The 115,343-nt window shown below is 37.9% G+C and carries 91 protein-coding genes and 5 pseudogenes (1 of these 96 running past the window's edge); 48 read left to right on the forward strand and 48 right to left on the reverse strand.

Annotation, left to right across the window (positions count from 1 at the left end):
* Positions 1–177, reverse strand: a 177-nt coding sequence (locus H1X92_RS04490; RefSeq protein WP_180558337.1) for a transposase, incomplete at its 3' end; no start/stop codon positions are given.
* A gap of 58 nt (positions 178–235) precedes the next feature.
* Between H1X92_RS04490 and H1X92_RS04495 the strand changes: the two genes are divergently transcribed.
* On the forward strand, positions 236–1,462 hold the full coding sequence (locus H1X92_RS04495) for an RNA-guided endonuclease InsQ/TnpB family protein (protein WP_180558336.1): 1,227 nt from the start codon (positions 236–238) through the stop codon (positions 1,460–1,462).
* A 329-nt stretch (positions 1,463–1,791) separates the two neighbouring features.
* Here H1X92_RS04495 and H1X92_RS04500 read toward each other — a convergent pair whose 3' ends face one another.
* Positions 1,792–4,233, reverse strand: coding sequence for a bifunctional aspartate kinase/homoserine dehydrogenase II (locus H1X92_RS04500; protein ID WP_180559034.1), 2,442 nt, complete (start codon positions 4,231–4,233; stop codon positions 1,792–1,794).
* A gap of 420 nt (positions 4,234–4,653) precedes the next feature.
* On the opposite strand from H1X92_RS04500, the gene metJ reads away from it, so the two are divergent.
* Complete coding sequence (metJ, locus tag H1X92_RS04505) at positions 4,654–4,971, forward strand: met regulon transcriptional regulator MetJ (protein ID WP_180559035.1); 318 nt, start codon at positions 4,654–4,656, stop codon at positions 4,969–4,971.
* A gap of 174 nt (positions 4,972–5,145) precedes the next feature.
* Here metJ and rpmE read toward each other — a convergent pair whose 3' ends face one another.
* Positions 5,146–5,361 (reverse strand): 50S ribosomal protein L31, encoded by a 216-nt coding sequence (rpmE, locus tag H1X92_RS04510; protein WP_180559036.1) that lies wholly within the window; start codon positions 5,359–5,361, stop codon positions 5,146–5,148.
* A gap of 224 nt (positions 5,362–5,585) precedes the next feature.
* Between rpmE and priA the strand changes: the two genes are divergently transcribed.
* The 7 genes from priA to rraA all read left to right on the forward strand — a co-directional run bounded on the left by priA (position 5,586) and on the right by rraA (position 13,444).
* Positions 5,586–7,775, forward strand: coding sequence for a primosomal protein N' (gene priA, locus H1X92_RS04515; RefSeq protein WP_180559037.1), 2,190 nt, complete (start codon positions 5,586–5,588; stop codon positions 7,773–7,775).
* 189 nt (positions 7,776–7,964) lie between these two features.
* Complete coding sequence (gene cytR / locus H1X92_RS04520; RefSeq protein ID WP_180559038.1) at positions 7,965–8,993, forward strand: DNA-binding transcriptional regulator CytR; 1,029 nt, start codon at positions 7,965–7,967, stop codon at positions 8,991–8,993.
* A gap of 70 nt (positions 8,994–9,063) precedes the next feature.
* Positions 9,064–9,810 carry an SPOR domain-containing protein gene (locus tag H1X92_RS04525; protein ID WP_180559039.1) on the forward strand — a complete coding sequence of 249 codons (747 nt, stop codon included), beginning with the start codon at positions 9,064–9,066 and terminating at the stop codon, positions 9,808–9,810.
* A 119-nt stretch (positions 9,811–9,929) separates the two neighbouring features.
* Positions 9,930–10,460, forward strand: a complete 531-nt coding sequence (gene hslV / locus H1X92_RS04530; protein WP_180559040.1) for an ATP-dependent protease subunit HslV — start codon at positions 9,930–9,932, stop codon at positions 10,458–10,460.
* 10 nt (positions 10,461–10,470) lie between these two features.
* Complete coding sequence (gene hslU, locus H1X92_RS04535; protein ID WP_180559041.1) at positions 10,471–11,802, forward strand: HslU--HslV peptidase ATPase subunit; 1,332 nt, start codon at positions 10,471–10,473, stop codon at positions 11,800–11,802.
* A 90-nt stretch (positions 11,803–11,892) separates the two neighbouring features.
* The gene (locus tag H1X92_RS04540) at positions 11,893–12,816 is read left to right on the forward strand and encodes a 1,4-dihydroxy-2-naphthoate polyprenyltransferase (protein ID WP_180559042.1); all 924 of its coding nucleotides are present in this window, start codon (positions 11,893–11,895) and stop codon (positions 12,814–12,816) included.
* A 109-nt stretch (positions 12,817–12,925) separates the two neighbouring features.
* On the forward strand, positions 12,926–13,444 hold the full coding sequence (gene rraA / locus H1X92_RS04545) for a ribonuclease E activity regulator RraA (protein ID WP_180559043.1): 519 nt from the start codon (positions 12,926–12,928) through the stop codon (positions 13,442–13,444).
* Between the two features lie 122 nt (positions 13,445–13,566).
* Here rraA and zapB read toward each other — a convergent pair whose 3' ends face one another.
* Positions 13,567–13,809: a cell division protein ZapB gene (gene zapB, locus H1X92_RS04550; protein ID WP_180559044.1), complete on the reverse strand. Its 243-nt coding sequence runs from the start codon at positions 13,807–13,809 to the stop codon at positions 13,567–13,569.
* Positions 13,810–14,138: 329 nt separating this feature from the next.
* On the opposite strand from zapB, the gene H1X92_RS04555 reads away from it, so the two are divergent.
* The 5 genes and pseudogenes from H1X92_RS04555 (at position 14,139) to H1X92_RS04575 (ending at position 21,500) form a co-directional block, all read left to right on the forward strand.
* Positions 14,139–14,951: an MIP/aquaporin family protein gene (locus H1X92_RS04555; RefSeq protein WP_180559045.1), complete on the forward strand. Its 813-nt coding sequence runs from the start codon at positions 14,139–14,141 to the stop codon at positions 14,949–14,951.
* Positions 14,952–14,999: 48 nt separating this feature from the next.
* Positions 15,000–16,524 (forward strand): annotated as a pseudogene (gene glpK, locus H1X92_RS04560) (glycerol kinase GlpK).
* Positions 16,525–16,850: 326 nt separating this feature from the next.
* Positions 16,851–17,375, forward strand: coding sequence for a hypothetical protein (locus H1X92_RS04565; RefSeq protein WP_180559046.1), 525 nt, complete (start codon positions 16,851–16,853; stop codon positions 17,373–17,375).
* 18 nt (positions 17,376–17,393) lie between these two features.
* Positions 17,394–20,462: a M66 family metalloprotease gene (locus H1X92_RS04570; protein ID WP_180559047.1), complete on the forward strand. Its 3,069-nt coding sequence runs from the start codon at positions 17,394–17,396 to the stop codon at positions 20,460–20,462.
* Positions 20,463–20,741: 279 nt separating this feature from the next.
* The gene (locus tag H1X92_RS04575; protein WP_180559048.1) at positions 20,742–21,500 is read left to right on the forward strand and encodes a hypothetical protein; all 759 of its coding nucleotides are present in this window, start codon (positions 20,742–20,744) and stop codon (positions 21,498–21,500) included.
* A 34-nt stretch (positions 21,501–21,534) separates the two neighbouring features.
* On the opposite strand, the gene emrD is transcribed toward H1X92_RS04575, so the two are convergent.
* The gene (gene emrD, locus H1X92_RS04580; RefSeq protein ID WP_180559049.1) at positions 21,535–22,707 is read right to left on the reverse strand and encodes a multidrug efflux MFS transporter EmrD; all 1,173 of its coding nucleotides are present in this window, start codon (positions 22,705–22,707) and stop codon (positions 21,535–21,537) included.
* A 321-nt stretch (positions 22,708–23,028) separates the two neighbouring features.
* On the opposite strand from emrD, the gene fpr reads away from it, so the two are divergent.
* Complete coding sequence (gene fpr, locus H1X92_RS04585; RefSeq protein WP_180559050.1) at positions 23,029–23,775, forward strand: ferredoxin--NADP(+) reductase; 747 nt, start codon at positions 23,029–23,031, stop codon at positions 23,773–23,775.
* 22 nt (positions 23,776–23,797) lie between these two features.
* Here fpr and H1X92_RS04590 read toward each other — a convergent pair whose 3' ends face one another.
* The gene (locus tag H1X92_RS04590) at positions 23,798–24,220 is read right to left on the reverse strand and encodes a DUF805 domain-containing protein (RefSeq protein WP_180559051.1); all 423 of its coding nucleotides are present in this window, start codon (positions 24,218–24,220) and stop codon (positions 23,798–23,800) included.
* Between the two features lie 52 nt (positions 24,221–24,272).
* Here H1X92_RS04590 and H1X92_RS04595 point away from each other — a divergent pair, with 52 nt between their 5' ends.
* Together H1X92_RS04595 and tpiA are read left to right on the forward strand one after the other, a co-directional pair.
* Complete coding sequence (locus H1X92_RS04595; protein WP_225506614.1) at positions 24,273–24,908, forward strand: DUF1454 family protein; 636 nt, start codon at positions 24,273–24,275, stop codon at positions 24,906–24,908.
* Positions 24,909–25,024: 116 nt separating this feature from the next.
* Positions 25,025–25,795 carry a triose-phosphate isomerase gene (gene tpiA / locus H1X92_RS04600; protein ID WP_180559052.1) on the forward strand — a complete coding sequence of 257 codons (771 nt, stop codon included), beginning with the start codon at positions 25,025–25,027 and terminating at the stop codon, positions 25,793–25,795.
* Between the two features lie 258 nt (positions 25,796–26,053).
* Here the strand turns inward: tpiA and H1X92_RS04605 are convergent, their stop codons facing one another.
* Both H1X92_RS04605 and H1X92_RS04610 read right to left on the reverse strand, forming a co-directional pair.
* Positions 26,054–30,835, reverse strand: a complete 4,782-nt coding sequence (locus H1X92_RS04605) for an Ig-like domain-containing protein (protein ID WP_180559053.1) — start codon at positions 30,833–30,835, stop codon at positions 26,054–26,056.
* A gap of 188 nt (positions 30,836–31,023) precedes the next feature.
* Positions 31,024–35,475: an inverse autotransporter beta domain-containing protein gene (locus H1X92_RS04610; protein WP_180559054.1), complete on the reverse strand. Its 4,452-nt coding sequence runs from the start codon at positions 35,473–35,475 to the stop codon at positions 31,024–31,026.
* Between the two features lie 1,068 nt (positions 35,476–36,543).
* On the opposite strand from H1X92_RS04610, the gene H1X92_RS04615 reads away from it, so the two are divergent.
* Complete coding sequence (locus H1X92_RS04615) at positions 36,544–37,443, forward strand: DNA-3-methyladenine glycosylase family protein (RefSeq protein ID WP_180559055.1); 900 nt, start codon at positions 36,544–36,546, stop codon at positions 37,441–37,443.
* Positions 37,444–37,547: 104 nt separating this feature from the next.
* Here H1X92_RS04615 and H1X92_RS04620 read toward each other — a convergent pair whose 3' ends face one another.
* From H1X92_RS04620 to H1X92_RS04640, 5 genes are read right to left on the reverse strand one after another with little or no spacing between them, the layout of a single operon-like run.
* Complete coding sequence (locus tag H1X92_RS04620; protein ID WP_180559056.1) at positions 37,548–38,249, reverse strand: fimbrial biogenesis chaperone; 702 nt, start codon at positions 38,247–38,249, stop codon at positions 37,548–37,550.
* Between the two features lie 30 nt (positions 38,250–38,279).
* A complete protein-coding gene (locus tag H1X92_RS04625; RefSeq protein WP_180559057.1) occupies positions 38,280–39,359 on the reverse strand; it encodes a fimbrial protein in 1,080 nt (359 codons plus the stop codon).
* A gap of 14 nt (positions 39,360–39,373) precedes the next feature.
* Entirely contained in the window at positions 39,374–41,896 is a 2,523-nt protein-coding gene (locus H1X92_RS04630; protein WP_180559058.1) for a fimbria/pilus outer membrane usher protein, read from the reverse strand.
* Positions 41,897–41,907: 11 nt separating this feature from the next.
* Positions 41,908–42,603: a fimbrial biogenesis chaperone gene (locus H1X92_RS04635; protein ID WP_180559059.1), complete on the reverse strand. Its 696-nt coding sequence runs from the start codon at positions 42,601–42,603 to the stop codon at positions 41,908–41,910.
* A gap of 51 nt (positions 42,604–42,654) precedes the next feature.
* A complete protein-coding gene (locus H1X92_RS04640) occupies positions 42,655–43,242 on the reverse strand; it encodes a fimbrial protein (protein ID WP_180559060.1) in 588 nt (195 codons plus the stop codon).
* Between the two features lie 991 nt (positions 43,243–44,233).
* On the opposite strand from H1X92_RS04640, the gene H1X92_RS04645 reads away from it, so the two are divergent.
* The 4 genes and pseudogenes from H1X92_RS04645 (at position 44,234) to blaOXA (ending at position 47,396) form a co-directional block, all read left to right on the forward strand.
* Complete coding sequence (locus H1X92_RS04645) at positions 44,234–44,863, forward strand: bifunctional 4-hydroxy-2-oxoglutarate aldolase/2-dehydro-3-deoxy-phosphogluconate aldolase (protein ID WP_180559061.1); 630 nt, start codon at positions 44,234–44,236, stop codon at positions 44,861–44,863.
* Between the two features lie 284 nt (positions 44,864–45,147).
* On the forward strand, positions 45,148–45,411 hold the full coding sequence (locus H1X92_RS04650; RefSeq protein ID WP_180559062.1) for a hypothetical protein: 264 nt from the start codon (positions 45,148–45,150) through the stop codon (positions 45,409–45,411).
* A gap of 176 nt (positions 45,412–45,587) precedes the next feature.
* Positions 45,588–46,328, forward strand: a complete 741-nt coding sequence (locus tag H1X92_RS04655) for a hypothetical protein (RefSeq protein ID WP_180559063.1) — start codon at positions 45,588–45,590, stop codon at positions 46,326–46,328.
* Between the two features lie 231 nt (positions 46,329–46,559).
* Positions 46,560–47,396, forward strand: a pseudogene (gene blaOXA / locus H1X92_RS15780) (class D beta-lactamase).
* Between the two features lie 77 nt (positions 47,397–47,473).
* Here the strand turns inward: blaOXA and H1X92_RS04670 are convergent.
* Positions 47,474–47,836: a metalloregulator ArsR/SmtB family transcription factor gene (locus H1X92_RS04670; protein WP_180559066.1), complete on the reverse strand. Its 363-nt coding sequence runs from the start codon at positions 47,834–47,836 to the stop codon at positions 47,474–47,476.
* 154 nt (positions 47,837–47,990) lie between these two features.
* A pseudogene (locus tag H1X92_RS04675) lies at positions 47,991–49,485 on the reverse strand (MFS transporter).
* Between the two features lie 111 nt (positions 49,486–49,596).
* Here H1X92_RS04675 and H1X92_RS04680 point away from each other — a divergent pair.
* From H1X92_RS04680 to H1X92_RS04720, 12 genes and pseudogenes are all read left to right on the forward strand, one after another.
* Complete coding sequence (locus H1X92_RS04680; RefSeq protein ID WP_180559067.1) at positions 49,597–50,142, forward strand: TetR/AcrR family transcriptional regulator; 546 nt, start codon at positions 49,597–49,599, stop codon at positions 50,140–50,142.
* A gap of 200 nt (positions 50,143–50,342) precedes the next feature.
* Entirely contained in the window at positions 50,343–50,726 is a 384-nt protein-coding gene (locus H1X92_RS04685; protein WP_180559068.1) for a hypothetical protein, read from the forward strand.
* Positions 50,727–50,744: 18 nt separating this feature from the next.
* Positions 50,745–51,569: a hypothetical protein gene (locus H1X92_RS04690; RefSeq protein WP_180559069.1), complete on the forward strand. Its 825-nt coding sequence runs from the start codon at positions 50,745–50,747 to the stop codon at positions 51,567–51,569.
* A gap of 600 nt (positions 51,570–52,169) precedes the next feature.
* The gene (locus tag H1X92_RS04695) at positions 52,170–53,285 is read left to right on the forward strand and encodes a hypothetical protein (RefSeq protein ID WP_180559070.1); all 1,116 of its coding nucleotides are present in this window, start codon (positions 52,170–52,172) and stop codon (positions 53,283–53,285) included.
* Positions 53,286–53,950: 665 nt separating this feature from the next.
* Entirely contained in the window at positions 53,951–54,523 is a 573-nt protein-coding gene (locus tag H1X92_RS04700) for a spore coat protein U domain-containing protein (RefSeq protein ID WP_180559071.1), read from the forward strand.
* Positions 54,524–54,548: 25 nt separating this feature from the next.
* Entirely contained in the window at positions 54,549–55,082 is a 534-nt protein-coding gene (locus H1X92_RS04705; RefSeq protein ID WP_180559072.1) for a Csu type fimbrial protein, read from the forward strand.
* Between the two features lie 17 nt (positions 55,083–55,099).
* Complete coding sequence (locus H1X92_RS15785) at positions 55,100–55,627, forward strand: fimbrial biogenesis chaperone (RefSeq protein WP_233458124.1); 528 nt, start codon at positions 55,100–55,102, stop codon at positions 55,625–55,627.
* Positions 55,624–55,878, forward strand: coding sequence for a hypothetical protein (locus H1X92_RS15790; RefSeq protein WP_233458125.1), 255 nt, complete (start codon positions 55,624–55,626; stop codon positions 55,876–55,878). The genes H1X92_RS15785 and H1X92_RS15790 overlap by 4 nt, the downstream gene beginning before the upstream one ends.
* 2 nt (positions 55,879–55,880) lie before the next feature.
* Entirely contained in the window at positions 55,881–57,278 is a 1,398-nt protein-coding gene (locus H1X92_RS15795; protein WP_225506647.1) for a fimbria/pilus outer membrane usher protein, read from the forward strand.
* Positions 57,279–57,299: 21 nt separating this feature from the next.
* Positions 57,300–57,968, forward strand: a pseudogene (locus tag H1X92_RS15800) (fimbria/pilus outer membrane usher protein); the annotation flags it as partial.
* Positions 57,969–58,034: 66 nt separating this feature from the next.
* Complete coding sequence (locus tag H1X92_RS16070; protein WP_255498980.1) at positions 58,035–58,298, forward strand: FimD/PapC C-terminal domain-containing protein; 264 nt, start codon at positions 58,035–58,037, stop codon at positions 58,296–58,298.
* Positions 58,291–59,256: a Csu type fimbrial protein gene (locus H1X92_RS04720; RefSeq protein ID WP_180559073.1), complete on the forward strand. Its 966-nt coding sequence runs from the start codon at positions 58,291–58,293 to the stop codon at positions 59,254–59,256. Before H1X92_RS16070 ends, H1X92_RS04720 begins: the two co-directional genes overlap by 8 nt.
* Positions 59,257–59,316: 60 nt before the next feature.
* On the opposite strand, the gene H1X92_RS04725 is transcribed toward H1X92_RS04720, so the two are convergent.
* From H1X92_RS04725 to fdnG, 9 genes are all read right to left on the reverse strand, one after another.
* Positions 59,317–60,483, reverse strand: coding sequence for a nucleotide sugar dehydrogenase (locus tag H1X92_RS04725; RefSeq protein WP_180559074.1), 1,167 nt, complete (start codon positions 60,481–60,483; stop codon positions 59,317–59,319).
* A gap of 30 nt (positions 60,484–60,513) precedes the next feature.
* Entirely contained in the window at positions 60,514–61,509 is a 996-nt protein-coding gene (locus H1X92_RS04730; RefSeq protein WP_180559075.1) for an NAD-dependent epimerase, read from the reverse strand.
* A gap of 162 nt (positions 61,510–61,671) precedes the next feature.
* Entirely contained in the window at positions 61,672–62,679 is a 1,008-nt protein-coding gene (locus H1X92_RS04735) for a zinc-binding alcohol dehydrogenase family protein (protein ID WP_180559076.1), read from the reverse strand.
* Between the two features lie 138 nt (positions 62,680–62,817).
* Positions 62,818–64,680 carry a selenocysteine-specific translation elongation factor gene (selB, locus tag H1X92_RS04740; protein ID WP_180559077.1) on the reverse strand — a complete coding sequence of 621 codons (1,863 nt, stop codon included), beginning with the start codon at positions 64,678–64,680 and terminating at the stop codon, positions 62,818–62,820.
* Entirely contained in the window at positions 64,677–66,071 is a 1,395-nt protein-coding gene (selA, locus tag H1X92_RS04745) for an L-seryl-tRNA(Sec) selenium transferase (RefSeq protein WP_180559078.1), read from the reverse strand. The genes selB and selA overlap by 4 nt, the downstream gene beginning before the upstream one ends.
* A gap of 19 nt (positions 66,072–66,090) precedes the next feature.
* Complete coding sequence (gene fdhE, locus H1X92_RS04750) at positions 66,091–67,023, reverse strand: formate dehydrogenase accessory protein FdhE (protein WP_180559079.1); 933 nt, start codon at positions 67,021–67,023, stop codon at positions 66,091–66,093.
* A 153-nt stretch (positions 67,024–67,176) separates the two neighbouring features.
* Entirely contained in the window at positions 67,177–67,827 is a 651-nt protein-coding gene (gene fdoI / locus H1X92_RS04755; RefSeq protein WP_180559080.1) for a formate dehydrogenase cytochrome b556 subunit, read from the reverse strand.
* The gene (gene fdxH, locus H1X92_RS04760; RefSeq protein ID WP_180559122.1) at positions 67,808–68,767 is read right to left on the reverse strand and encodes a formate dehydrogenase subunit beta; all 960 of its coding nucleotides are present in this window, start codon (positions 68,765–68,767) and stop codon (positions 67,808–67,810) included. Before fdxH ends, fdoI begins: the two co-directional genes overlap by 20 nt.
* A gap of 11 nt (positions 68,768–68,778) precedes the next feature.
* Complete coding sequence (gene fdnG / locus H1X92_RS04765) at positions 68,779–71,826, reverse strand: formate dehydrogenase-N subunit alpha (protein WP_180559081.1); 3,048 nt, start codon at positions 71,824–71,826, stop codon at positions 68,779–68,781.
* Positions 71,827–72,012: 186 nt separating this feature from the next.
* On the opposite strand from fdnG, the gene fdhD reads away from it, so the two are divergent.
* From fdhD to H1X92_RS04805, 8 genes are all read left to right on the forward strand, one after another.
* Complete coding sequence (fdhD, locus tag H1X92_RS04770; RefSeq protein ID WP_233458127.1) at positions 72,013–72,816, forward strand: formate dehydrogenase accessory sulfurtransferase FdhD; 804 nt, start codon at positions 72,013–72,015, stop codon at positions 72,814–72,816.
* Between the two features lie 347 nt (positions 72,817–73,163).
* Positions 73,164–73,904: a Slam-dependent surface lipoprotein gene (locus H1X92_RS04775; protein ID WP_180559083.1), complete on the forward strand. Its 741-nt coding sequence runs from the start codon at positions 73,164–73,166 to the stop codon at positions 73,902–73,904.
* Between the two features lie 63 nt (positions 73,905–73,967).
* A complete protein-coding gene (locus tag H1X92_RS04780) occupies positions 73,968–75,326 on the forward strand; it encodes a porin family protein (RefSeq protein ID WP_180559084.1) in 1,359 nt (452 codons plus the stop codon).
* A 35-nt stretch (positions 75,327–75,361) separates the two neighbouring features.
* Positions 75,362–76,510, forward strand: coding sequence for a TonB-dependent receptor plug domain-containing protein (locus H1X92_RS04785; protein ID WP_180559085.1), 1,149 nt, complete (start codon positions 75,362–75,364; stop codon positions 76,508–76,510).
* A gap of 12 nt (positions 76,511–76,522) precedes the next feature.
* Positions 76,523–77,557 carry a hypothetical protein gene (locus H1X92_RS04790; protein ID WP_180559086.1) on the forward strand — a complete coding sequence of 345 codons (1,035 nt, stop codon included), beginning with the start codon at positions 76,523–76,525 and terminating at the stop codon, positions 77,555–77,557.
* Between the two features lie 38 nt (positions 77,558–77,595).
* On the forward strand, positions 77,596–78,504 hold the full coding sequence (locus tag H1X92_RS04795; protein WP_225507550.1) for a TonB-dependent receptor domain-containing protein: 909 nt from the start codon (positions 77,596–77,598) through the stop codon (positions 78,502–78,504).
* Positions 78,505–78,561: 57 nt separating this feature from the next.
* On the forward strand, positions 78,562–79,302 hold the full coding sequence (locus H1X92_RS04800) for an energy transducer TonB (protein ID WP_180559087.1): 741 nt from the start codon (positions 78,562–78,564) through the stop codon (positions 79,300–79,302).
* A 929-nt stretch (positions 79,303–80,231) separates the two neighbouring features.
* Entirely contained in the window at positions 80,232–80,657 is a 426-nt protein-coding gene (locus tag H1X92_RS04805) for a GNAT family N-acetyltransferase (protein ID WP_180559088.1), read from the forward strand.
* A 106-nt stretch (positions 80,658–80,763) separates the two neighbouring features.
* On the opposite strand, the gene H1X92_RS04810 is transcribed toward H1X92_RS04805, so the two are convergent.
* From H1X92_RS04810 to H1X92_RS04835, 6 genes and pseudogenes are all read right to left on the reverse strand, one after another.
* Positions 80,764–82,035 carry a cytosine permease gene (locus H1X92_RS04810; RefSeq protein WP_180559089.1) on the reverse strand — a complete coding sequence of 424 codons (1,272 nt, stop codon included), beginning with the start codon at positions 82,033–82,035 and terminating at the stop codon, positions 80,764–80,766.
* A 9-nt stretch (positions 82,036–82,044) separates the two neighbouring features.
* Positions 82,045–82,311 carry a helix-turn-helix transcriptional regulator gene (locus tag H1X92_RS16200; RefSeq protein WP_225507552.1) on the reverse strand — a complete coding sequence of 89 codons (267 nt, stop codon included), beginning with the start codon at positions 82,309–82,311 and terminating at the stop codon, positions 82,045–82,047.
* On the reverse strand, positions 82,305–82,742 hold the full coding sequence (locus H1X92_RS04820; RefSeq protein ID WP_180559091.1) for a hypothetical protein: 438 nt from the start codon (positions 82,740–82,742) through the stop codon (positions 82,305–82,307). The genes H1X92_RS16200 and H1X92_RS04820 overlap by 7 nt, the downstream gene beginning before the upstream one ends.
* A gap of 221 nt (positions 82,743–82,963) precedes the next feature.
* A complete protein-coding gene (locus H1X92_RS04825) occupies positions 82,964–83,194 on the reverse strand; it encodes a helix-turn-helix domain-containing protein (RefSeq protein ID WP_180559092.1) in 231 nt (76 codons plus the stop codon).
* Between the two features lie 5 nt (positions 83,195–83,199).
* Entirely contained in the window at positions 83,200–83,346 is a 147-nt protein-coding gene (locus H1X92_RS04830; protein ID WP_180559093.1) for a hypothetical protein, read from the reverse strand.
* A gap of 415 nt (positions 83,347–83,761) precedes the next feature.
* Positions 83,762–85,711 (reverse strand): annotated as a pseudogene (locus H1X92_RS04835) (FAD-dependent oxidoreductase).
* A gap of 633 nt (positions 85,712–86,344) precedes the next feature.
* Between H1X92_RS04835 and H1X92_RS04840 the strand changes: the two are divergent.
* Positions 86,345–87,745: a nucleobase:cation symporter-2 family protein gene (locus H1X92_RS04840; protein WP_180559094.1), complete on the forward strand. Its 1,401-nt coding sequence runs from the start codon at positions 86,345–86,347 to the stop codon at positions 87,743–87,745.
* A 1,454-nt stretch (positions 87,746–89,199) separates the two neighbouring features.
* Complete coding sequence (locus tag H1X92_RS04845) at positions 89,200–89,697, forward strand: TIGR00645 family protein (RefSeq protein ID WP_026822405.1); 498 nt, start codon at positions 89,200–89,202, stop codon at positions 89,695–89,697.
* Between the two features lie 364 nt (positions 89,698–90,061).
* On the opposite strand, the gene H1X92_RS04850 is transcribed toward H1X92_RS04845, so the two are convergent.
* From H1X92_RS04850 to rpmH, 6 genes are all read right to left on the reverse strand, one after another.
* The gene (locus H1X92_RS04850; RefSeq protein ID WP_180559095.1) at positions 90,062–90,856 is read right to left on the reverse strand and encodes an OspG family effector kinase; all 795 of its coding nucleotides are present in this window, start codon (positions 90,854–90,856) and stop codon (positions 90,062–90,064) included.
* A gap of 918 nt (positions 90,857–91,774) precedes the next feature.
* The gene (mnmE, locus tag H1X92_RS04855; protein WP_180559124.1) at positions 91,775–93,139 is read right to left on the reverse strand and encodes a tRNA uridine-5-carboxymethylaminomethyl(34) synthesis GTPase MnmE; all 1,365 of its coding nucleotides are present in this window, start codon (positions 93,137–93,139) and stop codon (positions 91,775–91,777) included.
* Between the two features lie 114 nt (positions 93,140–93,253).
* Positions 93,254–94,891 (reverse strand): membrane protein insertase YidC, encoded by a 1,638-nt coding sequence (gene yidC / locus H1X92_RS04860; protein ID WP_180559096.1) that lies wholly within the window; start codon positions 94,889–94,891, stop codon positions 93,254–93,256.
* 2 nt (positions 94,892–94,893) lie between these two features.
* Positions 94,894–95,154, reverse strand: a complete 261-nt coding sequence (gene yidD / locus H1X92_RS04865; protein ID WP_180559097.1) for a membrane protein insertion efficiency factor YidD — start codon at positions 95,152–95,154, stop codon at positions 94,894–94,896.
* Positions 95,118–95,477, reverse strand: a complete 360-nt coding sequence (gene rnpA, locus H1X92_RS04870; RefSeq protein ID WP_026822410.1) for a ribonuclease P protein component — start codon at positions 95,475–95,477, stop codon at positions 95,118–95,120. Before rnpA ends, yidD begins: the two co-directional genes overlap by 37 nt.
* Positions 95,478–95,490: 13 nt before the next feature.
* The gene (gene rpmH / locus H1X92_RS04875) at positions 95,491–95,634 is read right to left on the reverse strand and encodes a 50S ribosomal protein L34 (protein ID WP_004906236.1); all 144 of its coding nucleotides are present in this window, start codon (positions 95,632–95,634) and stop codon (positions 95,491–95,493) included.
* Positions 95,635–96,320: 686 nt separating this feature from the next.
* Here rpmH and dnaA point away from each other — a divergent pair.
* Genes dnaA through gyrB form a run of 4 tightly spaced genes read left to right on the forward strand, consistent with a single transcriptional unit; the run spans position 96,321 to position 102,352 of the window.
* Positions 96,321–97,706, forward strand: coding sequence for a chromosomal replication initiator protein DnaA (dnaA, locus tag H1X92_RS04880; RefSeq protein WP_180559098.1), 1,386 nt, complete (start codon positions 96,321–96,323; stop codon positions 97,704–97,706).
* 4 nt (positions 97,707–97,710) lie between these two features.
* Complete coding sequence (dnaN, locus tag H1X92_RS04885; protein ID WP_180559099.1) at positions 97,711–98,811, forward strand: DNA polymerase III subunit beta; 1,101 nt, start codon at positions 97,711–97,713, stop codon at positions 98,809–98,811.
* A gap of 12 nt (positions 98,812–98,823) precedes the next feature.
* Positions 98,824–99,912: a DNA replication/repair protein RecF gene (recF, locus tag H1X92_RS04890; RefSeq protein WP_180559100.1), complete on the forward strand. Its 1,089-nt coding sequence runs from the start codon at positions 98,824–98,826 to the stop codon at positions 99,910–99,912.
* Positions 99,913–99,937: 25 nt separating this feature from the next.
* Positions 99,938–102,352, forward strand: coding sequence for a DNA topoisomerase (ATP-hydrolyzing) subunit B (gyrB, locus tag H1X92_RS04895; RefSeq protein ID WP_180559101.1), 2,415 nt, complete (start codon positions 99,938–99,940; stop codon positions 102,350–102,352).
* 47 nt (positions 102,353–102,399) lie between these two features.
* Here gyrB and asd read toward each other — a convergent pair whose 3' ends face one another.
* From asd to atpB, 12 genes are all read right to left on the reverse strand, one after another.
* A complete protein-coding gene (asd, locus tag H1X92_RS04900; RefSeq protein WP_180559102.1) occupies positions 102,400–103,515 on the reverse strand; it encodes an aspartate-semialdehyde dehydrogenase in 1,116 nt (371 codons plus the stop codon).
* 191 nt (positions 103,516–103,706) lie between these two features.
* A complete protein-coding gene (locus H1X92_RS04905; RefSeq protein ID WP_180559103.1) occupies positions 103,707–105,002 on the reverse strand; it encodes a glycoside hydrolase family 10 protein in 1,296 nt (431 codons plus the stop codon).
* A 301-nt stretch (positions 105,003–105,303) separates the two neighbouring features.
* Positions 105,304–107,136: a glutamine--fructose-6-phosphate transaminase (isomerizing) gene (glmS, locus tag H1X92_RS04910; RefSeq protein ID WP_180559104.1), complete on the reverse strand. Its 1,833-nt coding sequence runs from the start codon at positions 107,134–107,136 to the stop codon at positions 105,304–105,306.
* A 146-nt stretch (positions 107,137–107,282) separates the two neighbouring features.
* Positions 107,283–108,653 carry a bifunctional UDP-N-acetylglucosamine diphosphorylase/glucosamine-1-phosphate N-acetyltransferase GlmU gene (gene glmU / locus H1X92_RS04915; RefSeq protein ID WP_180559105.1) on the reverse strand — a complete coding sequence of 457 codons (1,371 nt, stop codon included), beginning with the start codon at positions 108,651–108,653 and terminating at the stop codon, positions 107,283–107,285.
* A 211-nt stretch (positions 108,654–108,864) separates the two neighbouring features.
* Positions 108,865–109,281: a F0F1 ATP synthase subunit epsilon gene (locus tag H1X92_RS04920; protein WP_180559106.1), complete on the reverse strand. Its 417-nt coding sequence runs from the start codon at positions 109,279–109,281 to the stop codon at positions 108,865–108,867.
* A 21-nt stretch (positions 109,282–109,302) separates the two neighbouring features.
* On the reverse strand, positions 109,303–110,685 hold the full coding sequence (atpD, locus tag H1X92_RS04925; RefSeq protein WP_180559107.1) for a F0F1 ATP synthase subunit beta: 1,383 nt from the start codon (positions 110,683–110,685) through the stop codon (positions 109,303–109,305).
* A gap of 34 nt (positions 110,686–110,719) precedes the next feature.
* A complete protein-coding gene (atpG, locus tag H1X92_RS04930; protein WP_180559108.1) occupies positions 110,720–111,583 on the reverse strand; it encodes a F0F1 ATP synthase subunit gamma in 864 nt (287 codons plus the stop codon).
* A 49-nt stretch (positions 111,584–111,632) separates the two neighbouring features.
* The gene (gene atpA, locus H1X92_RS04935; RefSeq protein WP_180559109.1) at positions 111,633–113,174 is read right to left on the reverse strand and encodes a F0F1 ATP synthase subunit alpha; all 1,542 of its coding nucleotides are present in this window, start codon (positions 113,172–113,174) and stop codon (positions 111,633–111,635) included.
* 14 nt (positions 113,175–113,188) lie between these two features.
* A complete protein-coding gene (gene atpH / locus H1X92_RS04940) occupies positions 113,189–113,722 on the reverse strand; it encodes a F0F1 ATP synthase subunit delta (protein WP_180559110.1) in 534 nt (177 codons plus the stop codon).
* Between the two features lie 14 nt (positions 113,723–113,736).
* Positions 113,737–114,207, reverse strand: coding sequence for a F0F1 ATP synthase subunit B (gene atpF, locus H1X92_RS04945; RefSeq protein WP_180559111.1), 471 nt, complete (start codon positions 114,205–114,207; stop codon positions 113,737–113,739).
* A 59-nt stretch (positions 114,208–114,266) separates the two neighbouring features.
* Positions 114,267–114,506: a F0F1 ATP synthase subunit C gene (gene atpE, locus H1X92_RS04950; RefSeq protein WP_000429386.1), complete on the reverse strand. Its 240-nt coding sequence runs from the start codon at positions 114,504–114,506 to the stop codon at positions 114,267–114,269.
* 51 nt (positions 114,507–114,557) lie between these two features.
* On the reverse strand, positions 114,558–115,343 hold the 3' portion of the coding sequence (gene atpB / locus H1X92_RS04955; RefSeq protein ID WP_180559112.1) for a F0F1 ATP synthase subunit A. Its footprint extends 39 nt past the window's final position; the window shows 786 of its 825 coding nt (coding positions 40–825); its start codon lies beyond the right edge, outside the window — the gene reads right to left on this strand; it ends in the stop codon at positions 114,558–114,560.

Consider the following 115,343-nt stretch of genomic DNA (forward strand, 5'->3'; position numbering starts at 1 on the left):
TCCGTTACTTTCCTTTAAATCAGCCCCAAAGTCGCGACACACTTCACCTGCATACTGATGAAATGCTTTGTAGTGCAAGCCACTGAGTACTTTCTTTCGGTACTTAGTCACAAAGACAAGGTGAACATGTAAAAGAAACGCTGCATGTCTTGAACGGTTGATTTTATATTTTTGCATTGAAATTAACCGGATATACGGTAAGATAGTGAGATAATTTACTACACACTGAGTAATAATGCTAATTCTAAAAGCCTACAAATTCAGACTCGAACCAACCGAAAAACAGTCGCAACGTTTGCGGCAGTTGTGCGGATGCGCTCGTTTTATCTGGAATTACGGGCTAGCAGAGACGCAACGCATTATTGAATCCGGCGGTAAACTACCGTCAGCGTTTGAACTAAATCGGATGCTCACAGAATGGAAAAAAAAGCCGGAACATTCCTTTTTGCAAGAAGCCTACACGGATAATCTTCAGCAGAAACTCAAAGATCTGCACGGGGCATGGAAACGCTGCTTTGATAAAAAACTGGCAGCAAAAGCTCCTGTATTTAAAAGGAAAAATGACGGGCGTGATTCAGTTCGTTTTGTTAATTTTGATAAATATTGTCAGCTCGATAATGGCAGAGTGAGATTACCGTCAGGTTTGGTATGGGTAAAGTTCCGGCAGTCGCAAAAGCTGTACGGTAAGATTAAAAACGCAACCGTTAGCCAACATGCGGGACACTGGTATATATCGTTTCAGGTCGAACTGGAAATGGACATTCAGCCTCATTCGTCAGCAACAATGATTGGTTTGGATGCAGGTGTAACCAGACTCGCCACGCTGTCAGACGGCACAGTGTTTGAACCTGTAAACAGTTTTAAAACCAACCAAAAAAAGCTGGCGAAATTCCAGCGTCAGTTAAGCTGTAAAGTTAAATTCAGCAATAACTGGAAAAAACAGAAGCGAAAAATCCAACGTCTCCACTCGCATATAACCAATATCCGCAAAGACTACCTTCACAAAGTCACCAGTGAAATCAGCAAAAACCACGCGATGATCGTCATTGAGGACTTAAAGGTCAGTAACATGTCGAAATCGGCAAAAGGTACACAAGAGCAGCACGGACGGAATGTCAGGGCAAAATCAGGACTTAACCGTTCGATACTGGATCAGGGTTGGTATGAAATGCGCCGTCAGCTTGAGTACAAGCAGCTATGGCGCGGTGGTCAGGTATTAGCTGTGCCTCCGGCATATACAAGTCAACGGTGTGCATGTTGTGGTCATACAGCGAAAGAAAATCGTCAATCACAAAGTAGATTCGAGTGCCTTGAGTGCGGGTATACAGAGAACGCAGATATCAACGGAGCTCGTAACATTTTAGCGGCAGGACATGCCGTGTTAGCCTGTGAAGTGAACGGTGCAGTAATGCCGTCAGCAGCAGGAACCAGGCTTCTGAGCGATCAGATAGTCTCCGACTAACGGGAATCCCCCTCCTGAGTCACGAAGTGTGAAGGTGGGGGAGGATGTCAATCTCTTATGATATAACGGATATTGGCTTTATCATCAAACCTAAACCTATATCAAAAAGTATGGCATCTTTATAAAAGTTTATAATTGACTTATTGCCACTATGAAGCGTATTTCAGTTCAAGCTAGGGAGCAATTCCAGCATATTATTAGATGAACGACTAGCTAATATTATTAACTGTCCAGTACAAGTGACCCAACTAAGCAGAGTAATGACGCCTCTGCTTTTGTTGGCTATCAATGCATACGGAAGCACGATGACTATGCCATTATTATGGCGATTAAAGTAATTGTGATAAACGATTCAGATCAGACTGGATTGCACCCGCCATCACATCACGTCCAGCACCTGGGCCTCTGATTACTAATGGATTATCACGATACCAACGACTTTTAAGGGCAAAAACATTATCACCCGGTAACAAAGCTGCCAAAGGATGATCAGGCATAATAGCTTCAACGCCGACTTTGGCTCGTTTCTTTGTGGCATCAAAGCGAGCAACATACCGCAAGACCATGCCCATTTCCTGAGCAGCCTGGAGACGTTGTGCCATTTGTTCATTAATGACCATACTATTTTCAAAAAACTCATCCAGATCACCGGTTGCCGCTTCAGTTGTAACTAATGACTCGACCCGCACCTGTTCAGGTTCAATTTCATAGCCCGCTTCCCGTGCCAAAATGATCAATTGACGCATTACATCTTGCCCAGAGAGATCAATTCGTGGATCTGGCTCGGTTAAGCCTTGCTGCCAAGCTTGTTCTACCAATTGATTGAACGGTACCGTGCCATCGAATTGTAAAAATAACCAAGATAAGGTAGCAGAAAAAATACCACTAATAGAAAGGATTTTATCACCACTCTCTTTTAAATCACGTACAGTATAATTTATTGGTAATCCAGCCCCGACTGTCGCATTATACAACCAGTATCGACCTGTTTTTGCAAAAGCATCACGGATCTGACGGTAGTCATCGCTCAACAGAGCACCAGATACCTTATTGGCACTGATTAGATGAAAACCATAACTAGCAAAATCAAGATAGCTTTTTGCTAATAGGTCACTGGCTGTTATATCCAGTACAACCAGATCATCAAACGGATGATCCCGCATCCAGAGTAAAAGTGCTTCATCTTGATGTATTGTTGCATCATGATCAAAAAAAGCTAATACTCTACTTGGATCGATGCCCTCATAATTTAACAGGCTACGGCAACTATCAACTACCCCGGCGAGAATAAATTCGAAATCACTACGGGCGGAAATTGTTTTTTGCTCGGTGGCAAACAATTCCAACCAGCGAGAACCAATGTTACCTTTACCAAACAGAACCAAGCCAATACGTTTTTCCGCCCGAAATAAGCTCTGGTGTAATCCCTGCACTAAATGTGATGTTTGAGTCGCGCGTAAAACAGCTACCAGACTTATTTCTTCTTCAGAGTGCCAAATAAATTCAACCGGTTGATCTTTTAATTGTTGATAGAAACGATGACTATGCAGCGGATTTTTACCCACACCGGCTCCGACAAGGGCAACCAAAGAAAATTGATCACGTAATGATAAATCTTCTACTACCGTCATCTCCTTCAATACTGCCAGAGCACTAGCGGCAACCTCTGAGGTATAACATAACTGGATCAATTTTCGATCTGGATGTAAGCCAGTCGCTAATGGCCGCAACTGTCTTCGCTTTAGCAATAAATCGATCTCTTTATAGATTTGGCTAAAATTTTGCTGATTTGCCAGGTTTAATTCAACCAGACAAACATCATCATGGCTAGTAACAATTTTGACACCCGTACCTGATGCCAAAACACGCTCTATTTTTGTCGAACCCTGTTCAGGCTGATAACTACATCTAAGTTGTAAATCAATATTAGTGACAGAAATTGGCTGTAACGTGCGAGTATGAAGTACCGGTGCGGCTAAACGCGCTAATTCGCTGGCTTCATCAAGGCGTAATAATGGCAGCAAACAAGCATCTTTGACTTTGCGCGGATCAGCACTGTATACACCAGCAACATCACTCCAAATAGTTACTTTATTAACCTCCGCCAATGCTCCTACTTGGGTTGCTGAATAATCACTACCATTACGCCCTAATAATACCGTTTTACCTTGTTTATTTTGGGCAATAAAACCAGTCACCACCAACCGTTTATTAGGATGTTGTTGCAAAAGCTGTTGTAATAATGGGCGTGAGAGGGTTTCATCTACCTGGGGTTGAGCAGCAAATTCTGCACGCAAGAAAAGTCGTGCATCTAACCAATGACTTGGTAAACCAAATTCTTCCAATACCGCGGACATTAAACGCGCAGACCAAATTTCTCCATGACCAACAATTTCTGCATAAATATCATCATGAATAGTTTTCTCGACTAAGGTGCTTAAGCGATCAAGATCAGCTAAAAAAGCTAACTTTAATACCTGCCCTTTTGTGCCTGGTAATAGCCCAATAATAAGATCCTGTTGATAACGGCGTATTGACTGCTGTACCTGACTGGCTAAAGCACGATCAGTTTGACTTAACTTCAGCCAATCAATTAACTGATTGGTTGTTGTTCCTGCCGCAGATACCACCATTAAATCACCTGGCTGGCTATAATTTGCCATAATATTAGCCACTCGCTGATAACATTTCACATCAGCTAAACTACTACCACCAAATTTATGTAATTGACGATGGTGATATTTTACTGCTCTCGCTGTCACTGCATTCATGATAAAAAGTTACCTCTTCGCTACTCGCTGAAACGCGTTACCTAATCTTCAATAGCTACTGAAAAACTTAATAATTTTTTATTGGTAGTTGCTAGCTTACATCAAATAATGCGCTGCTAATATAGCACTTAACCAATGACATATGGTTAACATTGTTGGTTTAGCTAACATAATATCCATTCACTAAAAGAATTGAAAAGCTAATCAAACATAACCAAATGGACATCAAGATGTTAATACATCTGGAAATCCAAAATACTTTACGTTTAAATCAAGTAGTGGGATAATTATCAATATTAAAAAATGACAATAAACAATAGAATATTAGAAACTTATTAAACAAATTTTTGCCAACTAAGGCTATATTTATACAGCAACTAAATAAATTCTTCTATTGATTGACTTAACTTAAGGTATCCCATGGCTGAGTGGAATGGTGATTATGTTAGCCCTTATGCTGAACATGGTAAAAAAAGCGAGCAAGTAAAAAAGATCACAGTATCTATCCCATTAAAAGTACTTAAAATCTTGACAGACGAACGCACTCGTAGACAAATTAATAATTTACGCCATGCGACAAATAGTGAATTGCTTTGTGAAGCATTTTTACACGCGTTTACTGGGCAACCGTTACCAAATGATGATGATTTACGCAAAGAGCGTGATGATGAAATTCCAGAAGCTGCAAAAATCATTATGCGCCAAAGAGGTATTGATCCAGACACTTGGGAATATTAATTATTTTCCTTATTTTTCAAAGAGTAAATAATTAAAGTTTTTGCAAAAATGGTCTTGGTTTAATTGTTTATTAATTGAATTATTTTAGTTTTATATAACAGTAACACTCCGATATTAAGCGAAGTGTTACTCCTATATTATAAGCATGATTTTGCTTGTATCATTGAGCGATTATTATTTTTTCATGCCTGGAATATTGAATCGCTGCTTGAAGCGATCAACGCGGCCACCAGAAGCCACATCACGCTGTTTACCGGTATAGAATGGATGGCATTTACCACAAACATCCAAATTCAGATTATGATTAACAGTTGATTTAATTTTCATTACATTACCGCAAGAACAAGTCGCAGTAACTTCTTCATATTTAGGATGAATATCTTTTTTCATAGAAAACCTCTAGTTAGGCCGTATCGCTATCTAACCCTAACGCTAGACACCATACGTCAAATCGATTAACAATAGTGATTAGTAACCATCAAGATTACTAATAAAGGTGGCGGATCATACAGAAAATCTGCTTATAGCGCAATGAAATCTATTCAAATAATGTGATACTCTAGCTTTTATGTCTTATAAATAACATGTATGACAATAATTAGGAACATTTAATAATGGCTATTGTTCAAGTGGCGCTCCCTGTTCCGCTGATGAGCGCTTTTGATTACCAATCCAATTTTCCTTTACCCATTAAAGGTTGCCGGGTATTGGTACCTTTTGGTAAGCGTACTATCTTAGGTATTGTACTATCGCATAATCAAGATAGTAAACTCAGTTGTGAACAATTAAAAACCATTGAACAAGTTTTAGATCAAGAATCACTATTTTCAGATAGTTTATGGTCATTACTCCTTTGGGCCTCTCAGTATTACCATCATCCGATCGGTGAAGTCCTATTTCATGCACTACCGGTTTTACTACGGCAAGGCAAAGCGGCAACATTTTCTCCGCTATGGCAGTGGCAAATCACTGAGCAGGGTAAAATTTTTGCCCTAAACCAGCTTAAACGAGCACCGAAACAGCAACAGGCACTCGCATTATTACAGCAACAACCCCTTTATCGACACCAAATAGTAGAATATGAATTGAGTGAAAATGCGCTACAAGCACTAAAAAAGAGAAACTTAATTCAACTATTAGCCATCCAGCCAGAAATGGAAAGTTGGCATGCTGATTTTCACATCTGTGGTGAAAAACCAAAACTCAATCTAGAACAGTCCACTGCGGTAGGGACTATAAGTTCTCAGCCAACATTTACGCCTTGGTTATTAATGGGCATAACGGGTTCTGGTAAAACAGAAGTGTATCTCAGTGTCATTGAAAATGTTTTAACGCAAGGTAAACAAGCATTAGTCCTGGTGCCCGAAATTAGTCTTACCCCGCAAACTATTCAACGATTTAGTGAGCGATTTAATGCTCCCGTGGATGTGCTACATTCTGCATTAAATGATAGTGAGCGACTGGCGGTCTGGTTGCGTGCACAAAAAGGACACAGTGCGATTGTGATTGGTACACGCTCCGCATTATTCACAGCTTTTGCTAATCTTGGCTTAATCATTATTGATGAAGAACACGATAACTCTTACAAACAACAAGACGGATGGCGTTATCATGCCCGTGATCTGGCTGTTTTGCGTGCCAAAAAAGAGAACATTCCCATTATTATGGGAACAGCAACACCTTCGTTAGAAAGTCTCTATAATATTGAGCAAGGAAAATATCACCGTCTAGATCTCACCCAACGCGCTGGAAACGCTAAACCGGCAAGTCAACATTTACTCGATTTAAAAGGCCAGCCATTAAAATATGGTATGTCCAGACCATTAATTCAGCGTATGGAAGATCATTTGGCAGCCAATAATCAGGTGATGCTATTTTTAAATCGCCGCGGCTATTCACCAACATTAATTTGCCATGATTGTGGCTGGATTGCCGAGTGTTCACGGTGTGATCGTTATTACACATTACACCATCATCAACGTCAGCTTCGTTGCCATCACTGTGATAGTCAACTGCCAATCCCAATACAATGTTCACACTGTGGCTCTACGCATCTGCTGCCTGTCGGTTTAGGAACTGAACAGTTAGAAGAGGCGATTAATCAGCTTTTCCCTGAGATACCGGTTACCCGCATTGACAGAGATACCACTCGGCGTAAAGGGGAATTAGAAAAACAGCTAGCAACTGTCTATGCAGGTGGTGCTCGGATTTTGATCGGTACCCAAATGCTCGCAAAAGGACACCATTTTCCTGATGTTACTCTGGTTGCCCTACTGAATGTCGATGGCGCACTTTTTTCCAGTGATTATCGGGCGACAGAAAGATTTGCTCAACTTTATATCCAAGTATCTGGACGGGCTGGGCGAGCCGGTAAGCATGGCGAAGTGATCCTACAAACCTACCACCCTGAACATCCATTATTATCGACACTATTAGAAAAAGGCTATAACGCGTTCGCAGCAGAAACACTAGCGGAACGACGAGATGTTTTTTTGCCACCACATAGCAGTCATGTCATGATCCGTTCAGAAGATCACCATAACCAGACTGCACCTAATTTTTTAAACAAGCTTCGCCAATATATAGAACAACATAACATGCGCGACTCGCAACTTTGGTTATTGGGTCCTATACCGGCAATCCAGGCTAAACGGGCAGGCCGTTTCCGTTGGCAATTACTGTTGCAACATCCTTCGCGCTCCTATTTACAACAATTTCTTTCGCATATATTACCTGAAATTATGGCCTACCCTGAAAGTCGAAAAGTAAAATGGAATATTGATGTAGACCCGACCGAAAATTAGTCGTTGCAATTACTCATCTACACCTATTGAATCAAATAAAATTAGCTTTATGCGAAGCTAATCTATAAATAAATCTAATTAAATAATTCAGAGAAATTTATTTAAAAATTTGGCGGCTAACGTGCTTAAAATAAGTAAACGCAAAGATTAAATCGACGCTATTATTAATTAAGGACGCGAGGTGGCGCTATGGAACAAAAGATCAATCACCACAACGCAACGATGAAGGATGTTGCTAACGCAGCCGGAGTGTCTACTGCAACCGTTTCACGCGCACTGACCAAGCCAGATCAAGTTTCTGCCAAGACGCGCCAGAAAGTTGAACAAGCTGCGTCGAAAACGGGTTATGATGCCTTTTGTCTGACAAAAAATACAAAATCAAGCAAACCTAAAACTATTTTTGTCGCTATACCCGATATTACCAACCCTATTTGTCCTGATATTATTAGTGGTATTGAGCAAGTGGCTGCTGAACAAGGATATATGGTACTAATTGGTGATTGTAAACATTATCAAAAACAACAACACCCACTTATTGATATATTTATTAGCCAACAAATTGATGGCATCGTGTTACTCAATTCTAATATTCCGTTTACACTCACCAATAGAAAAGCAAAAGATTTTCCACCGATAGTGGTTGCAAATGAATTTGTACCTGAATTCAAACTTGCTACTATAAATATTGATAATCTAACATACTCTTTTAACGCAATTAACTATTTACAAAAACTGGGTCATAAATATATTGCTTGCATAACAGGCCCAGAAACCGCTCTGTCTTGCCAATATCGTTTGCAGGGTTACATTCAAGCGATACAGCGGGCAGGTAATAAAGTGCAACAGGAATATATTATTAACAGTGATTTTAGTTACCAAGGTGGAGCTGGAGGCATAAAAAAACTTTTTGCATTACCTAAGCCACCTAGCGCAATTTTTTGCCATAATGATATTATGGCTATCGGTGCTATATGGCAAGCCAAACGTATGGGGCTAACATTACCAAAAGATGTATCTATTATTGGATTTGGCAATCTCAACTTTGCACAATATAGCGAACCCGCTCTTACTACAATCGAGCAACCTCGCTTTGAAATTGGTCGCCAAGCAATGTTACTACTTTTAGCAAAAATTCAAGGCCATAGAATAGATAAAAATGCAAAATTGCTAGACTGCCATTTAATTATCTGTGATAGTGTTTGTCCACCTACAAACTAGTCAAAAGTGATTAGGTTAAGTAACCTATAATGAATTAATGTAACTTTTTTATTAATCAGCGAATTGAAAAGTGGCACAAAAAGATTACGTAAGACGAGGACGCACAACGTCCCGCAAAAATAAACATTCAGGCAAGAAAAAATCAAATCAAGGATTGCCAAAAACAACCCTTGTTGTCGCTATTGCCATCGTCGTTATCTTTATTGGCGGTTTATATTTCATTACGCAAAATAAACGCGTTCCGGTGCTTAACAGAACAATCACACCAAACACCAATCAGCCAGTCAGCAGTCTACCTCCTAAGCCAGAAGAACGATGGCGCTATATAAAAGAGCTGGAAAAGCGGGGCACTGATCTGCCAAACTTTAATCGCTCAACTAAATCAAATATTAATAACACAACTGAATTAACCAATGAACAACGTCAGCTTCTGGAGCAGATTGATGCGGATAGACGCAATCCTGTCACTAATCTATCCGAAGTACCTAATAATGATAATGTTCCCCGCTCACGCGTCATCATTAATGGCCCGCCAATAGAATCACCTCTGCGGTTAAAACCCGCACCCCAGCTTCAGCAACCAACCAATAGCCAACAAAAAATAGTGGTACAATGTGGTTCATTTAAAAACCTGGAGCAAGCAGAATCAATTAAAGCTAATCTGGCATTCGCAGGTTTAGAAAGTAGAATTAGTTCGACAGATGACTGGCATCGTGTCGTCCTTGGGCCTTACAACAAAGAAACAGCAGAAAAAATACGTGACCGAGCTAAATCTGTCGGCTTATCTGGCTGTATTCTTCGTACAAGTAAGGGTTGAAAAATGATTATTATCCCCCATTTACATTCCTAATAGCGTAAATACAGACTTTTTATGTAATAAAAAAACTAAAAAGTATGTTTACATACTCCCCTAATAAAATAACCAAGGGCTGACTCATGACTACAATCGTAAGTGTTCGCCGTAATGGCCATGTTGTAATTGGTGGTGATGGACAGGCGACGATGGGTAATACCGTCATGAAAGGCAACGTCCGTAAAGTGCGCCGCCTTTATAATGATAAAGTTATTGCGGGCTTTGCAGGCGGTACTGCTGATGCATTTACACTGTTTGAACTTTTTGAACGTAAACTAGAGCTTCACCAAGGACATCTAACCAAAGCCGCTGTTGAACTGGCCAAAGATTGGCGTACTGATCGTATGCTGAGAAAACTTGAAGCGCTTTTAGCTGTTGCAGATGAAAACAGCTCATTGATCATTACAGGTAATGGAGATGTTATTCAACCAGAAAATGATTTGATCGCTATTGGTTCTGGTGGTGCTTATGCACAAGCCGCTGCGCGTGCCCTGTTGGAAAATACAGAAATGAGCGCACGTGATATTACAGAAAAAGCGTTAAATATAGCGAGTGATATCTGTATTTATACCAATCATAATTTTAACTTTGAAGAACTCTCTTCAAAATCTTAAGGATTTAAACATGTCTGAAATGACGCCTCGTGAAATTGTCAGTGAATTGGACAATCATATTATTGGTCAAGACAAAGCAAAACGTTCTGTCGCTATTGCGCTACGTAATCGTTGGCGTCGTATGCAACTTGATGAAGCATTGCGCCAAGAAGTAACACCAAAGAATATTTTGATGATTGGTCCAACAGGTGTTGGTAAAACTGAAATTGCTCGTCGTTTAGCAAAACTGGCTAACGCTCCCTTTATCAAGGTCGAAGCAACAAAATTTACTGAAGTCGGTTATGTAGGTAAAGAGGTTGATTCTATTATCCGTGATTTAACTGACGCTGCTGTAAAAATGGTACGCCTGCAATCTATAGAAAAAAACCGTTACCGTGCCGAGGAACTGGCCGAAGAACGTATTCTTGATGTTTTATTGCCACCAGCTAAAAATAATTGGGGACAACCTGATCCCCATGTAGAACCCTCTATTGCCCGTCAATCGTTCCGCAAAAAACTAAGAGAAGGTGAGCTAGACGATAAAGAAATTGAAATTGAAGTTGCTACTACACCAGTAGGTGTCGAAATTATGGCGCCTCCAGGCATGGAAGAAATGACCAGCCAGTTGCAATCTATGTTTCAAAATCTAGCCGGGCAAAAACATAAACCCCGTAAGATGAAGATCAAAGAAGCCTTCAAAATACTAATAGAAGAAGAAGCAGCAAAACTGGTTAATCCAGAAGAACTAAAACAGCAAGCAATTGATGCGGTTGAACAACACGGCATTGTTTTTATCGATGAAATTGACAAAATCTGCAAACGTGGCGAAACTTCTGGCCCAGATGTGTCTAGAGAAGGGGTACAACGTGATTTGCTACCTTTAGTTGAAGGCTGCACCGTTTCTACTAAACATGGTATGGTAAAAACTGACCACATTCTATTTATCGCCTCTGGCGCATTCCAGGTTGCGAGCCCATCTGATTTGATTCCGGAGTTACAAGGCCGATTACCCATCAGAGTTGAACTCCAAGCGTTGACGGCAGAAGACTTTAACCGTATTTTAACTGAACCAAATGCGTCTTTAACTATACAATATAAAGCATTGATGGCAACCGAAGGTTTAAAAATTGAATTTACGCCAGAAGGTATTGGCAAAATTGCTCAAGCAGCCTGGCAAGTTAATGAAAAAACAGAAAATATTGGTGCTCGTCGCTTACATACCGTTCTTGAGCGATTAATGGAAGATATCTCTTTCGATGCCAGTGAACGCAATGGTCAAGACATTATCATTGATGCTGATTACGTTGCTACGCATCTGGATGAACTCGTTGCAGATGAAGATCTGAGTCGATTTATTTTATAATCTAGCGTCGTTAACTTTGCTGATTATAATCTTGCATGGGGGGCTAAGCCTCCCATTATTTTTATAACGATATACTTGTGGATTAATTACATGAATTTAATCACATCAAGAAACCCTATCCAAATACAAGCGTGGCTGGAAAGTTTACGCCCTAAAACACTTCCCTTAGGTATTGCGCCGATTATAACGGGTTCTGCATTAGCTTATTGGTCTGGCGCTTTTACTCTCTCGATTGGATTATTAGCTCTACTTACTGCGGCTGCACTACAAATTCTATCTAATTTGGCGAATGATTATGGTGATGCGGTTAAAGGCAGTGATACCGAGCAACGATTAGGGCCATTACGAGGTATACAAAAAGGAATTATTAGCCTAGCCGAAATGAAAGTTGCCCTAAAAATCACTATCATTATTTGTTGTTTATTTGGCTTAAGCCTGATCATAGTCGCTGCGAGAACGCCAAAGGATATTATTGGTTTTCTGATACTTGGCGTTATCGCTATAACAGCCGCTATTACTTATACTGTGGGTAAAAAACCCTATGGATATCTGGGACTGGGCGACATTTCAGTGCTGATCTTTTTTGGTTGGTTGAGTGTGATCGGAACTTATTATCTACATACTAACCACTTTACTTTGATGACATTATTGCCAGCAACTGCTTGTGGATTACTGTCAGTAGCTGTACTCAATGTTAATAATATGCGCGATATAGAAAATGATATTAAAGCGGGTAAAAATACCTTAGCGGTTAGATTAGGCGCCAAGGGCGCCCGACAGTATCATGCTGCACTCATCTTAATCGCAATTTTCTGTTTAATACTCTTTAGCCTGCTATATATTCAACACTGGACGGGTTGGTTATTCTTACTCGCTATACCGATGTTATTAAACCATATAAAGAAAGTTATTTATGATACTACAGCTGAGGGTGTGAAACCTTTATTGGAAAATATGGTAAAAGCGGCGTTACTGACCAATATTCTATTTTCTGTTGGACTTATTTTAAATTAATTATTGTCATTTTGATTTTTCTCAGTGTTTTTATGAGCTATGTTTTTGCAAAAAACAACCAGATAGAGATATACTGAACTTCCCGTGTACTTAAATAGACCGAAATCCTATGAAATATGATACTTCCGAGCTGTGTGATATCTACCAAGAAGAGGTCAATGTGGTAGAACCTTTATTCTCAAACTTTGGCGGACGTACTTCATTTAGTGGTCAAATCGTGACAGTCAAATGTTTTGAAGACAATGGCCTCATCTACGATTTACTAGAAGAACCGGGGGAGGGTCGGATCCTATTAGTTGATGGTGGAGGCTCTGTGCGTAAAGCGCTTATTGATGCTGAATTGGCAAAGTTTGCCATGAAAAATCAATGGGAAGGCATTGTCATTTACGGCGCAGTACGTCAGGTTGATGAATTAGCAGAATTAGATATTGGTATTCAAGCCATCGCTGCCATCCCTGTAGGTTGTACCAATGACGGTACCGGAGAAAGTGATGTACGCGTCAATTTTGGCGGCGTTACATTCTTTACAGAAGATTATTTATATGCAGACAATACCGGTATTATTCTTTCCGAGCATCCATTACTTTTAGACGATGAGCCAAATAACGATCAAGATATTGAAGACTAATACCTTGCCAGCTGGAAGCAAAGATTGTTGTATTATTCAATATCTATCGATTAAGTAACAATAAGGGCAACAAAATTTGCCCTCATTGCTATTTTTATCTAATGCAATAAAATATTGGACGATTATTGAACATCTTCCATTCGACCTAATAGACCGCGTAAACGCTCTTGCCAGGCATGCTGTTCTTGTTTTAAATTCTCATTTTCATGAGCTAATGTTCCATGTTTTTCTTTAGCACTCGCGACTTCTTGATACAAATTATTATTTTTCTCTTTAAGTTCATTAACTTCCATCTGTAAAAGCTCAATAGTTTCTAGAGCTTGTTGAACTTTAGCTTCTAATTTTTCAAAAACTTCAAATGACATTCTTTCGTCCCCTTTTTTAGCAATGCTACGATTGTAAGTAGCCTTCTTACGCCTGTCTAGTTGAAAGCTCTCGATAAATGCCGATCTAACCTTAATTATTTCTATTTATCCAACCAATTGCAAAAAAATACATCAAGTACAATGTCAGTTCGATCACTTTATCAGAGCGATTTCGCTCATTTTTTTTTTTTGACGTGATCCAACAATATTTGATCCTTTATTTCCGTTTACGTTCATTTAACGATAAATTGATTCAGAGCTTTCTCAGGAAATAATAAAGAAAGACAAATTTTATTGCTTAGTATTCATACTTTTTGCAGGATAAACATATGAGTAAAACTACTTCACCTACGCTTACAGGTCAATGTATCTCTGAATTTTTAGGTACCGCATTACTTGTATTTTTTGGTTTGGGTTGTGTCGCAGCCACACGCATAGCTGGCGCACAACTAGGTTTATGGGAAATCAGTATGATTTGGGGGTTTGGCGTGGCTCTGGCCGTTTACCTTACGGCAGGTATTTCAGGAGCCCACTTAAATCCGGCTATTACTGTTACTTTTTGGTTATTTGCCCATTTTGATAGAAAAAAAGTACTACCATATATTATTGCACAAATGTTGGGAGGCTTTGTCGCGGCCGCTCTCGTTTATGGGTTGTACTTCGAACTATTTCTAGATTATGAAAAAGTACACCAAATAGTACGTGGTTCACAGGAAAGCTTATTCACCGCGGGCATTTTTTCTACTTACCCGGCAGGGCAAATTAGCGTCCTACAAGCATTTGTGGTTGAAGTTGTTATTGCTATTATTTTGGTTTGTATGATATTAAGTTTAACTGATGATAACAATGGCATACCTCGTGGCCCATTAGCACCGCTACTTATTGGTATTCTAATTGCGGTTATTGGTGGTTCATTTGGCCCACTGACCGGCTTCGCATTAAATCCTGCTCGCGATTTCGGTCCCAAGCTAGTGGCTTATCTCGCTGGTTGGGGTGATATTGCCTTAACCGGTGGACGTAGCTTCCCTTATTTTGTGATCCCTTTAACAGCACCTTTTGTTGGTGCGATTATCGGTGCTTTTGCTTATCGCAAACTGATTGGCTACCATTTACCTGCTATGACAAATCAAAACAAAAAATAAACGCAAAAATAATCAAAAATATATTATGAAGTAAATTGGACAATTATTATGACAACTGAAACACCAACAAAAAAAAAATATGTTATTGCACTTGATCAAGGTACTACTAGTTCGCGCACCATTATCTTTGATCATGAAGCTAATATTATTAATATTTCTCAGCGTGAATTTCCTCAAATTTATCCAAAAAGGTTGGGTAGAACATGACCCAATAAAAATATGGGCCACGCAAAGTGCTACTTTAGCTGAAGCATTAGCAATTTCGGATATCCGCAGTGATGAAATCGCCGGTATTGGCATAACTGATCAACGAGAAACCACCATTGTTTGGGAGAAAGAAACCGGCAAACCCATTTATAATGCCATTGTTTGGCAGTGCCGTCGTACTGCTGATTTCTGTACCGAACTAAAGCGAGATAACCCAGAATTGGAGAAATATATTCGTAAAAATACGGGTCTGGTAGTTGACCCCTATTTCTCCGGCACCAAACTTAAATGGATCTTGGAGAATGTTGATGGAGCCTATGAACAAGCAAAAAATGGTGAGTTACTCTTTGGCACTATCGATACTTGGCTAGTATGGAAAATGACGCAAGGGCGTGTTCATATTACTGATTATACTAATGCATCTCGCACGATGTTATTTAACATTCATGAGTTGGATTAGGATCAAAAAATCCTTGATGCTTTCAATATTCCACGCGCCATACTACCAACAGTCCGCCCATCATCAGAAGTTTATGGACAAACCAACATTGGTGGTAAAGGGGGAACACGTATACCAATAGCTGAAATGGCGGGTGATCAACAAGCTGCTCTTTATGGCCAACTGTGTATCGAGCCGGGCATGGCTAAAAACACCTATGGAACCGGTTGCTTCCTATTAATGAATACTGGTAAAAAAGCCAAAATTTCCGATCATGGTTTATTAACTACCATTGCTTGTGGGCCACATGGTGAAGTGAACTATGCGCTAGAGGGTGCGGTATTCATGGCGGGTGCCTCTATACAATGGTTACGTGATGAACTGAAATTGATTGATGACGCAAACGACTCTGAATATTTTGCTAATAAAGTCAAAAATAATAACGGTGTTTATGTGGTACCTGCGCTAACTGGTTTAGGTGCACCTTATTGGGATCTCTACGCTCGCGGTGCGATTTTTGGCTTAACCCGCGGTGCTAATCGTAACCATATTATTCGTGCAACATTAGAATCTATTGCCTACCAAACTCGTGATGTCCTCGAAGCGATGCAGAAAGATGCTGACACGCGCCTGAGTTCATTACGTGTTGATGGCGGTGCTGTTGCCAATAATTTCTTGATGCAGTTTCAATCTGACATTCTAGGTGCTTACGTAGAACGTCCGATTATTCGTGAAAGTACTGCATTAGGTGCCGCTTTACTTGCCGGACTGGCGGTCGGCTTCTGGCAAAATTTGGATGAAGTTAAAGAAAAAATGCGTATTGAAAAAACCTTCACGCCAGGAATTGAAACCACTGAACGTAACTATAAATATAACGGATGGAAGAAAGCCGTTTCTCGTGCTAAAGATTGGGAAGAACACAATTAATCCCAATTAAGATCGATAAATAATAAAATAGCAGTAAATTATTACTGCTATTTTATATAAAAACATTATCACTTCTATACAAATAATTAATAAAAAATAAAATATATAATTCCTCACTAAGATTAAAAAAAACAAGTTATTTTAATTGTCATTTTTATGCCTATAATATAAAAAATAGCAAGCAGTGATTATTTTTTTAAGGTGTATATTATGAAAAAATAAAATATTAGCCATTCAATTATAATTTTGCCTGCAAATATCTCATCGAATATTGATTTTCGATGTATCTGATTGATTATTAATTAAATAACCCAATAAAATAAATTATGAATAACCATCCTTTTATTACTTCAAAAGACTATAGTCAATTACAGGTCAATATAAAAAATTTATTATTACAAAAAAAAAATCAGTATATAAATTTATCCGGTAATATTTCACTTTGTCGGACTTCATTTAAAAAATTTAATAACAATCCCAATCAATGTAAAAATATCATTTCCACTACATTAGAAAGTGAAATATTCACCACTGGATCACTAACTGTAAACACCCAAACTAATTTGCTTTTTATACAGATTAAATATGGCAATCAATATTATCATGTTAAATATGATCAAAAAGGCAATTGGCAATTAAATCTGCCGTTTATAGAGCAAATAAATCAAGCTACTCCGGTGGAAATAACCGTTTATGGTGAAACAGAAACTCCCTTATGGCATAAAGAATTTACTTTGACCGAATTGAACTACCAGCAAGATCAGATTAAGAGTCGTAATAAAAGGGCATCTCCGACCTTTCCAACAAAAACGTCTTCAATATCATCCAATAATTTTGCTAACCAAAAGTGAGATTTTAAGCAACAAAAAATGATTTTTGCTTATCAAATGCTCAATTTTACCGATCAAGTAGCTAGTCAAGCCAAGGTTTTTTCTATTCGTATGCGAGACAGAGCAGGTAATTTAGCATTAGATCTTGCCTATATGCCACTGCAAAATATTACTTCAGGTACCACACTGGCTGCGGCTATGGAAAAGCATATCAATCGCCATTTACCTGAACAGATGGGTGTGCAAGTGACTTACCATAATCGCCAGTTGATCATTACCGACCCGCAACAACGAACTATTGAAACGTTAGTGTTAGGTAAAACCGCCGCTATCACACCGATTATTTTATCGGAAAAGCTCTTACCCTCTGGCTCTGCGAACTATCGCCTTGCTTACAATACTGCACAACGCCATCGAATAACCCATTTTTCTTTTACTATAAATGGAACTGCGGAAAATGCCCCGCTTTTCTTTACCGATATTAATTTAGAACTTCCTCCTGAATTTGATAATCAACAGCTGGCAGAAATATTAAAAAACAAACTTAACAAACTAATGGCTAGTGATGATATCCAGATCCAATGGAACAGTAACGGTGAATATCTGGCAATCAGTGATCGTCAAGGCCGTCAGATAACCAACTTTGTATTACAAACCCATCGTAGCTATGATCAGTTAATAAAAATGGCCGATATTGCCACCCCTAATAACCATTCTACCCAAGCCAAACTTGGTATTATCCGTGGTCAACTACCAGGATCCATGATCAATGAAGAGTGGTCATGGCAATTACTGGCAGCGCCTCATTTCGGTACAGCACAAATTGATGGCACAACTGGACAATGGGAATATCAACCCGCTGACGATGAGAGTTTTGAGGGGTATGATCAATTTCATCTGCAGGCTATCGATAAAGAGGGTAATACCAGCCCTCCTATTGCAGTCATTTTACAACACGATCAGCCACCCATTCCTTTTTTTCCAACCGTTAAAACCTTCATACTCAAAACACCTGATTATCAAGAACCTATCGCTAATCAGCAGCCTATTCCTGCTGATTTTAAGCTAGATGATGTTTTTATTGCACAAACCCATGTTCTTCGTCCTCAAGATCCGTATTTGCAACTTATCCAAAATCGTTGGGCACTAATTAAACTTAATGCCAGTAGCGCCTCTGGCGCGCCAGCGCCAGATTTTACCGCTATCGTTCATGACGCCGACGGTCTCGATTTAGGACGTGTTCTATTAACCGGCGAAAAAAAGTTACCCACCTCGCTTGATTTACCCAGACAGGATCATCTTGCTAGCCAAAGGGGTCATAACGATCAAGACAGTTATATTGCCCCACTCAAAGAAGAATGGATAAAACCGGGAATTTCGATTACTCTGACAGCCAATGGCCAACCCCTTGCTTTACCTCATTACCAGGAAGAAACGTTTGCATTTCAACCTAAAGTTGGTGCTGATCTAAATTTGCCTCTGCGTATCATGCGAATAGCACACCATATTGACAATGACTGGACTATTGATGACCCGATTGATCAATGGGGAAATGCTATAGTCGCTGGACTACCAATCAAACAATTAAACCTTTATTCCTACCCTGGTGTCTCTTTTAACCAATTTGCCTCTTTTAAGGACGGATTTTATGCCGTTTATACCGGCAATAAAACCGAACCAGGCAGTGATCCTCATGCCGGTAATGGCGGATTTAAAGGTGCTATTTCAGCCAGCTATGATTTAGCTTACCGTTTACGGCGAGCTAATGTTGGTAATAATGAAATCAGCTATGTTGCCTTCTTTCCCGATCCTTATGGTGGTTTAGGCGGTGCTCAGCAAGGTGGGGGTAGTGCGAGCGCCGGTGTTTTCATTCATGAAATCGGCCACGCAATGGATCTTCCCCATAACATAAGCGATCCTCACTACCCCTATAAATCAGGCTATCAAGCAAGTTGGAGTTATAATCAAGTGACTCAACAATATTTGCCAAACTTTTCTATTGATAAAAACCATAATTACTACCCTAATACTGATCCAATGAATAGTAGCTTAGGTTCACGATTACCAGGGCAGGTATTTGCCTTCTTTTCTGATTATAATACTTTGAAAAATTATCAATTTGTCAAACAGCAATATCAATGGTATCCCAATCAGATCAGTGGTGAAGATAGTGAAGATGGTGGATTTGCCGGGGATGGTTACTATCAAGTATGGGACGACACTCTTCAGCGATGGGTTACTGTGACACAGGATAATCATAAAAACTATAAATTTAGTGAAGAAACCGTTGCTTATCAGCATAATCAACCCGTTTATTGGCTCACCGGTCATCTGGTACAACAGAATGGACAAACACTAAAACTAAATACAGAACCACACCCACAAAATCAGCTAACGGTTTTTAGCACCCAAGGCAATCTTCCTAAACCCTACCATAATCTACTCACTGGAGAAGGGCGTCCACTACAGCCAAATTATCCCTATGCATTGAAAGTCACTTATGCCACAGAGCAAGGATTATTGACCGAGTTACTGCAAATACCGGCAACTTCAGTACAATCGTTAAGCTTACATATTGCCAATAAAGGGGAACTGGTGCGTTTCGAGATTCTTGAAGCACCCTTAGGCCAATTGAGTGATCGGTCTGTTTATCGTTATATTAATCCTGATGCGCTTGCTAATACACTATTTGATCATCGTAGTGAATTTAGCATTTCACATCCATTGCATTTAATTAGCTACTGGCAAGGTAGAGCAATTAACTGGTCAATCACAACAGGAGATAAATTAATTAATGTAAATGATAAAGTAAAAGTGACACAATATCGTCCGGCCAGTGCATTAAAAGCCGAATGGTTCGAAGGAGAAGTAGGCAAAAAGCAAATTTTTCCGCTGACACTTCCCCGGGAAGATGTTGTTTATTCACATCTTTTTAATACACGTCAGCAACAGACAAAAACTATTGCAACAGAATCATTAACGTTGCCTGAATCTTTTCAACAAGGAACGATTAACTGGCATTCCTCTGATCCTGAAGTTATTAACCATCACGGCCAATTAATTGGCCATGGTGCAACAACCATTACTGCAACCATAACTTATCCATAAGGATTAAGCCAAATTTTTAAACACCACTATCAGGTTCCCAAGCGATCGCAACAGGGTGGATTAAATTTAAGCATTTATGAGCTCAGTCAGCTAGACTTAGGTAACAAAAGCCTGACACAACCCCAATTTGATAAACTATTAAATAAAAAGAATTGGTTAAATAAAGCTCCTCTTTATGCCAAACAGTGGCAAGCAGACTCGCCCAAATATTGGTTGGGAAAAAGAAAGTTTGACCAATTTGATGCCGATTTTAAGTCTAACGTGTTAAATGGCGAACAATTGAAACCCACATTATGGCTTTTTTCTGGCTTTTTGGCGCCAACAGAAACCAAGCATTATTATTTAAGATTTAAAGCTGATGATATAGGGCGGGTTTATATTCAAGACAAAAATCGAACACATACACTCGACTACCGAGATTACCAAACAATTTATCTGGAAGCCGGCAAACATTATTCCATTTGGCTATTCTGGAGCACCAATAGTCACACTGTTGGTGATCAATATTGGGACACTATAGAATTAACCTGGCTGCCAGAAGGAGAAAAAAACTACCAGCCGATACCAAAAGAAAATCTCATTGCGATGCCAATTAATCCATCAGAAAGTTATCCTAGCGATTGGCTACCTAAGCCCTTACAGTTAACTATGGAGCCAGCAGCCACTGTAATAAAACCATCCGATACTTTCACCCCAATCCAATTATTCAATCCCAATCATTCCATTTTAGATATTGAAGAACATATTCTTTATAACGACGATAATAGTCAAACAGCGCTGACAGATATTACCAATAACCAAGAGCAGATGACGGTCACTCCCTCAATTAAACAACAAACCGCTGATAACCGAGAAAACAAAGCAGCAAAATCAATTGATACAGCAGAAAAAGATAGAGCCGTATTAGCTGAATTACTGGCAGATCAGCGCTTCTCTCACAATAAAGAAAAAATAATTACCGCTACATTGCTTAACGAGCGCGTTTCTCACCAACCAAAATCATATTGCCATTGTGTAACAGAAGCCATATTCGATTAATTTTATTCTCTAAATATATTTATTAAATGGGTAATTATTTTTTATCCATTTTATATGCCAGCGGCAACCAACATAATAAAATAAGGATAGACATAACAAACATCAACATCCCCAAACTAAATTGTCCAGTTTGGGGTAAATGTGCCGATAGCCAAGCTGCCACGCCTGAACCCACATTTTGCAAACCGCCAACCAGTGCCCCAGCTGCCCCCGCTAAATAAGGAAAAGGCTCCATGGCTCCGGTAGTTGCTAATGGAAATAACATACCTGCGCCAAAGAAAAAAAGTCCGGCAGGGATCAATAATGACCACACATTCATAAATCCAAACCAACCTGGTAACCACATGATAATTGCCGCAGCAACACAGCAAAATACTGCACGCCACATTAACTGAGAAAAAGTTTTTCCTTCACGTCCGGCATACCAGGCACCTAAAAATGCCGCAGGAATAGGCAAAATAAATAAAATACTGACAGTAATACTATTAAAACCTAATACGCCTCCCAATAATACGCCGCTACTTGATTCAAATACCACAACACCGGCCAATCCGCCAATCAATATTACCAGGTAAGCATCAAAGGTAAGATTTGATAACAATGCATAATAAGCAGAAAGCATATTTCTTTTTTCAGAAGCAGGTGGGCATGTTTCAGGCAACCATTTCCACATACTGATCAAGACAAAACCACCTAACAGACACAGGAAAATATAAGTTGCCTGCCAGCCTAAAAAATAGGCGATCACTCCGCCAATCATAGGTGCCAATAACGGACTTACTAATATTCCCATATTCAATATGCTATTAGCATAACGCAAGGCTGTTCCAATATAGAGATCACGCGGCATGGTTCTTGCCATTACGCCAGCAACACCGATCCCTAAGCCTTGCAGCGCACTTGCGATAATTAAGATCTGCAATGAAGGCGCGAAAATCGCTATTAGGGTGGCGATCAAATAGATAATTAAGCCAACTAAAATAACAGGACGACGACCAATGTGATCGGATATCGGTCCATAAAATAGTTGTGAAAAACCATAAAATAGCAGATAAGCGCCCATTACGCTTTGTACTGCACCGTCAGGTTCACCAAAATAAGCAGCAATTTCTGCAACAACCGGGACATAAATTGTCTGCGTCATCTGGCCGACAGCAATTAAAGCAATAAGCATAAATAGCAAATTGAAGTGTTCTAATTTTCTCATTTTATATAATAATCAATTAATTAAAAAAGTTTACAATAAATTAGGGGATAAAGAAAAACTGCCCCAGCAAATCGATGCGTTAATATCAATTAATCTAACAAATTTAAAAAAAAATTCGAGTTAAGCAATTAAATTATTTACCCACCTTGCCGAATCCCATTGACTTATTTTGTAAAGATAACTGTACAATTTTATATCATAATGAAAGAGACATAATTTAATTAAATAGTTAAAACACATTATCGATAATGGTTTTGCCTAAATTTGACATAATATGACCAAGAATTAATGCTTTATTTGACACATTGGGAGGCCAATAATATGGCAAATTGGGTAACAGGAAAAATTATTAAAAACCACAAATGGACAGACTCATTATTTAGTCTGATCCTCGAAGCGCCAATAAAACCGTTTATTGCTGGACAATTTGCTAAACTTGCGCTGGAAATCAATGGCCAGCGTATCCAACGCGCCTATTCTTATGTTAATGATCCCTTTGATAATCAATTAGAATTCTATCTCGTCACCGTACCAGAAGGGAAACTCAGTCCACATCTTGCCGCATTAAAACCTGGTGATCCCATCTATATCACTGAAGACGCAGCCGGTTTTTTTGTATTAGCAGAACTGCCTGATTGTGAAACCCTATGGATGCTCTCGACAGGTACCGCAATTGGACCTTTCTTATCTATTTTACAATCAGGCGAAAATTTAGCGCGCTTTAATCAAATCATCCTGGTACATGCGGTACGCTACGCTGAAGATCTGAGTTACTTAGCATTAATGCAAACCCTTGAGAAAAAATATCAGGGAAAATTGAAGATCCAAACCATTGTCAGTCGAGAAAACCAAACTGGCTCATTGACTGGTCGTATTCCAGCGCTAATTGAGAGCGGACAGTTAGAACAAGCAGTAAAGGCAAAAATTGATCCCTTAACTAGCCATGTTATGCTTTGTGGTAATCCAAACATGGTTAAAGACACCCAACAGCTGCTAAAAACACAAAGAGGGATGGATAAACATTTACGCCGTAAAGCAGGACAAATTACTAGTGAACAGTATTGGTAAGCAGAAAGTAAACAAATATTAATCAGTTGAAATAGTCAACTTGCTCAGTTTTTTTACCATAACGATTAGCTTTATCTAGACCTTTAAAACTCCCACAATCTAAAAACAATATGATAACAATAAATAAAGGTAGAAATCGTCCAATACCCCACTGCCAAAAGGGTGTTAATAAACTAACATCAATAGAAAATAGCAAAAAAACCAACAATAACAACAACAACCAGCCACCAGATTTACCACGATCATGTAGACGTTTGGTAAAAATCGCCGCCAATGGATAGAGCAACAATATGACTAATAGCAGCAGAATATAAGGAGAAAATGAAAAATAAATTTGTAGACTAGATGTCATAACCATTACTAAAAACCAAATAACGATACCAAACCAAAATGGTTTTCGACCAATCCGTCCTTTAAATGAGAGTGCCCATTGTTGTAATGTCATTTGTTTATCCTAATTAATCTCTTTATGATGAAATTAATACTGACGAGTAACGATGATGAAAACCTACGATCGCAAATTTGAGTTAACATTTGCATTAATCTTTATTGGAGCATTGCCACTTTTCCCTGTGCTGGCAAAAGAATTACCCGTTATGCCAGAAACAGAGGTTTCGGTTGCTTATTTATCACCAGATGCGGCCTTATTCAATGAAACTATTCCCATATTTCGTCAAAAATATAACCAGGATAATCCCAACTATCCAATACATGAATTTAAAGTGATCAAAAGCAAGGATATTAGCTTACCTTATATTCGCGCTGCCAGTCGAATTAACAACAAAATTTACTCCTCCGCTGTACTTGAACGAGGAAGTGAAAAAATTAAAAGTCTACAACTAACCTTACTGCCACCCGATGGTGCTAACAGTTATAAAATTAATCGACAATTGTTCGAACGTTATGTTATGGCAATTATTAATCACTTCGAAAAAACCACTTCGATTAACAACCTATCCCAATTAACCGCTGTATTGGATCGTATGTTAGAGCAACATAATCAGGTGCAAAGTGATGAAACAATAGTAGGCGCTATCCGTTATATTTTAGTAAAAAGTAAAGATAATATGATTACTTTCGCTATTGAGCCGGTTAAGCTCTCACTAAATGATGATAACATCACACATGAATGACAAAAAACAAAGTGAGTTAGTCATAGCATCTTTATACTATCCCTTTGCATAAACGAAATAATGATTGATTGTCTTTATCTCATTAATTAATAAACATTTTTTAGTTGGAGGAAAACATGCGGCATCCATTAGTCATGGGTAACTGGAAACTCAATGGCAGTACAAAAATGGTTAAAGAACTGATTGAAAATTTGCGTAATGAATTAAATAGTGTCACTGGCTGTGATGTCGCAATAGCACCACCAGCGCTTTACCTGGCGCAAGCAGAACAAGCGTTAGCTGGAAGCAAGATAGCACTTGGCGCGCAAGATGTTGACGTTAATCTGTTTGGGGCTTTTACCGGTGATACTTCAGCTGAAATGCTAAAAGATATTGGTGCAAAATATATTATTATCGGTCACTCTGAACGTAGAACTTATCATCAAGAAAGCGATGAGTATATCGCGCGGAAATTTGCCGTATTAAAATCGCAAGGATTAATACCGGTGCTATGCATTGGTGAATCTGAAGAAGAAAACAGCGCCGGCAAAACTGAACAAGTCTGCGCTCGTCAAATCGATGCGGTATTAAATAGCCTAGGTGCTGGCGCATTTGAAAATAGTGTTATTGCATATGAACCGATTTGGGCGATTGGTACCGGCAAATCAGCTACTCCAGCCCAGGCACAAGCGGTGCATAAATTTATTCGTGACCATATTGCCAAGCAAGATCGCGCCATTGCCGAACAAGTCATTATTCAGTATGGCGGTTCAGTGAATGCCAACAATGCTGCCGAGCTTTTCAGTCAACCCGATATTGATGGCGCATTAGTGGGCGGAGCATCGCTGAAAGCCGATGCTTTTACTACTATTGTCAAGGCTGCTGCCGTCGCAAAAAAAACCAACTAACATATTGATATTATTAAAATAATTTAAAATTAACCTGCAATACAATCCCGGTTCTAACTGTGTATTTATAGAACCGGGCAAGTAATTATCGATAAATCCCATACCCTTAAATTTATCTTACCCAATGTCTAATTTGAACTAATAACCAAAAGGTTTATGCAGCAAAATATTTAGCGCATAAACCTTTTTAGGATAACGTAAATTTATCTAATTCTACTAATATTCACTAAATCGGATCCAAGGGTTAATTTGCTTCCTTTAAAGATCGCTAATACAGGTAAAGAATAACTCTTCACTTTCAGCATTAGTACCGATAAAACCACTCACCATGCCGACACTGTCAACACTACTACCCGATTTTGTCGATGTCCAATACATGTGATTATTCCAACCATAAAAACTGGTATTGCCCCATTCACTCCATAATGATCCAATTCCATATTTAAATCTGCCAATACTAATCTGTTTAACTGTTGGCAACCTCGTGTTCCCAGTTTGTCTACTGCACCAGTTAGTTGCCCTATTCCAATTCATTTGCTCACCACTATACACATACCATTTTTGCAGCGTAAATTTATATTCAACAGGATCACCACCGGTATTATGAACCGCCGTTATTGTCACCGATTTTTTGTTACTAGCTGGTCTATCTTTAAAAACAACCTCTCCATTATGGACTGATACCCAATCTTCACTACTGCGCCACTGAAATTCTGAAGCAGGAACGCCATTAGTATTGATGATAAATTTAGCACCACTAAAACCGGTTGTCGGGAATCCATCATCTATCTTGAAATTATGTCCATTGACTCTGAGGTTACTAAAAGAAACCTGGATAAAATTGACTGTCAGTTCCGCAGCCTGTTTTGCCGTACTACCATAGTGCGCGCTGACAGTGATATCATCCACCGCAGTTTTGGTACTTTTCAGTTTAATAGTTGCTTGCCCAGTAGCATCAGTTTTACTCCTTTCCGGTAAGATGACTGCATTATTATTTTTGTCCTGTTGCCAATTTATATATAAATTTGGCACTTTAACTGGGTTATTATGTTGATCAATCAACTGGGCTGTAAAAGTAAAATCATTGTTGCCATCAGCGACTTTACGAACGATTGAATCGACTAATGCCACACTCCCCACTCTGGCCGTAGCAATATCGGCAATAAAGTTAATGGCCTTGTTTGCATCCACTTTAGGCGCGGTACCATATTGGCCGCTGACAACCACGTTAGCCACCGCTTTAGTGGTACTGATGAGTTCTATAGTCGCAAACCCGTTTTTATCTGTTGGACTTGATTCTGCCGACAGTTGAACATCTTTGGCTTTTTCATCCTCCAGCGACCAACTGATATCCTGACCCGCTTCCTTGATAGGATTATCATATCTATCAACTAATTGTGCCTTAAAGATAAAGCGATTATTACCATCGGCGACTTTATCAGTTTCCGTACCATCCAATGTGACTTCTTTTATCTTAGCGGTGTTAATATCAGCAATAAAATTCACTGCGTCGGATTTTTTCTCCCCACTGGAGCCATATTCCGCATAGATCACCACGTTATCCACGGCTTTTTGGCTACTTTGCAGAATAACCGTAGCACGGCCATCTTTATCCGTTTTACTGGTTGCCGGTAAGTTGACACTAGCTCCACTATCTTGTCGCCATTTGATGACTAATTCTGCTTGCTTAACCGGATTACCATTATGGTCAACTAACTGGGTGCTAAATTCAAAGCCGCTCTTACCATCGGCGATCTTCTTATTTTCAGCATCATTTAAGGTGATCTTGCCCACTCTAGCCGTCTTAACATCACCAATAAAATTCACATTTTTATCGGCTCGTTTCTGTGGCGGTACCCTATATTTTGCATAAACAATAATATCATCGACCGCAATCTTACTACTATGCAAGGTAACCGTCGCAATGCCTCTATCATTGGTTGGAGTTGATTCAGCGGATAAAGTGATTTGTTGCTCTTTATTGTGTGACCATTCCACTTTCAGACCCGCTTTATTGATCGGATGGCCATATTTATCGACTAATTGAGCATTAAAGGTAAAGTGATTGTTGCCATCAGCGACTTTGCTAACTTCACTATCAACTAATGTCACATCCCCCACTTGAGCGGTATTGGTATCAGCATAAAACTCAACTTCCTGCGCATTGACTGCCGCTGAAGCGCCATACCTTGCATTGACAATAATATTATTCACCGCAGTGGTGGTACTGTGTAATGTGATGGTCGCACGACCATTTTCATCCGTTTGACTGGTTGCTGCCGACAATTTTACTTCATCATTCTTATTGTGCGCCCAGTTGACTGTCCGTTGTCTGACTGGATTATCATTGCCATCTAATAGCAAGGCAGTAAATGTGAATTTGTTATGACCATTGGCTAATTTACTGTTGTTTTTATCATTAAGGGTCACGCTCTTCACTCTGATTGAATTTTCATCAGCAACAAAAGCCACTTGACGATCGGCATCGACTCTCTTGGTTGAACCAAATCTTGCACTAACAACAACGCTCTCTATCGCTGCGGTCGTACTATATAACGCAATAGAAGCTCGCCCGTTTTCATCGGTTTGACTTTTTGCCGCTAATTTAACTTCATTACCTTTATTATGTGACCAATTAACCTCTAAACCTTTTTGCTTGATGGGATTACCGTTACCATCAACTAATTGGGCGCTAAAGGTAAAGAAGCTATTATTATCAGCTATTTTTTGGCTCTCACTATCTTCTAAAGTAACGCTATCAACTTTAGCGGTAGCCAAAATGTAAATAAAGTTTACGGCTTTATTGGCCGCGACTTTATTAGCGGGGTTATTATAATTGGCACTAACCCTAACATCATCCACTACAACCTTACTGGTCAAAGTAATCGTCGCGCGTCCATTCTCATCCGTTTGGCTCTGTTCTGCCGATAGGATAGCGGTATTACCTTTATCATGTGACCAATTAACATTAATATTGGGTACTGGATTATTAAATTGATCGGTCACTAATGCCTCGAAAGTAAATCGACTTATACCATCAGCCGCTTTATTGGTCTCATTACCGCTCAATGTAACACTTGCTACTTTTGCCGTGGCGATATCAGGTGCAAAACTAACTGGGATGGCATTTCTATTACCATTTTTCATCGCTGCGGTTAATGTACCGGTGCCAACGACCTTACTGGTAATTTTAACCTTAGCTTTACCCTCGTTATCTGTGATCACTGTCTGACTATCAGCACGCTTGCCATCCATATTAAACAGTGATACTCCACTAGACTGGAATCCATCAATGGTAAACGTAATTGCTCTACCGACCAGTACTTCATTTTTTTTATTCTGGACTAATGCAGTAGCAACGTAAGCATCGCTATTATTCGCTACCAGGGTACTATTTGGCGTTAATGTTATGGAGCGGATCGTATCTTGTGATGGTGAGACATTAATCACCATCACTGCGGTATTAGATTGATTACCTTCATTATCAACAGCCACTGCTGAGATACGGTATGATTGAGTGGCTTTAGACTGTTTTTGGAAAATATAAGCGGGCAAGGTTAAATTAATTGAGGTCGGTGACATAGCTTGAATGCTACCACCTTGAACAATTAATTCTGGCGCTGTCCAGCTAACTTGTTTTAAGCCATATTTGGCTTTATTAACCGTGACCGTTATCGGTATGGTTTGTGCCGCCTCACCGTTAGTGCTTTCTGGCAAAGAAATAGATAAAAGTTCTTGCTTACGATATTGCATGACAATATTGTAATTACGATCGACAAAATCATAACGGTTACCAGCTAAACTACGCATTAAATCTACATTATCGGGATCAAGCTGTTCCGCCAGCAAGACACCAAACCGATATGCTAACTCCATACCAATGCTACTTTCCTTAGTATCGCCACGGGAAATTTGGCTTTTAAAAGTCAATAATGGGAAAGGAGTATAACTTAAGCCAAAGGTGGTAGCAGAAGGATTATCTATCAAATCACTACTTGAGAGACCATTATTAAGGCTAATCCCATCACCATAATACTTTTCATATTTAGCATAAGCGCCTAAATGCGGATAGCTGGGTAAAAATCCTTCCGCACGCAGATCGAACCCATTGGCTGGACGCTCATCATAATCCCGCATCTCATGTAGACGTGATTGATGCCAGTCAGTTAAACGAAAATAACCATTAACAGCCAGTTTAAGGTAATCGGCCCATAATTCACCGCCAACCCCAAAACGAGAGTTATTACCAGTAATATCATAATCATAAAAACTGTTGATGCCCCACATCCAGGCATCCTGATATTGACGATAACCCACACCTAAGTTAGTTGTGTTGCGATGTTCATTTGCTCTAATACCAATTTGACTGAATAACAAACTATTTGGTTTCTCCAGCACCGGTACTAATAAATCGACATCACCGGTTTTATTACTATTAATTTGTACTCGAGCATTACCAAACTGACTTAACCAATCATGGATTTTTTGATTTACCAGGTTTTCACCAATACTACGCGCATACCCCATATATGCCTTGATGGCGTTATCCGTTGACAAGGTTTGGGCTAATTGAGCAATATTTTGTGCCATTTGTTGTTCGCTTGAAACAACCGTTTGCGACTTAGGCTCGTTATCATTGATGCCTAAGGTCGGTAATGTATTAAAAATAGCATCCTGCTTGCTATTTTTAGCCGGGTGAATGGGTGCTACTGATTGTTGGGAAGAAAAGTGTGCCTCTAACATGGTTAATGCCGAATCAGAGGGTGGACCTGACACAGATGTTTTTACTGCCGCATTATTTTTATTCGATTCTGCCTGCTCTTTATTGACAGCAGGTGTATCCTTGGTCAATGGGCTTTGCATTAGGTTATTCAAGCCATTGATAGTGTCCATCATCGAATTATTTGAGCTACTATTTTGCGCCGCTTTTGCTATTGATGAAGAGGCAACGAAAACCGGCAAAAACAATTGTATAAACAGTAATAGATAGGCGATTATCCGTTTCGTTTTTGTAAAATAACAATTAGCATTACGTTGCATGGATTTCTTCCCTAATAATATATAAATCCTACTACCAATAAATCAAAAAATTATTCCGCCAAAAAAGCCATTTATTGGAATGATTTCTGTTTCGCTAACAAGTTATAGAATTCAATTAAACAAACTTATCATTACACTTTATCTTCCCGTCGTATCAAGACGGGAATTTCTCTCATTTTTAAAGACAGTTAGATACCATTAATACAAACGACCTCTTGCAGCTGATTGGTATAATTATCACTAGCAAAACCATCATCTAATTTGACTATTTTGTAGCGTTCATTAGTGACTTTGTTATTAGTCCAATAGTAATCATCTCTGATATCGTAATGACTGAATTTACCCCATTCACTCCATAGTGAGCCTACTGCACGTTTTCCTTTGCCTTGACTAAGTTGTGCAACGGTTGGCATAGCACCACCATTATTTGCACACCAGCGTTGAGCTTCATCCCATTTTTTCTCGTCAGAAAAAATAAACCAATTATTTAGACTAAAGGTATATTCAATCGGATCACCACCCGTTTCATGTCTTGCTGTAATGATGACTTTTTTACTTGTCCCATTCTCCGTAAACGTTACCAGCCCGTTGTCAACTGAAACCCAACCTTGATTGCTTTGCCACTTGAATTCTGAAGCCGGGGCCCCTTGCGTCTCAATGGTAAATTTAGCACCGCGGAAGCCAGTGGTTGGGAATTGAGCGCTGGTTGGGAAATTATGGCCATTAACAATTAAACGGCTAAAAGAGACGGTTATAAAACTGACAGGTTTATCTGCGCGTTGTGGTCTTGAACTAGCATAATGAGCACTAACAATCACATTAGCTACTGCAACGTCCTTACTCTCTAAAGTGATAGAAGTAAGTCCATCGGCATCTGTTTTACTGATATCAATATTATCCTTAAAGCGAACATTGCTACCTTGATTAGTCGACCAGTTAATCGATAGGTTTTCTTCTCTGATCGGGTTGCCATTAACATCAACCAATGCCGCGGTAAAGACAAAGTTATTACTAGGATGAGCAACTTTACGGTCTATCTTACCTTGTAACTTGACATTTCTAACTTCAGCGGTCGCTATATTGGCAATAAAACTCACTTTATCTTTTGCCGTTTTTTTATCGCCACTACCAAGTTTGGCGGAAACTTCAATATCATCAATCGCCATGGTTGTGCTTTGCAATTCAACCGTAGCAATACCATTTTTATCTGTTTTGCTGGTTGGATTTAATTGGGCTTTACCTGGCTTATCATGGGCCCAATAGACTATCAGGTCAGATTTTTTGATTGGATTGTCATTTACATCAAACAGTTGGACGTTAAAAATAAATTTCTCTTTACCATCGGCAATTTTACGCGTTTCCTGCCCAACTAGCTTAACCTCACCTAACTTAGCCAAATCTTTATTAGCGATAAAACTGACGGTTTTATCGGCTGATTGGCTAGCCGTACCGGCATAACTGGCACTAACTTGAACTGCATCCACCGCTTTTGTTGTGCTATATAGTGTAACAGTAGTGATACCATTTTCGTCGGTTAGGCTGTGGTCAGCTAACTTAACTTGATCGCCTTTATCATGTGTCCAATTAATTGGCAAACCGCTTTTCTTAATGGCGTTATTATTGTTATCAATCAGTTGTGCGGTAAAGGTAAAGGAGGTATTACCATCAGCAATTTTAGTGCGTTCTATACCGTTTAGCAGCACACTACCAATATGCGCTTGGCTTTCATTGGCAATAAAACTCACTTTCTTATTGGCATTTATTTCTTCTAAGCTACCCGAGCTAGCACTAATCTGTACATCATCGACGGCCTTAGTTGTACTTTGCAGTGTAACAGTAGCTATTCCCTGTTCATTGGTTTCGCTAGTATCTCGTAATAACTTAACGTCATCTTTATCACGGAACCAATTAACGATGATCCCGGCTTCTTTAACGGCTTGACCCTTGCTATCAACAAGCTGAGCGGCAAAAGTAAAGCTCTGATTACCATCAGCTACTTTTACATTGACAGGATCTTGTAACTGCACAGTACCGACTGTAACGACACCTTCTTCAGCGATAAAATTGACCTTTTTATCCGCTTCTATCCTTGCTGTCGCCGCAAAATTTGCACTGACCACTATCTGATTGACTGGGGTAGTCGTACTTTTTAGTTCAATGGTGGCAATACCATTATTATCTGTGGGACTAGTTGCAGCTGATAATAGAACCTCTTTAGGATCTTTGTCATGTGACCAATTAACCATTAAGCCACTTTTTCTGATTTGATTACCATTACCATCAACCAGTTTGGCGCTAAAAGTAAAAGAACTCTTGCCATCAGCAACTTTATCTGTTGCTCGACCATGCAATGAAACCTCACTAACCTTAGCTGTGTGTTCATCAGCGACAAAACTAACCACTCTATCGGCTGTCATCTCAAGCGTGTTGGCATATTTGGCGCTGACTTCCACATTATCGACGGCAATCAAGGTACTACGCAGCGTGATAATCGCCCGTCCATTGGCATCTGTTTTACTTTTATCGTTTAATAAAGTGACCTTATCTTGCTGATTAGTTGACCAAGTAACATCAACATTTGGCAGCGGATTATTAAACTGATCAACCACAAATGCTTCATAGCTAAAGCTATCGACGCCATTGGCTACCTTACTGTTTTTCTTATCAATCAGGGTAACATTTCTCACTTTGGCGGTAGTAGCATCAGGTGTAAATTGGATAGAAACGGTCTTTTTCTTACCATTTGCCATGGTAGCAATCAATTCTCCCTGACCGGCCAAGTCACTTTTAACTTTTATATTGATTTTACCCTCGGGATCTGTGGTCTCAGTTAAAGGATTGCCCATACGGTGGCCATCTTCGCTAAGCATGACAACCCCGGCATTTCCGCCTTTATTTTTTGCTGCCAGCGTACTGGCGCTTTTGCTAAAACCAGTAACGGAAAATGTCACTTGTTTGTCGGCGAGTGGTACCCCTTTGTCATTTTGTAGTTGCACTTTAGCTAAATAAGTTTGGTTACCATCTGCGGGTATTGGCGTCGGATTTTCTAAACTAAAATAAGCAAAACCATCCTTGGACTGAGTAACATTGATCACCATTATGGCAGCTTTAGATTTATTACCTTCATTATCAACACCAACAGCGGATAAGGTATAAGCTTTACTACCTTGGTTATCTTCATCGTATGAGGGTAACACTAGGTTAATGGTAGTGGCTGATGTCTCCTTGATCTTGCCACCTTTTGCTAATAATTCCGGGGCACTCCATAAAATTTTATTAAGTCCGTATTTGGCTTTTTGTACCGTTGCTTTTATTGCTATGGTTTGGGCAGCTTCAGCCGTCGCACTGTCTGGTAGAGAAATGGCTAATATTTCCTGTTTACGGTACTGCATAACGATATTGTAATTACGATCAACAAAATCATAACGATTGCCCGCTAAACTACGCATTAAATCTACATTATCCGGATTTAACTGTGCAGCCAGTGGGATACCAAATCGATAAGCAAACTCCACACCAATCAGACTATCGTTGGAATCTCCCTGAGAAACTTGAGTTTTCAATGTTAATAACGGGAAAGGGGTATAACTTAAACCAAAAGTTGTAGCAGAAGGATTATCTTTTAAATCTTTAGCTGTTGGATTATGGCTAAGGCTAACGCCATCACCAAAGTATTGTTCATATTTAGCGTAAGCCCCTAAATGAGGATAACTGGGTAGATAACCTTCAGCGCGTATATCAAATCCATTGGCCGGCCGCTCATCATAATCACGCATCTCATGCAGGAACGACTGATGCCAGTCTGTTAAACGGAAATAACCATTTACCGCCAATTTCAAATAATAGGTCCACAACTCACCACCTACACCAAAACGGGCATTTCCTCCGCTAATATCATAATCGTAAAAACTGTTAATGCCCCACATCCAGTTTTGCTGATATTGGCGATAACCTAATCCTAGGTTGGTGGTACTGCGTTGTTCATTAGCTCTAATACCAATTTGGCTAAACAATAAGCTGTTTGGTTTATCAATTAGTGGTAAGAGTAAATCAGCGTCACCGGTTTTATTTGAACTAATTTGCACGCGTGCTTTACCATATTGATTTAACCAATCACTAATTTTCTGATTTAAAAGGCCTTCGCCGCGATTACGCGCATAATTGATGGCTGCTTCTGTGGCATTATTATTGGCCAGCCCTTGCGCTATTTGGGTTGCACCTTGCACAAATTGTTTTTCAGCTGACTCGACTTGTTTAGCCTGAGGCGTCTCTTTTATACCTAATGTTGGTAATGCCTGATAATGATCAATTGACGGTTTGTTGTTATTTGTGGTTGATGCCGACATCGATGATCTATTATCGGCTAAGGTATGAATATTCCAATTTGATGCCGCCGCTGCTGATCGACGCGATGAAGAAGCTGGCTCTGAAGCGGAATATTTTAAAACAGAGTTATTATTCATCAACGCATCAATACCATTGATTGTTTCCAGCATTTGATTGCTAGTAACATCATCCTGCGCTGCTTTAGCGACAGATGAAAAAGTAACAAAAATAGGTAACAATAATTGTATAAATAACAATATATATGCAGTTAGCTGTTTTGTTTTCGAATAGTAACGATTAGCAATGCATTGCATAAATAATTTCCCTATCTAAATAATATAAAAATCCTGCTACTATTTTTTGCATAAAATAAAAAACAAATACCAAATATTAATTTCAAGCTATTATTGAAATTAATAAAGACATTGATATGCAGCTATTGTTATTTTTATTAGCATAATCAATAAATTTTTATTAGGTTTATCCCGATTATTTTATTTGGATAATTACCGATTAAATAACCATTGGCATAGAGTAAATTAATGCCAATAAAATAGAAAAAATGGACAACGAGGGAGAAAAAAGCGGGCTTCTAGATAATGTTCCATTTGCAATTACTCCTTTTGCTTACTTATATCGGCTATAAAGATATAGATAAGTATTATTTAAAAACGTATGAATTTGTTTCCATTTATGAATAATTGCCGAACCACAACAATAGCACTAATAATTAACAAAAGTACAAAAAATAACATCAAATAAACTGATGCAATATAATTAATTATTAACATTTAGTATTAAAAAATAAATAATCTATGATAATCTAGTTTTTTACTTTAAAAATATTTCCTAATTATTATGTATAAATTATGCTGTTGTTGCTACAATGTTAAACATAAATCAGCTAATGACTATTTTTATTTAAAATGATATTACAAATGGAAATAATTTTATTTAGCTAATCTGTATCCCATTTATTAATAATCAATAAACACGGGTTAATATTAAATAAAGATAAAAGCAGTAATTATACTTAGTGATAAATTTTAAAATAAAAAAATCAGTGAATTAATTTCTTCTTAAGCAAAAATAAAAGAATAAACAACCAAGGGAAAATTAAATACCAAGAATGAATAAAAATGATTACCAACCCGTTATCGTATAATTTATGATTTTTATCGAGTACGGTAATCCACAATAACGGACGATAATATCATCTAACACCTTAGCAAATGACAGCGATTTTTTTATTTTTTATCTTGCCAACAACAGAATGAGATGCAGAAATTCTTGTCTTTAATTTACTTGCTTTTATGTTACTATTTTTTTATCAAATTAAGCGCGGATTATTCACTAAGTTTTAAATCAAATAACCACAAAAAATGCTAGCAAAAAAAACTATTATCCATTTACCAGACAATTTTCACTACCAACACTTTCTTGCCTATCACTTACGAGATAAGCAAAGTGTGGCAGAAATTATCACCCATAACCAATTAAAAAAAGGAATTACATGTAATGTTCAACCCGCTGAATTAACATTTACGTTAAATAAAAATAGCATTTTATTTTCTCTGCAAATTGACAATCCACATACCGCTATTACTGAGGAAGAGCTGGAAAAACTGGGAAAAAATATGCTGGGTTTATATCAACCCGTTGAACTTTTTGAAGATAAATACCATAACCACCCAGTCATTGGTAATTTAATTTCTCGTCAACAGGGTTTAAGGATTTATCAAGCAGCAACCGCATTTGAAGCGATTACTTGGGCAATTATAGGGCAACAAATAAGTGTCGCTGCCGCAATTGCTATTCGTCGCCGATTCATTCATGCTTTTGGTAAACAACACTCGTCTGGAATTTGGTGTTTTCCTTCTCTCTTTGCGATCCATGCGGATGATGAGCAAAAACTAAGATTATGTGGATTTTCTATCTGTAAAGCCAAAACGCTTATTGCATTGTGCAATATGTTAAAAAATAACCATCATCTATTAAATGTTTCCTTAGATGAAACTAATTTGTCAGCCTGGACTCAAAAATTGAATGAAATAAAAGGAATTGGTCCATGGACAATCAGTTATTCCTTACTTCGCGGCTTCAATTATTTGAACGGTTCTTTACATGGTGATGTCGCCGTCCAACGTAATCTTCAGTATCTATTAAATCGTAGTGAGAAAATAAGCGCAAAAGAGACAGAAAAATGGTTAGCACAATATTCTCCCTGGAAAGCACTCGTGGCTGCCCACCTCTGGCAACAACAATCTAACGCTAGCTATTGAATAGACAAAATATATTAATCAAAACAAACATAAAAATATACTCGCGTATGATAACCCAATTTAACGGTGACAAGGTTAACAGACAAAATAACTGCATTTTAATACTATTTAAGTTTTTTAACTTGATTAATAAATTGCCCTTCATCATTAATGTATTCGATCAAAATCTCCTCACCGAAAATAACCTGGCTTTTATTTTCCACTGTTTGTTGTGAAAAAGGCGGCAACATAATGGTTTTAGATAATGCATTATTTTTATCTAGCTGATTATAAAGTGCGGATAGAGTAAAAAAATAGGCGGTGGGGTTATCAATAAAAAGTGATTTTCCAACCTTAGTTATTTTTATATGCTCAACTGCATTCTGAGAAGTTTTATTGATATTTTGTGGCCGATAAAATAGTTTAATTCTTGTTCTTAGCGCCAACTGTAAAATATTCTCAGTTTTTACGCTATCGGGTTTTGGGGCAATATCTAGTACATTAAGATAAAAAATAGATTCGCGATCAGTGGGTAGCTGATTTGCTAACTGTTGAATACGAAGTTGCGCCCCCCCTCTAGGTTTTATTTTAATAACCGGAGGCGTCACAACAAAAGGCGCTTGTGTTGTCTCCGGTGTTGAATCAATATTACCTTCATCGATCCAGCTTTGAACCAGTGATGTGTTATCACTGGAATTAACTAATTGAATAACAGCCTCTTTTCTTTCCGCAGAAAAAATAACTCGCGTTCCTTTAAGAAAGACACTACTACTCGTTGAGAAAGCAGTAAAATAGAGTAAGAAAGCTAAATAAATTTTTTTTCTCATTTTCTTTTTGATCCTAATAATTAATCCTATTTAGTCATAAGAAAAGACTAAAATTGCCGTTGAGGTTATTTTTCCGGCAGAAATATTATTTAGATCATAAGCGTAATAATAGGCCCCCATATTAATGGAAAAAGTGGGCGCTAAAGCACTGTCTGCAGCAATATTAAAAATAGATGTTGCATTGCCTTGTATACTTTCACTACTGGAAAAAAGAATCGGTGTGGAAGTTTTGTTGCCTTGCACTAGGCGAAATCCGACTCCTTTAGCACCTAGTTGCGTAGTATTTATTAGCACCGTTTTATCTGTGCTATGTAAATTATTACTAGCCAAAAACATGGCAATATTTCGCGTCGTTTTATTACCAGTCAAAAGATCACTACAGCTAAAATTTAGGCTAAAAGGCTGATAACCAGGTCGGTCAATATTTTTGACATCACTGATACTAACCATAGGTAGATTAACAATTAAGCCTTTATTTGAAAAATCGCAGGTAGTGGCAATAGGATTATATTTAATGGTAATTGGCTGCAGAAAAATATCATTTTCATCAACGGGCCATTGCCAGGTTAATAAAAATTGCACTAACTTTAATACAATCCTAGTTAACCATACCAAAATACCCATCGATGAAGCATCTGATACCAAGATAAAAGGTGAGATAACCGCAGTATCACCAGCCACTTCGGTATAATTACGGCTTGGTTTGCTCTTCAACAAAGTAAACCTTAAGGTAAAATTAGTATTCAAATTGGAGGCTGGATGGGTACCTCTAGCTATGCTGGTTATGCGATCCTTTCCTAACACAGTCATCGTAACCTCAACAAATTGCTTACCACCATTAAATCCTATTGTTGCTGTTCGACCATTAAAGGGCGAAGCTATACCAATTACATTAGGTAAAAGTATCCCAGGGGAGATACAAGTAAATGTTCCCGGAAAATTGGTTTTATCTGATTTTGTCACTACCGATGTAGAACCACTAAAATCAGCTGATAAATCATAATATAAACTCGGTACCGTGATCGTGCTATCGGGTTTACAATCAGCGTAAACCGATTGGCTGAAGGAGCAAGCTGATAATAATAAAAAATTTATTGCTAATTTATTCATATTATTTTCCCCGACTATTGGCAAATATTACGCTTTAGGTTTAAAGTATCAACGGGTTGCTGGATGATACATTCGGTTTTACCGTCAATATTCAATTTGACATTCAGTGATTGTGGTAATTGATCACTTTTGATATACAACACACTTGACTGCCCAACATGACCAACAAATTCACCCTGACTATCAGTAACCTCTGTACCAAAAGGTAAATAGCTACCGTCGGCAAAAGTCGCCTTTAACATATAAGTTTTTCGCTGATCAGTTTCCAATTTGATATGACTAACCGCTCCGTCATAAGGGATCACATGCGCCACATTGTCAGTAATCTCTGCACCTGAGGTTTGATTGGTATGAGAAAGGGTATAAACATTTGTACGATAAGGAGTAGCATTGGTTACTAATGCTAATCCCTGTTTATTGGTAAGAACTGCTCGATTATTATTAACGGTTAGATTTTCAGCCATTGGGGCTTCTATTACCGTTAATGTATTCGCTGTTTCACCAGAAGCAAGAATATGGTAAGGAAATGCAACGATGGTTCCTCTGGCATTCAAACCTGTCTGTCGATAATTATTAGCCTCACTATATGAAGCTCCAACTGTACTGTAGGGATTGCGATAATTTACACTACCACTTATTAAATTATTACCTCCAGTCTGATTTGAAGCGGTTAATGTATAATCGATTAAATCATATTTACCCGCTGTCCCACTGACACTGATATTGGCTTGTTGATAATTGGTATTTGTCATGTAAATACCAGAATTGAGATAAGCATTACGACTAAATAGATTAATAGGAACACTGGCACTCAAGTAATAACGAGTTTCTTCTTTTTGATCCGTATTTCGTACCCGTGAAACAGATAAGTTATAGGTAATATTTTTATAATTATTTGAGTAACCAATTTGATACTCGCGGCTGGTACCACCAACATTCCAATAATTTCTCAGTGTACCAGCTAGAAAAATAACCCCATTATCTTTTCCCAAATGCTGATTTAAATTTAAATTAAATGTATTTCTGGCACGAGCACCGCGCAAGGCATCAAAAGTTGCCAAATCTAAATCTGAAGGATTATTTCGATTTTGATCATTAAGATTATTTTTAATCGTCGCTTGATACTTAAGCCATGCTTGATAATTATCATGGGCATAAATGGAATCAATAAAACTATAATAATCTCCGGTTGAATAACGATAGGCGGCTATGGTCAGATTGGTGGCAGTTGTTGACAAAAACTTGCTATATGCCAAGCGAAAACTTTGGCCTCGTTTGGTTCCGGTATCTAAATAAGCTGCTGCATGGGTCGCATCAAATGAAACCGCACCAAACGGAAAATTCCAGCCACTACCAAGTAAAATAGCATTATAATCACGGCTACCAATAAAGCCGGCATAAACGGTGACTAAATTATTGATACCATAATAGGCTTCTGCTTGAGCAAATTTTGGTTGGAAATAGGTATTTGCCATTTTTGATTGTCCAGCCAAAATATTGTAAGCATATACACCCGCCTTCATCATATTTGGTACGGCTGAAAATGGCACTGTAAAAGAGTCTTGACGACCATCTGCTTCCTGCACTACAACAGAAAGATCGCCCGCTCCTCCCGCTGCACGTAGATCACTAAATTCGAACGCGCCTGGGGGAACCGCTTCTTGATAAATTAGATTACCATTCTGATATACTTTTACTAACGCATTTGTTTGAGCAACACCTCTGACAATCGGCGTAAACTCCTGACTGGAATTAGGTAACATATTCATTTCTGTTGTTAATGCACCACCTCTAAAACGAATACTACTAAACAAGGTAGAGGGGGAATAGAAATCACCTAACATCAAATTGGAAGATATAGCGCTGAAAGAACGGCGTAAGTAGCGGGTATTATTTTGCCATTTATGATCACCGCTGGAATAATAAGAATAACTTGACTCATCTCGAAACTGCCAGGCACCGATATTAATCCCGCTATTTAAATTGGTAAAAAAAGCTTCATTACGCTGTCTGCTATTTTTTTTCTCCCGATAGTTATAATAATTGGTATTATAAGAAAGAATAATTGCCGGTACACCATAGTCCCAATTCACCGGATCAACATAACCTATCTCCGATTTAACTAATGAAATTTGCGGGACTGAAATATTTAATGCTAACTGATTAACATCTAAATAATAGTTGATATCATTGACTAAATTATCCAACGAAACGGTTGTCTTTTGCTCAATCATCTGTTTTTTCTGAGCTGAAAGTTTTAAACCTAATTTATTAATATCTTTAGCATCAATAGTGATATTTTGATTTTTTTCGCCAATATTAACTTCAAATTGTCCTTTCCAATCATCATTAACATAAATATCGACCAATTGTTTACCTGGCGGGATTTCACTATTTCGATAAAAACGAGATATATCTCCTTGGGCGGATTTTCCCACTAGCAAAGTAGTATCAAATTCCTCTGCAAATAATTCCGGCATATAATCCAATATACCTAATAAAATTAGGCTATTATAAAGATAATATATTTTTTTCACGATTTATCTTCTTATTTAAGGTTAATATTTTTTGTTTTATAAACACCAAAATCATCAACATAAGTTACGGTTAATTGATTATGCTTAACCTTATTTTTTAGTGGCAATTTAAAGCTTGATAGCGGAGGGATCATCTTCGATTTTGTCAGATTCTTTTTTGCCTCATTAATATTCGTTATTTTTGCTATCGTAAAATAATATTTAGAATCATTTATTACTACAATGCTATTATCCTCTAACTTATAACTTATTTTTTTATATACATCTGCCGGAGGAGTAATCAATCCCTTAGGCCGATAAAATAATTTAACTCTTGATTTAATTGCCAATTGTAAAACGCTTTTACCTTGCGTATTTTCCGGGTATGGCGGAATATCAAGAATATTCAAATAAAAAACACTCTCTCTATTTTTAGGTAAATTATGCGATATCATTTTTATTTTTAATTGTTGCCCTTTAAGTCCGGCGACTTTTACAATTGGTGGAAAAACATAAAACGGTGAATGACTCTTTTCTGGGGTAGAATTTATATTGCCGTCATCAATCCATGATTGTACCAATGCTGGTAGTTTTCCATTATTTGTTAATTGTACTGTGACATTAGCCTTGCCTTCATAATAAATGATACGAGTGCCGTGCAGTACAATATTGGCTAATATATTTTTTGAAGAAATAATTAATATAATAAATAACAAAAGTTTTTTCATAATAAATAGTCCGTTAAAAACCAGACTCAAAAAGAGCCTGGTTAATGTTATTTACAAATAAGAGATGGTATAGATTAAATTTGAATGCAATGGACCCGCTTTAGCGGGTGCCGCTCGCGTTTTGTAATAACTAACGATGAACGTTAACTCGTCAGCTTGTGGTGCTGTTTTATCTCCTTTTATCCCCGTATCATAAGGGGTATTTAATGAAATAGCAGTCGTTGTAGCATTGGGTGCAGACAAACTAAATCCGACATTTTTTGCTACGTTAGGATTATTTTCATCAACAGTATCATTCACCAAATATTGACCATCTGTCGAAATACTACTTGGTGATGAAAAATGAAATTGTAAATTACCGCCTGAACTGCCAGCAGGTGTACAATCAGAAATAGTTAACTTAAATGCTTTCTGATTTTTTGGAACAACAGTATATGCTGCTGTTCCGGCATCAGAAACAGAAATGGGATCTAATAATACAGCAAAGTTTGTACTATCACCTCCATTAATTTTACAAGTAGTATCACTTATAGCACCAGCAAATGAAATTATTCCACCCGCTGAATTAGTAGCAGCTAATATATACGACGAAAATGAAGTCGCAGATAATAGCAATAACGGGAGTATTTTCTTAAACATAATTAACTCCAAAAAAATAAATGAATAAGCCAATAAAATAAAATTTATTTTATTGGCATAATGAAAAAGGTTAATAAGAAATAACATTAACCTAAACTGATATTAGATGCCTCTATCTAACTTACAAGAAAGGTAAAATGATATTTTATTTTTTGTGATTTATATCAAAGTAAATACTTTATTTAATAATCGGCAGATAAAAGTGTTTTTATATTTAATAAATAATTTAATCATTGGCAAATTGATTTAGACTTATAATAATGAAAGTAACTGAATCAAAAAATATTACTCGAATTAATTACTGCTTATAGTGTGAATTGGCAGATATTTTATCTGATTGATTAAATGAATTTTTTATTCCAATCCTACTTTAGAATAATTTCAGATAAAAAGAACAACTAATTGAAATTTTATGCTAAATTTGATCACAAAAAATATTGATTTATTCATATGGCAATAAAACACAACATATATCGTTTGTTTTTCTATTTTTCAGAAAAAAATAACTCAAATTAGGTATAATTTTTAATTCTTCTTTAATTAGGCGTATAAAAATATTTATTCAAATAACTAAAGTTTATTAGCCAAAAATATTCAGCAATAATAAATTGTTATACTAATTTGCCAATGAATTTTTATAAAACTATTTAGCATTTTTATTTTATATAAAAAAACAACCATTAGCATTAGTAATAAATAATGCATTAAAGTAATTTTTCAGCCATTAATTACATCTAAAAGATATAAACAGAGTGATTAATAATAAAAATGAATTAATATATTATTTAATTATCACGATTATTGTAAGCAACTATTAATCTTGTTGAATAATTACCCCATCTAGCCAATGGAAATGGTTAAAAACGGTATAAAAGGTAAGCTAATTATTCAGTTACTAGCAAATATCGTTCTTTAACATAAAAGTGCTATCATTCCACTTCAGTAACAAAAAGTATTACTCGCCAATTTCAAGACTAAAGGAAAATTGATTATGCTCACACTGATAGATAAATTACGGCAATTTAAAATCATTCCGGTTATTACCATTGAACGAGCACAGGATATTGTTCCTTTAGGCAAGACATTAGTTAAGAACGGATTACCAGTTGCAGAAATCACGTTCCGTACGCCAGCAGCAGCCGATGCGATCAAACTGCTCAAAGAAGCGATACCGAACAAAATTTTGATTGGTGCAGGCACCATTATCAACCGCGAGCAAATTAGACAAGCTGAAGCTGTCGGTGCTGATTTTATCGTTTCACCCGGTTTAAACCCAGATACGGTAAAAGCATGCCATGAATTAGACATACCCATTATTCCTGGTATAAATAACCCCACTCAAATTGAGCAAGCCATCCAACTTGGTATTAACCTTGTCAAATTCTTCCCGGCAGAGCCTTCTGGTGGGTTATCTATGCTCAAAGCACTACTTGCACCTTATCCGCAATTAGAAATTATGCCAACTGGCGGGATCAGTCCAGAAAATATTCGCCATTATCTTGCTTTGCCACAAGTTGTGGCTTGTGGAGGATCTTGGATGGTGGATAATAAATTAATAAAAGCTAAAGATTGGGCTACCATTGGCCAACTTACCCGTGAAGCGGTTAAATTAGTTAAGTAATATTTATTTTCCACTATAATAAGGTCAACAACTGGCCTTATTTTCCAATTTATTCCTCCTCTCAACACGGTCAATTTTTATCGGCTTCAATTTAATCATTTTTAGATTCAACAATATACAATCATAATTTGTCAATCAAAAATCACTTAAACAATCAGCTAAAAATTAGTGTTAAATTTTGATAATCTAACGATATTAACTAAATAATTTACAACAGATTATTTAACTTAACAGCCGGTTTTATTTAAAAATAAATATTTCTATAAATTTGTAAAAAATAACTTATGCTATCATCCTATAATACTGTCACTAGTACAAAAAATAATCCTTCATCTAACATGGATGTCCATTGTTATTATAAAAAAGAAGACAACATTAAAGATATTAATAGAAAAGGATCTTTTCTACAGAATGTTCAATCAGTATCTAATACGGCTAGCAATTTAGCGTTGGCAGATAAAACAATAATTCTAGGTAAAGCTAAATTAATTGCAGAAAAACCGGCCATTCCCGTCATCATAAAAAAAATTACAACGAACATCCAGTAAACTAATACCAAGCGAGAACGTTACACAAATTGACCGTTCAACAACAGAAAATCTAATTAAAATAGCCGAACCCCAAATTAAGCAAGAGATACGACAGCAAGAAAAAAAAAACGCAACAACTATTTGCGCACTTAAAAAAAATAGATCTAATCGATGAAAGTATAGAAGCGATTGGTTTGAATAATATTAAAATTTCAGATCCGATGTTTGGTCAAAAATTAGAATTAGCATTTTTAAAAGTAAAAGAAGGCGTTAACTTTGTTAACCATCTATTTAGCAATAAACTATCGGCACTAGAGAACCAAGCCATTCAACAAGAAATTGTTAGCTACTTTAGAGATATAAATTATCCTGATCCTGCTACCGATAAATCTATTATTAATTTGGTCAAAATATATATCAAAAAATTTTCAGCATTCGTTAATTGTTATTCACCGGATAAGATAATCAGTGTTAAAGAGAACAAAAAAGATAATCAAAAAGTGGCGTGGATCTATGAGAACGATCCAGAATTCTGTATCTTTATGACCAATTCAGCTGTACATGAATATTCCAATGCTATCGCATGGAATTTTATTCACGAATTATCACATATTTCGCTAAAAACTAAAGATTTTTGGTATATTGCAAGCGTTCCACCGCCCTCTAAAATTGGAGCGGTCGGCTTTGATTCTTTTGCAGGCAAAATCGATGTTCTTACTAAAATGCAAACGATCAATTACAGAAAAAATGACTTTCTTGTTAATGGCCCTGACTATGAAAATACTATTTTTACTGTATTTAATAGTCGCTGTACCTATCTTAAAGCAGAGACAATACTTAATAATGCTGATTCAATCGCCATGTTCTTATTTTTTGTTAATCAAAAATTCAATGGGCCTTTAGCTGCATTAACAACAATACCTGACTACGACTAATTTTCAGTATGATCATCAGTGATTGACAAGCATTTCTATAGTTGTTCGATGTTATCGGTTTTAGCAACCTAGTTAATTTTTTCTTTACTTTTATTTAATACTTGAGTGGTAATGATCAAATAGTAAAAAGCAACGCTGTTAACAATAAATAAAACCAAGTCCTATGTTTAATACTAACCCTGACAAAAGTATGATAATGTCTGCCGTATAAATTATTTAAAGAATACAAATATGAATAAAAAGTTAATTGTTATTTTTCTACTATTTTTACCAATTGCAACTCAGGCAAATATCATTTCTAATGATGATAAAAACATCACCCAGCCGCTGGAAAAAACTGCCGAAAGTCAGGTTGTTAGCGAAATAAAAAAAATCTTTCAGCAACAACAGATACGGGGTGTATTAACCATTTATGATGGTAACTCAATTACTAATTATGGCAACGACACAAAACGTGCAACAACAGAATATGTTCCCGCATCAACATTTAAAATTGTTAATGCCTTAATTGCTTTAAAAAATCAAAAAGTGACTGTTAACGAAATTTTTAAATGGGACGGCCAGCCCAGATATCTTAGTAGCTGGAATAAAGATATGAATATGCAAGAAGCAATGAAATTATCCGTTGTTCCTATCTATCAAGAAATCGCTAAACGCACTGGTCTAGCGATAATGAAAAAATAACTTTATCGTTTGCACTATGGTAATAGCAAAATAGGTAATGATGTTACCAAATTTTGGCTAGATGGCCCATTAAAAATTAGTCCAGCAGAACAGGCAAAATTTATTTACAAATTAGCCACCAAACAATTACCGATTGATAAAACCATTCAAAATGAAGTTGCTAGTATGCTACTTATTAAACAGACTGCCAATATTAAAATTTACGCTAAAAGCGGCTTAGCGAATATCAATGGAAAGCGTACTGGCTGGTATGTCGGATGGGTGGAAAACGCGGACGGCAAAATAAAAACTTTTGCTCTAAATATCGCAATTTCAGATGATAAAACCGTGTTAAAACGTGAATTACTAACTTTACAGTGTTTAGCAAAATTAAAAATTATTTAAAAATGACTAATCAGAATACTAAATTATTCTGATTAGTAACAAATAGCCAAATAAAAAGTTGCTCTCATTACTCGCTATTAAATTATATTCTGCAACGGGGAATTAATACTCCTTACAGGCAACTCATCTAGCATCAATTTATTGGACATTAAATCAATAAGTTGGTGTTGATTTGACCATACAATCTCAATAATTTGCATAATCCACGGAGAAGTCTGGCAAGAAATTCGATAAAAAACCCATTTACCTTCTTTACGATGTTGGAGCAATCCACCCTTTTTTAACATTGCTAAATGACGAGATATTTTAGTTTGAGGTTGCTCAAGTGCATTACAAAGATGATAAACACATAGCTCCCCCATTTCCCTGAGAAGTACTAGGATCCTAAACCTTGTTTCATCAGACAAATTTTTAAAAAACTGCAATGCCTCTAACTCCATCTCCAATTTACCTCTAACCAGTTATAATTTCAGTAATAGAACATTAGGATCAATTCACTTTTCCTGAGATAAAACAACACCAACAACTGGCTGTATAAAAAAATCATAGAAACTTATTGCCAGATCTAAAACAGCACAGAAATTCATCTCATCATCATGATTTTTGAATTAAAGGGCGCAACATACGTTGTAAAATCACAATGCTAACTAACAATATGCAAACAATCGTAATAAGAACCATAACAAAAGAAGTGTCAAAGGCTTTGCTCGCTTCCATTATCAATACTTGAGCTTGCTCTTTATCCAACGTTGATGCCACGCTTAGCGCTTCATCAATACTGTCATAAACACGTGCATCAATAGTGACTTGCTCAGGGACAAAAAGCTTACTACTATAAATCGCCGTCATCATTCCACCCAGTATTGTAACGCCTAACACTACCCAATTCATAAGCAACGTCTTCAATAGAAGCGGCCATACCTGACTTTTCATCAGGCGCATTGAGCATAATTGTGGTAGAAGCTGTAGTAAATACCATTCCCATGCCAATACCAATCATGAATAAATTAATCAACAGCAAAGTAAGATGGCTCTGATAAAACAATACCATCCCCATTACCCCAATTAGCGTTAATATAAAACCCACCACTGTCGTTAATCTCTCGCCAAAACGAGGCAACAGTAAACCAGCTAATGGAGATGCAAGTACGGAACCAATCGGAATGGGAAGGATACAAAGTGCCGCTTGTAAAGGCGTGACTCCAAGTACTAACTGTAAGCGTTGACTCAAAACTAATTCAATACCTACGATTACACTCATAGTAATAACAGCAATAATTACTCCTGCTGAAAATAAACGATTACTAAATAAAGAAAAATCAAGCATCGGTTGAGATTGTTTGCGCTGGCGCAAGACAAAAAATAGCATAAAGATGACACCAACAAAGGCAGCAGTGCAAAACTCAACTAAAGAAAAAGAAGGTTTACTTAACTCTTTTAACGCATAAATCAGTCCAACTAAACCGACTAAGATTAATACTGAGCCTAAAAAATCAATAGCACGCTTGTTTGTTCCACCACAACTTGGGATCAAACTCACTGAAAAAGGCAGTACCAGCATAACGACAGGCACATTGATTAAAAATACGGATCCCCACCAAAAATATTCCAGTAATAAACCGCCCACTAAAGGGCCGATCGCAGCGCCACCGGCAGCAACCGCTGACCAAATACCAATCGCTAGCGAACGTTCCTGAGGCTCAGTAAAAATATGGCGAACAATTGATAAGGTTGCTGGCATCATCATTGCAGCACCCACAGCTAAAAAGACTCTCGCAGCAATCAAAATTTCTGGATTAGGCGAAAATGCCGCACAAAGTGAAGCTAAGGCAAAAAGAGGTAAACCAGTGATCAGCATTTTTTTATGACCAATGCGATCACTTAGCATACCGGCGGCGGGTAATAATCCGGCAACCACCAGCGGATAAGCATTGATAATCCACAATTTTTCAGACGCATTGGCATGCAGTTCATGGGTTAAAGTAGGCAATACTGTATAAAGCACTGTCATATCAATGACAATTAAGAACAGGGCACTTGAAATTAAAAGGAGCGCAATCCACCTTCGACTATCATGAGTATTAACCATAAAAAAATCTCTATTTAGAAAAAATTATGTAGTATGTTTATCTAGCATAATGTTAAAGTTAAGATTACGATATTAATCCATACGTATGTATTTTAAAAGAGGTTTTGTTCAATGGGACGCCAAAGAAGTATAGACAGAGATAAAGTATTAGATGTAGCCGAAAATATTGTCCATCAACAGGGTGTTACGGCGCTGACTATCGATGCGGTGGCAAAAGCAATGGGAATTTCTAAAGGAGGGGTTCAGTATTGTTTCGGCAATAAAGAAGCCTTGATTGATGCAATGTTCGACCGTTGGGAAAAAGCTTACGATGAAATATTTTTTAAACAGATTGCACAGGACAGCTCAGCCGAAAATCGAGTAATAGCGCACATGAAAGCAACATACCATTTTGAACAAACGTCTAATAGTAAAGGCGCAGGTTTAATGGCGGCATTATTGCAAACACCAGAATATCTTAATAGTACCCGTGAGTGGTATCGTGAACGTATTGCTAAGTTAAATACTTCAACAGATGCAGGAAGACGTGCTCGGCTTATTTTTTTCGCCACAGAGGGAGCGTTTATTTTACGTGCATTTGGATTTATGGATATCGACCAGCAAGAGTGGGATGAAATTTTTACCGATATCGAAATGTTTTTATCGCCGAGAATATGAAAAATAAAATTTTAATACTATAAAAATAGCGAATATTTATAGATATATTTTGACGATCATATTGTTTATTCAAACATATCTCTAAATATTCCAAAAATATAGTTAATTTGTCTATATATTTAATTATTATATATATTTTATTGATCTCTGATAATAAATATTGTTAATATCCTATAGTCATATAACTGTAGGTGACAATTATGATTATTGATCGCGCTTTATCTACTGAATTAAATACTGAAATAAAACTTATAAATAATAATAATCCTAGCATTATAAATAATATTATTAATGCTCCTGAAAATTATGTCAATTTTAGTGATAAAGGAAAATTATTATTATCCATAATAACATTAGGAATTAGTCATATTGTAATAAATTTAATTGAAGATCATAGAAAAGAAAAAGTGAGATCAGAATGTATTACCATAACTAAAAACTTACTATCTTCTCTCAATAGTATTGAAAACCAGCAATCTGAAGAAAAAGTAATATTAATTTCTTTACCTAAAGGCGAAAGGTTAAAATTAACACAAAGATTTTCTAATAACGAAAATAGATACGAAACGGTTATCGAATATTAAAAAGCCATTATTCTTCATATGGGTAAATATAATGAAAGTAAATGTTATGTTAATAAGACCTTTGAGGAAATAAAAAATCTTTTAGTTAGTGATATTCTGCAACATGAACATGATTATACCTATAAAGATGAATCTCTTTTAACTATTGCCAGACATATAAAACAAAAAATAGATGATAATATAAACAATAAAAAACATAAGGAAGTTATCTTAAAAATAAATAATCCTAATGAACCAATAATATATAATCCCAAAAGTATCGGTGCTAAATTAAGAGAAACTTATAAAGAAGGATATACTAGCTTAGCTTTTATTGATAAAAAAAATAATTTAACTAATAAAAAACATTTAATATTAGGCATTGTCTCACCTTCTAAGCAAGTTTTCTTATTAAGTCCAGCAAGTGGTGATGATAGAAATATTTATCACGATACCAATATAAGATATGTTAAATTAAATTTAACATCTAAAGCCAAAATTTATAGTCGTGAAGAAAAAAATGAATTAATAAAAGAATTTTATGAAAAATTAATAACTAAATTAGAAACTATACCGGCTAATAGTGTGTGTATTGAAAATATAATAAAATCCCTTTGCCCAACATGTAAAATTAGTACCCTCACACAAAATCTCAATCAAAAAGAGAAAGTGGCATTTTTAGAAAATATCAATCCTGGCGTTACAGAAATAGTGCAACTTGTTGAAGATAAAAAAGAATCATCAAAAAAATTAATGGCTAGTAGAAAAAATAACTTACAAACATCCAGCACCGTTAATACATTTACGCCTTCAGTTACCAAAAATCAAAATTATAATGAGGCCTTAAACCCATTTAATGAATAATTTAAATAAAAGTCTAATAGTAATAAATGATGCTCTTAATCAAGGACAATAATCTAACTAATAAAAGCGAACAAAGAAATATAGTTAAAAACTTATTTCTATTTTACTAAAAAATATATTTTATATTGACAGACGGTAAAGATAGCAAAAAATATTTTTAATTTAAAAGTTACAAGCAAAATATATTAATTTAATTAAAAAAAACAATAAATATAATCAATAATAATAATTAACCAACTGATTGAATATGAAAATTTTGATTTATTTTTACCATTTTGAATAGGTTAATCGTTTTTATTCCTATATTTTGCTGATTGTATTAGATAACCAAAACTAAGGTTTCACTGACTTTTTGAGGATATTATGGCAATAAGTTTCCCTTCGACAACAACACCACTAACCATTAGTGATAAAAAGTTTCATCAGATTTTGGGAGCTAATAGCTTAAATGAAGCAACCAAAATAAATAACGTATCCGATTTTATTGACTCGATAATCGATTGGTTTAAAGGAGGCGTCAAACGTCAAAAAATAGAACAACTGTTTGAAACTATTCAAGATGTAAAGAATAGCGCTGTTTCTAATCCGGAATCAAATCGGTTGGAAAAATTTATCGAACTGAGAAAAATGGCACTGCCTAAATATCATAATCAGTTTAAATTAGAAATTACCCCGAAAGATGCCAATGAAGACTGGGGATATCAATTAAAAGTTGGCGATTTTACCTTATATAACTGCGATAAAGTGTTTGAAAAAACCAAGAGTATTGATGAAAGAGATCAATTAGCTAATTTTCATGTTAAAAATATTAGTATGAAATTAGAAGAAGCTCTCTCGGCGGAAAATCCCGATATCAAGCAACTATTAAACTTCACAATTAGATATACAGCTGGCAGTGAAAAAGAACAAAATAGTTTGCGAGAAAAATTAGACGACAGTGCTTATAGTAAAGATAATTATCTTGGCATTAAAAATAGCAACAAACCTAATGAACTGATCGCTGCATTTAAAAATGATAAACAACTGATATTTTCTATCCGCACTGGCGAATTAGAGAACAATTTTTTAAAAAATACATTAGCTAACAAACAGTACGATAATCTGCGAGAGATGTTTTTCAATCAATATACCAGCATAAGTGATCCTCTCTTTATCGATATTTTGCAACAAACCAAAGCGGATGTTTATGATGTGATAACACAGGATAGTACTTACCTAAGCGAACAAGAACGCGCGATTGTTAATGAAAAACTTAGTGCGATTAAAATTGGTGATAAGACACTTGCTGAATTATGGGCGCTACCATTAAATCAACCGGGTGAATATATTGATGATGATTTAAATTCAGCTGCTATAAACTATTTTCTTAATAATAAAGCTGCGGGTGTCAAGTTTTATAATTTAGAGTTAAATGCTGATAACTCAGCATTTGAGTTTGATGAGCCAGAATTACAGTTTGATGATGCAGAATTTGAGTTTAATAAGCCAAAAGTTGAGTTTGGTGATTTAGGATTACAATCTGATGATTTAGCATCAGATTTTGATGAAATAATGGCTGATAAATCCTTGTTTGAACAATCGCCTAGCGACCTCAACACGACTCGAACTGATTCAGGATATGGATCTGATGCTGAATCTATATATGAATATGAAGGTTTACTTGCTAAGGATTATAAAACTAACAAGAAGCAATATAACCTCACATCAGTTAAATAATTTATCAGTTCAAATCAGATCTTACAGTGATTGATTACGGCATTCACCCCAGCTTAGCAAAACAGCTGGGGCTAAAATTATTCTCACTGATTAAATAGCGATAAAATGAAAATACGGCCGTTATAATAAACAAAAAAGAGAGAGACGAAAACTCGAATATATATTTAGTTTACTATGACTACTGTAACTATTCTGTTAATTTAATGCCTTTCCATAAATATAAAACCACCCTGTCTAGTCTCGTGAAATGAACTATTTACAGCCAAACTAACTAATTCAATATGATTGGAGACGGATTTAAAAATAAACTTTGAATCAATAAATTAGAAATAAATATCAGTTTAATATGCCAACCTTCATTTAAGAAAAAATGCACGATATATTAATTAACAACTATTTGTTAGCAGAATAAGATAATAACTTCAATTTACTAAATAAAAATAATTTCTTATGACAAAAAAATTAATTAGCAAAAAAATCATTTATTTTATCGGCAATTTTTGACTTTCTACTCAATACTCAAATAAAAAATCATGGTAATAAAATTATTCTTTATTGTTATAACTTTTTATTGTCATAAGCAGTAATTACTGTCAGTCATGAATAGCAATAATTGCTTTAGCAAAAATTAAACAGCTATGTTCGCTATCAGATAAGGAGCCATAATGAAAGGTATACGTTTGATCACGGTTATAGGCTGTTTGTTAGCCTCTCATTCGGCTCTGGCAGCCACCACCACTGGGACGGTAAATGTTACCCTAGTACTAACTAATGCCTGCATTGTTAATGGCTCGAATAATACTACTGGCGTTCCCTTGGGTAACCTCAATTTTGGTACTCAACCGACTACTTTTACTACACTGACAACCCAACTTGCTAATGGTGCCAGCTCATCATTTACCGTACAGTGCCCGGCCAATGATACTCCTTCTGCCGTTCTAACGAATAGTGTAAACACAGCCCCTTCAGGTACCGTCGTTGGTACTCCTGGTACCCCACAACGTTTTGCTAATTCATCAGTTACTAACGACGGCGTTTACTATAGTGTTTATGCAACTAACCCGTCGCCTACGCCGGGCACCGCCCTTACCAATGGTGCCACTATTCCCCCTGCTTCAACGCCAACACCTGGCACGGAGACCTATACGTTATATGGTCAAATTGTTGGCAATGGTACAAATACGGGTATCACAGCAGGAACCTATACTGACGTACTTAATATTACCATAACTTATTAATTGATATTATTTTTCAGGATGAAATATGTCTGGCAACAACGTTGTATGGCTATTATTTGATAATAATTTAATCTATTTTTTTGTGTTGTTAGTTATTTTTAGTGCACTGCCAAGTTATGCCCTTACCAGCCAATCCTTTCAGGTTGCCGCCACCATTGCCAATGGCTGTGTGGTATCCGGCGGTACCCTGTTTGGTACCCTTGATTTTGGCAGCCATCCCAGTAATGCGAATGGTAATTTTAATGCCAGTTTAACCCCCAATACCTCGTTAACTTTAGCCTGTACCCCCGGTACCGTACTTAGCATGAGTATTGACGGTGGCAATAACTACACCACGACTCGTAATGTCAAACAGAGCGGTTTTAGCACGCTGCTACCTTACCTACTTTATGCGGATAGTGCCCACACCATTTCAATTGGACTCAATCAGAATGTCTCCGTCAGTTACAGCAATAGCAATAATATTATTATACCCATCTATGGCGTGCTGCAAATGAATGGCGCTAATAACCCATCCGGAACCTACACTGACGTATTAACGGTAACATTATCCTGGTGATCAGGGAGGAAGACTATATGATCAATGTTTCGCAACCAATATTATACAGATTTTCCACATTCTTGTTTTTGACCTTAATAATGTTCTTGCCAACGGCAAAATCGGCTAACCATGTAATGCTTTGGCCGATGGATCCGGTATTAACCGCTAAGGATAATGCCACTGAATTCTGGATCGAAAATAAGGGCTCCGAGCCCACCACCATGCAGATCAGAGTGATTAGCTGGCAGCAGGTCGATGGCAAAGATCGCTACAGCAATCAGCAAGTAGTTGTCGCCAGTCCGCCTTTTATGCGCATTGAGCCGGGCCAAAAACAGCTGATCCGTCTGATAAAACAAGCACCAGTACCAGCTGGTAAAGAAGTTGCCTACCGCCTGTTGGCCGATGAAATTCTAACCGCCGAAAACTTAGCCGTGCCGAAATTTGGGCTCAACATGCAAATGCGCTTTTCCCTTCCTCTGTTTGTTTATGGTGAAGGCGTTAACTATATACGTAATTCAGGCAATCCAATTCAACTAGATCAAAAATACCTAGTTGGCAGTTGACCCGATTAAATTGCAAGCCGGCGCTGAAAATCATCAATCAAGGCCCGATCCATGCCCGATTGAGTAAAGTTGCTGTGCAACAAGGCAAAAAACGTATTGTGTTGGCCAATAGCATGTTTGGTTATGTGTTAGCCGGCTCAAGCTATATTTGGCCGTTACCGGCAGGCGTTAACCAGCCACAACAATTAACAGCACAAATTAATACTGATAAACAATTATGGCAAGCATCTAGCGCTGGATTAAACCAGTAAAGATGAAAACCGTTCACCTGCCAGCTAAATTAACCAGCGGATTTAGCTTACTGTTCACGTTATCTTTGCCGCTAATATCGATAGCAGCGAATAATAGCTGGACGGAATTGCCGCCACCACCAAGCGGCAAAATTAAACCACAAAACTTACAATATAGATTGGAGTTAGTGGTTAATCAGTATGCCACTGGCATCATTGCGGTGGTTAATGAACGCAATGGCCATTTTTGGCTATCTGCCGCTGATTTACAAAAAGCGGGGTTGCCAGCATCTCGGTTAACACAGTCACAACTGGATGTCAGTGCCATGTCCGAGGTAGAAGTCAAATATGACAGTGCTCAACAACGCCTGTTATTACAAGTGCCAGATAGTTGGTTACCGCAACAGGATCTCAATATTGGCAATGCCCCGCGTCGCTATCAGGGACTGAGTAGCCAGGGAGCACTATTTAATTATGATATCTACGCTAATCGAACTCAGCATAATCACACCCAACTTTCGGTCTGGAATGAACTGCGTTTATTTAGTACGGCAGGGACTTTATCCAGCACCGGGGTATTTAAACAGCAAATTGCCGGTAGCGATAACAATAATCAGGGTTTTACCCGTTACGACACCAGTTATAGCAATGAGAATGAAAACCATATCTTAAGCTGGACGGTTGGTGACCTGATTAGTAATGCTTTAAGCTGGAATAGTAGTGTCCGCATGGGCGGCTTGTCACTGTCTCGTGACTTCTCTATCCGGCCAGATATTATTACCTATCCATTACCGACCTTTGCCGGTAAAGCGGCGGTACCGACTGCCGTGGATCTATTTATCAATGGCTATCGATCCAGTAATCACCAGCTACAACCCGGCCCTTTTACTATCACCGATATTCCCTATATTAATGGCTCGGGTGAAGCAGTACTGGTTACCACCGATGCCCTTGGACGACAAGTTTCCACTACCTTACCATTTTATGTGACCAGTAGCTTACTCAAACCGGGTCTGTCCGATGGCGCCTTTTCTATCGGCGCACTACGCCGCGACTATGGCATTAAAAACTTCTCCTACGGCCCACTAGCTGCTAGTGGTTCTTACCGTTATGGCGCCACTGATTGGCTGACACTAGAGTCACATGCTGAAGCGGCCTCTTCCCTGGCCTTAGGTGGCTTGGGTGGCTTAGTCAAACTGGGTAACTTTGGTGTGCTTAATGGCGCTTATACATTCAGCCAGATGCGAGGCCAGCGTGGTGATCAGATCAACTGGGGTTACCAATATATCCAGTCTCGTTTAAACCTAGCCACCCAACATACCCTACGCGATAGCAAGTTTGGTAATTTGGCACTCTATGATCAACCAAACAATCTCAGCGACAACCAACCCCTTTTCAGCTTAAGCCGACGTAGTTCATAATATTCCGCCTCATTATCGCTAGATCAATTTGGTAGTGTTGGCCTGGCTTACTTGGATATTGAGAGCTTTAACGGTGATAAAAACCGGTTGCTCAATTTCTCATGGAGTAAAGGTCTATGGGGTAATAGTAATTTGTATGCTTCAGCCAGCCGTGACTATTCGCAAAATAACTGGTCATTTGCGCTAGTATTGCAAATTCCATTCAACTTTTTGGATTCCGTTACCTTAGATACGCAACGCAATGCCGCCGGGCAAAATAGTCAGCGCGTCACCTATAGCCACGCTATGCCAAGCGACGGCGGATTCAGCTGGAATCTGGCCTACGCCCATCAAGATGCACAAGACGATTATCAACAAGCTTCCTTGGGATGGCGCAACGCCCATGTCCAAATGCAGGCCGGGATCTATGGTTCATCCGGCAACTATGGCCAATGGGGTAATGTAACTGGCTCACTAGTACTAATGGACGGCACAATCCAGGCTGCTAACAAAATTAATGATGGCTTTGTCCTAGTCACTACTGATGGCTACCCTAATATTACCGTTGATTATGAGCACCAACCCTATGGTAACACTGGCAAATCTGGTTATCTATTGATCCCCAGTGTTCCAGCCTACTATCCAGCACAATTCCGCATCAATACCCTCAATTTGCCCCCTGATATTTATGCTGATAGCACCGAGCGACGCCTCTCAGTCAAACGCGGCCGAGGCTATCTGCTACATTTCCCAATAAAAGTCCGTCATGCTGCTAGCGTGATCCTAACCGATCAATATGGCAAGGCCATACCATTAGCCAGCGTGGTTGCCCGGGCAGGCAAAGCAGACACTTATGTTGGTTGGGATGGGCTGGTTTATCTGGAAGAATTGGAGCCAAACAATGTGCTCAGTGTCCGCACACCGGAAGGTCAGCACTGCCAGGTTAGTTTACAACTACCTGCAAACCCTAACCAGCAACTAAAGACTTACGGCCCACTCACTTGCACTTTAGCTGGCAACAGCAGGAGTTATTATGAATAAAGGTTTATTTTCTGCCTTTTTATTGTTATTAATCGGCCTGTTCAACAATCCGGTCTGGGCCGCTTGTAGCGCCACCATGCAGAATGCCTCATTTGGTAGCCAGAGTTCTTTTGTCATCAATAGTACCGTGCAAACTACCTCGGCTAATCTGGTTGTCACCTGCGGGGTAGTACTGGCTTCCTTGTTAACCACCGATACTATCTCAGCCAAACTGAATAGTGCTTCAAGCAGCAGCGGCACACAAGCGGCGATGAAAAATACTGCCAATGCCGATCTCGAACCGATTAATATGTGTAAAGCTTCTAACTGCGCCACCACTACCCCGATTGGCAGTACCATCAATTATTTATCCACAGATCTGATTTCATTATTAGGCGGCAACGTATTTACTATTCCGATCTATTTTCAAACTGTCACCGGCCAGAATTTATCGGCCGGCACTTATAATGTAACGCTAAATCTGACCATCAACTGGAATATTTGTGGGCTATTAGGTATTGGTAATGTCTGCTTAAATCAACAAACCGGCAGCACTATCCTCTCGCCTACCGTCACCTTGATCGTAACCAATGATTGCTCAACTATCACAGCCCCTAACATTAATTTTGGTACTGCGCCATTACTCAGCAGCTTTCCTAATGTATCGCAAACCATCTCTATCACCTGCACTAAAGGCAGTCTCTACAATGTTAGCATCAATAATGGCCTCAATGCCGTTAACAATGTGCGCAATATGAAAAATGGTAGTAATTTGATTAGTTATGATATTTATCAAGGTACCACTACTACCCGCTGGGGATCGAGTGGTAGCGAATTATGGTCGAGTGCCAATTCCACCACTGTCAGTGCTGATCAACTGACTCGTACCTACAATTATGTGGCGAAAATTCTTAGTGGCCAAAATACGCCAACTAGCGGTAACTATACTGATACACTGGTGGTTAATGTTGCTTTTTAGAATAGAATAATGACAGGCGCCAAATTTAATAACCTGTTGACGCCTGAATAGTGATGAAAATTAATCGTGACCAAATAGATCGCGGGTATAGACTTTATCTTTGACATCTTCCAGTTCAGGCACCAATCTATTAGCCAAAATAATATCGCACTGAGCTTTAAAGTCGGCTAAATTGGTGATCACTTTGGAGTGAAAGAACTCATTTTGTTGTAAAACCGGCTCATAAACCACCACTTCGATTCCTTTCGCTTTAATGCGTTTCATCACTCCTTGTACCGCAGAAGCGCGAAAATTATCCGAACCAGCTTTCATCACTAAACGATAAACACCCACTTTTTGCGGATTTTGACTAATGATCGTCTCGGCAATGTAATCTTTACGCGTTCGATTGGATTCGACGATTGCATTAATCAAATTGTTTGGCACATCATCATAGTTAGCGAGTAACTGCTTAGTGTCTTTTGGCAAACAATAACCACCATAACCAAAAGAGGGGTTGTTATAGTGGCTGCCAATACGTGGATCCAGTGAAACACCTTCAATAATTTGGCGACTATCCAGTCCGCGACTATGAGCGTAAGTATCTAATTCATTAAAAAAGGCAACCCGCATCGCCAGATAGGTATTGGCAAATAATTTTATCGCTTCTGCCTCGGTAGCATCGGTAAACAATACTGCAACATCCTTTTTCAGCGCACCTTCTAATAACAAATCGGCAAAAATCTTGGCGCGCTCAGAACGTTCTCCTACCACAATCCGAGAAGGATATAGATTGTCATATAGCGCTCTGCCTTCACGTAAAAATTCTGGTGAAAAAATGATATTTTTATACCCTTTTTCTTGCTGCAAACGGGCAACAAAACCCACCGGGATGGTTGACTTAATAACAATGGTAGCGGCTGGATTAATGTGGTTTACATCATCAATTACCGCTTCAACGGAACAAGTATTAAAATAATTAGTTTTGGCATCATAATCAGTCGGGGTAGCAACAATCACATAATCTGCCCCCTGGTAAGCCTGTTGTTTATCCGTCGTTGCCCTAAAATTTAGTTCTTTTTCTGTAAGAAACCTTTCAATTTCTTTATCCACTATGGGTGATTGCTGGTTATTTAGCATCGCAACTTTTTCAGCAATAATATCTAACGCCACCACTTCATGATGCTGCGCTAACAACATCGCATTCGACAGGCCAACATAACCTGTTCCTGCAATAGCAATTTTCAAAACTAACCTCTCAAATATTTAGGATCCAGGCTAAACGCGATAATAAGTCCGATACCAGTCAACAAACGCTTTTACCCCTTCTTTAATCGAAATCTGTGGCCGATAACCGGTTAACGAAAATAAATCTTTGGTATCGGCCCAAGTGGTATGAACATCACCGGCTTGCATTGGCAACATATTTTTAATCGCTTTTTTTCCTAATGCCTGCTCGAGGGCGGAAATAAAATCCAATAATTTTATTGGCTGACCGTTACCAATATTATAAATACGATAAGGCGCATCACTGTTAACCGTTAAAGATCTGTCGGTCTTTTTTGGTGGAATGATATCAGCAATTGATAATATTCCTGCAACAATATCTTCAACAAAAGTAAAGTCGCGGCTCAGATCGCCATTATTATATACATCAATCGGCTTCATCTCCAAAATAGCTTTAGTGAATTTAAATAACGCCATATCTGGCCGTCCCCAAGGACCATAAACAGTAAAAAAGCGTAACCCGGTAGTTGGCAAATTATACAGATGAGAGTAAGCATGCGCCATTAACTCATTGGCTCTTTTAGTGGCCGCATAGAGAGAGATCGGATGATCAACGGACATATCGGTAGAACAAGGAAATTGATTATTCATACCATATACTGAACTGGAAGAAGCATAGATAAGATGGGGGATCTGGCCATAGTAACAACCTTCTAATATAGATAAGAAACCGGTTAAATTACTATCCGCATAAGCAAAAGGATCCTTTAACGAGTAGCGAACACCTGCCTGCGCAGCAAGATGAATTACCCGATCAAATTTGCCTAAGGTAATCACTTCAATCACTTTTTCACGTTCAATAATGTCCAGCCGCAAAAATTGAAATTGCGAATAAATCGTTAAGCGTTCCAGGCGGGCTTTTTTTAAATCAGGATCATAATAGTGATTCAGATTATCCAGACCAACCACCTGATGACCATTTTGTAATAAACGCTGACATAGAGTAAATCCAATAAAACCGGCACATCCTGTTATTAAATATTTCATAGCTTTTTAGCTTCTACAGAGAAATGAAAAATATTTATCTTTTGTGTAGCACAAAAGCGCATCCGGGACTTATTTCCTTCGCCAACATATACAATTAGTCAATAATAAAAAGAAGTGCAAATTCAGCACAGCTAAAGTTAGATCAAGAGCCTAATCAGTAGATTAAAAACCCGCCAATACCAGCTTGCCCCAAACCTTGCCACTCGCTATCCTTTGATGAGCAAGTCGTAAATTTTCAGCACTAATTTTACCCATTTCTTCGCTGATGGTAGTTTTTAATATCCCTTGATCAATCAATTCGGCCACGCGTTGCAATAATTGATGCTGTTTGATCATATCTCTGGTTTGAAAAACAGGCCGCGTAAACATAAATTCCCAATGCAATGAAAGGGCTTTACGTTTCATTGGCATAATATCTAAGGTTTTAGGATCATCGATTAAGGCTAATTTTCCTTGTGGAATAAGAATATCCAACACCTGCTGATAATAATCATCACTGTGAGTTAATGAAGCCACATAGTCGACATGCTGAATACCTAACGCAACAAGTTGTTGGCTAAAAGGTTTTTTATGATCAATAACCGCATGTGCCCCTAGCTCACTAACCCATTGTTGTGTTTCCGACCGTGAAGCGGTGGCTAAAACGCGCAACTTTGTCAGCTGGCGCGCTAATTGGATCAGCATCGAACCAACACCGCCAGCGGCGCCAAAAATTAATATAGACCTACCGGCAGCGCCATTCTCCGCTACCGCTAACCGGTCAAATAACAGTTCCCAAGCGGTAATTGAGGTTAATGGCAAAGCGGCTGCTTGAACGGCAGTTAACAATTTTGGTTTATGGCCGACAATGCGCTCATCGACTAGTCCATATTCGGCATAACATCCGGGCCGATCAATTGAACCGGCATAATAGACCCAATCGCCAGGTTTAAATAACGTGACCTCACTACCAACAGACTCCACCACACCACAAGCATCCCAACCTAAAATACGTGGCACATTAGGCTTTTCACGCTGGCGGATTTTGCAATCTACCGGATTTACCGCAATAGCCGCAATTTTTACCAACAGATCACGCGGCTGTGGTTGGGGCTTTGCTAACTCGGTTTCATAAAGTGAATGTATATCGCTCAGTGGTAGGGTAGGATCAGTAAAAACAATCGCTTTCATTGCTGACTCCATAAAGCAACAAATTTCAATCAATAAAAGGAAAAGTGAATATATTGTGATGATAGAAAATTATGCCAATTCCTTGCATGCTAATAAATTTATATGCGTCCCAAATATCAGCAACTTAAAAATAATTTATTAAAACAACCCTTTATCTCTTAAAATATGCGCATCAAATTTACGTCGGGTAAAACCGCTTCGATCAAAAAATTCCAAAATCTGCACCGCTAATTTTCGCCCTATTGCTAATTCATCGCGAAAATTGGCGACCGTAATGGCACCTTCGCGATGATTATAATGCCGGATAATGGCGGCAAATTGCTGTATTTGTAGATTATGATAATAACGATCTGACACAATAGCGGTAATTAAACCCATTTTTGCCGCTTTTCGCAGCAAATGGCGAACGATGTCTTCATCTTGCTGAATTTTTACCGCTAATTCCCGTACCCACCAAGGCTGTTCTGCCACAAAGTAGGGCTCTAACTGTTGCCATAATTGCGCCTGTTGCCGATCAAATACTAAACTATGTTCGGCTAAATGGAGCCAGCCATGGGTTTGCATAACCTTTTTTTCATCAACCAGTTGCCGGAGTAGGGTAAACACCAGCTCATCATTCAACCCAGGTAAAGCCATGCGTTTTAAGCGGGCCCGACCCAGGCCTAGCTGATCAGCATGATTTTGATGATACTCAGCTAATGTTTGTACCAAATGCTGTTTAGCCTGCTCGGCATTAACTTGAGAAAGGGCAATATTGTTAACTATAAGCACATCAAATTGCGCAACTAACGCTTGTAATGCGGAACTCGTTAGTTGACGCGCCCAACCATAATCGCTAAGTGATAATTCACCGTTTGGTAGCTGAAATGCCAAATTTTCTTTATCGCCTATCATATTAGCCAACTGCGATAACCAACAAAGGAAAGTGGCTTGGCGTTTACCACGACGCGGCGAATGAAGTTTTATTACCCGCGCACCAGCAAGAGTACGTTGAGCACTAATATCACGCAAGACTAAATGATCATTATCCACCAGCCATAAAGGCTTATCGAAGGATAACTCAGCTAGTAATGGTTTGTCTGATGGTTGGTTTAATAAAGCGATACGTCCGGTCACATGACTGGCAGCATGATAGAGATGTAATGGTTGCCAATTTTTTAAACATTCATTGGCTTCAACTTCAACCAGCACCTTATTAACCGCAAACACCGGCTGTTCACTTAACAACCAATCGCCACGAGAAATCTGTTTTTTGCTAATATCACCGGTCAGATTTAAAGCAATCCGCTCACCGGCTTGTGCCTGTGAAACCAGTTGATTTTGCGCATGCAATCGCCGAATTTTAACTTGCTTATCTATTCCGGTTAACCATAGGGTATCACCAATAGAAACTTGGCCAGACAAAGCTGTGCCAGTTACGACTATACCTGCACCTTTGACATTAAACACACGATCGATCGCTAAACGAAATCGATGACCAAGTTTGGCATGCTGGCCTATCTGACCGTGTAATATTTGCAAATGTGATCGCAATAAAGAAATGCCTTCACCAGTCAAGCTAGAAGTGACAAAACAAGGTACCTGCAACCAGCCATGCTCTGCCAACAATTGTGAAATTGCCAATTGTACCGCTTGAACCTGCTTAGCGGAGACACGATCAGCTTTAGTCAATACAGTAATTACCTGTGGGCGACCTATTAAACGTAAAATAGCCAGGTGTTCTCTGGTTTGCGCCATAATGCCATCATCACAAGCTACGATCAGCAATATATGGGATATGCCACCAATACCAGCCAACATATTAGCGAGAAACTTTTCATGACCGGGAACATCAACAAAACCGATTGAACTGCCATCTGCTTGGGGCCAATAGGCAAAGCCAAGATCAATCGTCATGCCGCGTTTTTTTTCTTCAGGTAAATGTAGTGTATTAATCCCTGTCAAGGCTTGAATCAGGGCAGTTTTTCCATGGTCAACATGACCCGCGGTAGCAAAAATCATTGTGTTAATAAAACCTGTAATAACTTAGCCTCATCATCAAGGCAGCGTAAGTCAAGCCATAAGCGGCCAGCGGAAATCCTACCAATAATTGGGGTAGCTAATTGTCGCCATTGACGAGACAACGAGACTAATTGATTATGTTTATTATTTTTAGGCGTAAATGTTATTGCCCAACTAGCCAGACGTTCATTTGGCAGTGAACCACTACCAATCTGGGAAAAACAGGCTTCATCGTTAACACTAAATTGGTCACCATAGTGATGCTTTATCGGCTCAATAAGCCGCCGGGCCAATTTGCGAATTTCCGCTTGCGGTCGTGTCAAAAAGTTAAGGGTGGGTAACGAAGTTGTCACTTTTTCGCCATGCTGGTAGATCCGCAATGTGGCCTCTAGGGCAGCTAAGGTCATTTTATCCGCTCGTAACGCGCGTTTTAATGGATGTTGTTGAATGGCGTCAATCCAACATTTTTTGCCCAAAATAATTCCTGCCTGTGGGCCACCAAGTAATTTATCACCTGAAATAGAGACCAGATCAACGCCTTGTGCCAGATAGTGTTGCGGCATAGGCTCAGCCGGTAAACCATATTGGGTCATATCAATCAAAGCACCACTGCCTACATCAATCGCAGTAGCAATGTTATATTCAGTACCAAGTTGAGCGAGTTGCTGACCTTCAACCTCAGCGGTAAAACCTAAGATACGGTAATTACTGGTGTGGACTTTCATTAACAGAGCCGTCTCTTCATTTATTGCACGCTGGTAATCTTGCAGATAAGTTCGATTCGTTGTTCCTACCTCCACCAGCTGACAACCCGCCTGTTTCATTACCTCTGGCACGCGAAATGCTCCACCAATTTCGACCAATTCTCCTCGCGACACAATAACTTGTCGTCCCGCTGCGATGGTTGCTAACATTAATAACACTGCGGCAGCATTATTATTGACAATACAAGCATCTTCCGCACCGGTTAGTTCACAAAGTAAATCAGCTATTATACGATCTCGATGTCCACGTACCGCGTCATCAAGCGTATATTCTAAAGTCACTGGATAGCGCATCACTCGAGTCACCGCTTCAATCGCTTCTTCTGCCATTAACGCACGACCCAAATTAGTATGTAACACTGTACCGGTTAAATTAAAAACTGGCCGCAAGCCAGAACTCTGCTGCCGTTGGAGTTGATGAGTAAGTGCAGCAATCCAATCACTTTGCCACACAGGTAAGCATTGCTGTTGTTTTATTTGCTCCCGTGCATGCTGCTGCATATTGCGTAATATCTTTGTTACTTGAGTTCGACCATAACCTTCTATCAAGGATAAAACCGACGCTTCATTCAGTAAATAATCGATGGCCGGTAACTGACGATATAATGAAGTAACATCTTTGGACATAACCGATTAAAACCTTAACTTATTCACAAGGAAATAAAAATGGATTAATACTGCTACGGGCAAATCCCTCTTCTTCCAATTTAGCATCCAGGATCAAGGAAGCCAGATCATCAGCAACCGCATCAACCTTCGCATCTTGTTCCTGATAAAGAATTTTTAAATAACTACCACAATCACCACAACTCTCAGCCTTAATCGCCGCATATTCACTGGCTAAAGACCAATAATCTAATTCTTTTGTTTGCTCACAATTACTACATTTTATCCGTACAACATGCCATTCAGTTTCACACAAATTACAATGCAAATAACGCAAGCCTTGATGGGTTCCTATTTGCACAACACTAGAAACTGGAATGCTGCCACATACTGGACAAAATTGACGATGTTCACCATTTTCAGCGGTTGCCTTACCTGGGATTTGACTGGCCATTTGTGCCCAAAACAAGGAAAGTGCCGCCCAAATAAAGAGCGCTTGTTCTGAGGGTACTCGGCTAAATTCACCATTGAGTAATGCTGTTGCCATCAACTCCAGTTCATGTATAGAAACTTTGGTCAAATTTTCTAATGCGGGCTTTACCTGTTCAGGTACCACCGGAACCAACTCAGCAATTAAAGAGGCAAATAATTTGTGCCAATGGTCAGTACGGATGAAAGTTTTACAATCTAATGGCGGTTTATTGGCTTTCATCGATTGTTGGAGGATAGCCTTGATATCCATCATCAAAGGATGTTTATAGAGTGCATTTTGTTGAGCGCGAGTAACATGAGCGGCAAATAGCAGATATTCACTAAATGGATTTTCTGGCGTCGCTAATGATTGAAAACGTTCAGCCCGGGATTGATATAGATTGTTTAAATCTGGAAATAATACCGGCGGGATATAACTGATGCCATTTTTGGCTAGCTCATTTTTACCTATCTCTTCTTTAGGTAAAATCCTAATGCTCATAGATGCACTCTCTTTAATGATTTATTTTACCATTATTGCCCAATAAATCTCAGAATAGACCAAAAGCGAACAGGGATCTATAAACGGCTTAATAACATAAAAAAGCAGAATATAATTATTCTGCCCCTGTTATTACTATTCGAAGAAACGCTGTTAACCGCTCTTTTCTTGCCGAGGCTTCTCTCTTCTAACAATCTCTCGATACCATCGTGGATGATGTTTTTTCGCCCATGCGCGGGTTACCCATCCTTCAACCATTGCACGAATAGAGCCTTTTACCCATATAGCGGCATAAATATGAATAATAATTGTCATTATTAGACCAATCGCCGCAACAGAATGAAGAAGCAAGGCCAAACGAATAATCGGGATGGGAAAATAGTCGGCAAAATAAGGCCGCCAAATAATAATACCGCTAACCAAAAGTAAAAACAGGCAAACGGTTGCTAGCCAAAATACCCCTTTTTGGCCTAAATTATATTGACCAACATCACCTGCTTCTTCATTTTTCAAAATTTTGCCAATATTTTTTGCCCAAACAATATCTTGTTTTTCAATAAAATTATGTTTGAAATATCTAACAAACATGCCAACAAATAGTACAAACATCACTGTACCCAACCATGGATGCAGCACTCTGGCAAGTTGTGGTGTCCCCAAAATATTCATCAACCAGTTTAGCGATGGAAAGAAAAAACCTAAGCCGCTAATTGCCGTAAATAAAAAAAAGATAACCATTAGCCAGTGATTGATTCTTACACTGGCAGAGTAGCGGATAATTTTTTCAGTCGGTTTTTTTATCATCAGTTATCCCCCTTTTTTTATTCACCAATTTCTCGCTTTTTTCTGACCTTGCATCATCTCTATTTGGCGGTTTTTGCGCTTCATCCTCATCAGAAACACGATTTGGCCCCACAGTCAGATAATGGAAAAATGCTGAGGCAAAAGTAACGGCAAACCCAACGGCAGCTAACGGTTTCCAGATATTTTTCCAAAAGGTGACGGTGGGACTGATAGTCGGATTATTGGGCAGACCATGATACAGTTCGGGCTTATCACCATGATGTAATACATACATAACATGGGTACCTCCGACACCTTGTGGATCATAAAGCGCTGCATTTTGATAACCACGGGTTTTCAATTCTTCAACGCGTTCAGCAGCCAGTTGTTTCATCACTGCTTTACTACCAAAATGAATTGCACCGGTCGGACAAGTTTTTACACAAGCGGGTTCCTGGCCGACTTCAACCCGATCAACACAAAGGGTGCATTTATAAACTCGATTATCCTCTTTATTTAATCCGGGGATATTAAAAGGACAACCGGCAATACAATAACCACAACCAATACAATGTTCTGAGTCAAAATCGACAATTCCATTGGCATACTGAATAATCGCACCTGCAGAAGGGCAAGCTTTCAAACAACCCGGATCCGCGCAATGCATACAGCCATCTTTGCGGATCAGCCATTCTAATTTTCCTTTCTCTTCAACTTCAGTAAAGCGCATCACCGTCCATGATTTGGCCGTTAAATCTAACGGGTTATCATAAACACCGACGTTATAACCAATTTCATCACGAATATCATTCCATTCAGAACAGGCTACCTGACACGCTTTACAACCAATACAGGTGGTTACATCAATTAGTTTTGCCACTGCCTCTTTATCACTGCGTACTTGAGGAGCAGGTGTCAGCGAATTAGTCGCAGAGCGGCGTATAATATCTTGAGAAGCCATCATCTACCTCCTTACACCTTTTCCACATTAACCAAAAACGCTTTAAACTCAGGTGTCTGAGTATTGGCATCACCAACAAATGGCGTCAGGGTATTGGCAATAAAGCCTTTTCGCGTCAATCCTTGAAAAGCCCAATGGATCGGAATACCAATCGTATCAATTTCGCGGCCATCCACCTTTAAAGTACGGATACGCTTAGTCACCACAGCCTTTGCTTTGATATAACCACGGTTAGAACTTACCTTAACAACATCGCCTGCTTTGATACCTTTTTTCTCTGCCAATCGTTCACCAATCTCAACAAATTGTTCGGGTTGAATAACCGCATTCAAATGCGCATGTTTTGTCCAAAAATGAAAATGTTCAGTTAAGCGATAAGTTGTGCCAACATAAGGAAATTTCTCAGCATTACCCAATGCTTTAAGATCGTCAGCAAATAGGCGTGCCGCAGGATTAGAGATAACATTCGGATGTAAAGGATTGGTTCCTAACGGAGTTTCAAAAGGTTCATAATGTTCAGGAAAGGGGCCCTCTGCCATTTTATCTATGGCAAATAAACGACCTAACCCTTCCGGTTGCATAATAAACGGCCCAACACCGGTATCTGGCGCGGCAGTGCTATAATCAGCGATATCAATGCCTGCCCATTTGCTACCATCCCATTGGATTAATTGACGTTTAGGATCCCAGGGGTTACCAGCTGGATCTGCGGATGCTCGATTATAAAGGATCCGGCGATTAGCTGGCCAAGCCCATGCCCAACCCAATGTATTACCTAAACCAGAAGGATCGGCATTATCACGACGCGCCATTTGATTACCCGCCGGCGTCCAACTACCGGCAAAAATCCAACAACCACTGCTGGTGGTACCATCATCGCGTAATTGCGCAAAAGCGGAAAGTAACTGACCTTTTTTTACCAGAAGATTACCCTGGGTATCAGTCAAATCTGCCAACGCATAACCATTACTTTCTTGCGCAATCTCTTCCGCTGTTGGACGATAGGGATCATAATAATTCCAGCGCATGTTCAATAACTGCTCAGGTACTGCGCCACCTTGTTGTTGATAAAGCAGACGTAAACGATGAAAAATTCCGGCTAAAATTTCACCATCGCCAAGGGCTTCTCCTGGTGCATCCGCACCTTTCCAGTGCCACTGTAGCCAACGAGCGGAATTAACAATCGAGCCATTTTCCTCGGCAAAACAGCAGCAGGGTAAACGAAAAACTTCGGTCATGATTTCTGCTGGCTGCACATCGTTAAATTCACCATGATTTTGCCAGAAACAAGCGGTTTCGGTATTTAATGGATCAATAGTGACTAAAAATTTTAATTTGGACAATGCACTAATAATTTTATTTTTATTGGGGAAAGAAGCTAGTGGATTGAAGCCCTGACAAATATAGCCATTAACTTCACCCTTATTCATCATGTCAAAATATTGCAGAACATCGTAACTTTTATCCCACTTAGGTAACCAGTCAAAGCCCCAATCATTCTCTTTTTGCGCCTTATCGCCATAAAAGGTTTTCATTAGACTAACAAAAAATTTAGGGTAGTTACTCCAATAATTAACCTGACCAGGGAGGGTCTGTTTTGGTGTATTTGCAGCTAAATAACTAGCTAAGGTGCTATGTTTTTCCGATGGTAAGGTCATATAACCGGTTAAACTTTGCGACAGCAGGCCAAGATCGGTCAAACCCTGGATATTGGAATGTCCCCGTAAAGCATTAACTCCACCACCGGCCATTCCCATATTACCTAACAGTAGCTGGATCATCGCCATGGTGCGAATATTTTGCGCACCGATGGAATGTTGTGTCCAACCTAATGCATAGAGAAAAGAAGCGGTTTTATCTTTTTCGCTGGTTTCAGCAATATATTCACAAACCTTGATAAAATCTTCTTGTGGAGTTCCACAAATATTGGCGACCACTTCTGCTGTATATCGATTGACGTGCGACTTAAGTAACTGCCAAACACAACGTGGATGTTGTAGTGATTCATCTCGTTTTGCAAAACCGTTGCTATCTAATTCATAATTCCAGGAAGTTTTATCATACTGGCGATTTTTAGCGTCATAACCACTAAATAACCCATCGTCGAAATGATAATCATCCCGCACAATTAAATTGGCATTGGTATAAGATCGTACATATTCACTATTAATTTTATTATTATTTATCAAATAATTAATAATACCAGATAAAAAGGTAATATCGGTACCTGAACGGATAGGAGTATAAAAATCTGCCACTGATGCAGTACGAGTAAAACGCGGATCAATGACAATCAACTTGGCTTTATTGTGGATTTTTTCTTCGATGGCCCAACGGAATCCGACCGGATGAGCTTCCGCCGCATTACCACCCATTACAATGATCAGGTCGGCATTTTTAATATCAACCCAATGGTTTGTCATGGCACCGCGACCAAATGTTGGAGCAAGACTTGCTACCGTTGGCGCATGTCAGACACGAGCTTGGTTATCAACCGCTAACATTCCCAGAGCCCGACAAAATTTCTGGGTAATAAAACCGGTTTCGTTACTACTGGCCGAGGCACACAGCATACCTGTTGTTAACCACCGATTAACTGTTGTCCCAGCCGCATCTGTTTTAATAAAGTTCGCATCCCGATCGGCTTTCATTAACTTAGCAATCCGATCAAATGCTTCTTGCCAGCTAATACGCTGCCACTTATCAGAGCCTGGCGCTCTATACTCAGGAAATTGCAGACGACTTTCACTATGAATAAAGTCGATTAGTCCAGCGCCTTTCGGACACAAAGCGCCTCGACTGACCGGATGGTCTGGATCGCCTTCTATGTGAAATATGCTTTCTTTGGCATTCTTAGCACCATCACCAAGACTATACATTAATAATCCACAACCAACTGAACAGTATGTACAGGTATTTCGGGTTTCCCTAGCACGTAATAGTTTATATTGACGCGCAGAAGCTAATGCTGTTGTTGGAGCAAAACCCAAAGCAGCAATCGTTGTACCTGCCATACTGCCAGCACAGATCTTAAAGAACTGTCTTCTGCTGACTTGCATTAAAAATCTCCTCATTCACATTACTGACATTGATTTCCATAAGATAAAAAAGTAAAACAGGTCATTATATTTTTAATACCGATCTTTTTTGTCGGATTAAATTGTATTGATAATAATTAATGTAATCTCTTTTAATGTATTATAGTATTAGGAATTCGGCTAATGAGTAATTTTTATGCAACTGAAATGAAGGAAGATGTCGAAAAAACCGGAGCATCTGAAATAAAAGTTTGCAAAAAGGGAAATTTAAACCTTTTTAATCTGGATAAAGTTGCACAAGAAGTTCCTATCGCCATGATCTACAATGGCATCTCTCATGTCGTTATGATGGCAAGCCCAAAAGACTTAACGCTATTTGCCTTGGGTTTTTCACTGTCTGAAGGCATCATCCAATCTGTTGAGGAAATTCGTGATATCAATATAAATAACTATGGCTCAAAGGGCATAGAATTAAATATTGAACTATCACCTCGCCAGTTTATGGCATTGAAAACACAACGACGCAATCTAACGGGTCGTACTGGCTGCGGTATTTGTGGTACAGAACAACTTAGCCAACTGTTTCGCCCAATTGATCCTCTTCCTTTCACGCAATCATTTTCACTAAATTATCTGGATCAGGCTTTATCACAATTAAATACGATCCAAAAAATTGGCCAATTAACCGGTTGCACGCATGCTGCGGCTTGGATAACCCCAACCGGCGAGCTAGCTGGAGGCTGTGAAGATATCGGCCGTCATGTTGCCTTTGATAAACTTATCGGCATGAAAAGCCGTGAAAAATGGCAAAACGGCGCGGTGTTAATCTCAAGCAGAGCAAGTTATGAAATGGTACAAAAAGCAGCAACCTGCGGAGTAGAAATTCTATTTGCTATCTCAGCCGTCACTTCACTTGCGGTTGAAATGGCACAAAATTATCAATTAACGTTAGTTGGATTTTGTCGACCAGGTAAAGCCACCATTTTTAGTTACCCCGAACGCTTAACGTAATAATTAAATTTAAAAATATTATTTACATTCAATAAATATCATTAAATAAATAGAACCAAATATTTTATAAAATAATTTGTTTCTATTTATTGCATTATTTTTTTAATTGAGATCACATTTTTAAATTTAAATTTTTAATACTTAATAACCACTAATATTAAAAAATAAAATTAAATCATACCGCTATTAAATTCCTTAGTTATATATTTATTTCCCTCACAAGCAAATGATAATAATTATCATTTACTTGGGTTCTTTTTTACTTTAAGGTTTATTTCAGGCAAAACTTTATTTGTCTATGCCATTTTTTGTCAAATAAAAATTAATATTTTTACAAGGAATTAAAAATGAAGAAATTAAATATTATTACCTTGCTAACACTATTAATTGGATATATTGGCTTTAGCCAGGCAATAACCGGTTATAATAAATCAAATACCTCTAATGATAATCGTCTAATTATTGGTGAAATAGAAGAAGCTTCTAATCGCTTTCATAAAGCCAAAAAAGGTGATTCCGCTATTGGTTTAACTGATTTACATGGGAGTAAAAAAATCGGCTTTCCCGGTTTAGCAATGATCTCTCCCAAAGATGATAATAACGTTTATAAGCTTGGTGGTACCAGCTCTTCCCACCACCCCAATATGGGTTCATTTGCATTTGCCAAACTGGACGATGTTGATGTTTTCTTCGGTGAATGGGCACAAGATAATGATATGTCTTCTGCCTCTCACACCGCTTACTATGCCGGTAAAGACATTACGACAGAGATGCCAAATGCCGGTACCGCTACCTATGCTATCAAAGGGATCAACGATTATTCTAACAATGGTTTTATGACCGGTGAATTAACCGCAGATTTTGCCGAAAACAGCTTGAAAGGTTCATTTAGTCATAGTGCATTAACCATGAATATTGATGCAGATATTAAAGAGAATGGCTCTTTCAGCGGCAAAGCTTCTGCTGATTCAATTGAAGGAACCACCACAGGCCACTTCTTTGGTGATAATGCCAACTATTTAGCGGGTATTACTCAATTTGAAAATAATCATCAATTAGATACCGCTTTTGCCGGCACTAAACAATAATTGATTTTTTAAATTTAAAAAGAGCATGGAAACCCTATGCTCTTTTTTGTTATGGAAATAAAAATGACTAACAGGAAACGATTAATTATAATCCTATTTATTTCTTATTTTTTTCATATAAAATTAACTATCGCTAATTCATTGATAATAAATAATACACAAGTGAATAAAATAAATAATAAAAATTATATTACTAATATTTTTATTGCTATTAATAAAAAAGATTGGCAACAAGTTGAAGGTTATTTAAATAAATTAATAAAAAATAATTATCACGATAAGAGTTTGATCTATTTTATTCAGGTTTGTTTATCATATAAAAATCGAGAGCCTCAATCTGCTATGCACTATTTATCCCAGGCGATAACAATAAATCCTCACTTTACGCGTGCCAAGCTCGATTTAAGTTATATTTATATTGAAAACCGAATTTATCATAAAGCAAAGTCATTATTAAATGAATTAATAGCACAGCAAGATTTACCTGACTTGGTTAAGAAAAAAATAAAATATCTTCTCATTCTGGTTAATAATAAAAATCCTTTCTTTGCCACACTTTCACTAGGTTACCACCTAACAGATAATCTGAATAAATCGCCTGGTAGCCCAGCAGAGTGCTTACAAAAAAATAGTGCTGGTGATTGCCGATTAACTCGTAAAACGCCGAAAAAAATTACCTCATCAGGCTTTTCTTTATTCGGTTTGACCCAACAGTCATTTATGTTGCAAGAGCCTCATGCGATTTTTATTCGCCTAACGGCAAATGGTCAAATCTATCGGCAAAACAACACCTATAATGGCTATCAAGCTAATATCTACACTGGCTACCATTTTCAATCATCATACCATTATTTATTAGCCGGCCCCTTAGTGGGTTATGAACAAGGGGCAGAAGATCCAAATGCCTATGAAATAGGCGGAAAAATTGAGTGGCGTTATCATCCTGATATGGCCGCTAAATTAGATTTTGTTTTAAATCACCAAGTTAAATGGAAAGACTATTACCAAGGACAACATAATAATGGCCTGAAGCACGAAACTTCTTTTTCCATTAATTATCCTTTCAACAATATGAATTGGTATCTCTCTTTGGGTTTTTCCCAACATTTCCATCAATGGCAAATAAACGATTACCACCGCTATGATATTAGTGGCGGCGTTAAATTTAGGTCATTACCTTATCTGGAAACCAGTCTTTCATCACTTTGGAATCAACATCAATTTAAACATTTTGATAAGCGATTAGGTGCCAAGCGACGTGATACAGAATGGATCTATGCAATTAAATTAAAACTAACCATAAAAATTATTGGCTTCACACCCTCTATTACCTTTTTTCATCGCAACAATAATAGCAATGTCGGCTGGCTTTATCGCTATCAAAAAAACGATCTGCAACTCAATTTTGAACGTTATTTTTGATTGTTAATTTAAAAATTATTTTAGGTAAGGAAATCATGTATTTTTTAAACTGCCGCCAAAAACCGATAGCATTTGCTATATCACTTGCTACTTTAATTATCCCCGCTATTAGCTATGCTGAACAGCCATCTTCGGACAAGCAAGCAAACACGGAAAAAAAACATTTAGGTAAAATTCAGGTTTCTGATATGTCACAACAAGATGAACATGGTTATGACAATATCTACGATAAAAATATTTCCAACATTTATATTGGCAAAGAGATGATAGAACGTTTCAAGGGGGCTTCCCCTGCCAATCTGTTTCAATCTACGCCGGGTGTATATAGCGGTGAAGCACGTAATGGCGCGGCAATCGATCCCAATATTCGTGGCATTCAAGGGCAAGGACGGATCCCCTTAACTGTCGATGGTACTGAGCAATCAATTACAGTAACCCGTGGCTACAATGGTGCCAATAACCGAAACTATCTTGATCCTAATTTAATTAGTTCAATTGAAATTGAAAAAGGGCCTTCGCTATCACGTCATATTAAAAGTTCGATCGGCGGTGGCATTACTATTAAAACAATTAATATTAATGACATTCTGCCAGCAAATGAAAACTTTGGTTTCGCGGTTAAATTAGAAGGTAGCAATAACGCGATTAAGCCGCAACTCAAAAATTTACCATTAGGCGAGGACTATCGTAATCTTCCTGGAGGAATGAAATCTTATGCCTTTTTATTTGATGATCCTTTAATCAATATCCATCCCCATCATTACCATGATAGAAAATTAGGCGGTTTGGATGATTATGCTTATCGGGTTGCCATTGGCTTGCGCCAAGAGAAATTTGATTTATTGCTGGCCTCAAGTTATCGCAATAAAGGCAACTATTTTGCCGGTACCAGGGGAGCAAATCGTTATCGTTATTCGCTTACTAATGAGAAGAAAAAAGAATTTACCAACCCTAGAATAATAATCGATCCTTATATGCCTTTTGTTGCCAATATTTATCATCCAGGCAAAGAAGTGCCTAACACGTCCAACATGATGAAATCGCTGTTGCTAAAAAATAATTGGCATCTGGCTGATGATTTAACGGTTAATTTTACTTATCGCGATTCCCGACTGGAATTTGGTGATATTATGCCCTCTCGACTGGGTTTTGTTGATGTCGAACATAATTTGGTTCCGCAATGACCTTTAGCTCAGGTGCACCAAAAAGCCGGTAGTGCCAGCCTTAAATACCAACCGCTTGATAGTCGATGGTTCGATTTTTATCTGAGTGCTTGGTTTAATCATACTGATGCAAATACCAATAGTGCAGGCGGCTACCCAAGAGCCCCAAAGGACAGAGATGCTGATTGGGATACTAACACCTTCTATAAGTTTGGCACCGCAATTAAAAATCCCACTATTGATGGTAGTTTAATCAATAGCGCTAATAATAGTAATGAAAATAATCGCTGGGGTTTGGACATTAGTAATATATTTACCCTGACACCTAATTTAAATCTTACCCTGAACGGCCGCTTTCAGAATGAAAAATTAATTAACCATACGGAATATACTGGTGTAAGGGTTAGTTATTTCCAATATCCAGGCAAAGAAGGCCGTCGGCAAGAGTATCAACTGGGGTTTAAATTCGACTGGCAACCGGTGGAATTCTTAACTTTCTCCGCCGGCGCCAATTATGTGACTTATTGGTCAATTGATGATCTAGTCAATAGAAAAAGAACTGAAAAAATAAGCGGCTACCAAAAGAGCGGCTATCTTGCCGGCTATAATGTACCCTTTTTTCAATCAGTTAATCAACAAGATTATGACAATGATGCTTATGCCGATGACTGGAAGAAACGAATAAAAAAACTAGCTGCCAACAAACACCATATTTATAAGACAGAAATAGCTCGATTAACAGAGGCCTTAGCCGATAATAAAAATCAACTTAATGAGCAGCAAAAAATAGCGCTAACAAACAATATCGATAAATTAAAAAAACAACGTATCGAGCTAACGCTGGCAACAAGAAAACAGTATACACAACAAGATGAATACCTGATTCAGATAGGTACTAACAAGCAAGTGCAAAAACCCGATATAAATGGAACCAATTATCGACCAAAATCGATTACCTTACTTTACAACCCTAACGATGGAAAATTGCATAAAAAGGATAACCCTTTCTTTAACGGTAAAATAAATATAGATGAAGAAACGATTGATGCTAAAACTGGAAAACGGTAAAACGCTATTATTCTGATCAGATTACAGATGGGGATAAAATTCTTGTTGCTCGGCCAGAAGACACGCTATGGCAAAAAGAGAAAAAACGCAAAGATCACGGTATTGCCCCTGTCCTCTCAGCGGGCATATCGATCACGGATGATTTAAGTGTTTATCTTCGTTATGCCGAATCAGTCAGAATGCCCAGCTTATATGAAGACGGCGTTGGCTTTTCCGACGAACGTCGAATTGTTATGGGTGAAAAAACCAAACCGGAACGCGCTAAAACACAAGAATTTGGTATTCACTATAATTTGGCAAATCTATTAAAAACAGAAAAACACGCTGATATTAAATTAATCTATTTTGACACCACGATAGAAAACGTATTCGATCGTGATATGGCATATAATTTTACCCAAATGGATAGACAGTTATTATCCGGTATTGAAATACAGACGCGTTATGATAATGATTTTATTTTTAGTGATATTAGTTACGTTTATAATATAAAAAATAAAGTTTGTGATCTTAATACCAGTCATTATTTAGATCCTTATAATCAACACAATATTCCAGAATGTATTGATGGTGGTTTTCCGGGTGGTTTTTTACGTACTGCAATTCAACCTAAATACTCCCTGAATATGAATTTAGGTGCTCGTTTATGGGATAAAAAAATCAAAATTGGCAGTCGATTTACCTATCATAGTAAAGCAGAAAATCGTGATGAAAAGCATTTGATGATAATTAAACCTAATTCCTATTTAGGTACGAATAATAATCCAATGCGTTGGGATCCAATTTTTACAATTGATGCCTATGTGGATTATAAAATTAATGACAATATGTCAGTAGAATTAACCGGAACCAATTTAACTGATGAATATTATCTCGACCCGTTAACTCGCTCTATGATGCCTGCTCCGGGAAGAACTTTTAAACTTAGTTTTAATAGTAAGTTTTAATTAAATAAACAATAACACAACCATATTAAACCAACTAAAATATTGAGATAAAAAATTATGATAAGACTGTTAGCTTATATTGTATTATCTATTATTTTACATATTGCTTTAATATGGCTGTGCTTATCGACTTCGGCTAATTCTACGCCGACATTAGCCAGTCACCATAATATTTCTCCTAATACAACAATTACCTTGATCTCAGCCAGTATAGAAACTACATCAGAAATAAATAGATCTTCTAGTGAATCGCTACCAATTATTCTACCTGATTCACCAGTAAATCCAGTACTAGCCGTTGAGCAGAAACAAGAAAAAATCAATAATAAAAAGAAAATAACAGCGGTCAAAAAAACTAATAATAAAACTTTCTCAGAAACCAAGAAGGAAATAAATAAGAATAAGAATCCATCGGTTTATCCCGCAGAGAATTTCAACGGCAATAATGACACCACCATGCAAGGCGGGGCTCTAAATCATGATCCTTCTCAAATAAAGGTAGGTGAACAAAAAGAAGGTGAACGCTATTATTCACTAGTCAAACAAGAAATTGAGCGCAATAAAATATATCCCCGTCAAGCCAGAAAAAAACGCCATCGTGGGCGAGTATTATTACAATTTAATATTAATACTGACGGTAGCTTATATGACGCTAAAATCATTCGCTCTTCTGGTTTCAATACCCTTGATAAGGCCGCATTAACGGCCATTGCAAAGAGTCGTTCGATCGGACCTAAGCCTGTTCATATAAGTTCAACCATGAGTACCGAAGTAGAGTTCAACCTAGATAGAAATTAAATATAATACTACTTAATAAGCAACCTACATTTTAATCTCTTTTTGAACTAAATGAAGAGTGAGTACCTACAAGAATTCAACTAGGATCTGTTTTAACCGTGGCCGACTGTGCCGTTGTTAACTGAGCCAACACAGCTACCATTAATTGATAAAAAAATAAAACGCACAACAAGGAAAGAAGTGCGTTTTTGATGTCGATTAACTTACTGAAATTAAGACTAAATTTATTATTTTTTTAACTGTTTATTCTACTTAGTAAATATCACATACTTGTACGATCATTTAATAATGATTACTTTTACTACTTTGCCCATTAGTATTTCATTACTTGTATCGATATAAAATCGATAAATTAATCCCTTTTATGTTATTTATACATCCCTTAGCTTTATTATTAATATTTTTTCATCGTCAAAAACGGTTATTCCTGGTTTTATTTTTGCTAACTTAAATTTACCTCGTTAGAATCAATATATCCGTACCTCTATTTTCTCCATCGTTTTTTAAATTTAAAATATAAATATACCCTGGTGTTGGCAAAAGCCTTTAAACTAACTATAAGATTTTTAAATAAAAAACCGCTAAACTTATAATAAAAACAAAGCTGTTATATCTTCTTTTGTTAACTACATTAAACAAATTCTAAGTTATAAAAAAGGTTAATAATTAGCCTTGATTATTAGGTGATTTTCTGCTAATAGAATAAACCAAATTACTTTAATGCCAGTAAAATAACACGATGATTGAAAGATAAAACTAAACCTAAAATTAACATAAAACCTTAAAATATATAAAAAATCTAACATCATCAATTCATTGATTAAAAACTAAAAAAACATGATAAAAAAGATTTATAACATGAATAACTAATTGATATACACAAAATTTAAAAATATTTTTTAGCAACAAACAACAAGGATGATACTAATATGAAATTTATACTTACCGATAAAGAAAATATTGCAGAAGAAAATACTATCATCGATAGTCTGTGGAAACATAACTCCAACTTTACCACTGTAGATATGCATCCGCTAAGAGTGACTTTAATGGATAATGAAAACATTGTTGGTGGCTTGATTGCCAGAACATGGTGGGGTGGCTTAGATATCCAATATCTATGGATAGCAGAAAACTACCGAAAAAAGGGCTTTGGAAAAGATTTAATGAATAAAGCAGAAAATGAAGCAATAAAAAGAAAGTGCCATATGGCCTATGTTGATACTTTTGACTTTCAAGCTGTTAATTTTTATAAAAAATTAGGCTATAAGGAATATGGCCACTTAGACAAATTTGCACACTGTTACACCCGCTATTATTTATCAAAGCCGCTTAAAAGCACAGATGTTTGCTAAATGGGTTAACTGTAACGACTAATCTACTATTACTATTTGGAGCGACCAGCTAATTATGTTATGAGTGGTCGCCATTATTACAATTTTTTCCGTTGTTAACTGTTATTTATCTTTTAATTATACTTAATAAACCGTAAATAATACTTGCAGCGAGGAGAGAATTAACCGTTGGTATACCTGTTTCCACTGTTATGCCAAGAATACTGGCTATTACACAGGCGAAAACAGCATTCCAACCAATTAAAGGTGTATCTTTATTGGCTGGGATTTTCTCCCCTTGTAGCGTTTCCTTAAGAATATTTCTATGAGTCTTTATAATAAAATAATCCGTTAGCATAACACCAACTATTGGCGGAAAAATAACCCCAAGAATAGTCAAAAAACCAACAAACCTGTCTAAAATACCTAAAACAGAAAGAGTTGTACCAATAATACCAATGGATAAAGTCAGAATTGTGTAATTAACTTTTTTGCCCGTCAATATTGAAATTGAATTGGCAATACTCAATGACGATGAATAAAGATTAATATCATTAACCCGCAAAGTAGAAAAGATGACTACTAATAAACCAATACCTCCAGCCGTTTGCGTCATAATGGTTACGACATCTGCCGTATTTTGTGCCCTGGCTAATAATATTGCCAGTCCATTAATAACAAATTCACCAAGAATAATTGATACCATAACCATCCAAAATACCTGACGACTATTTTTTGAGTATCGACTCATATCTGGCGTAATAAGAGTGGCAACGATACATCCTCCCATGATTAAAGTAATTGCAGAAGATAAGGTTATCGTTTCACCACTAGGAACTGACTGAATCAAATCCATCATATTATGATGCTCAAGAATTCCTGCTGAGATAAATAAAATCACGATGACAAAAAAAGGAACCGCAATCCAAGCAGTAAATCGTAATGCTTTAAAACCAAAAGCAACTAAGATCGTCAAAAATAAACCAGATAATGTAGCTGACCATTCAAAGCCTAATTTATTGCCTAAAGCATAATTAAGTCCTTTAGCAAAGACAGCATTTTGTACTCCAAACCAACCGACCAAGCTAATGGCTATTGTAAGGCTGACCAAAACTGAACCAATACGCCCAAAACCACACCATCTGGCTAAAAGACTACTGGATAACCCTTCTTTCATTCCCGCAAAGCCTAAAGCAAAGGTAATAACGCCAAAAATAATACTACTAATGAAAATAGCTAAAAAAGCGTCAGTTAAAGTCATTGAATTACCTAGTACTGCGCCTAGCATAAATTGATCTAACGCAGTTAACATTCCAGCATGAACTAATGTAACACTCAGAAATGATAAACGTATATTAGTGGGAACACGACTTGTTGGATAGTTATCTATTAAGTTCATATAATTAATTCACTTTGTTATGAAAAGAACACCTGGAGTTAAAAAACGTTCAGGTATAAAGTTATCAAGAGAATAAGTTTTACAGTATTCAATAAGTTGTCTGGCTGAATTAACACCCGTTTTTTGATAAATAACCTGTAATTTATGATTTACTGTTATAGGTGAGAGGTTTAAATATTTCGCTATTTCTTTACTACCGAGTCTTTGTTGAAGCAAAAATATTATTTCAAGTTCTCGTTTGGAAAAAAAACAGCTTTCTTGATAAGTTTTTAATATATTGACAGCTTTTTTTCATGATAGATCAATGGGTTTATATTAAGTATTTTTTTTGCATTCCATAAAATTGCAATACATTGTTTATCTTTATTTAAAATAGGTATTTTTTCACTGATATAAGGTATTAAGATTGGACTCCCATTCCAGTAATCTATTTCAATTACTCTCGTCGTAGAAGATTCAATTTTCGTTAATTCGTCATGTTCTTTAAACACCTGAAATAATTCACTCCAAGTAGTAGGAAATGCTTTATCCATTTTACCTTCGATAGAAAAATTTTTTGGTGTATTTGTGAAGAGACGAGCAGAATTATTCATATAAATATGTTCTGACTTTATACTTTTAATTCCCCAAGGTTCATCTAGATTTTCTACCATCGTAATAATTGAATCGATAATATTAATGGATTTATCATTGATATTATTGCTCATCAACACCTCTTAATAACTTAGGTAAATAATATCATATGTAATTTCATAAGGTGATAAGATGGATTTGAAAATAGTTTTTTTTCAAAAAATATTTAATTTTATAATCCTAAATTTTAACTTTCTTTCTCACATTAAAAAATAACATTAAGATTATTAAATCGAAATAGTCGTTCACAGCAAAATAATTTTTTTATTAAGTAATACATTCAATATCAATGCTTCTATTGGAAAGCTTTTATGCTATCGCAATAATAACTTGACAAGATTGCAGATGGATGAGGCTCTAAAGCAGCAATAATACACTTTTCACCCATTGAAAAAAGGCGAATAAGTCTATTTTTTAGTATCTTTGAGTTTAATCCGAATTTATGGGAAATAGATGATAGAGTTATATTTTCTTGTAATGCAGCAACAAAGTTAGCGCCGTGCCAGTTATAGCTAAAATCAAGCATTTTTACTATCCCTTTTCTTTTGGAGGCGATCCAGATAAGGTTTGCAGACCGGCACTAACTCCGGCGAGCCTTTCGGCTCCCCTACCTGAACCGCCATAAAGGGCGCTACAAGTAGCACTGGTAAAACTTTTTACCAGTGTGTTAGTGAACAAGGCTGCAAAACCTCGGTTATTAGCGTCTACCAATAACGATATTACTTTAGCTGATTACGAATTATGACTCAATAGTTAATTAAACAATTTACAACTTTACGTAAAAGTGCAAAATTGTCTTCATATATTTATTTTATCAAATAGTATGTTGTTAATTTAACATCACGGTTTTACTGTTAGATTATGCTAGTCCCTTGGCCTGATTTCCGCTTTTTCTGCTAGCCTGATAATTAAAAACTAATTTTAAAAATATTAAATTTTTTCATTTTTATTGATTTAATTAATGAATTAACATTTTAATATATTTATCTGCGAGCAAAACCTCTTAATCCATTAAACCTTTATAATCAGTCAACCATTCAAACAATTACCCATTTTTATCCACTTTGATATTCATCAATGCCAATTTAGTCACTTATTGGTTGTTAGATACTTTTCGATCGAACAATTTAAGCATGTCCCGCGCAGCCTGTCGGTCCGCCGCCATTGCCGTTACAACTAAATCTGCACCATGCACGGCATCTCCACCGGCAAATATTTTATCGTTGCTAGTTTGTGTCAACAAACGTCCTTGACCGCCGGTTTGGATCAAACCCCAATCATCAAGGTTAATATTGTGTCCCTGTAACCATGGCATATCATGTGGCTGAAAACCAAAAGCAATGATTAACACATCGACCGCCAGTTCAAATTCTGAGCCGGCAATCAGTTGCAGTCTTCGCCGTCCATCTTTACCTGGCTCCGCCAACTGAACACGCGTAAGTTTTACTGCTGATACTTTTCCAGTATCATCTAGCACAATGTGCTGAGCTGAAACGTTAAATAAGAATTCAACACCTTCTTCTCGTGCATTAATCACCTCTTTTTTCGAACCAGGCATGCTAGCTTCATTGCGTCGATAAGCACAGGTTACACTGGCAGCATTAAGTCGTACTGCCGTACGCAGACAATCCATTGCAGTATCACTGCCTCCTACCACCACCACTTTTTTATCGGTTATATCAACCCAAGGATAGCGAGGATCATCGTCTAATCCCATCACCTGCCGCGTGCTGGCCGTCAAAAAATCTAGCGCCTGTATCACGCCTGGCGCATGCTCATTTTCCAACCCAATGTTCATCAAACCATACGTTCCTGTACCGAGGAAAATAGCATCATAATCATTAGTCAACGTAGAGAAAGGGATATCCTGACCAATTTCGCAATTAAGATGAAACTAAATACCCATCTCACTGAAGATATTGCGTCTTGAGCTCAATAACTGCTTATCAAGTTTGAAAGGGGGGATACCAAAAGTTAGTAATCCACCGATCTCGGGATGACGCTCATACACATCAGCCTTAACCCCCGCTCGTGCGAGGATATCAGCACAACCTAGACCAGAAGGTCCTGCACCGATTATCGCTACTCGTTCCGAACGCGGAATTACTTGCGATAAATTTGGTCGCCAGCCTTGTGCCAGTGCAGTGTCAGTAATATAGCGCTCCAAATTTCCAATAGCGACCGATCCACTATGTTGTTTCAGAGTACATGCTCCTTCACATAACCTATCTTGTGGGCAAACACGACCACATATTTCTGGTAAAGAACTAGACTGATGGCATAATTCCACCGCGTCCATAATGTTTCCTTTACTGACTAACTGAATGAAATCTGGAATGTGGTTATGTAAAGGGCATGTTAAGTTGCAATACGCTTTTTGTGCGCAATAGAGGCAACGTGTGCTTTCATAAAGAGCTTGCTGCTCATCAAGTCCAATATAAATCTCGACAAAATGCTGAATACGTTGTTGAGCAGAAACTTTCTGCGCCCCTTTTCGCAGCGGCTTATTTAATATCTGTTTACGCTGCGGCTGTTTTTCGAACTGGCGAAAATCTCTGCTATCTATCGTCCTTTGTTGTCTCTCTTGGCGCAAAGTTAACAACGTCTGCTCATCAACAATCCTTAATGCTTGCGTGGGACAATGTGTCACACAAGCTGGCTGGCCTGTATTTATTGTCTGACACATATCACATTTTTGCGCCAGGACGATATCTGAATCCACTGCCAGTACCATATCAATAGCGCCGAACGGGCAGGCTATAATGCAACTTTTACAACCGATACAGCGAGTTTGATCAAGCTGAACGGTTGCGTTAACAAAAGATAATGCATTCACCGGACAACTGGTAATACAAGGTGCGTTATTACAATGACGGCAGGTTACCGCAATACTGTTTTTTGCCTCGTTCAATACTCTGATACGCGGGACAAATTCACGTGTGCTCCGTGGCCAACATTGATGATTATGAGCAACCACACAGGCAATTTCACAAACATGACAACCGATGCATTCACTTGGATCAGCAATAATCATTTTATTCATTCGCTCTCCTAGCTGGTAAGCTCAGGTATATTGTTCCAATAAGGATGCAATAATTGGGCAAACTTTTTTAATAATTTATGCTTAACTTAGAATTTTGCGATTTACATCAAAAAGTTGCCTTTATCATGTTTAGCACTCTTCATTTTTTTGTCATAAAGTATTCTCACTTTGAGAATCACGTATCACAGTGAAACAAGAAAATATCGCTTTTCGACTAGTAAAAGCCAGATAAAAGTAAATTTTGCCGCTGATCCAAATAATATCGCTCACAGCTTTAACACTAAGTTGAAAACAAATAGTCGTAATCAGCCACTTTTCTTATATTCTCAAGATGAGAATTAGCCTCAAGTATAAAATATGATTATCTGGTCCGTTTTTAACAATACTTTGCCATTCCCCAGCCTAGCCACCAACAAAACGTGACTTAATTCACGAATGACACCAACACTTTTACCTCTTTATTCATATTGGCATGGGTTACGCATAGTTATTGATATTTGCTGAAATGCTGATTGGATCAATTTAGATTAGTTTGTATGCCAAATACTGTTCTAATATGCACATTAACTGTTCTTTCCAAACACCGATCAGCCCGGTTAACGAAGTACTCACCAACAGGAGTGATGTAACTTTATGAAAGGATCTGTTCTCTCCAAGCACCAATCAGCCCCAGTTAACGAAGTCCTGCCCATTGGGCAAATGATACTTTACGGGCTGCAACATGTCTTAGTGATGTATGCAGGCGCAGTCGCCGTTCCATTAGTTATCGGTAATGCTGTTGGCTTACCCGTTGAGCAAATTATTCTATTAATTAGTACTGATCTGTTTATCTGTGGTATAGCGACCATTGCCCAATCCTTCGGCTTTGGCTCATGGATTGGCTGTCGCTTGCCATTAGTGCAAGGCTGCACATTTGCCGCACTGGTTCCCATGATACTAATCGGTAAACAGTATGGCATTAGCGGCATTTCCGGCGCCGTAATTATCGCGGGATTATTCACGCTGATATGCTCACCCTGGATATGCCATCTTGTGCGCTTTTTCCCTAAAGTTGTCATGGGTTCGATTGTAACACTGATTGGACTTTCACTGATGCCGGTAGCAGGCAATTGGATTATTAGCGGCAATAATGGGGGCATTCTTCCGCTTGTCATGGCGGCACTGACACTCATTATTATTCTTCATATTTATCATTTTATGACTGGAATGATTAAAAATATTGCGGTGCTTCTTGGTTTAATAGGTGGTACGGTTATTTGGAGTTTCTTTCTGCCCCTTGATTTTCATTTCGTTAATTCAACGCCTTGGGTTAATTTTCCCAAAATCATGTGGCTGGCTAAGCCAGAATTTCACATTATTCCAGTCGCATTGTTGTCTATGGTTATGGTGGTAGTGATGATAGAAACCATGTCATCAATGATAATGATTGGTGATATGGTTGACAAAAAGGCCGATGCTACCACTTTACGTAACGGTCTCAACGCCTGCGGTATTGCAACTATGGTAGGAGGGCTGTTTAATCTTTTTCCTTATGCTGCGTTTGCACAAAATGTTGGGTTGATTGGTCTTACTGGTGTGCGTAGCCGCTTCGTGGTCTCTGTATCGGGTGTGCTCCTTATTTTAATGGGCATGTTTGCCAAAATGGCGGCACTGGTTGTGGCAATTCCTAAACCGATATTGGGCGGGGCCGGCGTCATTATGTTTGGTATGGTCGCCGTATCGGGAATTCGCACACTCAGCAGTATTACCTATCGACATAATAATAACGAAATGGTGGTGGCATTAACATTAGGTTTAGGCCTGATGCCTATCATGGTGCCACATTTATTTGAAGGATTTCCTAGCATGATGCAAATGTTCCTTCATAGCGGCATTACCATAGGCACAGTGATCGCTATTTTAGCTAATTTAACGCTCAACAAGGCATCGTCCGCGCCCATAAAAGAAACAGATCCTTCATCACAATATGCTCCGATAAGAGCAATAAAGCGATGGTTATCAATGAAAAAAACCGAGAAGGATCAGGAAAATTAGACAAAAAATGGACAATTTACCAATACATCTACTCATTAACGGATTAATCATTAATATATAAGCCATATCTCCAGATTTGAACCAGTATTGGGTTCGCTGTTTTTACTAGCCTTTGTTATAGGTGACATACTTAAACTGAGGCTAAGTTGTAAGGCCAACTCAATAGCATTATCTGTCAATCTCATAGCAATCAAGACTAACCCCCTGTCTTCCTATGACCTTACCCTCTTGATAAAAATAAAATGGACGCCAGCTTGGTCATTTTCACTGAGTAAGATAATAGTATATTAGGTAGCTTACCCCTCAGTCATTACACCGAAATTTAGCTTCACAAGGCGATAAAGATATTATCTTTGGTATTGCTTGCCATTGATAAGAATACAGTTATTATATTTAACATCAGCAAAAAAACATTTTGTACAGTATACCCACTATCGAGTTATTGGAAGAATAGGGTTGTTTCACTTCTATCAGCAGTGATCATTTGTTCAATTTTTTTATTAGGCTGCATGCTATTGCACTAACTGAAAATACAGCTATCAGTAAGTAAGCTATATTATAGCAAAGTATATTTCTTAATATTAATGAGTTTTTAATTTATTAGTTTAAAATATTTATATTGATTGATATTATCTTTCAAAGAGCTAATTAAATCATGTTTAACTCTATCAATGGGATTTTGATTTAAACTTGTTATCCAAGATAAGGTATCTACAAATAGTCATTTTTAACCACTATTAAATATTATTTTTTGTTTATTTAGTCAAAAATAAATATAATTAACTGTAGCTGCTAAAATTTTAATCAAAATTTTTTATAGTATTAAGATAACAGTTAAATAAATATCTAATCTAGATGGCTTCGAATACTTATATGAATTAAAAATTTTCTTTTAAATCTTTGCTTATATTTTCAATTAAATGATTTTATTTTTAAATGAGTTAATGTATTCTGTCTTTTTAGTGATAACCAATATCAGATTTAATGAATCAACATAATAAATAACATGATAATCAATTAGTTATAATATGTTTTTTGAAAAATTTTATGGAATAAATACTATATAAGATTATTTCTATCCAATTTAGTTTTATTACCACTTATTGATAAAAAATGTACTGATGATGAAGCCAATTTTCTTCTAAAATCGTTTCCATTTTGTTAAAAAAATATTAAAAATAAATTATTTTGCCTAATAGAGAAGAAAGAAAAAGAAGATCCCCAATTACACTTAATGATAAACTAGCTTGAGTTGCTAAAACTGTTTTATGAATGGAGTTTATGATAAAACTTTTAGGCTGGATTATTAAGAGAAAAATATCCTAATCTGGCTTTAATGATAATTATTAAAATCACAGCTTAAAATAGCATCAACGCTTTGTTTATTTTTAAAGCAAAAGTAATACCGTTGGCAATTAAATTTTAGAAATTCAAATAAAAGAAGGATAAATAACATGGAAAAGTCGATTGAAAAAATCATTTATGCATCAAGGTGGCTACTATTTCCTGTTTATATAGGACTATCATTTGGATTTATTTTACTCACTTTAAAATTTTTTCAGCAGATAATTCATATCATCCCTGAACTTTTTACTATCACTGAATCAGGATTAATATTGACGGTTTTATCACTTGTTGATATTGCACTAGTTGGTGGACTTTTAGTTATGGTGATGTTTTCAGGTTATGAAAACTTTATTTTAAAAATGACCGTTGATGATAAACATCAAAAATTGAGCTGGATGGGAAAAATGGACGTTAATTCCATTAAAAATAAAGTTGCCTCATCAATTGTTGCGATTTCTTCAGTTCATCTTTTACGACTGTTTATGGAAGCTGAAAAAGTGCCGGATAATAAAATAATGTGGAGTGTTATTATCCACTTAGCTTTTGTTTTATCTGCCTTTGGTATGGCTTATATTGATAGAATGAGTAAAAGTACCAAAAGCTAGTCGACTAATTTAAATTATTTTATTCAGTACTGAATAACGATATGAAATAATTATTTTCTTTACGCCACAGCTAAATACATATGCAGTGGCTACTTACTAACTGCAATAAAATTCTTAGAATAAAATAAAGACTATTTGAGTAGTAATAATTAATGTAAAATTAAAAGCTTTATTTATTTTGATAAATACTATTAATAAAAAATAGATAAATTTATCAACACCTATTTTATATCCAATAATATTGTTATAAATCTTAATATAAAAATCATAAAATTATGATTATTCAATTTAATGATAAGATAATAATATTTTAGCTAACTTAACAACCCTCGACTTTTAGGCCGAGGTGAATGTCATCATTAGACTAAACCAAATTTCTGAATATCATCTGCTGAAATAAATTTGTCTGCTTATCGGGAGTAATTATTTTTTGTTCGATAAGTTTTACACAATTTTCTGCATTATACTTTAATTCTTGTAAAAGTTCTTCTGGATCTAATATGCTGGAATAATTTCTAGGATCATCACCAAAATCAATTGGATTGAATTTGCTTTCATAACGATCCCACAGGATATTATCTTGTTGTAAATCTGAATGAAAAATATTTTTTTCTACCATAGTCGCCAACATAGATTCAAATTTTTCAATTGCATCTGTCGGTAACGAATCTATCTTACTTAAAGGTATACCGGCGATTTTCTTCATTCTGACAAATAAATTTTCCTCATCATAATAAATTTTTGCACTGTCTTCGCCATAGTAGTGACAAAAAAAAGCAATAGATTTTTCAATGGTGCCAAGCTCACTGTCATCCAAGTAGTTGTAGTTTTCATGGTATTTTTTTAAAACATAATTTTCATCATTATCTTGAAAAACTTCACCATCAACGCCTGAATGGATCGGGTGGTTAGCAAAATAAGATAAGGTACAGACATTTCCCTCTTGATCAATAACGTTCGTTTCAATAGGGGCTATTTTGTATTGCTCTGCCCAATCGGGAATTTGTTGACATTGTAAATAATGGATAGCAAATTCTAATGAGTTATGGCAACTATTTGCCGGAAAATCATATTTAGACAATAATTCATGCGCCCACTTTTTGTTCTCTGGACTATCAATTCCGCCCAAACTTTCAATAAGATAGTCTTCTGCTGTCATTCTTCGAGTAGCCGATTAAGAAGCTAAATTTGTATTACAATAAGCACTATTTGTTGCCGTATAATATGACAAAGAAGGGAGCATAGTCTATTAATCCTATTGTTAATCTTAGGGTTAGATTGATTAAAAATTCATAGAACTGATAACTATATTACTGTAATCTTTTTTATGTGAAAAGAAAAATGTAAATAAAAATAACATTATTTATCAAAATTCAAATACAACTTCCATTTAATCATTTTATTAATCACTGACTAAAAAACCGCAGAAGAGAATTATTTAATTGATTATATATTTTTATTATAAGCACAATTATGGCCACTTAAGATTATTTCTGCTCCCACCGTTGCACCACATGGTCATCCAGAGTAATAGGTAAACCATATCGATTTTTACCGGTCTGATTATATTTTCATGTTTCTCTATATCTTGTTTTCATTATTTTAGTAGAAATATCTGCCGGTTTACCTAAAGAATCTATTAATTGATCAGATGATCAGATGTTTGGCCAACCTAAAAATAACGGTTTATTATTTTTTCCACAATTCCCGTATTACCATACTTATTCAGTAAATACTCCTTTCTCTTTTTTGTTGCATAAACATTCCATATAACAATAATAGCCACAACAAAAACAATTAATAACATCAACGCCATTACTAGATACTCCTTTAACTACTAGTAATGTTACAAATCAAACAAAAGGTATAATTCTAGTACTATGCCATGCTGCTTATCATACCAAAATATGATTATAAGCAAATTTCAATGTGAAAAATGAGCATGACACATAGCAATAGAAAAAAGCACAATAATGGAGTTATATATATTTTCTTATAACTAAATAGGTATAAAAATCTTATATAATAATTAGTTATACTGAACGATGAATTTCTGTAAATCTGAATAAAACCGCACTTACTTACCAATACAGAAACTGGAAAAAATACGACCTAATAAATCATCAGAGCTAAATTCTCCTGTAATTTCACTCAATGCTTGTTGAGTCAAACGGAGTTCTTCTGCTAATAACTCGCCTGAATGAGCAACCACTAACTGTTGATAACCTTGCTGTAAATGTTCAGCTGCGATATTAAGCGCTTGAATATGACGGCGTCTGGCTAAGAATCCCCCTTCAATATGCTGATTAAATCCAATGCTTTCTTTCAAATGTTGACGTAATAAATCAATACCCTCTTTTAAATAAGCTGAAAGACATATAAGTGAGTAATCACCAACTTTTGTTATCGCTATTGGTTCATCAGTTATATCTACTTTATTTCTAATGACCGTAATAGGTAAAGACTTCGGCAATCGCGCTATAAATTCTGGCCAAATCTGCTCCGGTTTAGTTGCCTGTGTCGTCGTGCTATCCACCATAAATAAAATATGATCAGCTTGCTCTATTTCCTGCCAAGCTCGTTCAATACCTATCCTCTCAACTTCATCTGTTGCTTCACGCAAACCAGCCGTATCAATAATATGCAATGGCATACCATCAATATGAATATGTTCACGTAATACATCTCGGGTTGTACCAGCAATATCCGTTACAATTGCCGCTTCACGGCCAGATAGTGCGTTTAATAAGCTAGATTTACCGGCATTCGGTCGTCCAGCAATCACAACTTTCATGCCTTCTCGTAATAAGCTGCCTTGGTAAGCTTGTGAACGCACACTATCTAAATGGGCTATCACCTCATTCAATTTTGCTTCTATCTTGCCATCCGATAAAAAATCAATCTCTTCATCGGGAAAATCAATTGCCGCTTCAACGTAAATACGCAAGTTAGTAAGCGCTTCCACCATTTCATAGATCTGTTGCGAAAAAACACCTTGTAAAGAATTTACCGCTGAACGCGCTGCCTGTTCAGTACTCGCATCGATTAGATCAGCAATCGCTTCTGCCTGAGCTAAATCCATTTTGTCATTAAGAAAAGCGCGTTCAGAAAATTCACCTGGATTGGCAATACGGATTTCACCGATCGCTAAAATCCGCTTAAGTAATAAATCAATAATTACCGGACCACCATGTCCTTGCAATTCAAGAACATCTTCACCAGTAAATGAGTTGGGGGCGGGAAAATAGAGGGCTATTCCCTGATCCATCACTTTACCATTACTATCATAGAAAGGAAGGTAATCGGCATAGCGTGGCTGAGGTAATTTACCTAAAACAATGCGGGCAACTTGAATAACTTTTGGCCCAGATATTCGCAAAATACCAACACCACCACGTCCAGGAGGCGTTGCCTGCGCAATAATTGTATCATTAGTATATATACTCATTTTACTCTCAATTGTTACAATAAATATGATTAAGGCGGTCATTAGACCGCCTTAATACATTTTCTATTTTGTTATTTTCATCCATAGCAAATAACAAAATGCCAATACTTATTTTTTATCGCGACTATGTAGGCCACGCTTTTCTAATCCACGATAAATAATTTGTTGTTGAATAATCGTCACTAGGTTACTAACGATATAGTATAAAACCAAACCAGAAGGAAACCACAGGAAAAATACCGTAAAAATAACCGGCATATAGGTCATAATCTTCTGTTGCATAGGATCAGTAACTGTCGTTGGCGACATTTTCTGAATAATATACATCGTTAAGCCCATTAACAACGGCAAAATATAGTATGGATCCTGGGCTGATAGATCTTGGATCCAACCAATGAAGGGAGCATGCCGTAGCTCGACAGAGCCCATCAACATATAGTATAAAGCAAGGAAAATAGGCATCTGAATCAATAAGGGCAGACAACCACCCAATGGATTAACTTTTTCTGCTTTATAGAGCGTCATCATTTCTTGGCTCATGCGTTGCTTATCATCACCAATCCGTTCTTTCATCGCCGCAAGTTTAGGATGCAACAGACGCATTTTTGCCATTGATGTATATTGTGCCTTGGTTAATGGATACATAATCCCGCGCACAATAAAAGTAATAACGATGATGGAAAAACCCCAATTACCGATAAAACCATGAATAAATTTCAATAACTTAAATAACGGTTGAGAAATAAACCACAACCAACCATAATCAACGGTTAAATCTAAATGAGGAGCAACTGCTGCCATTTCCGCTTGTAATTCAGGACCTACCCACAAGGTTGAAGTGTAATTTTCTTTACTATTAGCCGCTACTGTTATCGGCGAACTCTTATAGCCAATAATAGCAATGGCTTTATCTAAATCAATTGTATAAAAGGTGTTTTGGTTCTGATAGCCGGGGATCCATGCAGTCGCAAAATATTGCTGCAACATTGCGATCCAACCACCTTTGGTATTAACGTTTAAGTTATTATCAGTAATATCACTGAAACTATATTTTTTATAATTCGTTTCATCGGAAGAATACGCTGCACCGCGATAGGTATGTAAAGCAAAATTATTACTTCCTGTATCACGCTCTTTTGGTAGTTCCGCAGTCTGTTTCAATTGACCAAAAAAAGCCAGCGTCAATGGCTTGGCACTGTTATTGTCAATATTATACTCAACAGAAATATTATATTTACCACGTTTTAATACATAGACTTTTTGATAAACTACGCCATCTTTACCTGTGAAGGTAAGAGGAACACGCAGTTCATCTTGGCCATCTTGCAACACATAATTGGTTGCAGTTGAGAGATATAAAGGACGCAATCCGTTATTGTAGCCTGGATTATCGGGACCATCCTGACCGATCAAGCCGCTCTGTGCTTGATAAATAAACTCTTTACTGGTTTCCAATAAACGAAACGGCTCAGATGAGTGTAATTCCTTAGGGTAAAGCAGTAGATCAGCCTCATCAATATCACCTCCGCGAGTATTGATGCGTAATTTAAGCACATCAGTTTTTACGGTGATAAATTTAGCTTGCTCATGACCCAGATTAGCTTGGTCATCATGACTTGGCATATCCATTTGTTTTATGATTTGGTCAGTTTTTATAGGTTGTGTTTTATCACTTTCCCATGTCTGCCAAAGCAAAAACGAAACAAATAGCCAAGCGATGAATAAAAGATTGCGTTGCGAATCCATCGTTAATGTTCTCTATTATGGTCATTCTGTCTAGGTGGGACGGGATCGTCACCACCTCTATGTAAAGGATGGCATTTTAATACGCGTTTCATCATTAACCAACCACCTTTTATCAATCCAAATCGAGATAATACTTCGATTCCATATTGTGAGCAGGTGGGGTTGAAACGGCAGCGGGGCCCTAATAATGGACTTATTAGCAATTGATAACCTCTTATTAGCGAGATTAAGAGCCGCGAGCCAAACGACAGTGACGACGCCATAATTTGCCTAATGTTTCGGTGATTTCTTGATTATTCAAATCAGCTACCCCCTTTCTTACTAATATCACAAAATCCATCGAAGGCAACTCATGCTGATGTAAACGAAAATATTCTCTCGTTAGTCGCTTAATGCGATTGCGTTCATGAGCGCGTTTAACATTTTTTTTTGCGATAGTAAGACCAATGCGCGGGTACCCCAGCTCATTTAGGCGTCCAAGAATGGTTATTTCTGGAGAACTCGCCCTTTGTGGCTGCTGAAAGACATAATCAAAATGCCTGGGAGTTAATAATCTTAACTCCCTAGGAAAAGCAAGCATAACCACTTCGATAGGGTTATTACTTTGAAGAAACGGTCAGACGAGCGCGGCCTTTAGCACGACGACGAGCCAAAACCTGACGACCATTTTTAGTGGCCATACGAGCACGGAAACCGTGAGAACGGTTGCGTTTTAGTACGGACGGTTGAAAAGTGCGTTTCATAGCGGTTTCTACCTAACTTAACAAAATAGTTATTATTGATTCAGTAAATTCGTGGGTGACCAGTGGAACAAACAATACTGGTATATCCAATCGTAACAACACCAATATAGCAAAGAGGCAGGATTGTAATAAAATATCTAGCATTACGCAATGCAGGAGACAAATTCGACGCTTTTCTCCCCCATTAGCTACTATAAAACTTAAACTAATACCCTACTTTTCTTTCTTACCAAGCACTGCCAGAAAACTGGAAAAATGATGATATCACACACAAGGTGCAAAATTATACGGATTCTCATAGAAATCTCAAGGATCATTAAAAGATCAAAAAATTATTTAGCTCAAGATAGAGACTAATTGCCAAGTTTGATCTAAAGTTATCTGTTACTAGGTGTTATGTATATCTAATATATGTGCTAGTATTCTTTATGCTTCCTTATTCATTTTATACATCTTGATCCTAAATTTAATCCTGTGGATAAAAAGTGCTAAAACTGTGTAAAAGAGTGAGGATCTTATTCAAATTTTGCGTTATGATCTATTATAGTGTACTGAGATCATAGCTTGTACAAGCTGATATCCTTTATCGCACAAATTTTCGGTAAATCTTTTCTGAGGTATTAACAGTTTTTATTACCTATTAAATTTAATAATTTTCCATTGGTCTTGTTTTAGGGGAGTCCGTCGTGTCATTTTCACTTTGGCAGCAATGTCTTGCCCGATTGCAGGATGAGTTACCTGCCACAGAATTCAGTATGTGGATACGCCCTCTCCAGGCAGAATTGAGTGATAACACATTAGCACTCTATGCTCCTAACCGTTTCGTATTAGATTGGGTAAGAGATAAATACATCAATAATATTAATGAATTATTGAGTGATTTTTGTGGTTCTGATGTGCCTGCATTGAAATTCGAAGTGGGTAATAAACCGCAAATAACGCCAAGCGGTGCTTCAACGCATACCGCAGCAAATAAAACCATTTCGACGCCAATAAATTCAACAATACGTCCTAGTTGGGACAATACACAAGTTCAACCTGAAATCGCCTATCGTTCAAATGTGAACCCTAAGCACACATTCAATAACTTTGTCGAAGGTAAATCAAACCAACTTGCTCGTGCCGCTGCCAGCCAAGTAGCAGACAATCCTGGAGGAGCTTATAATCCACTTTTCCTTTATGGGGGTACAGGATTAGGTAAAACTCACCTGCTTCATGCAGTAGGTAATAACATCATGGCGCGCAAAGCGAATGCCAAAGTAGTTTATATGCATTCTGAGCGTTTTGTCCAAGATATGGTTAAGGCATTACAAAATAATGCTATTGAAGATTTTAAACGTTATTATCGCTCGGTAGATGCATTATTAATTGATGACATTCAATTTTTTGCTAATAAAGAGCGTTCTCAAGAAGAATTTTTTCATACCTTTAATGCTTTACTCGAAGGTAACCAGCAAATCATTCTAACTTCAGATCGCTATCCTAAAGAAATTAATGGGGTTGAAGATCGACTAAAATCTCGTTTTGGCTGGGGATTAACGGTTGCGATTGAACCACCAGAGCTGGAAACACGCGTTGCTATTTTGATGAAAAAAGCCGACGAAAATCAGATCCAATTGCCTGATGAAGTCGCTTTCTTTATTGCTAAACGTTTGCGCTCCAACGTTCGAGAGTTGGAAGGAGCATTGAATCGAGTTATTGCCAACGCTAATTTTACCGGTCGTGCAATTACCATTGATTTTGTTCGCGAAGCATTACGCGACCTACTCGCATTACAAGAAAAACTTGTCACTATCGATAATATTCAAAAAACCGTTGCTGAATATTACAAAATTAAAGTTGCCGACTTGTTATCAAAGCGCCGTTCCCGTTCTGTGGCGCGTCCGAGGCAAATGGCAATGGCATTAGCAAAAGAGCTGACAAACCATAGTTTGCCCGAAATTGGGGATGCCTTTGGTGGACGAGATCATACAACCGTGCTTCATGCTTGTCGAAAAATCGAGCAATTACGGGAAGAAAGTCACGACATCAAAGAGGATTTTTCTAACTTAATCAGAACATTATCATCCTAATGCTATGAAATTTACTATTGAACGTGAACAATTACTCAAACCACTGCAACAAGTCAGTGGTCCTCTTGGTGGGCGCCCTACATTACCTATCTTAGGTAATTTATTACTGCAAGTTAGTGAAAATATACTTTCATTAACGGGTACCGATCTAGAAGTAGAAATGGTCGCAAAGGTGACACTAACACAACCAGGTGAAAATGGTTCAATCACTGTACCTGCTCGTAAATTTTTCGATATTTGGCGTGGGTTACCCGATGGCGCAGAAATCAAGGTCTCACTTGAAGGAGATCGTCTGCTTGTACGCTCTGGCCGTAGCCGTTTTTCGCTTTCGACTCTTCCGGCCGCTGATTTTCCAAACCTGGATGATTGGCAAAGTGAAGTCGAATTTGAATTGCCTCAAACTACCTTAAAACGACTCATTGAAGCTACCCAATTTTCAATGGCACACCAAGATGTGCGCTATTATCTTAATGGCATGCTATTTGAAACTGAAGGACAAGAGTTACGCACTGTCGCTACCGATGGCCATCGTTTAGCTGTCTGTTCACTCAATATTGATAAGGATTTACCAACCCATTCAGTGATTGTTCCTCGCAAAGGGGTGGTAGAATTTATGCGATTACTGGATAGTAGCGACGAGTTACTTAAGTTACAGATTGGTAGTAACAATATTCGAGCTCGTGTGGGTGATTTTATTTTCACCTCCAAACTGGTTGATGGCCGTTTTCCTGATTATCGACGTGTTCTGCCCAAAAATCCGGATAAAACATTGACCGCAGATTGTGATAAACTAAAACAAGCATTTTCACGAGCAGCAATTTTATCTAATGAAAAATTTCGCGGTGTTCGCCTCTATATAAGTGAAAATCAACTTAGAATTACAGCAAACAATCCCGAACAGGAAGAATCCGAAGAGATTGTTGATGTTAATTATCAAAGCCCGATGATAGAAATTGGTTTTAACGTCAGTTATATCCTCGATGTATTAAATACACTAAAATGTGAGCAGGTTAATTTGTTGTTGACTGATTCAAATTCAAGCGTACAAATCGAAGATATGGCCAATAACGCAGCAGCTTATGTTGTTATGCCTATGCGTCTATAATATATAAATTCTATGATGCTTTCGCGTTTACTTATCCGCGACTTTCGTAATATTGAAAGTGCGGATCTATCATTAGCAACGGGTTTTAATTTTTTAATTGGGCCAAATGGCAGTGGAAAAACAAGTATTCTTGAAGCGATCTATACATTAGGGCACGGTAGGGCTTTCCGTAGTATTCAAGCAGCACGAGTCATTCGACATGAACAAGATAATTTTGTTTTACATGGCCGTGTTGTTCCTCTAGAACCTCAATCGCGTGAACTGACTTTGGGGCTAAGTAAAGATCGTAGCGGTGATAGTAAGGTTCGCATTGATGGTAGTGATGGGCATAAAATTGCTGAATTAGCCAAATTATTACCAATGCAATTAATAACCCCTGAAGGCTTTACCTTATTAAATGGCGGCCCTAAATATCGCCGAGCTTTTCTTGACTGGGGATGTTTCCATAATGAACCTCAGTTTTTTGCTGCCTGGTCTGATTTAAAACGGTTATTAAAGCAACGTAATGCAGCATTACGCCAAGTAACACGTTATAATGAGCTTCGTCATTGGGATTATGAACTGATCCCACTGGCACATAAAATAAGCCAATGGCGGGCCAATTATATTGCAGGTATTGCGAAAGATATTGAAAACACCTGTAAACAGTTCTTACCTGAATTTTCACTTAGCATCTCATTTCAACGAGGATGGGATAAAGAAACTGATTATTCAGATATACTAGTAAGGCAATTTGAACGTGACCGAATGCTAACCTATACCGCATTAGGGCCACACAAAGCTGACTTACGGATCCGTGCAGGAGGGATTGCTGTTGAAGATGTTCTATCCCGCGGACAGTTAAAATTACTCATGTGCGCACTAAAATTAGCACAAGGTGAATATTTCACCCAACAGAGTGGGCAACGATGCTTATATCTATTAGACGATTTTGCTTCTGAGTTAGATAAGGATCGCCGTCAATTATTAGCCGAACGGCTTAAAGCGACACAAGCTCAGGTCTTTGTTAGTGCGATTACCATCGCGCAAGTTAAAGATATGTTAGATGGAAATAGCAGGATGTTTTGCGTAAAACATGGCAAAATAGAAGTTCAACCATAGGATCAGAAATTAGCGAGAAACGTTGATGTCGAATACATATGACTCCTCAAGTATCAAGGTATTAAAAGGGCTAGACGCGGTCCGTAAGCGCCCAGGCATGTATATCGGTGATACCGATGATGGTACAGGCCTTCATCACATGGTCTTCGAGGTTGTCGACAACGCTATCGACGAAGCCTTGGCAGGATATTGTACCGATATTATTGTAACTATACATACCGATAACTCCATCTCTGTTCTCGATAATGGCCGAGGTATTCCAACCGATATTCATGAAGAAGAAGGTGTGTCTGCCGCAGAAGTCATCATGACGGTTCTCCATGCTGGAGGCAAATTTGATGATAACTCTTACAAAGTTTCGGGTGGCTTACATGGTGTCGGTGTTTCTGTCGTTAATGCCTTATCAGAAAAATTATCGTTGGTGATCCGTCGTGAAGGAAAAATCCATGAACAGACTTACCAATTAGGTGTTCCACAAGCACCTTTGACAATTTCAGGCGAAACTGATGAACGGGGAACCTATATTCGTTTTTGGCCAAGTTTGGAAACCTTTAAAACTGTTACCGAATTTGAATACGATATTTTGGCAAAACGGTTACGAGAGCTCTCTTTTCTCAATTCCGGTATATCCATTCGTTTAATCGATAAACGTGATAATAAAGAAGACCATTTTCATTATGAAGGTGGAATTAAAGCTTTTGTAGAATATTTAAGCCGGAATAAAACCCCAATTCATCCCAGCGTTTTCTATTTTTCGGCTGAAAAAGAGGGCATTAATGTAGAAATATCCATGCAATGGAATGATGGCTTCCAGGAAAATGTTTATTGCTTTACTAATAATATTCCACAACGAGATGGAGGCACCCATCTGGTTGGTTTCCGTACCGCAATGACACGTACGCTGAACAGTTATATGGATAAAGAAGGTTACCAGAAAAAAGCCAAAGTCAGTGCTACTGGTGATGATGCCCGTGAAGGTTTAATAGCTGTTGTGTCAGTTAAAGTTCCCGATCCAAAATTTTCTTCACAAACAAAAGATAAGCTAGTTTCTTCCGAAGTAAAAACCGTTGTTGAAACATTAATGAATGAGAGGCTGGTCGAATATCTATTAGAAAATCCTAATGACGCCAAAATCGTTGTTAGTAAAATTATTGACGCCGCCCGTGCCCGCGAGGCTGCCCGTAAAGCACGTGAAATGACTCGCCGTAAAGGTGCGCTTGATCTAGCGGGATTACCAGGCAAATTAGCTGACTGCCAGGAACGTGACCCGGCGTTATCGGAACTTTATTTAGTGGAGGGTGATTCTGCAGGCGGTTCTGCCAAACAGGGGCGTAATCGGAAAAATCAGGCAATTTTACCATTAAAAGGTAAAATTCTTAATGTGGAAAAAGCCCGTTTCGATAAAATGCTCTCCTCGCAGGAAGTCGCGACTTTAATAACCGCTTTAGGCTGTGGTATTGGACGCGATGAATATGATCCTGATAAATTACGTTATCATAGCATCATTATCATGACCGATGCCGATGTTGACGGCTCTCATATTCGGACATTGTTATTAACTTTCTTCTATCGTCAGATGCCAGAAATCATCGAGCGAGGCCATGTCTATATTGCACAGCCACCTTTATATAAAGTGAAAAAAGGTAAGCAAGAGCAATATATAAAAGATGATGAAGCCATGAATGAATATTTGATCTCAATCGCATTAGACAATGCCGCTCTCTATGCCAGCCCTCATGCTCCGGCATTGAAAGGCGAGCCATTGGAGAAGTTAATTATTGAATATAATGCGGCGCAGAAAATCATCAAACGATTAGAACGTGTCTATCCACTTGCTTTATTAAATAATCTTATTTATCAACCTACCTTGGTAGAAGATGATTTGAAAGATAAAGCAAAAGTAGAGGATTGGATCAACACATTAGTTAAACGTCTAACTGATAATGAAGAACATGGTAGTACTTATAGCTACCATATCAATGAAAATCATGAACACCAATTATTTGAACCGGTTTTACGTATTAGAACCCATGGCGTTGATACCGATTACAATCTAGATTCGGATTTTATTCATGGTATTGAATATACGCGCATTACTAAAATCGGTCAGCTAATAGGCGATCTGATTGAGGATGGTGCGTATGTGGAAAGAGGGGAACGTCGCCAAACTATTTCATCCTTTGAAGACGCATTGAATTGGTTATCAAAAGAATCACGCCGTGGTTTGATGGTGCAACGCTATAAGGGATTGGGTGAAATGAATCCAGAACAATTATGGGAAACAACTATGAACCCAGATACCCGCCGCATGATGCGTGTTACCGTTAAAGATGCCATCGCAACTGACCAACTATTTACCACACTAATGGGTGATGCAGTTGAGCCACGTAGAGCTTTTATTGAAGAAAACGCATTAAAAGCTGAAAATATCGACATCTAATTTTAAATAACAAAATAAAAGCCCCCTGCCTAACTTGGGGCTTTTTATTAGATAGCTTTATCTAATATTTTTAACATACGGCGTAACGGCTCTGCCGCTCCCCATAATAGCTGATCACCAACCGTAAAAGCGGATAAATATTCTGGCCCCATATTTAATTTACGCAAACGCCCGATCGGAACATTTAGGGTTCCAGTCACTGCCGCAGGAGTTAACTCTTGAATGGTTAATTCACGTTCATTAGGAACAACGTGAACCCAGTCATTATGTGCAGCCAAAATTTGCTCAACATCCACAGTAGCAACATTTTTTTTCAATTTTAAGGTTAATGCCTGGCTATGACAGCGCAATGCGCCAATACGAACACATAAACCATCGACAGGAATAACATGACTAACAGTATTTATAATTTTGTTAGTTTCAGCCTGCCCTTTCCATTCCTCACGGCTTTGACCATTCGGCAGTTGTTTATCTATCCAGGGGATCAAACTACCGGCTAATGGCGCACCAATTGCTTCTGTATTCATTTTCCCGCTACGCGTGAAATCAGTGACTTTTTTCTCGATTGATAAAATCGCCGCCGCCGGATTTTGCAATTCATTAGCAACCTGGGAATGTAACTCACCCATTTGCAGTAATAATTCACGCATATTACGCGCGCCCGCACCAGAAGCCGCCTGATAGGTTGCGACCGAAACCCATTCAATCAAGTTTTCAGCAAATAAACCAGCTAATGCCATTAACATCAAACTAACCGTACAATTACCGCCAACAAAGGTTTTTATCCCTTCATTTAAACCTCTATCAATATGTTGGCGATTCACGGGATCAAGAATAATAATGCTATCCTCTTTCATCCGTAACGAAGATGCTGCATCTATCCAATAACCTGTCCAACCGCTAGCACGTAGTTTAGAGTAAATTTGATCGGTATAGTCGCCCCCCTGACAGCTAATTATTACCTCTAATTCCTTCAGCCTATCAAGATCAAAAGCATCTTGCAGTGTTCCTTGCTGTTGACCATATTTTGGCGCCAGCTCACCATGCTGAGAGGTGGTAAAAAAAACAGGATTGATATTATCAAAATCACCTTCTTCAGCCATTCGTTGCAGCAGTACAGAACCAACCATTCCTCGCCAACCAATAAATCCAACATTTTTCATTTTTGTTATATCCAATCTGAACGTTGAAGCTCAAGTAAAGTTATCGTTATTTATAAACAATAATCGCAAATTGAAATGATTTTCGCCATTCATTAACACTAATTATTTAATAAATAAAAATCTATTTATAACTGATAAAAACAAAAACACCCCTATTAAGGGTGTTTTACTTAAAATAAAGGTAAACAACTTTACTGCGCAGATTGATGCCAACGAGTTCTAAGATATGTTACTGCCTCTTCCGTTTGCGGAGAAGACTGGAGAAGTCCCTCTCTAAATAGGATCTGGCCTTTAATTTCCGGTAATTGATCGTTAAGATCGAGCTGCCTTTTTAGTTCCGGGACACCGCCGTCAAGCGACCAATCAGGCTCCACCTGAGATGGCACGCCAACTTTATACAATGCCATTCCAATATACAATTTAGTGTTAGTCGATCTCACTACATCAGCCCACCATTTTGCGATCACATCATATCGCACAATTTCGCGGGCAAAAGGCCAGTAAATCTGTGGGGCGATATAATCTAATAAACCTTCTTTTACCCATAGTCGGGTATCAGCATAGGCTTTGTCATGAGTAGGTCCACCCGCCTTAGTATCAGAGCCTCGTGGATCATCTGAAATATTTCGCCAAACACCGCCAGGACTGATACCAAATTCAATGTTGGGTTTTAACGCACGGACTGTTGAAGAAACCTCTCGAATCAACAACAAAGTATTATTTCTTCGCCAACTGGCTTTATCTAAAAATCCCTGACCATATTGTTGAAATGTTGTATCATCATTAAGTTTGGAAGTAGGTGTTTCATAATAGAAATAATCATCAAACTGAATTCCATCAATATCATAGTTTCTAACTATTTCAGCCACAATACTGGTGATCCAATTACGAACCTCTGGTAAGCCTGGATCAAGCACAAAACGGTCGTAGGCAGTACGTATCCAATCTTTATGTAAAACATAAACACTTGCAGGTGGAGAAGAAAGCGTCTTTTGCAGTGAAGCAATAGTTTCTGGTTGCTTATCCATTGAAACGCGGTAGGGATTTAACCAAGCATGTATTTTTAAATTTCTTTTATGCGCCTCAGCAATAATAAACGCTAACGGATCATATCCTGGGTCTTTACCGACTACACCTGTAAGCATGTCAGACCAAGGGAGAATATGAGAACGATAAAGCGCTGTACCATCGGGTTTAACCTGAAAAAAAACGGTGTTAATGCCTATTTTTACTAAATTATCCAGTTTATCAGTTAGCTCTTTTTTCTGTACTTCAATTCTACGCTGATCTGAATCAAGGTTAACCGATGAAAGGGAGGGCCAATCAAGTCGAGATACGGTCGTTAACCATACACCACGTACAGGTATCTCTGCTTTAATCGTTGTTTTCTGCTCATCAGGGACTTTTTTATTGTTACAACCAACGACTAAAAACAAGCAAAATAATGAAGTAATAAACCACCCTATCCCCTTTAATCGTAATCGCATCCTTCATTCCTTATTTTGTTATCGTTCAGAGCTCGATAAATTGTGAGTATTATATAATTGATGGTATTATATTAATGACCTTATTAAATATAAAAATATTTATTTTCGGTAATCAATAATCAAAATAACGTAATAATAATATTTTAGCTTGCTATTTTTTAATCTTATAAAAAAATACGCTAGAGCAAAGCGCATTTTTCAGTATAAAATTGGTAACAAAATGTAAAAATAAAAGCTATCTCAGTCTATTATATTTAATAATTTACTGACGATAGCCTAAATACCAATATTTGAATCGAACTCACTCAACAGTCACAGATTTGGCTAAATTTCTTGGTTGATCAACATCCGTGCCTTTGATTAAGGCTACATAATAAGATAATAATTGTAGTGGAATGGTATAAAATATCGGGGCAATTAACTCTTCGACATGGGGTAATGGGATAATTTTCATATTTTCACTGTCAACAAAACCGGCATCTTTATCAGCAAAAACATAAAGAGATCCTCCTCGGGCACGAACTTCTTCTACATTAGATTTAAGCTTTTCTAGTAATTCATTATTCGGCGCAATAATAATCACGGGCATATCGGCATCAATCAAGGCTAGTGGGCCATGTTTCAACTCACCAGCTGCATAAGCTTCGGCATGAATATAAGAAATCTCTTTTAGCTTTAACGCTCCTTCAACCGCTATCGGAAATTGATCACCACGACCCAAAAAAAGAGCATGATTTTTATCAGAAAAATCTTCTGCTAAAACTTCAATTATTTTTTCTTGCGATAACATACTGTCAATACGTGCAGGTAGGGCATGTAATGCGTGCACAATATCACGCTCAAGAGCAATATTTTTATCTTTTAAGCGGCTCAGATAAGCAACCAACAATAATAAAACCGTCAATTGGGTGGTAAACGCTTTGGTGGATGCTACGCCAATTTCTGCACCAGCTTTTGTCATTAACGCAAAATCTGATTCACGAACTAAAGAAGAACCGAAAACATTACATATTGCCAACGATGCCAGATAACCAAGCTCTTTCGATAATCTTAATGCAGCTAAAGTATCGGCGGTTTCACCGGATTGAGAAAGCGTGATCAATAAACTATTTTTCCGCCGTGCCGGTTTTCGATAACGGAATTCAGAAGCAATTTCAACATCACAGGGTATACCCGCTAAAGATTCAAGCCAATAACGAGCAACCATTCCGGCATTATATGAAGTCCCACAAGCAATAATTTGAATATGTTCAACCTGAGATAATAGATTTTGGGCTTTTTTTTCTAATTCGGTAAAAATAACACTATCATGCTGATCAAAGCGACCTTCTAAGGTATTTTTTATTGCTAAAGGCTGTTCATAGATCTCTTTTTGCATATAGTGGCGATAAATTCCTTTATCACCAGCATCATACTGAACATTGGATTCTATAGATTCCCGTTCAACTTCAATGCCTTGCTGATCAAAAATTCGCACTGTTCGACGAGTCACTTCAGCAATATCACCTTCCTCCAAGTAGATAAAGCGACGTGTAACCGGCAAAAGCGCTAATTGATCAGATGCTAGAAAATTTTCACCAACACCTAAACCTATAATTAAAGGACTACCCGAACGAGCAGCCACTAGTAATCCAGGAGTACGGCTATCCATAATGACAGTACCATAAGCGCCTTTTAACTGGGGGATAACTCGCTGTACCACTTCAAGCAAAGTGCCACCTTTTTGTAATTCCCAATGGGTTAAATGTGCAATAACCTCAGTATCAGTTTCTGAAGTAAAAACATATTTTTGTTTTTTAAGTTGTTCACGCAGTTCTTGATAATTCTCAATAATTCCATTGTGAACAACCGCAATATATTCCGATGTATGCGGATGAGCATTTTTTTTGCTTGGCTGACCATGAGTGGCCCAACGAGTATGGGCAATACCTGTGCCGCCAATCACCGCATGTTTTTCCACTTCATCAGCTAGGATCTGAACTTTACCGGTTTCACGTAATCGTGTCAGATTCGCTTTATCATCAACCACGGCTAAACCGGCAGAGTCATAACCTCGATACTCCAGTCGACGAAGCCCTTCAATAAGAATTTCAGCTATATCACGTTGTGCTACTGCACCAACAATTCCACACATCGATTTTCATTCCAAAATAGAGGAGCATATTGCTCTTATGCTGTCGTAACCTGATTAATATATTCGGTTTTACCGTTCCCAAAGCCTGTGGATATTGGGTTTATTCTTTATAAAATAGATGATCAATCGTCATTATTTATTTGTGACTATTTTTTCTTTACCGGGCGTTGCCAATTGAGTATATGCCGCTGTTTAATACGACTAATAACAAGTTCATTTTCTTTAACATCGTTAGTTAAAGTCGTTCCTGCACCAATAGTTGCCCCGTTAGCAATGGTAACCGGAGCAATTAATTGCGTGTCAGAGCCAACGAAAACATTATCACCAATAGTGGTTTTAAATTTATTAGCCCCATCATAATTGCATGTTATTGTTCCTGCGCCAATATTAACATCAGCACCAATTTCAGCGTCGCCTAAATAACTTAAATGACCAGCCTTAGAGCCCTCACCTAAAGCGGCGTTTTTAACCTCAACAAAATTACCAACATGCACTTTATCTGCCAGCTTAGTTCCCGGACGTAAACGAGCAAAAGGGCCAACAGTACAGGCGGTAGATAATTCTGCCCCTTCTATAACTGAGTAAGGGCTAATAATTGAATTATCATCAATAGTACAATTTTTTAATATACAGCCGGCATGAATATGTACATTGTTACCCAGTACAACATCCCCTTCAATAATAACATTAGTATCGATAATTACATTACGCCCGTGCTTTAATGTCCCACGCAAATCAAAACGAGCAGGATCAATAATCATAACACCCGCTAATAATAATCTTTCTGCCTGTTCTTGTTGATAAATACGTTCAAGCGCTGAAAGCTGTAAACAGTTATTCACTCCTTCCATTTCACTCAATTTGATAGGATGAACAGCATTTATTTTACAACCTTCTTCATGTGCCAATGAAATGATATCGGTTACATAATATTCGTTTTGCGCATTGTTATTATTAAGCTTTTTCAGCCATCGTTTTAAATCACCACCATTAGCAACTAATATACCGGTATTAATTTCGTTAATTTTAACTTGTTCTTCTGTTGCATCTTTTTGTTCAACAATACCAATTACTTGGCCTCTTTCACGAATAATACGCCCATATCCGGTCGGTTCATTAACGATTGCCGTCAATAACCCTATTCCTCCGTCGGGCTTAGCGTCTATTAATCGTTCAAGTGTTTCTTTTGTGATCAGTGGAGAATCACCGTAAAGCATGAGGATATCTTCATTATCAGCAAAATAAGGTGCTGCTTGCTGCATTGCATGCCCGGTTCCTAATTGTTCTGCCTGTAAGATCCAATTAACAGGTTGATTAGCTAAAGCTAATTTAATTAAATCAGCACCATGACCATAAACTAAATGAATATTAACGGCCCCAAGTGATAATGACGTGTCAATAACATGCTGTATCATTGGTTTGCCAGCCAGGGGATGTAAAACTTTAGGTAAGTCAGAATACATGCGAGTACCTTTTCCCGCCGCGAGGATCACAACACTTTTTGCGTTCATAGACATAAAAACCTAATAACTCCATCAGTTAGGTAAAAGTAAAACTATTTATTGAACAAATTACTACATATTTCGTTCAAATAAAAAAGCTTACTATCTATATAAAAGAAAAGGAGCGAAACATAAATAAATTGTCTCACTCCCTGTATTTACCTAATTTTTATAAAAATAATTGTAAAGAGACAACTATTTTTTTTAATAATTACTTAGGATTATCTCATTTTTTCATCAGCTCGATGACACGTAATTTAGCAATTGCTTTCGCTAATTCAGCCGATGCTTGAGCATAATCGACATCAGCATGGGCTTTACGAATATGCTCTTCCGCTTTACGTTTAGATTCTAATGCCTTAGCTTCATCCAAATCCTTGCCACGGATTGCTGTATCAGCCAATACAATAACACCATTTGGTTGAACTTCAAGGATACCACCAGAAAGATAGATCAATTCTTCTTCATTAAACTGTTTAGTAATACGTATCATACCAGGCTTAATGGCAGTTAACAGCGGCGTATGTTGTGGATAGATCCCCAATTCCCCTTCGCTGCCTGTCACCTGAATTTTCTGGACAAGGCCGTCAAACATCTGCTTTTCAGCGCTTACCACAACCAGATGGTATGTCATTGCAGCCATATTAACCTCCCACCAGCGACATTATAAACTTTTCGCTTTTTCTACCGCTTCTTCGATAGTACCTACCATATAGAACGCTTGTTCAGGCAGATGATCATAATCACCATTCAAAATACCTTTAAAGCCATGGATAGTATCTTTTAAAGAAACAAATTTTCCCGGTGAACCGGTGAAAACTTCAGCCACAAAGAATGGCTGAGATAGGAAGCGCTGGATTTTACGAGCACGCGCAACAACCAACTTATCTTCTTCAGATAGCTCATCCATTCCCAGAATCGCAATGATATCTTTCAATTCTTGATAACGCTGTAAAATAGACTGAACACCACGTGCTACGTCATAATGCTCTTGTCCTACAACCAATGGATCAAGCTGCCGACTAGTTGAGTCCAATGGATCAACTGCAGGATAAATACCTAATGACGCAATTTGACGACTAAGAACAACCGTTGCATCCAGATGAGCAAAAGTCGTTGCTGGTGAAGGATCGGTCAAATCATCGGCAGGAACATATACTGCTTGAACAGAGGTAATAGAACCCGCTTTAGTTGATGTAATACGCTCCTGTAATACACCCATCTCTTCCGCTAAGGTAGGTTGATAACCTACTGCCGAAGGCATACGACCTAGTAAGGCCGACACTTCTGTTCCTGCTAATGTATAGCGATAGATGTTGTCGATAAATAACAATACATCCCGTCCTTCATCACGAAACTTCTCAGCAATCGTCAATCCAGTTAACGCAACACGTAGACGGTTTCCAGGTGGTTCATTCATCTGACCATAAACCAGAGAAACTTTATCCAATACATTTGAATCTGTCATTTCGTGATAGAAATCATTACCTTCACGAGTCCGCTCGCCGACACCGGCAAAAACAGAATAACCGGAATGCTCAATCGCAATATTACGAATAAGTTCCATCATATTTACTGTTTTACCAACACCTGCACCACCAAATAATCCTACTTTACCCCCTTTAGCAAATGGGCAAATAAGATCCATAACTTTGATACCGGTTTCGAGTAATTCTGTTGAATTAGATAAATCTTCATAACTGGGTGCGGCACGATGAATAGCCCAACGTTCTTCTTCACCGATATCACCTTTCATATCGATAGGATCACCTAGCACATTCATGATGCGCCCCAAGGTCGCTTTACCGACAGGCACTTCAATTGGGTGAGCTAAATCAACAACGTCTAAACCACGTCTTAAACCATCAGAAGTCCCCATCGCAATGCAACGAACAACGCCGCCACCTAATTGCTGCTGAACTTCTAAAATTAGTTTTTCTTTACCATTTATTACCTCAAGCGCGTCGTACACTTTAGGTACCGCATCTTGAGGAAATTCGACATCCACTACGGCGCCGATTACCTGGATAATCTTTCCAGTAGCCATCTTGAATCCTCTACGTAATTCGTAAATCTAACCATCAAACTGCGGCAGCTCCCGAAACTATTTCGGTAAGTTCCTGAGTAATACTGGCTTGACGAGCCTTATTGTAAACCAACTGCAACTCCTTGATCAGGTTACCACCATTATCAGTAGCAGCTTTCATTGCTACCATTCGAGCAGCCTGTTCACTAGCTAAGTTTTCAACGACGCTCTGATAAACCTGTGATTCGATATAACGACGCAGCAGGGTATCCATTAGTGTCTTAGGATCAGGTTCATATAAATAATCCCAAGATTTCTTTTTCAATGTTTCATCATCACCCGCAGGTAGAGGCAATAATTGAGTAATAGTTGGTACTTGAGTCATGGTATTAACAAATTTGTTAGTTACCACATACAACTTATCTAGACGCCCTTCATCATATGCTTCTAACATAATTTTCACGGGACCGATAAGATCGGACAGAGAAGGATCATCTCCCATTCCGGTTACCTGAGCAACGATATTACCACCAACTGAATTAAAGAATGAAACTGCTTTAGAACCAATTAATGCCAGATCAACCTGAACACCCTTATCAGTCCACATTTTCATTTCTGTCAGTAATTTTTTAAATAAATTAATATTTAAGCCACCACATAAACCACGATCAGTTGAAACAATTAAATAACCAATACGTTTAACATCACGTTCTTTAAGATAGGGATGTTTATATTCCAGATTACCTAACGCTAAGTGGCCAATTACACTGCGCATAGTTTCTGCATAAGGACGACTAGCTGCCATACGATCCTGTGTTTTGCGCATTTTGGATGCGGCAACCATCTCCATCGCTTTAGTGATCTTTTGTGTGTTCTGTACACTACCAATCTTAGAACGTATCTCTTTTGCGCCCGCCATTTCAGCTCCTCCTTATTAACCAAACGGTCTCAATAAAGGCCGAATAGAATTACCAGGATTGAGTTGCTTTAAAAGAATCGAGCAACGCATTTAACTTAGCTTTGATTTCATCGTTATATTTACCTGTCTGATCAATTTCTTTCAGCAAGATAGAATGCTCACGAGTAGCATAAGCCAGCAATGACGTCTCAAAATCACCAATTTTTGCTAGTTCAACATCTTCCAGATAACCACGTTCAGCAGCAAATAAAGATAACGCCTGCTGCGCAACTGACATTGGTGCATACTGTTTTTGTTTCAACAATTCAGTAACTTTCTGTCCGTGATTAAGTTGCTTACGGGTCGCATCATCTAAATCAGAAGCAAATTGTGAAAATGCAGCTAACTCGCGATACTGTGCCAACGCGGTACGAATGCCACCAGATAATTTTTTGATAATCTTAGTCTGAGCCGCGCCACCTACACGTGATACTGAAATTCCTGGGTTAACTGCCGGGCGAATCCCCGCATTAAACAAGTTAGACTCCAAGAAAATTTGCCCATCGGTGATTGAAATAACATTAGTGGGTACGAATGCTGAAACATCACCTGCTTGAGTTTCGATAATCGGTAATGCCGTTAATGAACCCGTTTTGCCTTTTACTTCACCATTAGTAAATTTTTCAACGTATTCAGCATTAACACGCGCAGCACGCTCGAGTAAACGAGAATGGAGATAAAAAACATCACCCGGGTAAGCTTCACGTCCAGGAGGACGCCGTAGCAATAGCGAAATTTGTCGATAAGCAACCGCTTGTTTGGAGAGATCATCATAAATAATTAATGCATCCTCGCCACGATCCCTAAAATATTCACCCATTGCACAGCCAGCGTATGGCGCAAGGTATTGTAATGCAGCAGATTCAGAAGCGGTAGCAACAGCAACTATCGTATTCTCGAGTGCACCGTGCTCTTCTAGTTTACGTACCACATTAGCAATAGTTGAGGCTTTTTGCCCAATTGCTACATAAATACATTTTATTTCTGTATCACGCTGATTAATAATGGCATCAACAGCTAATGCCGTTTTACCGGTTTGGCGATCACCAATGATTAATTCACGTTGACCACGTCCAATAGGAATCATAGCATCAACCGATTTGTATCCTGTTTGTACAGGTTGATCAACCGATTGACGATCAATAACGCCAGGTGCAATAACTTCAACGGCAGAGAACCCATCGTGCTCAACAGGCCCTTTACCATCAATAGGTTCACCCAGCGTATTAACAACTCGCCCAAGTAATCCTCTACCTACAGGTACTTCAAGAATACGACCTGTACACTTGACTTTCATACCTTCTGCTAAGTCGGCATAGGGTCCCATGACTACGGCACCAACTGAGTCACGCTCTAAATTGAGTGCAATAGCATAACGATTACCAGGTAATGCGATCATTTCACCTTGCATAACTTCAGCTAAACCGTGTATGCGGATGATCCCATCATTAACAGAAACAATTGTACCTTCATTGTGAGCTTCACTCACTACATCAAACTGAGCAATACGTTGCTTGATCAGTTCACTGATTTCGGTGGAATTCAGTTGCATATGCTCCAATCCCCTTAAGACTGCAAGACGTCAGTTAAACGCTCAATACGACCACGCACGCTACCATCAATAACCAGGTCTCCGGCGCGGATAATGACTCCTGCGATAACAGACTTATCAATTTTGCAATTCAGCTTAACTTTACGTGACAGACGTTTTTCCATCGCTGCAGAAATTTTAAATTGCTGTTTTTCATTTAGCTCAGTGGCAGAAATGACGTCAATATCAACGGTTGACACCAGAAAAGCGCGTAATTGTATGAATTGCTTCAAAACCTCTGGTAACGTACTAAGACGCCCGTTTTCAGCCATAATGCGAATTAGATTTCGAACATGTTCATCGATTTCATCACCACAAATAGTGATAAATGTTTTCGCTAATGTTTCTGGCGCTATTGAACCAGAAAGCAGCTCACCTATTTGTTGATTACGGGTTGCTTCAGCAATAAAACTGAGCATATTTTGCCATTTATCAACACACTGGTTTTCTACAGCAAAATCAAAAGCTGCTTTGGCATAGGGGCGAGCAACCGTAGTAATTTCAGACATGCCCCTTTCCTCCTTTACAGTTCGTTGACCAATTTATCAACGATGTCGCTATTAGCAGCTACATCAACGGAACGTTCAATTATTTTTTCTGCACCTGAAATAGCTAACATAGCAACTTGTTTACGTAACTCTTCACGTGCACGCTTACGCTCAGCATCAATTTCAATCTGCGCCTGAGCAACGATCTTGTTACGTTCAGTTTCAGCTTCAGCTTTAGCCTCTTCAATCATTTGAGCTCGTTGCTTATTAGCTTGATCAATAATGATTTTTGCTTCTGCTTTTGCTTTTCTCAGTCGTTCGGTCGCATCAGCTTTCGCCAAGTCCAAGTTTTTTTTCGCTCGCTCTGCAGAAGATAAACCATCAGCAATTTCTTTTTGACGTTTTTCAATCGCCGCCATGATTGGTGGCCATACATACTTCATACAAAACAAAACAAACAGGACAAATGCAATAGCCTGGCCGAGGATTGTCGCATTAAGATTCATCGCACAATACCTCTTTAAAAATTAACATATTAATGTTCTTTCCCATTTAGCTTGCATTATCAAGCAACTGCGAACATCACATATAGCCCTAGACCAACAGCAATCATCGGAATGGCATCAACTAAGCCCATAACAATAAAGAACTGCGTACGTAATAGAGGAATCAAATCTGGCTGGCGAGCAGCGCCTTCTAAGAATTTTCCTCCCAGGATGCCGATACCAATTGCAGCACCAATCGCTGCTAATCCCATCATTACAGCGGCAGCCATGTACAGCAGATCCATATTTAGGTTTTCCATGACAGTCTCCAGTTTGTTTCAGTTAAATAAATATCAATTCGTAAGTTGAAATTAATGTTCTTCTGACGCCATCGATAAATAAACGATGGTTAGAACCATAAAAATAAAGGCTTGCAACGTAATAATCAGTATATGGAAAATCGCCCAAGGTAGGTTAAGTATCCACTGTGACCACCAAGGCAACAAAGCCGCAATAAGAATGAAGATCAATTCACCTGCATACATATTACCGAATAATCGTAAACCTAAAGATACTGGTTTAGACAGCAGGCTAACACCTTCTAAAATCAAATTGACAGGAATGAAAATAGGATGATTGAATGGTTGTAAAGTTAACTCTTTCGTAAATCCACTTAATCCTTTCATTTTGATACTGTAGAAAATGATCAAGATAAATACACCAATCGCCATTGACATAGTAATGCTTACATCCGCGGTTGGAACAACACGCAATGCAGGCAATCCCAGGTAATGTTCTCCTATATAGGGAAGTAAATCGATTGGCAACAAATCCATGGTATTCATTAACAACACCCAAACAAACACCGTCAACGCTAAAGGTGCAATGACTTTGCTCTTACCATGATACATATCACGAACGGTATTATCGACAAAACCGATAACTAATTCTATTGCAGTTTGTAATTTACCAGGTACGCCACTGGTTGCATTAATGGCAATTTTTCTAAAGAGCCACAAGAAGATGATTCCAAGGACAACTGAGAAAAAAAGCGAGTCAATATTTAACGTCCAAAACGTTGGATCATTGTTGTTATGGGGATCAACTAATTTGAAGGTACGCAGGTCCAACTGAAGATTATTTAGATGGTGTCCTAT

The sequence above is a fragment of the Arsenophonus endosymbiont of Apis mellifera genome (genome assembly GCF_903968575.1).
GTDB classification, from domain to species: Bacteria; Pseudomonadota; Gammaproteobacteria; order Enterobacterales; family Enterobacteriaceae; genus Arsenophonus; species Arsenophonus apicola.

What these genes read in the sequence shown, in the direction of transcription:
- H1X92_RS04495 (WP_180558336.1), top strand. Translation starts at nt 236, where the DNA reads ATGCTAATTCTAAAAGCCTACAAATTCAGACTCGAACCAACCGAAAAA.
- H1X92_RS04500 (WP_180559034.1), bottom strand. Translation starts at nt 4,233, where the DNA reads ATGAATGCAGTGACAGCGAGAGCAGTAAAATATCACCATCGTCAATTA.
- metJ (WP_180559035.1), top strand. Translation starts at nt 4,654, where the DNA reads ATGGCTGAGTGGAATGGTGATTATGTTAGCCCTTATGCTGAACATGGT.
- rpmE (WP_180559036.1), bottom strand. Translation starts at nt 5,361, where the DNA reads ATGAAAAAAGATATTCATCCTAAATATGAAGAAGTTACTGCGACTTGT.
- priA (WP_180559037.1), top strand. Translation starts at nt 5,586, where the DNA reads ATGGCTATTGTTCAAGTGGCGCTCCCTGTTCCGCTGATGAGCGCTTTT.
- cytR (WP_180559038.1), top strand. Translation starts at nt 7,965, where the DNA reads ATGGAACAAAAGATCAATCACCACAACGCAACGATGAAGGATGTTGCT.
- hslV (WP_180559040.1), top strand. Translation starts at nt 9,930, where the DNA reads ATGACTACAATCGTAAGTGTTCGCCGTAATGGCCATGTTGTAATTGGT.
- hslU (WP_180559041.1), top strand. Translation starts at nt 10,471, where the DNA reads ATGTCTGAAATGACGCCTCGTGAAATTGTCAGTGAATTGGACAATCAT.
- H1X92_RS04540 (WP_180559042.1), top strand. Translation starts at nt 11,893, where the DNA reads ATGAATTTAATCACATCAAGAAACCCTATCCAAATACAAGCGTGGCTG.
- rraA (WP_180559043.1), top strand. Translation starts at nt 12,926, where the DNA reads ATGAAATATGATACTTCCGAGCTGTGTGATATCTACCAAGAAGAGGTC.
- zapB (WP_180559044.1), bottom strand. Translation starts at nt 13,809, where the DNA reads ATGTCATTTGAAGTTTTTGAAAAATTAGAAGCTAAAGTTCAACAAGCT.
- H1X92_RS04555 (WP_180559045.1), top strand. Translation starts at nt 14,139, where the DNA reads ATGAGTAAAACTACTTCACCTACGCTTACAGGTCAATGTATCTCTGAA.
- H1X92_RS04565 (WP_180559046.1), top strand. Translation starts at nt 16,851, where the DNA reads ATGAATAACCATCCTTTTATTACTTCAAAAGACTATAGTCAATTACAG.
- H1X92_RS04570 (WP_180559047.1), top strand. Translation starts at nt 17,394, where the DNA reads ATGATTTTTGCTTATCAAATGCTCAATTTTACCGATCAAGTAGCTAGT.
- emrD (WP_180559049.1), bottom strand. Translation starts at nt 22,707, where the DNA reads ATGAGAAAATTAGAACACTTCAATTTGCTATTTATGCTTATTGCTTTA.
- fpr (WP_180559050.1), top strand. Translation starts at nt 23,029, where the DNA reads ATGGCAAATTGGGTAACAGGAAAAATTATTAAAAACCACAAATGGACA.
- H1X92_RS04590 (WP_180559051.1), bottom strand. Translation starts at nt 24,220, where the DNA reads ATGACATTACAACAATGGGCACTCTCATTTAAAGGACGGATTGGTCGA.
- H1X92_RS04595 (WP_225506614.1), top strand. Translation starts at nt 24,273, where the DNA reads ATGATGAAAACCTACGATCGCAAATTTGAGTTAACATTTGCATTAATC.
- tpiA (WP_180559052.1), top strand. Translation starts at nt 25,025, where the DNA reads ATGCGGCATCCATTAGTCATGGGTAACTGGAAACTCAATGGCAGTACA.
- H1X92_RS04605 (WP_180559053.1), bottom strand. Translation starts at nt 30,835, where the DNA reads ATGCAACGTAATGCTAATTGTTATTTTACAAAAACGAAACGGATAATC.
- H1X92_RS04610 (WP_180559054.1), bottom strand. Translation starts at nt 35,475, where the DNA reads ATGCAATGCATTGCTAATCGTTACTATTCGAAAACAAAACAGCTAACT.
- H1X92_RS04615 (WP_180559055.1), top strand. Translation starts at nt 36,544, where the DNA reads ATGCTAGCAAAAAAAACTATTATCCATTTACCAGACAATTTTCACTAC.
- H1X92_RS04620 (WP_180559056.1), bottom strand. Translation starts at nt 38,249, where the DNA reads ATGAGAAAAAAAATTTATTTAGCTTTCTTACTCTATTTTACTGCTTTC.
- H1X92_RS04625 (WP_180559057.1), bottom strand. Translation starts at nt 39,359, where the DNA reads ATGAATAAATTAGCAATAAATTTTTTATTATTATCAGCTTGCTCCTTC.
- H1X92_RS04635 (WP_180559059.1), bottom strand. Translation starts at nt 42,603, where the DNA reads ATGAAAAAACTTTTGTTATTTATTATATTAATTATTTCTTCAAAAAAT.
- H1X92_RS04640 (WP_180559060.1), bottom strand. Translation starts at nt 43,242, where the DNA reads ATGTTTAAGAAAATACTCCCGTTATTGCTATTATCTGCGACTTCATTT.
- H1X92_RS04645 (WP_180559061.1), top strand. Translation starts at nt 44,234, where the DNA reads ATGCTCACACTGATAGATAAATTACGGCAATTTAAAATCATTCCGGTT.
- H1X92_RS04650 (WP_180559062.1), top strand. Translation starts at nt 45,148, where the DNA reads ATGCTATCATCCTATAATACTGTCACTAGTACAAAAAATAATCCTTCA.
- H1X92_RS04670 (WP_180559066.1), bottom strand. Translation starts at nt 47,836, where the DNA reads ATGGAGTTAGAGGCATTGCAGTTTTTTAAAAATTTGTCTGATGAAACA.
- H1X92_RS04680 (WP_180559067.1), top strand. Translation starts at nt 49,597, where the DNA reads ATGGGACGCCAAAGAAGTATAGACAGAGATAAAGTATTAGATGTAGCC.
- H1X92_RS04685 (WP_180559068.1), top strand. Translation starts at nt 50,343, where the DNA reads ATGATTATTGATCGCGCTTTATCTACTGAATTAAATACTGAAATAAAA.
- H1X92_RS04690 (WP_180559069.1), top strand. Translation starts at nt 50,745, where the DNA reads ATGGGTAAATATAATGAAAGTAAATGTTATGTTAATAAGACCTTTGAG.
- H1X92_RS04700 (WP_180559071.1), top strand. Translation starts at nt 53,951, where the DNA reads ATGAAAGGTATACGTTTGATCACGGTTATAGGCTGTTTGTTAGCCTCT.
- H1X92_RS04705 (WP_180559072.1), top strand. Translation starts at nt 54,549, where the DNA reads ATGTCTGGCAACAACGTTGTATGGCTATTATTTGATAATAATTTAATC.
- H1X92_RS15785 (WP_233458124.1), top strand. Translation starts at nt 55,100, where the DNA reads ATGATCAATGTTTCGCAACCAATATTATACAGATTTTCCACATTCTTG.
- H1X92_RS15795 (WP_225506647.1), top strand. Translation starts at nt 55,881, where the DNA reads ATGAAAACCGTTCACCTGCCAGCTAAATTAACCAGCGGATTTAGCTTA.
- H1X92_RS04720 (WP_180559073.1), top strand. Translation starts at nt 58,291, where the DNA reads ATGAATAAAGGTTTATTTTCTGCCTTTTTATTGTTATTAATCGGCCTG.
- H1X92_RS04730 (WP_180559075.1), bottom strand. Translation starts at nt 61,509, where the DNA reads ATGAAATATTTAATAACAGGATGTGCCGGTTTTATTGGATTTACTCTA.
- H1X92_RS04735 (WP_180559076.1), bottom strand. Translation starts at nt 62,679, where the DNA reads ATGAAAGCGATTGTTTTTACTGATCCTACCCTACCACTGAGCGATATA.
- selB (WP_180559077.1), bottom strand. Translation starts at nt 64,680, where the DNA reads ATGATTTTTGCTACCGCGGGTCATGTTGACCATGGAAAAACTGCCCTG.
- selA (WP_180559078.1), bottom strand. Translation starts at nt 66,071, where the DNA reads ATGTCCAAAGATGTTACTTCATTATATCGTCAGTTACCGGCCATCGAT.
- fdhE (WP_180559079.1), bottom strand. Translation starts at nt 67,023, where the DNA reads ATGAGCATTAGGATTTTACCTAAAGAAGAGATAGGTAAAAATGAGCTA.
- fdoI (WP_180559080.1), bottom strand. Translation starts at nt 67,827, where the DNA reads ATGATAAAAAAACCGACTGAAAAAATTATCCGCTACTCTGCCAGTGTA.
- fdxH (WP_180559122.1), bottom strand. Translation starts at nt 68,767, where the DNA reads ATGGCTTCTCAAGATATTATACGCCGCTCTGCGACTAATTCGCTGACA.
- fdhD (WP_233458127.1), top strand. Translation starts at nt 72,013, where the DNA reads ATGAAGGAAGATGTCGAAAAAACCGGAGCATCTGAAATAAAAGTTTGC.
- H1X92_RS04775 (WP_180559083.1), top strand. Translation starts at nt 73,164, where the DNA reads ATGAAGAAATTAAATATTATTACCTTGCTAACACTATTAATTGGATAT.
- H1X92_RS04780 (WP_180559084.1), top strand. Translation starts at nt 73,968, where the DNA reads ATGACTAACAGGAAACGATTAATTATAATCCTATTTATTTCTTATTTT.
- H1X92_RS04785 (WP_180559085.1), top strand. Translation starts at nt 75,362, where the DNA reads ATGTATTTTTTAAACTGCCGCCAAAAACCGATAGCATTTGCTATATCA.
- H1X92_RS04800 (WP_180559087.1), top strand. Translation starts at nt 78,562, where the DNA reads ATGATAAGACTGTTAGCTTATATTGTATTATCTATTATTTTACATATT.
- H1X92_RS04805 (WP_180559088.1), top strand. Translation starts at nt 80,232, where the DNA reads ATGAAATTTATACTTACCGATAAAGAAAATATTGCAGAAGAAAATACT.
- H1X92_RS04810 (WP_180559089.1), bottom strand. Translation starts at nt 82,035, where the DNA reads ATGAACTTAATAGATAACTATCCAACAAGTCGTGTTCCCACTAATATA.
- H1X92_RS04820 (WP_180559091.1), bottom strand. Translation starts at nt 82,742, where the DNA reads ATGAGCAATAATATCAATGATAAATCCATTAATATTATCGATTCAATT.
- H1X92_RS04825 (WP_180559092.1), bottom strand. Translation starts at nt 83,194, where the DNA reads ATGCTTGATTTTAGCTATAACTGGCACGGCGCTAACTTTGTTGCTGCA.
- H1X92_RS04840 (WP_180559094.1), top strand. Translation starts at nt 86,345, where the DNA reads ATGAAAGGATCTGTTCTCTCCAAGCACCAATCAGCCCCAGTTAACGAA.
- H1X92_RS04845 (WP_026822405.1), top strand. Translation starts at nt 89,200, where the DNA reads ATGGAAAAGTCGATTGAAAAAATCATTTATGCATCAAGGTGGCTACTA.
- H1X92_RS04850 (WP_180559095.1), bottom strand. Translation starts at nt 90,856, where the DNA reads ATGACAGCAGAAGACTATCTTATTGAAAGTTTGGGCGGAATTGATAGT.
- yidC (WP_180559096.1), bottom strand. Translation starts at nt 94,891, where the DNA reads ATGGATTCGCAACGCAATCTTTTATTCATCGCTTGGCTATTTGTTTCG.
- yidD (WP_180559097.1), bottom strand. Translation starts at nt 95,154, where the DNA reads ATGGCGTCGTCACTGTCGTTTGGCTCGCGGCTCTTAATCTCGCTAATA.
- rpmH (WP_004906236.1), bottom strand. Translation starts at nt 95,634, where the DNA reads ATGAAACGCACTTTTCAACCGTCCGTACTAAAACGCAACCGTTCTCAC.
- dnaN (WP_180559099.1), top strand. Translation starts at nt 97,711, where the DNA reads ATGAAATTTACTATTGAACGTGAACAATTACTCAAACCACTGCAACAA.
- recF (WP_180559100.1), top strand. Translation starts at nt 98,824, where the DNA reads ATGATGCTTTCGCGTTTACTTATCCGCGACTTTCGTAATATTGAAAGT.
- gyrB (WP_180559101.1), top strand. Translation starts at nt 99,938, where the DNA reads ATGTCGAATACATATGACTCCTCAAGTATCAAGGTATTAAAAGGGCTA.
- asd (WP_180559102.1), bottom strand. Translation starts at nt 103,515, where the DNA reads ATGAAAAATGTTGGATTTATTGGTTGGCGAGGAATGGTTGGTTCTGTA.
- H1X92_RS04905 (WP_180559103.1), bottom strand. Translation starts at nt 105,002, where the DNA reads ATGCGATTACGATTAAAGGGGATAGGGTGGTTTATTACTTCATTATTT.
- glmS (WP_180559104.1), bottom strand. Translation starts at nt 107,136, where the DNA reads ATGTGTGGAATTGTTGGTGCAGTAGCACAACGTGATATAGCTGAAATT.
- glmU (WP_180559105.1), bottom strand. Translation starts at nt 108,653, where the DNA reads ATGTCTATGAACGCAAAAAGTGTTGTGATCCTCGCGGCGGGAAAAGGT.
- H1X92_RS04920 (WP_180559106.1), bottom strand. Translation starts at nt 109,281, where the DNA reads ATGGCTGCAATGACATACCATCTGGTTGTGGTAAGCGCTGAAAAGCAG.
- atpD (WP_180559107.1), bottom strand. Translation starts at nt 110,685, where the DNA reads ATGGCTACTGGAAAGATTATCCAGGTAATCGGCGCCGTAGTGGATGTC.
- atpG (WP_180559108.1), bottom strand. Translation starts at nt 111,583, where the DNA reads ATGGCGGGCGCAAAAGAGATACGTTCTAAGATTGGTAGTGTACAGAAC.
- atpA (WP_180559109.1), bottom strand. Translation starts at nt 113,174, where the DNA reads ATGCAACTGAATTCCACCGAAATCAGTGAACTGATCAAGCAACGTATT.
- atpH (WP_180559110.1), bottom strand. Translation starts at nt 113,722, where the DNA reads ATGTCTGAAATTACTACGGTTGCTCGCCCCTATGCCAAAGCAGCTTTT.
- atpF (WP_180559111.1), bottom strand. Translation starts at nt 114,207, where the DNA reads ATGAATCTTAATGCGACAATCCTCGGCCAGGCTATTGCATTTGTCCTG.
- atpE (WP_000429386.1), bottom strand. Translation starts at nt 114,506, where the DNA reads ATGGAAAACCTAAATATGGATCTGCTGTACATGGCTGCCGCTGTAATG.